At 66.0% G+C, this 111,503-nt stretch carries 114 protein-coding genes and 1 CRISPR repeat array (1 of these 115 running past the window's edge); of the genes, 72 read left to right on the top strand and 42 right to left on the bottom strand.

The genetic code is table 11. From position 1 onward, the window contains the following. The 3 genes from NMQ14_RS00850 to NMQ14_RS00840 all read right to left on the bottom strand — a co-directional run. On the bottom strand, positions 1-671 hold the beginning of the coding sequence (locus NMQ14_RS00850; RefSeq protein ID WP_257092612.1) for an efflux RND transporter permease subunit. The gene continues 2,440 nt to the left of window position 1, outside the view; 671 of the gene's 3,111 nt are visible here — the first part of the coding sequence; it begins with the start codon at positions 669-671; the stop codon falls past the left edge of the window. Next, positions 668-1,678 (bottom strand): efflux RND transporter periplasmic adaptor subunit, encoded by a 1,011-nt coding sequence (locus NMQ14_RS00845; protein ID WP_257092610.1) that lies wholly within the window; start codon positions 1,676-1,678, stop codon positions 668-670. The genes NMQ14_RS00850 and NMQ14_RS00845 overlap by 4 nt, the downstream gene beginning before the upstream one ends. 203 nt (positions 1,679-1,881) lie before the next feature. Continuing rightward, positions 1,882-2,514, bottom strand: a complete 633-nt coding sequence (locus tag NMQ14_RS00840) for a TetR/AcrR family transcriptional regulator (protein ID WP_069038301.1) — start codon at positions 2,512-2,514, stop codon at positions 1,882-1,884. A gap of 81 nt (positions 2,515-2,595) precedes the next feature. On the opposite strand from NMQ14_RS00840, the gene NMQ14_RS00835 reads away from it, so the two are divergent. Continuing rightward, positions 2,596-4,104, top strand: coding sequence for an efflux transporter outer membrane subunit (locus NMQ14_RS00835; protein WP_257092608.1), 1,509 nt, complete (start codon positions 2,596-2,598; stop codon positions 4,102-4,104). Between the two features lie 63 nt (positions 4,105-4,167). After that, positions 4,168-6,237, top strand: coding sequence for a sigma-54-dependent Fis family transcriptional regulator (locus tag NMQ14_RS00830; RefSeq protein ID WP_257092605.1), 2,070 nt, complete (start codon positions 4,168-4,170; stop codon positions 6,235-6,237). A gap of 316 nt (positions 6,238-6,553) precedes the next feature. Here the strand turns inward: NMQ14_RS00830 and NMQ14_RS00825 are convergent, their stop codons facing one another. The 11 genes from NMQ14_RS00825 to rsxA all read right to left on the bottom strand — a co-directional run bounded on the left by NMQ14_RS00825 (position 6,554) and on the right by rsxA (position 17,222). Beyond that, positions 6,554-7,807 carry an Hsp70 family protein gene (locus NMQ14_RS00825; protein WP_257092602.1) on the bottom strand — a complete coding sequence of 418 codons (1,254 nt, stop codon included), beginning with the start codon at positions 7,805-7,807 and terminating at the stop codon, positions 6,554-6,556. 299 nt (positions 7,808-8,106) lie between these two features. Then, on the bottom strand, positions 8,107-9,036 hold the full coding sequence (locus NMQ14_RS00820; protein WP_257092600.1) for a VTT domain-containing protein: 930 nt from the start codon (positions 9,034-9,036) through the stop codon (positions 8,107-8,109). 147 nt (positions 9,037-9,183) lie between these two features. Next, positions 9,184-10,005 carry an ankyrin repeat domain-containing protein gene (locus NMQ14_RS00815; RefSeq protein WP_257092597.1) on the bottom strand — a complete coding sequence of 274 codons (822 nt, stop codon included), beginning with the start codon at positions 10,003-10,005 and terminating at the stop codon, positions 9,184-9,186. Then, the gene (locus NMQ14_RS00810; RefSeq protein ID WP_257092595.1) at positions 10,002-11,696 is read right to left on the bottom strand and encodes a SagB family peptide dehydrogenase; all 1,695 of its coding nucleotides are present in this window, start codon (positions 11,694-11,696) and stop codon (positions 10,002-10,004) included. Before NMQ14_RS00810 ends, NMQ14_RS00815 begins: the two co-directional genes overlap by 4 nt. Further along, the gene (locus NMQ14_RS00805) at positions 11,683-11,967 is read right to left on the bottom strand and encodes an RnfH family protein (protein ID WP_257080270.1); all 285 of its coding nucleotides are present in this window, start codon (positions 11,965-11,967) and stop codon (positions 11,683-11,685) included. Before NMQ14_RS00805 ends, NMQ14_RS00810 begins: the two co-directional genes overlap by 14 nt. 12 nt (positions 11,968-11,979) lie before the next feature. After that, entirely contained in the window at positions 11,980-12,663 is a 684-nt protein-coding gene (locus NMQ14_RS00800; protein ID WP_257092593.1) for an electron transport complex subunit E, read from the bottom strand. Further along, positions 12,660-13,310 carry an electron transport complex subunit RsxG gene (gene rsxG, locus NMQ14_RS00795; protein ID WP_257092591.1) on the bottom strand — a complete coding sequence of 217 codons (651 nt, stop codon included), beginning with the start codon at positions 13,308-13,310 and terminating at the stop codon, positions 12,660-12,662. The genes NMQ14_RS00800 and rsxG overlap by 4 nt, the downstream gene beginning before the upstream one ends. Next, on the bottom strand, positions 13,307-14,380 hold the full coding sequence (locus NMQ14_RS00790) for an RnfABCDGE type electron transport complex subunit D (protein ID WP_257092590.1): 1,074 nt from the start codon (positions 14,378-14,380) through the stop codon (positions 13,307-13,309). The genes rsxG and NMQ14_RS00790 overlap by 4 nt, the downstream gene beginning before the upstream one ends. Next, positions 14,377-15,891: an electron transport complex subunit RsxC gene (gene rsxC, locus NMQ14_RS00785; protein ID WP_257092588.1), complete on the bottom strand. Its 1,515-nt coding sequence runs from the start codon at positions 15,889-15,891 to the stop codon at positions 14,377-14,379. The genes NMQ14_RS00790 and rsxC overlap by 4 nt, the downstream gene beginning before the upstream one ends. A gap of 4 nt (positions 15,892-15,895) precedes the next feature. After that, positions 15,896-16,432: an RnfABCDGE type electron transport complex subunit B gene (locus NMQ14_RS00780; protein ID WP_257092586.1), complete on the bottom strand. Its 537-nt coding sequence runs from the start codon at positions 16,430-16,432 to the stop codon at positions 15,896-15,898. 199 nt (positions 16,433-16,631) lie between these two features. After that, positions 16,632-17,222 carry an electron transport complex subunit RsxA gene (gene rsxA, locus NMQ14_RS00775; protein WP_257092584.1) on the bottom strand — a complete coding sequence of 197 codons (591 nt, stop codon included), beginning with the start codon at positions 17,220-17,222 and terminating at the stop codon, positions 16,632-16,634. A 332-nt stretch (positions 17,223-17,554) separates the two neighbouring features. Here rsxA and NMQ14_RS00770 point away from each other — a divergent pair, with 332 nt between their 5' ends. The 6 genes from NMQ14_RS00770 to fdx are packed head-to-tail and all read left to right on the top strand — an operon-like array spanning position 17,555 to position 22,202. Beyond that, on the top strand, positions 17,555-18,763 hold the full coding sequence (locus NMQ14_RS00770) for an IscS subfamily cysteine desulfurase (protein WP_257080263.1): 1,209 nt from the start codon (positions 17,555-17,557) through the stop codon (positions 18,761-18,763). 57 nt (positions 18,764-18,820) lie between these two features. Beyond that, entirely contained in the window at positions 18,821-19,228 is a 408-nt protein-coding gene (gene iscU, locus NMQ14_RS00765) for a Fe-S cluster assembly scaffold IscU (RefSeq protein ID WP_257080262.1), read from the top strand. A gap of 11 nt (positions 19,229-19,239) precedes the next feature. Continuing rightward, positions 19,240-19,617, top strand: coding sequence for an iron-sulfur cluster insertion protein ErpA (erpA, locus tag NMQ14_RS00760; RefSeq protein ID WP_257092582.1), 378 nt, complete (start codon positions 19,240-19,242; stop codon positions 19,615-19,617). Between the two features lie 13 nt (positions 19,618-19,630). Next, positions 19,631-19,954, top strand: coding sequence for an iron-sulfur cluster assembly protein IscA (gene iscA / locus NMQ14_RS00755; RefSeq protein ID WP_257092580.1), 324 nt, complete (start codon positions 19,631-19,633; stop codon positions 19,952-19,954). Positions 19,955-19,998: 44 nt separating this feature from the next. Next, positions 19,999-21,873, top strand: coding sequence for a Fe-S protein assembly chaperone HscA (hscA, locus tag NMQ14_RS00750; RefSeq protein ID WP_257092578.1), 1,875 nt, complete (start codon positions 19,999-20,001; stop codon positions 21,871-21,873). Continuing rightward, entirely contained in the window at positions 21,870-22,202 is a 333-nt protein-coding gene (gene fdx, locus NMQ14_RS00745; RefSeq protein ID WP_257080258.1) for an ISC system 2Fe-2S type ferredoxin, read from the top strand. The genes hscA and fdx overlap by 4 nt, the downstream gene beginning before the upstream one ends. 106 nt (positions 22,203-22,308) lie before the next feature. Here fdx and NMQ14_RS00740 read toward each other — a convergent pair whose 3' ends face one another. The 3 genes from NMQ14_RS00740 to NMQ14_RS00730 are packed head-to-tail and all read right to left on the bottom strand — an operon-like array spanning position 22,309 to position 24,545. Further along, entirely contained in the window at positions 22,309-22,551 is a 243-nt protein-coding gene (locus NMQ14_RS00740) for a hypothetical protein (RefSeq protein ID WP_257092576.1), read from the bottom strand. Positions 22,552-22,567: 16 nt separating this feature from the next. Then, on the bottom strand, positions 22,568-23,002 hold the full coding sequence (locus tag NMQ14_RS00735; RefSeq protein ID WP_257080256.1) for an Ohr family peroxiredoxin: 435 nt from the start codon (positions 23,000-23,002) through the stop codon (positions 22,568-22,570). Between the two features lie 31 nt (positions 23,003-23,033). Beyond that, positions 23,034-24,545, bottom strand: coding sequence for a YdiU family protein (locus NMQ14_RS00730; RefSeq protein WP_257092575.1), 1,512 nt, complete (start codon positions 24,543-24,545; stop codon positions 23,034-23,036). A gap of 219 nt (positions 24,546-24,764) precedes the next feature. On the opposite strand from NMQ14_RS00730, the gene NMQ14_RS00725 reads away from it, so the two are divergent. The 17 genes from NMQ14_RS00725 (at position 24,765) to NMQ14_RS00645 (ending at position 35,842) form a co-directional block, all read left to right on the top strand. Next, complete coding sequence (locus NMQ14_RS00725; RefSeq protein WP_257092573.1) at positions 24,765-26,342, top strand: FAD-dependent oxidoreductase; 1,578 nt, start codon at positions 24,765-24,767, stop codon at positions 26,340-26,342. Positions 26,343-26,545: 203 nt separating this feature from the next. Then, complete coding sequence (nifB, locus tag NMQ14_RS00720) at positions 26,546-28,120, top strand: nitrogenase cofactor biosynthesis protein NifB (protein WP_257080253.1); 1,575 nt, start codon at positions 26,546-26,548, stop codon at positions 28,118-28,120. A 58-nt stretch (positions 28,121-28,178) separates the two neighbouring features. Further along, positions 28,179-28,379: a YfhL family 4Fe-4S dicluster ferredoxin gene (locus NMQ14_RS00715; protein ID WP_069038324.1), complete on the top strand. Its 201-nt coding sequence runs from the start codon at positions 28,179-28,181 to the stop codon at positions 28,377-28,379. 10 nt (positions 28,380-28,389) lie between these two features. After that, a complete protein-coding gene (locus tag NMQ14_RS00710) occupies positions 28,390-28,812 on the top strand; it encodes an iron-sulfur cluster assembly accessory protein (RefSeq protein ID WP_257080252.1) in 423 nt (140 codons plus the stop codon). 10 nt (positions 28,813-28,822) lie between these two features. After that, positions 28,823-29,383 (top strand): M48 family metallopeptidase, encoded by a 561-nt coding sequence (locus tag NMQ14_RS00705; protein ID WP_257092567.1) that lies wholly within the window; start codon positions 28,823-28,825, stop codon positions 29,381-29,383. After that, on the top strand, positions 29,383-30,180 hold the full coding sequence (locus tag NMQ14_RS00700; RefSeq protein ID WP_257092565.1) for a 4Fe4S-binding leucine-rich repeat protein: 798 nt from the start codon (positions 29,383-29,385) through the stop codon (positions 30,178-30,180). The genes NMQ14_RS00705 and NMQ14_RS00700 overlap by 1 nt, the downstream gene beginning before the upstream one ends. After that, positions 30,173-30,526 carry a nitrogen fixation protein NifZ gene (locus tag NMQ14_RS00695; RefSeq protein ID WP_257080249.1) on the top strand — a complete coding sequence of 118 codons (354 nt, stop codon included), beginning with the start codon at positions 30,173-30,175 and terminating at the stop codon, positions 30,524-30,526. The genes NMQ14_RS00700 and NMQ14_RS00695 overlap by 8 nt, the downstream gene beginning before the upstream one ends. Then, on the top strand, positions 30,519-30,788 hold the full coding sequence (locus tag NMQ14_RS00690) for a nitrogen fixation protein NifZ (protein ID WP_257092563.1): 270 nt from the start codon (positions 30,519-30,521) through the stop codon (positions 30,786-30,788). The genes NMQ14_RS00695 and NMQ14_RS00690 overlap by 8 nt, the downstream gene beginning before the upstream one ends. An 18-nt stretch (positions 30,789-30,806) precedes the next feature. Beyond that, positions 30,807-31,175, top strand: coding sequence for a hypothetical protein (locus NMQ14_RS00685; RefSeq protein ID WP_257092561.1), 369 nt, complete (start codon positions 30,807-30,809; stop codon positions 31,173-31,175). Beyond that, positions 31,172-32,323, top strand: coding sequence for a cysteine desulfurase family protein (locus tag NMQ14_RS00680; protein WP_257092559.1), 1,152 nt, complete (start codon positions 31,172-31,174; stop codon positions 32,321-32,323). Before NMQ14_RS00685 ends, NMQ14_RS00680 begins: the two co-directional genes overlap by 4 nt. 32 nt (positions 32,324-32,355) lie before the next feature. Beyond that, on the top strand, positions 32,356-32,571 hold the full coding sequence (nifT, locus tag NMQ14_RS00675) for a putative nitrogen fixation protein NifT (protein ID WP_069038332.1): 216 nt from the start codon (positions 32,356-32,358) through the stop codon (positions 32,569-32,571). Between the two features lies 1 nt (position 32,572). Further along, entirely contained in the window at positions 32,573-32,836 is a 264-nt protein-coding gene (locus NMQ14_RS00670; protein WP_257092557.1) for a hypothetical protein, read from the top strand. Between the two features lie 14 nt (positions 32,837-32,850). Beyond that, a complete protein-coding gene (locus NMQ14_RS00665; RefSeq protein WP_257092555.1) occupies positions 32,851-33,999 on the top strand; it encodes a DegT/DnrJ/EryC1/StrS aminotransferase family protein in 1,149 nt (382 codons plus the stop codon). Between the two features lie 27 nt (positions 34,000-34,026). Then, a complete protein-coding gene (locus NMQ14_RS00660; protein ID WP_257092553.1) occupies positions 34,027-34,869 on the top strand; it encodes an SIR2 family protein in 843 nt (280 codons plus the stop codon). A 35-nt stretch (positions 34,870-34,904) separates the two neighbouring features. Continuing rightward, positions 34,905-35,201, top strand: a complete 297-nt coding sequence (locus tag NMQ14_RS00655) for a (2Fe-2S)-binding protein (protein ID WP_257092551.1) — start codon at positions 34,905-34,907, stop codon at positions 35,199-35,201. Positions 35,202-35,233: 32 nt separating this feature from the next. After that, the gene (locus NMQ14_RS00650) at positions 35,234-35,467 is read left to right on the top strand and encodes a hypothetical protein (RefSeq protein WP_257080241.1); all 234 of its coding nucleotides are present in this window, start codon (positions 35,234-35,236) and stop codon (positions 35,465-35,467) included. Positions 35,468-35,470: 3 nt separating this feature from the next. Further along, on the top strand, positions 35,471-35,842 hold the full coding sequence (locus tag NMQ14_RS00645; protein ID WP_257092549.1) for a hypothetical protein: 372 nt from the start codon (positions 35,471-35,473) through the stop codon (positions 35,840-35,842). Positions 35,843-35,982: 140 nt separating this feature from the next. Here NMQ14_RS00645 and NMQ14_RS00640 read toward each other — a convergent pair whose 3' ends face one another. Then, positions 35,983-36,258, bottom strand: coding sequence for a DUF6156 family protein (locus tag NMQ14_RS00640; RefSeq protein WP_257092547.1), 276 nt, complete (start codon positions 36,256-36,258; stop codon positions 35,983-35,985). A 43-nt stretch (positions 36,259-36,301) separates the two neighbouring features. Between NMQ14_RS00640 and NMQ14_RS00635 the strand changes: the two genes are divergently transcribed. Then, positions 36,302-36,469, top strand: coding sequence for a hypothetical protein (locus NMQ14_RS00635; protein ID WP_257092545.1), 168 nt, complete (start codon positions 36,302-36,304; stop codon positions 36,467-36,469). Positions 36,470-36,779: 310 nt separating this feature from the next. Here NMQ14_RS00635 and NMQ14_RS00630 read toward each other — a convergent pair whose 3' ends face one another. The 3 genes from NMQ14_RS00630 to NMQ14_RS00620 are packed head-to-tail and all read right to left on the bottom strand — an operon-like array spanning position 36,780 to position 38,294. Beyond that, positions 36,780-37,211, bottom strand: coding sequence for an ArsC/Spx/MgsR family protein (locus NMQ14_RS00630; RefSeq protein ID WP_257092543.1), 432 nt, complete (start codon positions 37,209-37,211; stop codon positions 36,780-36,782). Positions 37,212-37,252: 41 nt separating this feature from the next. Next, on the bottom strand, positions 37,253-37,846 hold the full coding sequence (locus NMQ14_RS00625; RefSeq protein ID WP_069038339.1) for a hypothetical protein: 594 nt from the start codon (positions 37,844-37,846) through the stop codon (positions 37,253-37,255). Next, positions 37,827-38,294: a group II truncated hemoglobin gene (locus tag NMQ14_RS00620; RefSeq protein ID WP_257092540.1), complete on the bottom strand. Its 468-nt coding sequence runs from the start codon at positions 38,292-38,294 to the stop codon at positions 37,827-37,829. The genes NMQ14_RS00625 and NMQ14_RS00620 overlap by 20 nt, the downstream gene beginning before the upstream one ends. 410 nt (positions 38,295-38,704) lie before the next feature. Between NMQ14_RS00620 and nifH the strand changes: the two genes are divergently transcribed. The 3 genes from nifH to nifK all read left to right on the top strand — a co-directional run bounded on the left by nifH (position 38,705) and on the right by nifK (position 42,835). Next, a complete protein-coding gene (gene nifH / locus NMQ14_RS00615; protein ID WP_069038340.1) occupies positions 38,705-39,583 on the top strand; it encodes a nitrogenase iron protein in 879 nt (292 codons plus the stop codon). Between the two features lie 116 nt (positions 39,584-39,699). Further along, a complete protein-coding gene (gene nifD, locus NMQ14_RS00610) occupies positions 39,700-41,154 on the top strand; it encodes a nitrogenase molybdenum-iron protein alpha chain (RefSeq protein WP_257092538.1) in 1,455 nt (484 codons plus the stop codon). Between the two features lie 121 nt (positions 41,155-41,275). Further along, positions 41,276-42,835, top strand: a complete 1,560-nt coding sequence (nifK, locus tag NMQ14_RS00605) for a nitrogenase molybdenum-iron protein subunit beta (RefSeq protein WP_257092537.1) — start codon at positions 41,276-41,278, stop codon at positions 42,833-42,835. A 412-nt stretch (positions 42,836-43,247) separates the two neighbouring features. Here the strand turns inward: nifK and NMQ14_RS00600 are convergent, their stop codons facing one another. After that, positions 43,248-43,775, bottom strand: a complete 528-nt coding sequence (locus NMQ14_RS00600) for a transposase (RefSeq protein ID WP_257092536.1) — start codon at positions 43,773-43,775, stop codon at positions 43,248-43,250. Between the two features lie 381 nt (positions 43,776-44,156). On the opposite strand from NMQ14_RS00600, the gene NMQ14_RS00595 reads away from it, so the two are divergent. Continuing rightward, positions 44,157-44,474 carry a Rieske 2Fe-2S domain-containing protein gene (locus NMQ14_RS00595; protein ID WP_257092535.1) on the top strand — a complete coding sequence of 106 codons (318 nt, stop codon included), beginning with the start codon at positions 44,157-44,159 and terminating at the stop codon, positions 44,472-44,474. Between the two features lie 32 nt (positions 44,475-44,506). After that, positions 44,507-45,175: direct repeats of the CRISPR family, unit length 38 nt; unit sequence GGCGTTGGGCATCGCCGCTGGCTCACCCCAACCTACGG. A 51-nt stretch (positions 45,176-45,226) separates the two neighbouring features. Here the strand turns inward: NMQ14_RS00595 and NMQ14_RS00590 are convergent. From NMQ14_RS00590 to NMQ14_RS00580, 3 genes are read right to left on the bottom strand one after another with little or no spacing between them, the layout of a single operon-like run. Further along, the gene (locus NMQ14_RS00590) at positions 45,227-45,769 is read right to left on the bottom strand and encodes a flavodoxin (protein ID WP_257092534.1); all 543 of its coding nucleotides are present in this window, start codon (positions 45,767-45,769) and stop codon (positions 45,227-45,229) included. Positions 45,770-45,795: 26 nt separating this feature from the next. Then, on the bottom strand, positions 45,796-47,505 hold the full coding sequence (locus NMQ14_RS00585; protein ID WP_257092533.1) for an AAA family ATPase: 1,710 nt from the start codon (positions 47,503-47,505) through the stop codon (positions 45,796-45,798). A gap of 10 nt (positions 47,506-47,515) precedes the next feature. After that, positions 47,516-47,941, bottom strand: a complete 426-nt coding sequence (locus NMQ14_RS00580; RefSeq protein WP_257092532.1) for a response regulator — start codon at positions 47,939-47,941, stop codon at positions 47,516-47,518. A gap of 118 nt (positions 47,942-48,059) precedes the next feature. Between NMQ14_RS00580 and NMQ14_RS00575 the strand changes: the two genes are divergently transcribed. From NMQ14_RS00575 to NMQ14_RS00540, 8 genes are all read left to right on the top strand, one after another. Beyond that, complete coding sequence (locus NMQ14_RS00575; RefSeq protein ID WP_257080228.1) at positions 48,060-48,374, top strand: hypothetical protein; 315 nt, start codon at positions 48,060-48,062, stop codon at positions 48,372-48,374. Between the two features lie 201 nt (positions 48,375-48,575). After that, on the top strand, positions 48,576-49,970 hold the full coding sequence (gene nifE / locus NMQ14_RS00570; protein ID WP_257092531.1) for a nitrogenase iron-molybdenum cofactor biosynthesis protein NifE: 1,395 nt from the start codon (positions 48,576-48,578) through the stop codon (positions 49,968-49,970). Between the two features lie 10 nt (positions 49,971-49,980). Then, a complete protein-coding gene (nifN, locus tag NMQ14_RS00565) occupies positions 49,981-51,426 on the top strand; it encodes a nitrogenase iron-molybdenum cofactor biosynthesis protein NifN (RefSeq protein WP_257092529.1) in 1,446 nt (481 codons plus the stop codon). A gap of 35 nt (positions 51,427-51,461) precedes the next feature. Further along, positions 51,462-51,875, top strand: coding sequence for a nitrogen fixation protein NifX (gene nifX / locus NMQ14_RS00560; protein ID WP_069040494.1), 414 nt, complete (start codon positions 51,462-51,464; stop codon positions 51,873-51,875). Further along, positions 51,868-52,344, top strand: a complete 477-nt coding sequence (locus NMQ14_RS00555) for a NifX-associated nitrogen fixation protein (protein WP_069038348.1) — start codon at positions 51,868-51,870, stop codon at positions 52,342-52,344. The genes nifX and NMQ14_RS00555 overlap by 8 nt, the downstream gene beginning before the upstream one ends. A 10-nt stretch (positions 52,345-52,354) precedes the next feature. Further along, positions 52,355-52,552 (top strand): CCE_0567 family metalloprotein, encoded by a 198-nt coding sequence (locus NMQ14_RS00550; RefSeq protein WP_257080224.1) that lies wholly within the window; start codon positions 52,355-52,357, stop codon positions 52,550-52,552. A gap of 116 nt (positions 52,553-52,668) precedes the next feature. Next, positions 52,669-52,977: a ferredoxin III, nif-specific gene (gene fdxB / locus NMQ14_RS00545; RefSeq protein ID WP_069040495.1), complete on the top strand. Its 309-nt coding sequence runs from the start codon at positions 52,669-52,671 to the stop codon at positions 52,975-52,977. 32 nt (positions 52,978-53,009) lie between these two features. Further along, positions 53,010-53,621 (top strand): nitrogen fixation protein NifQ, encoded by a 612-nt coding sequence (locus NMQ14_RS00540; protein WP_257092524.1) that lies wholly within the window; start codon positions 53,010-53,012, stop codon positions 53,619-53,621. 255 nt (positions 53,622-53,876) lie between these two features. On the opposite strand, the gene NMQ14_RS00535 is transcribed toward NMQ14_RS00540, so the two are convergent. Continuing rightward, positions 53,877-54,116 (bottom strand): zinc ribbon domain-containing protein, encoded by a 240-nt coding sequence (locus NMQ14_RS00535; protein ID WP_257092522.1) that lies wholly within the window; start codon positions 54,114-54,116, stop codon positions 53,877-53,879. Between the two features lie 422 nt (positions 54,117-54,538). Between NMQ14_RS00535 and NMQ14_RS00530 the strand changes: the two genes are divergently transcribed. Next, positions 54,539-55,075: a GNAT family N-acetyltransferase gene (locus NMQ14_RS00530; RefSeq protein WP_257092521.1), complete on the top strand. Its 537-nt coding sequence runs from the start codon at positions 54,539-54,541 to the stop codon at positions 55,073-55,075. Beyond that, on the top strand, positions 55,072-55,689 hold the full coding sequence (locus NMQ14_RS00525) for a class I SAM-dependent methyltransferase (protein WP_257092520.1): 618 nt from the start codon (positions 55,072-55,074) through the stop codon (positions 55,687-55,689). The genes NMQ14_RS00530 and NMQ14_RS00525 overlap by 4 nt, the downstream gene beginning before the upstream one ends. 155 nt (positions 55,690-55,844) lie before the next feature. Here the strand turns inward: NMQ14_RS00525 and NMQ14_RS00520 are convergent, their stop codons facing one another. The 7 genes from NMQ14_RS00520 to nifA form a co-directional block, all read right to left on the bottom strand. Beyond that, complete coding sequence (locus NMQ14_RS00520) at positions 55,845-56,333, bottom strand: hypothetical protein (protein ID WP_257092519.1); 489 nt, start codon at positions 56,331-56,333, stop codon at positions 55,845-55,847. Next, positions 56,330-56,653 carry a ferredoxin gene (locus NMQ14_RS00515; protein ID WP_257092518.1) on the bottom strand — a complete coding sequence of 108 codons (324 nt, stop codon included), beginning with the start codon at positions 56,651-56,653 and terminating at the stop codon, positions 56,330-56,332. The genes NMQ14_RS00520 and NMQ14_RS00515 overlap by 4 nt, the downstream gene beginning before the upstream one ends. A 24-nt stretch (positions 56,654-56,677) precedes the next feature. Then, positions 56,678-57,127 carry a hypothetical protein gene (locus NMQ14_RS00510; protein WP_257092517.1) on the bottom strand — a complete coding sequence of 150 codons (450 nt, stop codon included), beginning with the start codon at positions 57,125-57,127 and terminating at the stop codon, positions 56,678-56,680. A 24-nt stretch (positions 57,128-57,151) separates the two neighbouring features. Next, positions 57,152-57,484: a nitrogenase stabilizing/protective protein NifW gene (gene nifW, locus NMQ14_RS00505; protein WP_257092516.1), complete on the bottom strand. Its 333-nt coding sequence runs from the start codon at positions 57,482-57,484 to the stop codon at positions 57,152-57,154. Continuing rightward, positions 57,477-58,304, bottom strand: a complete 828-nt coding sequence (gene cysE, locus NMQ14_RS00500) for a serine O-acetyltransferase (RefSeq protein ID WP_373457162.1) — start codon at positions 58,302-58,304, stop codon at positions 57,477-57,479. The genes nifW and cysE overlap by 8 nt, the downstream gene beginning before the upstream one ends. After that, positions 58,301-59,440: a homocitrate synthase gene (nifV, locus tag NMQ14_RS00495; RefSeq protein ID WP_257092515.1), complete on the bottom strand. Its 1,140-nt coding sequence runs from the start codon at positions 59,438-59,440 to the stop codon at positions 58,301-58,303. The genes cysE and nifV overlap by 4 nt, the downstream gene beginning before the upstream one ends. 252 nt (positions 59,441-59,692) lie before the next feature. Further along, positions 59,693-61,366, bottom strand: a complete 1,674-nt coding sequence (gene nifA, locus NMQ14_RS00490; protein ID WP_257092514.1) for a nif-specific transcriptional activator NifA — start codon at positions 61,364-61,366, stop codon at positions 59,693-59,695. 557 nt (positions 61,367-61,923) lie between these two features. On the opposite strand from nifA, the gene NMQ14_RS00485 reads away from it, so the two are divergent. The 5 genes from NMQ14_RS00485 to NMQ14_RS00465 all read left to right on the top strand — a co-directional run bounded on the left by NMQ14_RS00485 (position 61,924) and on the right by NMQ14_RS00465 (position 66,831). Continuing rightward, positions 61,924-62,343 (top strand): SoxR reducing system RseC family protein, encoded by a 420-nt coding sequence (locus NMQ14_RS00485; protein ID WP_257092513.1) that lies wholly within the window; start codon positions 61,924-61,926, stop codon positions 62,341-62,343. Between the two features lie 114 nt (positions 62,344-62,457). Continuing rightward, positions 62,458-64,233 carry a glutamine--tRNA ligase/YqeY domain fusion protein gene (locus NMQ14_RS00480; protein ID WP_257092510.1) on the top strand — a complete coding sequence of 592 codons (1,776 nt, stop codon included), beginning with the start codon at positions 62,458-62,460 and terminating at the stop codon, positions 64,231-64,233. A gap of 234 nt (positions 64,234-64,467) precedes the next feature. Further along, positions 64,468-65,040 (top strand): PEP-CTERM sorting domain-containing protein, encoded by a 573-nt coding sequence (locus NMQ14_RS00475; RefSeq protein WP_257092509.1) that lies wholly within the window; start codon positions 64,468-64,470, stop codon positions 65,038-65,040. 52 nt (positions 65,041-65,092) lie between these two features. Further along, positions 65,093-65,659: a flavin reductase family protein gene (locus NMQ14_RS00470; protein WP_257092508.1), complete on the top strand. Its 567-nt coding sequence runs from the start codon at positions 65,093-65,095 to the stop codon at positions 65,657-65,659. Positions 65,660-65,757: 98 nt separating this feature from the next. Then, entirely contained in the window at positions 65,758-66,831 is a 1,074-nt protein-coding gene (locus NMQ14_RS00465) for a serine protease (RefSeq protein WP_257092507.1), read from the top strand. A 147-nt stretch (positions 66,832-66,978) separates the two neighbouring features. Here NMQ14_RS00465 and NMQ14_RS00460 read toward each other — a convergent pair whose 3' ends face one another. From NMQ14_RS00460 to NMQ14_RS00435, 6 genes are all read right to left on the bottom strand, one after another. Next, on the bottom strand, positions 66,979-67,851 hold the full coding sequence (locus tag NMQ14_RS00460; protein ID WP_257092506.1) for a tetratricopeptide repeat protein: 873 nt from the start codon (positions 67,849-67,851) through the stop codon (positions 66,979-66,981). A gap of 71 nt (positions 67,852-67,922) precedes the next feature. Further along, positions 67,923-68,195, bottom strand: coding sequence for an oxidative damage protection protein (locus NMQ14_RS00455; RefSeq protein WP_257080205.1), 273 nt, complete (start codon positions 68,193-68,195; stop codon positions 67,923-67,925). Positions 68,196-68,262: 67 nt separating this feature from the next. After that, positions 68,263-70,326 carry a diguanylate cyclase domain-containing protein gene (locus NMQ14_RS00450; protein ID WP_257092505.1) on the bottom strand — a complete coding sequence of 688 codons (2,064 nt, stop codon included), beginning with the start codon at positions 70,324-70,326 and terminating at the stop codon, positions 68,263-68,265. A 24-nt stretch (positions 70,327-70,350) separates the two neighbouring features. Then, positions 70,351-71,673, bottom strand: coding sequence for an amino-acid N-acetyltransferase (gene argA / locus NMQ14_RS00445; protein ID WP_257092504.1), 1,323 nt, complete (start codon positions 71,671-71,673; stop codon positions 70,351-70,353). Positions 71,674-71,728: 55 nt separating this feature from the next. After that, on the bottom strand, positions 71,729-73,213 hold the full coding sequence (pap, locus tag NMQ14_RS00440) for a polyphosphate:AMP phosphotransferase (RefSeq protein ID WP_257092503.1): 1,485 nt from the start codon (positions 73,211-73,213) through the stop codon (positions 71,729-71,731). After that, on the bottom strand, positions 73,213-73,935 hold the full coding sequence (locus NMQ14_RS00435) for a 16S rRNA (uracil(1498)-N(3))-methyltransferase (RefSeq protein WP_257092502.1): 723 nt from the start codon (positions 73,933-73,935) through the stop codon (positions 73,213-73,215). The genes pap and NMQ14_RS00435 overlap by 1 nt, the downstream gene beginning before the upstream one ends. Positions 73,936-74,009: 74 nt before the next feature. On the opposite strand from NMQ14_RS00435, the gene NMQ14_RS00430 reads away from it, so the two are divergent. Together NMQ14_RS00430 and NMQ14_RS00425 are read left to right on the top strand one after the other, a co-directional pair. Beyond that, positions 74,010-74,567 (top strand): thioredoxin family protein, encoded by a 558-nt coding sequence (locus tag NMQ14_RS00430; RefSeq protein WP_257092500.1) that lies wholly within the window; start codon positions 74,010-74,012, stop codon positions 74,565-74,567. 4 nt (positions 74,568-74,571) lie between these two features. Continuing rightward, positions 74,572-75,372: an inositol monophosphatase gene (locus NMQ14_RS00425; protein WP_257092499.1), complete on the top strand. Its 801-nt coding sequence runs from the start codon at positions 74,572-74,574 to the stop codon at positions 75,370-75,372. 21 nt (positions 75,373-75,393) lie between these two features. Here NMQ14_RS00425 and NMQ14_RS00420 read toward each other — a convergent pair whose 3' ends face one another. Then, the gene (locus tag NMQ14_RS00420) at positions 75,394-76,314 is read right to left on the bottom strand and encodes a LysR family transcriptional regulator (RefSeq protein ID WP_257092497.1); all 921 of its coding nucleotides are present in this window, start codon (positions 76,312-76,314) and stop codon (positions 75,394-75,396) included. Positions 76,315-76,751: 437 nt separating this feature from the next. On the opposite strand from NMQ14_RS00420, the gene NMQ14_RS00415 reads away from it, so the two are divergent. The 8 genes from NMQ14_RS00415 (at position 76,752) to NMQ14_RS00380 (ending at position 86,973) form a co-directional block, all read left to right on the top strand. Further along, positions 76,752-77,846: a class 1 fructose-bisphosphatase gene (locus NMQ14_RS00415; protein WP_069038369.1), complete on the top strand. Its 1,095-nt coding sequence runs from the start codon at positions 76,752-76,754 to the stop codon at positions 77,844-77,846. A 10-nt stretch (positions 77,847-77,856) separates the two neighbouring features. Then, positions 77,857-78,741, top strand: coding sequence for a phosphoribulokinase (locus NMQ14_RS00410; protein WP_257092495.1), 885 nt, complete (start codon positions 77,857-77,859; stop codon positions 78,739-78,741). Between the two features lie 227 nt (positions 78,742-78,968). Continuing rightward, entirely contained in the window at positions 78,969-80,999 is a 2,031-nt protein-coding gene (tkt, locus tag NMQ14_RS00405) for a transketolase (RefSeq protein ID WP_257092493.1), read from the top strand. 124 nt (positions 81,000-81,123) lie between these two features. After that, positions 81,124-82,137 carry a type I glyceraldehyde-3-phosphate dehydrogenase gene (gene gap, locus NMQ14_RS00400; RefSeq protein WP_257092491.1) on the top strand — a complete coding sequence of 338 codons (1,014 nt, stop codon included), beginning with the start codon at positions 81,124-81,126 and terminating at the stop codon, positions 82,135-82,137. A gap of 144 nt (positions 82,138-82,281) precedes the next feature. Further along, positions 82,282-83,448: a phosphoglycerate kinase gene (locus tag NMQ14_RS00395; protein ID WP_257092489.1), complete on the top strand. Its 1,167-nt coding sequence runs from the start codon at positions 82,282-82,284 to the stop codon at positions 83,446-83,448. Between the two features lie 67 nt (positions 83,449-83,515). After that, entirely contained in the window at positions 83,516-84,964 is a 1,449-nt protein-coding gene (gene pyk, locus NMQ14_RS00390; protein WP_257092486.1) for a pyruvate kinase, read from the top strand. A 19-nt stretch (positions 84,965-84,983) separates the two neighbouring features. Further along, positions 84,984-86,048: a class II fructose-bisphosphate aldolase gene (gene fba / locus NMQ14_RS00385; protein WP_257092484.1), complete on the top strand. Its 1,065-nt coding sequence runs from the start codon at positions 84,984-84,986 to the stop codon at positions 86,046-86,048. A gap of 43 nt (positions 86,049-86,091) precedes the next feature. Then, positions 86,092-86,973 (top strand): phosphoribosylaminoimidazolesuccinocarboxamide synthase, encoded by an 882-nt coding sequence (locus tag NMQ14_RS00380; protein WP_257092482.1) that lies wholly within the window; start codon positions 86,092-86,094, stop codon positions 86,971-86,973. Positions 86,974-86,983: 10 nt separating this feature from the next. Here the strand turns inward: NMQ14_RS00380 and NMQ14_RS00375 are convergent, their stop codons facing one another. Further along, entirely contained in the window at positions 86,984-89,632 is a 2,649-nt protein-coding gene (locus NMQ14_RS00375; RefSeq protein WP_373457161.1) for an ATP-binding protein, read from the bottom strand. Positions 89,633-89,801: 169 nt separating this feature from the next. Here NMQ14_RS00375 and NMQ14_RS00370 point away from each other — a divergent pair, with 169 nt between their 5' ends. From NMQ14_RS00370 to NMQ14_RS00290, 17 genes are all read left to right on the top strand, one after another. Further along, complete coding sequence (locus tag NMQ14_RS00370) at positions 89,802-91,709, top strand: type IV pili methyl-accepting chemotaxis transducer N-terminal domain-containing protein (RefSeq protein WP_257092479.1); 1,908 nt, start codon at positions 89,802-89,804, stop codon at positions 91,707-91,709. Continuing rightward, complete coding sequence (locus tag NMQ14_RS00365; RefSeq protein WP_257092478.1) at positions 91,706-92,419, top strand: response regulator; 714 nt, start codon at positions 91,706-91,708, stop codon at positions 92,417-92,419. The genes NMQ14_RS00370 and NMQ14_RS00365 overlap by 4 nt, the downstream gene beginning before the upstream one ends. A gap of 239 nt (positions 92,420-92,658) precedes the next feature. Further along, positions 92,659-93,906 carry a nitrate/nitrite transporter gene (locus NMQ14_RS00360; protein WP_257092477.1) on the top strand — a complete coding sequence of 416 codons (1,248 nt, stop codon included), beginning with the start codon at positions 92,659-92,661 and terminating at the stop codon, positions 93,904-93,906. 148 nt (positions 93,907-94,054) lie between these two features. After that, a complete protein-coding gene (locus tag NMQ14_RS00355) occupies positions 94,055-95,710 on the top strand; it encodes an MFS transporter (protein WP_257092476.1) in 1,656 nt (551 codons plus the stop codon). 43 nt (positions 95,711-95,753) lie between these two features. After that, positions 95,754-99,548, top strand: coding sequence for a nitrate reductase subunit alpha (locus tag NMQ14_RS00350; RefSeq protein WP_257092475.1), 3,795 nt, complete (start codon positions 95,754-95,756; stop codon positions 99,546-99,548). Between the two features lie 11 nt (positions 99,549-99,559). After that, on the top strand, positions 99,560-101,083 hold the full coding sequence (gene narH / locus NMQ14_RS00345; RefSeq protein ID WP_257092474.1) for a nitrate reductase subunit beta: 1,524 nt from the start codon (positions 99,560-99,562) through the stop codon (positions 101,081-101,083). Between the two features lie 2 nt (positions 101,084-101,085). Further along, on the top strand, positions 101,086-101,787 hold the full coding sequence (gene narJ / locus NMQ14_RS00340) for a nitrate reductase molybdenum cofactor assembly chaperone (protein WP_257092473.1): 702 nt from the start codon (positions 101,086-101,088) through the stop codon (positions 101,785-101,787). Next, positions 101,784-102,521 (top strand): respiratory nitrate reductase subunit gamma, encoded by a 738-nt coding sequence (gene narI, locus NMQ14_RS00335; RefSeq protein WP_257092472.1) that lies wholly within the window; start codon positions 101,784-101,786, stop codon positions 102,519-102,521. Before narJ ends, narI begins: the two co-directional genes overlap by 4 nt. A gap of 34 nt (positions 102,522-102,555) precedes the next feature. Further along, positions 102,556-103,335 (top strand): peptidylprolyl isomerase, encoded by a 780-nt coding sequence (locus NMQ14_RS00330; protein WP_257092470.1) that lies wholly within the window; start codon positions 102,556-102,558, stop codon positions 103,333-103,335. 133 nt (positions 103,336-103,468) lie between these two features. Then, complete coding sequence (locus NMQ14_RS00325) at positions 103,469-104,506, top strand: peptidase U32 family protein (RefSeq protein WP_257092466.1); 1,038 nt, start codon at positions 103,469-103,471, stop codon at positions 104,504-104,506. 16 nt (positions 104,507-104,522) lie between these two features. Next, a complete protein-coding gene (locus NMQ14_RS00320; protein ID WP_257092462.1) occupies positions 104,523-105,452 on the top strand; it encodes a U32 family peptidase in 930 nt (309 codons plus the stop codon). Next, a complete protein-coding gene (locus tag NMQ14_RS00315; RefSeq protein WP_257092460.1) occupies positions 105,449-105,910 on the top strand; it encodes an SCP2 domain-containing protein in 462 nt (153 codons plus the stop codon). Before NMQ14_RS00320 ends, NMQ14_RS00315 begins: the two co-directional genes overlap by 4 nt. A 16-nt stretch (positions 105,911-105,926) precedes the next feature. Beyond that, positions 105,927-106,625, top strand: coding sequence for a carbonic anhydrase (locus NMQ14_RS00310; RefSeq protein WP_257092458.1), 699 nt, complete (start codon positions 105,927-105,929; stop codon positions 106,623-106,625). Positions 106,626-106,651: 26 nt separating this feature from the next. Further along, on the top strand, positions 106,652-107,050 hold the full coding sequence (locus NMQ14_RS00305) for a hypothetical protein (RefSeq protein ID WP_257092456.1): 399 nt from the start codon (positions 106,652-106,654) through the stop codon (positions 107,048-107,050). A 537-nt stretch (positions 107,051-107,587) separates the two neighbouring features. Further along, on the top strand, positions 107,588-109,573 hold the full coding sequence (locus NMQ14_RS00300; RefSeq protein ID WP_257092454.1) for a pyrroloquinoline quinone-dependent dehydrogenase: 1,986 nt from the start codon (positions 107,588-107,590) through the stop codon (positions 109,571-109,573). 88 nt (positions 109,574-109,661) lie between these two features. Further along, the gene (locus NMQ14_RS00295) at positions 109,662-110,030 is read left to right on the top strand and encodes a cytochrome c (RefSeq protein WP_257092453.1); all 369 of its coding nucleotides are present in this window, start codon (positions 109,662-109,664) and stop codon (positions 110,028-110,030) included. Between the two features lie 88 nt (positions 110,031-110,118). Beyond that, positions 110,119-110,427 carry a hypothetical protein gene (locus NMQ14_RS00290; protein ID WP_257092451.1) on the top strand — a complete coding sequence of 103 codons (309 nt, stop codon included), beginning with the start codon at positions 110,119-110,121 and terminating at the stop codon, positions 110,425-110,427. Positions 110,428-110,669: 242 nt separating this feature from the next. On the opposite strand, the gene NMQ14_RS00285 is transcribed toward NMQ14_RS00290, so the two are convergent. Continuing rightward, complete coding sequence (locus tag NMQ14_RS00285; protein WP_257092449.1) at positions 110,670-111,476, bottom strand: PEP-CTERM sorting domain-containing protein; 807 nt, start codon at positions 111,474-111,476, stop codon at positions 110,670-110,672. Between the last annotated feature and the right edge of the window lie 27 nt (positions 111,477-111,503).

The raw sequence follows: 111,503 nt of genomic DNA, 5'->3' as shown, positions 1-111,503 counted from the left end.
CCGACCGAGCCGGCCGGCGTCACCGCATTCTGCCGCGCCAGCGCGTCGAAAATGTCGCGCGCATCGATGCCCAGCGTGGTCAGCCGCTCGTACGACAACTCGACGAACACCCGCTCCGGCCGCTCGCCGATGATGTTCACCTTGTTTACACCGGGCACGCGCAGCAGCCGCTCGCGCAGCCGTTCCGCCTCGCGCACCAGATCGCGCTGCGGCAGGTCGCGCGCCTTGAGCGCATACAGCGCGAAATTCACGTCGGAATATTCGTCGTTGACGAACGGCCCGTAGACGCCGGGCGGCAGGCGGCGCGCCTCGTCGCCGAGCTTCTTGCGCGCCTGGTAGAACTGCTCCGGCACGTCAGCCGGGCGGGTCGAATCCTTCAGCGTCAGCGTGGCGAACATCAGGCCGGGCCGGGTGAAGGTTTCCACCCGGTCGTAGCCGGCCAGTTCCTGCATGCGCTTTTCCAGCGGCTCAGCCACCAGATCCTGCATCTGCTGTGCGGTGGCACCGGGCCAGGCGGCGCTGAAGGTCATCACCTTGATGCTGAACACCGGGTCTTCGGCCCGGCCCAGCTTGAAGAAGGCAAACACGCCGGACACCGCCACCGCGATGATCAGGAACAGCGTGACCGCGCGCTCGCGCACGGCGAGCGCCGACAGGTTGAGGCGGCTCATGGCGCGCGCCCCGCGGCGGCGAGCGTCGTGTCGAGGCCGCGCACGGCGCTGCCGTCGCGCAGCAGGTGGGCGCCGAGCGCGACGATGCGTTCACCGACATGCAGGCCGGCGGAAATGGACGCGCTGTCGTGACCCAGACCGGCCAGCGTGACCCGGCGGAAGGCGACGCGGCGGGTGTCGCCCGCCTGTTCGATCACCCACACGCCCGGGCCCTGGCCGGCGTCGTGCAGCGCGGCGATCGGCACCCGCACCCGCTCACCCGCTGCGTCGCCCGACATGCGGTCGAGCGCAAGGGTCACCGTGCTGCCGATCGGTGCCTGCGCCGCGGCGCCGTCGAGCAGGTAGCGCGCTTCGAAGGTGCGGCTGCGCGGGTCGGCTGCATCGGACAACTGGCGCAGGCGGGCCGTGAAGGTGGTGCCCGGCAGGCTGTGCAAGGCGGCGGTGGCGCCCGAGCCGACGGCCGGGCGCACCGATTCGGGCAGGTTGACCAGCGCCTCGCGCGCGCCCGAGCGCGCCAGCCGCACGACCGGCTCGCCGGCGCGCACCACCTGACCCGGTTCGACGAGGGTGTCCAACACCACGCCATCGCTGTCGGCCACCAGCAGCGAGTAGCCGGCCGCATTGCGCGCCACCTGCTGCTGCGCCAGCGCCGCGTCGAGCAGGGCCTGTGCGCTGTCGGCGCCGGCGACCGCCAGGTCGCGCACCTGGGCCGACACGGCGCCCTGCTCCACCATTCCGCGCAGCCGCTGCTCGTCGGCGCGCGCCTGTATCGCGCGCGCGCGCGCCGCCTCGACCGCCGCGGCCTGCGCCGCGAGCGCCAGATCGAGATCGGCGGCATCGAGGCGCATCAGCGGCTGGCCGCGCCGTACGGTCTGACCGGTATCGACCAGACGCTGGACCACCTTGCCGGCGACCCGGAAACCCAGATCACCGACCACGCGCGACGTCACCACGCCGGTGTAGGACTGCGACGCCGCACGATCCGGCTGCACGACGGCAACAGCCACACGCGGCACACCGGTGCGCGGGTCGGGTTGTGCCGGCTGGGTACATGCGGCGAGGGCAAGAACGAGAGGGATTGCGAAGACGACGCCGATAACGGCGGGGCGGCGAAGCGGGCGGGCATCCATGACCGGGCACTTTCGGAAAGAGAGCGCCCAGTTTCGTAACAAGTTACGAATAAGTCAACTAGTAACCTGAAAACTGTCGCTCAAGGCGAAAGGCTGCGCAGCACCAGGCTGGACACCGCCGCCGCATTGGTGGCGATCTCTTCGCGCGGCGTCTGTTCGAGCATCACCGGGTGGCAGAACGGCGACGTGGTGACGAAGATGGCGCGGCACACCTCGTCGAGCGGCGTCTTGCGCTCGAATTCGCCGCGCTCGCGGCCATCGGCGACGATGCGGCACAGCGCCTGCAGGATGGCGTCCTTGTGCTGCGCCACCGAGCCCCAGCCCTCTTCGACCGCCGCCACCACGATGTCGTGCAGCCGGCGCTCGTTGAAGAACAGTTCGAAGCCTTCTTCGAAAAGCGCGCGGTAGAAGCGTCTCAGCCGATCCGCGGCAGGCGCGTCCTCGCTCGCGATGGCCATCAGCCGTTCGTCCAGCGGCTGCAGCGTCATCCTGCAGACCGCCTCGCCGATCGCCTGCTTGGACTCGAAGAAGCGATAGACGTAGGCGCTCGACACGCCGATGGCGCGCGCCAGGTCGGCCACCGTGGTCTTCTGGTAACCGTAGTGACGGAAGTGCTCGTCGGCGGCGGCGATGATCTGCTCGCGCCGTTCGTGTTCGACCGGGCCGCGCTGACCGGTCGCCAAAGGGGTGTCGTGGGCTGCGATGTCATCCATGAAGCAAGGTTACAAGGTCGACCCTGCATTGACAACGAGTAACGAGTATATAAACTTGTAACTCTTTATCAGGAGCGCGCCATGCCGTCATCCCTCCGCCGCCTGCCGACTGCCGCCGCCGTCTGGATGCTGACCGGCCTCACGCTGGGAGGCTGCGCGGTCGGCCCCGACTTCCGCCGCCCCGAACCGCCGGCCGGCACGCATTTCGTGTCGGCTGGCGCCGTCGACGCACGCAGCGCACCGGCCGGTGCCGAAGATCCCGCGCGCTGGTGGACCGGCTTCGACGACCCGCTGCTCGACCGCATCGTTGCGCGCGTGCTGGCCGGCAACCTCGACCTGGCGGTCGCAGCGGCACGGCTCGAACAGGCGCGTGCGGGGCTGGCGGTGCGTACGGCCATCCAGCGCCCGTCCGGCCAGTTGGGCGCCGAGGCGGCCACCGGCCGGCTGTCGGTACAGACGCCGCTGGGTCGCCTGCTCGACGCGCGCCCCGGCTTTGACCGCACGGCCGACGAATATGCGCTCAATGCAGGGGCGAGCTGGGAACTGGACCTGTTCGGCGGCCTGCAGCGCGGCGAGGACGCCGCCCGCGCCGACTATCTGGCGGCCGGTGCCGGCGAGGCCGGCGCGCGACTGGCCGTCGTGGCGCAGGCGGCCGACACCTATATATATGTGCGGGCGCTGCAGTCGCGGCTGCAGGTGCTGCACGAACAGATCGATACGCAGCGCCGTCTGGTCGGGCTGATTGCGCTGCAGGTATCGCGCGGTCTGGCCGCCGAACTGCAGCACGATCAGGCACAGGGCGCGCTGGCGGAAGTCGAGGCCGCGCTGCCCGCACTCGAAGCCGGGCGCGATGCCGCGATGTTCGCGCTCGACGTGCTGACCGGCGATGCCCCCGGCCACTGGCGCGCAGAACTGGAACCGCCCGCTGCGCTGCCGCGTGCGCCGGCGGTCGCCACGGCGGGCGGCCCCGCCAGCCTGATCCGGCGCCGGCCCGACCTGATGGCGGCCGAATACCGGCTGGCAGCCTCGAATGCGCGCATCGGCGAAGCCATCGCCGCGTACTACCCGCGCATGGCGCTGACCGGCCTGCTGGGTTTTGCCACGGCGGGCGGTGGCAGCCTGATCGCATCGGGTGCCGCGCAGGCACGTCTGGCCGCCGGCCTGCGCTGGCGCCTGTTCGACTTCGGACGCATCGATGCCGAAGTGGCCGCCGCCCGCGGCGGCGAAGCCGAGGCGCTGGCGCACTACCGGCAGGCCGTGCTGCGTGCCACCGAAGAGGTCGAGAATGCGTTCATCGCGCTGGTCAAGCGCGAGGCGCAGGCCGCGACGCTGAGCACCGGCGAGGCGGCGCTGACCCGGGCACGCACGCGCGCCTTTGCGGCCTGGCAGGGTGGCGTGGTGAGTCTGGTCGAGGTGCTCGACGCCGACAGCCGGCTGCTGCGCGCGCGCGACGCGCGCATCCAGGCCGAAGCCGACGCCGCGCGGGCCGCAGTGGCATCGTTCCGCGCGCTGGGCGGCGGCTGGCAGCCGGCCGTGACCGATGACACACGGCCACGACCGGTCGCGGGCACGCCGGGCAGCCAAGGGTAAGGTTGGCGCCGTCGCGCCGGTCTGATCGAGGGTCCAGCGACCCCGTGATGACCGATGCCCGCGATGCCCCTGCCGCCCCCACCCGTTCCCTTTCCCCTCCCACTGCCCGGAAACGAAGCCCGCCCGGCCGACGCCAGCGTACTGGTGAAGCCGCCCGCCCGCGGCCTGGTCATCGCCTTCATTGTCGCGACCGTGATCAGCGTGGTACTGGCCAGCGCGGTGTACCTGCAGACGCGGGCGCTCGAACAGGCGTCCGAACGGCTGTTCACGATGCGCCTGCCCGCGCTGGAGGCGATCTCCAGCCTGCGCGGACCAATCGCGGCACAGCAGGCCATCCTGTACCGCTACTACGCCAGCCGCGATGTGAATGAATTCCGGCAGCTGTACCGCAGCAATCACGCGATGCTGGTGACCCAGCTGGACAAGCTGGAAAACACGCTCGACGACCAGGACGCGACGATCTGCCGCATCGGCCTGGGCGAAGTGCAGAGCCTGGCGGAACAGCTCGAAAGCGCGCTGTCCAGCTCGCGCCCGGATGATGGTGCGGCCATGGCGCTGCTGTCGCAGGTGGGCATGCATGCCGACCAGATGGGCGGTGAGCTGGCCAGCATCGTCGACGACATTCGCCGCGAGTTCAGCGCCAGTGTCGAGGAAACCCACGCCGCGACGCGTTTCATCGCGTTCATCGTCTATGGCTATTCGGCCGTGCTGCTGCTGCTTGGCACGCTGGTGGCATTCAACCTGAAGCGATACTTCGAGGCCAGCGGCCACCAGCGCACGATTGCGCTTTTTCCCGAGCGCAATCCGTCGGCCGTGCTCCGGCTGGACAGCAGGGGTGCCATCACCTACGCCAACCCGGGGGCGCGCGACCTGCTGGCGGTGATCGGCCACACCGGTGGCGAGCCGCTGCGGCTGCTGCCCGATGACCTCGCCGAGCGGCTGCATGCGCTGCGCGAGGCCGCGCCGCCATCAGCCGACTGGGAATACGCGGTCGGCAATCGCATCCTGCACTGCAAGGCGCACTACATCGAACAGGACGACGTGTTTCACGCCTACCCGGTGGACGTGACGGCGCAGCGCGAAGCGGAGCGCGCGCTCAATGATGCACTCGGTCAGGTGAGCGAACTGGGCAAGCGGCTGGCCGACGAGAACGTCTATCTGAAGGCGGAAATGCTGACGGCGACACCGTCGTCGGACATCGTCGGCCAGAGCCCGAGGTTGAACGAGGTGCTGGCACGCATCGACCAGGTCGCCGGCACATCGGCCACCGTGCTCATCCTCGGCGAGAGCGGCGTCGGCAAGGAATCGCTGGCACGCGCGCTGCACGACCGCAGCGACCGCAGGGACAGGCCCTTCATCAAGCTGAATTGCGCGGCCATCCCGTCGAATCTGGTCGAAAGCGAACTGTTCGGCCACGAAAAAGGCGCCTTCACCGGCGCCGCGACACGCCGTCTCGGCCGCTTCGAACTGGCCGACGGCGGCACGCTGTTCCTCGACGAAATCGGCGAGCTGCCGCCGGACACCCAGGCCAAGCTGCTGCGCGTGCTGCAGGAACACGAATTCGAGCGCGTCGGCGGGCAGACCACGGTCAAGGTCGACGTGCGCATCGTCGTCGCCACCCACCGCGACCTCAAGGCGATGGTGAAGGACGGCAGCTTCCGCGCCGACCTGTACTACCGCATCAATGTGTTCCCGGTCGAGCTGCCGCCGCTGCGCCAGCGACGCGAAGACATTCCGGCGCTGGTCGCGCACTTCCTGAAGAAATTCTCGACCGACCATGGCAAGGCCATCGACGGCGTGTCGGCACGTGCGCTGGAGCGGCTGCAGGCCTACGACTGGCCGGGCAATATCCGCGAACTGCAGAACGTGATCGAACGCGCCACCATCGTGTGCCGCGGCAGCGTGCTCGACGTGCCCCCGCTGGGCGACAGCACCGGTCCGTCAACCGCGACCCCGACCACCGCCCTCGACCTCGAATCGGTCGAGCGCCGCCACATCATCCAGGTGCTGGGCGACCGCAACTGGGTCATCGAAGGCAAATCCGGCGCCGCCGCCGCGTTGGGCCTGGCCGCCGGCACCCTGCGCTCGCGCATGAAAAAGCTAGGCATCGAACGGCCACGGGGAGGTGGGTGAGCCGGCGGCTGGCGGAGGGCGTGCAGGGTGTTGTGGTGCTGCTGTGGGAGCTTGCTGTGGGAGCGGCGGCCTCGCCGCGATCAGTGCCGTGGCCATCGCGGTGCGAAGTGCATATCGCGGCGAGGGCGGAGCGGGGGGTTCGGCGAGCACTGCTCGCCGCCCGCAGAGCCGGCCGGCCATGCAGGGCCGGCAGTGGATCGCCGCTCCCACAGGTCGTCGCTCAAACAGGGGGCCACTTGCACAGCGGACCGCTCCCACAGTGCCACCATCGCGTCAAGGATAGCTCCCACAGCTTCTGCAGCCCCGCAACGGCCGATCAACCGTAGCGCTGCCTCGCCACGACGGCCAGACCGCAGCCGACGCTGCCGTACAGGTCGCCCTCGACCGGGCGTGCTTTCGGGAAGCGCCGGGACAGCGCGTCACGCAGCACCGGCACGGCACTCGAGCCGCCGGTGAAGAACAGCGTATCGAGCGTATCCGCCCGCACGCCGGCGTGATCCAGGCAGCGCTGCGCGGCGGCGCACACGCGTTCGATCTCGGCGGCGATGGCGGCTTCGAACTGCGGGCGCGTCAGCGTCACCGCCAGGCCGGCTTCGGCCACATCGAGATCGAGTTCGCAGGCGAGCGCCTGCGACAGTTCGATCTTCGCCGCCTCCGAGCGCATGGCGATGCGGTGGCCGCTGCGCTCGCGCACCACGCGCAGCAGGCGGTCGAAGCGCTTCGTGTCGACCACGTCGAGTCGCATGTCCTGCAGGCTGGCCAGCACGGCGCGCGGATAGGCGAGATGGATGGTGTGCCAGGTGGCCAGCTGGAAATAGGTGGTGTTGGGCAGGATGGCGCCGCTGGCCAGCAGACCGCCCATGCCCAGCTCGGGCATGACGCAGGCGAGCGAGAGGCGCTTGTCGAAATCGGTGCCACCGATATGCACGCCGCTGGTGCCCAGCAGGTCGGCGCTGCGGTCGGTCGCATTGCGCCGCTCGGGTGACAGGCGGACCAGGGAAAAGTCGGACGTGCCGCCGCCGATGTCGACCACCAGCACCAGCGATTCCCGCTCGACGGTCTGTTCGAACGCATGCGCCGCGGCGATCGGTTCGAACTGGAAACTGACGTCACGGAAGCCCAGTCCGCGCACGATCTGCGCCAGCGTGTCTTCGGCCAGCTGGTCGGCTTCGGGGTCATCGTCGACGAAATATACGGGCCGGCCGATGACCACCTGGTCGAAGCCGCAGCGCGCCGCGGTTTCGGCGCGCTTGCGGATTTCGGCGAGAAAGCCGCCGATCAGGTCGCGGAACGCGAGGTGACGGCCACCCACGTCGGTGCCCGTGTCCATCAGGCCGCTGCCGAGCAGGCTTTTCATCGAGCGCATCAGCCGCCCCTCGTAACCTTCGAGGTATTCGTTGAGCGCGGCGCGGCCGAACGACATCGTGTCTTCGTCGAGATTGAAGAACACGGCCGACGGCAGCGTCAGCCGACCCGCTTCCAGCGGCAACAGACGGGCGACCGCACCGTCGTGCACCGCGGCGGTGGAGTTGGAGGTGCCGAAATCGATGCCGCAGGCGGTCAGGCTCATGATGCGTTCAACCTGAAAATCTCATTTGATCGACGCCTCGGACAGGGTTGGCGGGGTGTACGGCAAGGCGCGAGGACGCGGCAGGATGGCTCCCCGCAAGGACGAGCAACGCAGCCGGGCGCCCCGCCAGCCTTGCACAGGGCGGCGAAGCGTGCGCACCCGGAGGGCGAAGGCCGGGCGAAAGCAGGAAAGTTGCAAGGGCAATGTCTTCCATTGATGTTTCAAGCGATCAACTGAGGTCTTCAGGTTCAGTGCATGGGCAACACGGGCGCGCAGCCTACGGCGCTGCGCAAGCCGGGTCAAACGCCGGTGGCCGGCGCGATCGCTTCCAGCCGGTAGCCGGCCGCCTTCCAGCCATCGATACCGCCAAGCAGCGGACGCGCGTCGGCAATGCCGGCCGCGCGCAGCTTCAAGGTGGCACGCACCGCCGACACGTCGTTCGGGCACGCGCAATACACGATGACCGGACGGTCGCGCGGCAGCCGGTGCGCCTCGGCATCGATCCGTTCGAGCGCGATCAGCAGCGCGCCGGGAATGCGCACCGGTTCGGCGTCGGTGATCAGCCCAGAGCGAACGTCGATCACCGTCACGTCGGCGCCGCTGTCGAGCATGTCCAGCAGGTCGGCGGGCGCCAGCCGGACCGCGCGCAGCGCCTTCATCGCGCGCTGGCGGTCGAACCAGCGATACCCGATGTACAACGCGAGCAGCGTGCCGACCACCGCGGCCGCCACCGAACCCAGGCCGGCCAGATAGTCGAGCACGGCACCGATCTGTTCGTGGAACACCAGCCCGATGGCCAGCGCGGCACCGGCCCACAGCACGGCACCGGCAGTATTGAACAGCATGAAGGCGCTCGGCCGCATGCCCAGCGCACCGGCCAGCGGCGGCGCAAGCGTGGACAGGCCGGGTACGAACTTGGCGATTACCAGCGTCGCCAGACCGTAGCGCGTGAAGGTGGACTCGCTGGTGCGCACGCAGGTGTCGGGCGACAGCGAAATGCGGCACAGGAGTTTCAATACTCGATGGCCGTGCCGGCGGCCGGCGACATACCAGGCCAGATCACCCAGCGTCGACGCCAGCACCGCCACCAGCAGGGCGATCACGCCGTACATCGGGTCGCCGGCCACGCGCGCGCCGGCCAGCATGACCAGCGGCATGGCCGGAATCGGCACCCCGAGCTGCTCCGCCAGCACCACTGCAAACAACAGCCACAGGCCGTATTCGGCCATCAATCCAGTCACCTTTTTCCCCTGCAGGCTCGCGCATCGGTCGACGATGACACATCGTCGCAACGCCATGCGCTCCGTCAGTTGCAGATGGGGGCAAAAACCTGAATTACGACCCGCATACCAGGCGGCCAACCGGGGTTTCCAGGTTCACTGCACGGTGTGTCGCAGCAGGCGCAGGCATTCCACGGTGGCGGCCAGATCGGCGGCGAGGTAATCGTCGTCGGTGCGGATCATCGGATCCGCACCGCATTCGAGCAGCAGTGCCAGCATGTCGTGCTTGCCGCTGGACGCCGTGTACATCAGTGCGGTGGCGCCGGTGTCGTTGCGGTTGTCGACATGGATGCCTGCCGCGACCAGCGCGCGAACGATGCCGGCCTGACCGGACACGCAGGCCAGCCACAGCGCGTTGTTGCCGTCGCCGTTGCGCCGGTTGACGGCCACCCCGAGCGCCAGCAGCTCATCGACAAGTTCGGCCCGGCCGGACAGTGCCGCGCGCATCAACGGCGTCAGGCCGTGTTCGCGGGAAACATCGAGATCGGCGGCGTCGAAGCCGTGTTCGGCCACGAAGGCCTGCAGCGCGGCCGAACCGCCGCCCGACGAGGGCTGCCCGGCGCCTGCTGCCGCACGCCGGGCCAGCGCCGCGGCGAGCGCATCGTGGCCGCCGTCGACGCTGTAGACCTCGGCGTAGCGGAAGTCGGCGAACATGCCCGCCCAGGTCTTGCTGGCGTTGCCGTGGTAACAGTAGATGAGCACCGGCGTCGCCCGGCCGACCGCCTGCATGGCGTCGCCGAAGCCGGCTTCGGTCAGGTGCAGCGCGCCGTCGATGTGCCCGCGCTCGAAGCTGGCGCGGTCGCGCGTGTCGAACAGCGCCAGCGACGCCAGTCCGCCGCTGCGATGGCGCAGCAGCAGGTCGGCCGCCTGATCGGCGGGAATGCAGCGATGGCGGGACGCGGTTGCGGTGTCGTTCATGGCGTGGGTTCCGGTTCGGCCGGGGTGCGCTGCGCATAGGCCGGCGATGATTCGATGCGCGCATCGTCGATCGCGCGCCCGAGGGTGAAGTGGTACAGCGTCTGGTGCGCCGTGCCTTCGAGGCCGATCAGTTCGTGCACGGCGTCGTCGAAAAAGCAGCCGATGCCGGTGCCGCGCAGGCCCATCGCCTCCGCTTCGGCATAGAGCACCTGACCAATGAGTCCGGCCTGCCGGTGCAAATCGCGATAGTTGGCGGCGGACGCCGCCAGCGCGGCTTCGAACTCGCACAGCATGCCGAGCGCAAGGCAGGCGTTGGCGGCGATGTCCTGATGGCAGTGCAGGCTGCGGGCAAGACGCGCGAGCGCCATCGGTTCCATCGCCGCCAGCCGGTAGAGCGGCACGGCGACACCGTCCACGGGCACCAGGTCGTGCTGGCGGGCCAGCCGCGCCGGCACGCCCTGTTCGACGCGACCGCGCGACAGCAGATAGACCCCGGGTGACAAGCCTTCGACGCGATGCACGAACAGCAGCAGGTCGATGCGCCAGCCGCCGGGCAGCGCGTCCCACGGCATGGCCCCGGACGGCTGCAGCCGTTCCAGCAGACGTTCGAACGCGTCACCCGCCATCACCTCCCGCGCATCGAAACGCTGCGCGCTGCGCCGCCCCAGCAAGACCTCGCCGACCGATCGTCCGCGCTGTGCGAGCACGGCAGCCCCGCGTGTTGCGCGCGCGCCCGTCCGATACTCGTCGGCAACAGTTACTGCGCCCTGCACGGCACCGCGGGTGGCGGCCGCCGCCTCGCCCACCACCGCCCAGCGATACATCGGATGGCGGTCCACCGTGCTCGCCGTGCCGAACCACTGTACGTGTCCGAGTTCGGGCAGTGGCGGACCGTCGCCGCCATCGCAGCCGATGGCGAGCAGCAGTTCGGCCTCCTCGATTTCGGTGTCGATGGCGCGGCGTGCCGGAAAGTCCTGCAGGCGATCGGTGCCGGCGAGCGCCGCCAACGACGCACCGTCGATGTCCGGCTGCGCCTGCAGCGTCCAGCCGAGCACGGCCGCCGCATAACGCAACGCACCGACTGCGTGACCGGTGTCCAGCTGGCAATAGCGGAAGGCGCGTTCGCCGTATTTCCATGCCTCGCGCCACATGACTGACGTCAGCACGACATGCACGCCGGCATCCCCGGCGGAACCGGCACCATGGCGGGCGCGGCATTCCAGCTCGTGCGTCTCCGGCAGGTAGTGGTACAGCCCGTCAGCGAGCGTATCGAGCCCGCGTATCACCAGATACGCCTCCACCGGGTGCAGGTTGCCGCTGGACGGATTGGCGCGCACCGCCCAGCGGTCCGGGCCGCTCGATTTCCACGCCGTCAGCCCGAGCGACAGGTGCAGCAGCGCGCCCAGCGTGTGCAGCGACAGCGGCAATGGCGGCAGCGGCGCATCGAGCGCGGCGAAGTCCTGATCGAGGCGCGGCCGGGCCGGATTGGGGTCGTCGGTCGCCAGCGGCAGCGTGCTGCGCGGCGCACCTTCGAAGTGCCGGAATGGCGAAGGCTGCGCGTCCCAGTCCAGCGTTTCCGGGCCGGCTGCATAGGCGGCGAAACGATGGCGGGTGCGCAGGTGATAGGCGCGCACGACGTCGGCAGCCGACGCGGTGGCGTCCGCCGCCGGCCACATTTCAGTCGTCGTCATCGTCGTCCGAAACACCGTTCTTGCGCGGCACGGTTTCCGGGTCGCAGATGATCGGCCGATAGATTTCGATGCGATCGCCCGGGCGCAGCGGTGCGTCCTTCTTCACCACCTTGCCGAACACGCCGACCTTCTGCCGGCTGAGGTCGATGTCCGGACACAGCTTCAGGATGCCCGACAGTTCAATGCCTTCGGCCACCGTGCAGGTGTCCGGCACGTCGATCTTCAGCCAGTGGTTGGCGATACTTCCAGCGTAGGCAACGGCGATCCGCATGGCGCACCTCCTTCAGTGAGCGGCCTGCGCGCCGTCCAGCGCCGCGGCACGCCGCTCGGCGCGTCGCTGCAGCCAGCGGCGTCCCGCGATCAGCAGGCCGAGCGCCAGGAATCCGCCCGGCGGCAGGATCATGAACAGCGCGCCGGAATCCGCCGGCAGCACCTTCGTTTCGAGAAAGGCGAAATGCGGCCCGAGCAGCAGGTGTGCATTCGCGAACAGCGTGCCTGCACCGGTGATTTCGCGCAGTGCTCCCATCACCGTCAGCGCCAGCGTGAAGCCGAGGCCGGTGGCCAGACCGTCGAATGCCGACAGCGCCGCCGACTGGCGCGACGCGAAGGCCTCGGCGCGGCCGAGCACCGCGCAATTGACGACAATCAGCGCGATGAAGATGCCAAGCACCTTGTACAGATCGTGGAACCAGGCGTTCAGGCCCATATCGACCAGCGTCACCATGCCGGCGATCAGCACGATGAAGATCGGAATGCGCACCTCGTCGCTGACCCAGTGACGCAGCGACGAAATGAGCGCGTTCGACATGACCAGCACGACCATGGTCGCCAGACCCATGCCCAGACCGTTGGTCGCGCTGCTGGTCACCGCCATGGCCGGACACAGCCCGAGCATCTGGCCGAGCACCGCGTTGTTGTCCCACAGGCCGTCGCGTGCGACCGCCCTGGCTGTCGGGCTGTCACTCATGGTTTCTCTCCGTTGACCGGCACCGCCTCGCCGCTCGCCTCGGCCGTCAGTTCAACGCGGTGCGCGGCGAGAAATTCGAGGCCTTTCTTGACTGTCGCGACGACCGCGCGCGGCGTGATGGTGGCGCCGGCGAACTGGTCGAAGTCGCCGCCGTCCTTCTTCACCGCCCAGCGCGCCGGTGCCGGCTGCTGCTGCGACTTGCCGTCGAAAGAACGTATCCAGTCATGCCGCGCGACCTCGATCTTGTCGCCCAGGCCCGGTGTTTCGTTGTGCTTCGTCACCCGCACGCCGACGATGCGACCGTCGACATCGACCGCCATCAGCAGCACGATGCGCCCGCCGTAGCCGTAGCCCGACATTTCGAACAGCAGCGCGCGCAGCGCGCCCTGCTTGCGCGCGCGATGCACGATCAGCGAAGCGCCATCCGGCCCGGCCAGCTGCAGTGTGTCGGTCAGCAGGTTGTTGTCTGCATAGCCGGCCGGCAGGATCTGTTCGAGCTGCTGCCGCGTGTCATCGGATTGCGCCTGCGCAATCCGGTCGCGGGTCGCGAACTGACCGAAGGCGAGGAAAGCGGTGGTCACCAGCATCACCACGCCCAGCGAAGCGCCCGGAAACCACAGTGCGTCGGGTGCGCGCGAACCGCTCATCGCGTGACCTCCTGTGCCCGGCGCGCGTCCAGCGGCTTGCCGCCGACGCGCCGGCCGAAGATGCGCGGCCGGGCCCACAGGTCGAGCAGCGGTGTGGCGGCATTCATCAGCAGGATGGCGAAACCGACACCTTCCGGATAGCCGCCCCAGGTACGGATCAACCAGGTCAGCAGGCCGGCGCCGAGGGCGAATATCCACTGCCCGAACGGCGCACTGGGCGAGGTCACGTAGTCGGTGGCGATGAAGAAGGCGCACAGCAGCGCACCGCCCGACAGCAGATGGGTGTTCGCCGGCAGGAAGGCCTGCGGCGCGGTGGCGTGCGCGATGGCTGCCGGAATGCACAGGCCGGCGAGAAAGCCGATCGGAATGCGCAGGCCGATGACGCGCTTGAACACCAGGAACAGCCCGCCGGCGCCGATCAGCAGCGCCGACGTTTCGCCCAGGCTGCCGGCGCGCAGGCCGAGCATCGACTGTTCCGGCTGAAAGCCGTGCAGCGCATCGACCAGCGTCAGGCCGCGTCCGAGTTCGGTCTTCGCGTGGCCGAGCAGCGACGCACTGGTCAGCGCATCGGGGATGCCGCCGTTCAGGCCGATGGCAATCGCCTGTGCGAGGTCGGTGCCCTGGGCCAGCACCTGCGGGCTCACCCACTGCGTCATGTGAACCGGGAACGACACCAGCAATACCGTGCGTCCGACCATGGCCGGATTGAACACATTGCAGCCCAGCCCGCCGAACACCTGCTTGGCAATGACGATGGATATGAAGCCGCCGAGCACGCCGATCCACCAGGGTGCCCAGGGCGGCAGCGACATGGCGAGCAGCCAGCCGGTCAGCGCCGCCGAGCCGTCGGACAGCACCGGCACGACGCGCCGGCCGGACCACTGCAGGCACAGCGCCTCGGCCAGCACGCAGGACAGCACGGTGATCGCCCACAGGCAGAAGGCCGGCCAGCCGAACTGCCAGAAGCCGGCCAGGGTCGCCGGCACCAGGGCCGTCATGACCAGCGCCATGATGTGGCCGCTGGTGCGCCGCGACAGCGCGTGCGGCGACGCCTGGACTGGCAAGTTCATGCCGATTCCTCCTGCGTCGCGGACGCCTTCGCCGCCGCCTCGGCCGCCTGCGCCGCGGCACGCTCTGCCTTGCGGCGGGCGTGCATCTCGACCTTTTCACGCGCCTCGCGTTCGTGGCGCGCGGTGCGCGCCTCGGTCAGTTCGCGCACCTCGTCGAGCCGCTTGCGTTCGCGCTCTCGGGCCATCAGTTCGCCGCGGGCGTGCGCGAAGTACTGCACCAGCGGTATGCGCGACGGACACACATAGCCGCAGGCGCCGCAGGTGAGGCAGTCGCGCAGGCCGATGTCCTCGGCCTGCCCCAGTTCGCCGGCATTGATGCGGTTGGCCATTTCCAGCGGCATCAGGCCGACCGGACAAGCGACGACACAGCTGCCGCAGCGGATGCAGGCGCTCGGCTCGCGTTCGCCGACTTCGGCTGCAGTCAGCGCGAGCACGCCGCTGGCGCCTTTGCCGACCGGTACATCGAGGTCGGGCACCGCCACGCCCATCATCGGCCCGCCGACCACCAACCGGGCCGGCTCGCGCGTCAGTCCGCCGGCGCGCTCTACCAGCCATGACAGCGGCGTGCCGACACGCACGCGCATGTTGCGCGGCGCCGCAACGGCACCGCCGGCCACCGTGATCACCCGCTCGGTCAGCGCTTCGCCGTGGCGCAGTGCGCGCCACACCGCCGCCGCCGTGCCCACGTTGTGCACCACCACGCCGACGTCAGCCGCGCGCCCGCCGGCCGGCGGCTCGACACCGAGCAGCGTGTGGATGAGCTGGCGCTCGGCACCCATCGGATAGCGACTCGGAATGCGCACGACCGACACTTCCGGGTAGGGATGTGCCGCCAACTTCATGGCGTCGATGGCATCCGGCTTGTTGTCCTCGATGCCCACCAGCAGGTGCTGTGCCCCGGTGGCGCGCAGCAGCAGGCGCGCGCCCTCGATGATGTCGCCGGCGCGCTCCTGCATCAGCCGGTCGTCGCACGACAGGTAGGGCTCGCATTCGCTGCCGTTGAGGATGACGGTGTGGATGCCGCTGCGCTGGCCCAGCGCCAGCTTGACCGCTGCCGGAAACGCGGCGCCACCCATGCCGACGACCCCGGCCGCCGCGACGCGACGGGCAATCTCTTCCGGCGCCAGATTGATCGGATACGGTTCGACATCGCGCTGCACCCAGCGGTCGAGACCATCCGGGCGCAGCGTGATGCCCTGCCCGGGCAACCCCGACGGGTGCGGCATCGGCGCGTCGCCGATCGCCATCACCGTGCCCGACGTCGACGCATGCACGTGCGCCGACACATGACCGACCGCTTCGGCCACCAACTGACCGCGCAGCACGTGGTCGCCAACCTTCACCACCGGCTGCGCCGGTGCGCCCGCCTGCTGCGACAGCGGCAGCACCAGCAGCGGCGGCAGCCCGGCATCGGCGATGTCCAGCCCGGCCGCCGGAAACTTGTGGCTGTCCGGGTGGATGCCCCAGCGCGTGAGCAGGCGCCGGATCGGCGGGATGACGACGTGAGCCATGACGTCAGGCCGCCATCACGGGCTTCGGCATCACCCAGGTGCCCGCCGTGGCCGGCAGTGCCTGCATCGTGATGGCGCCGGTCGGACACTTCTCGGCGCACTGGTTGCAGCCGGTGCACGCTTCGGCGAACACGCCGTGCAACTGCTTCATCGCGCCGACGATGGCGTCGGACGGACACAGGCGATAGCACTTGGTGCAGCCGATGCAGATCGCGTCCTCGATGACCGCGATCTTCGGCGCCTCTTCCATGTCGTCGTCGCCCAGCGTGATGCCGAGATGCCCGGCGATCGCCAGAGCGACCACCTTGCCGCCGGGCGGGCAGCAGGTCGGCGATGCCTCGCCCTCGACGATGGCCTGCGCCGCACCTTCGCATCCGGGGAAACCGCATTGACCGCAATTGGCGGCCGGCAGCATGGCCACGATTTCTTCGACGCGGCTGTCGCCTTCCACGGCGAACTTGCGCGCCGCCACGCCGAGCACGACGCCCAGACCGGAGCCGATGGCGGCCAGGCTCATCACTGCAGTGATCATCTGTTCCATTTCGCAACCTCCCATTTGATGCAACGCGAACGTGAAGCCGCAGAGCGGAGGCGCGCGCCGCACGCCGGGCCGCCCCAAGGGCGAGCGCAGCCCCCGGGGCGGGGGTGAGGCCGGGGTTTCGCAGCGCATGCGCGGCGCCTGCCGAACGGGCCGGCTGTGCAAAGCTGGCCCAGCGCGAACAAGGAGAGCGTGGGGGCCATCAAACTCCTCCTGCGGGGACCAGCCCGGTGAAACCCATGAAAGCCAGCGCCAGCAGGCTGGCCGTGACAAACGCGATCGGCGCGCCCTCGAAACTGTCGGGCACGCGCGCCAGTTGCAGCCGCTCGCGCAGCCCGGCGAACAGCACCATCACCAATGTGAAACCGACACCCGACGCGAAACCGGTCAGCACGCTCATGCCGACGCCGAGCGCCGACTGCGCATTGAGCAGCGGGATGCCGAGCACGGCGCAGTTGGTGGTGATCAGCGGCAGGTAGATGCCGAGCACGCGGTGCAGGTCGGGCGTGGATTTGCGCATCGCCATTTCGACGAACTGCACGACCGCGGCGATGACGACGATGTAGGACAGGATGCGCAGATAACCCAGATCGAACGGCCGCAGCAGCACGTGCTCGAGCACCCAGGCGGCCAGCGCCGACAGTGTCATGACGAAGGTGGTCGCCAGCCCCATGCCGAAGGCACTGTCGATCTTCTTCGACACGCCCATGAAGGGGCACAGGCCGAGGAAGCGGACCAGCACCACGTTATTGACCAGCGCTATGCCGATTACTGCAAGCAAGACATCACGCATTGCGACCTCCTTGTTGCAGGCCTCAATGCATGTGGCGTGCCATGCCCGCCCCGACATGCCGCGCCGCTGCCAGCGCCACTCGGCAAATCCGCCGCAACGACCGTGCCGGCGCGATTTCCGGCCATCGGCCGCGCAATCCTGAAACCGATCCGGTGGCTCGGCGCATGTCGTGCTGCAGCGCGTCGGCAACCCTACAAATTCGACATGACTTGTCTGACGGTCGCGGCACGCACGACGAACAAAAAAGCAAGTCTTTGATCCACCTCAAGTTTTCAAACTGGCCCGCAAGTTGCGTAGTCCCTGCCAAACCCTTCCATGCAGGAGAGTCCGACATGAACCGCCCGATCTATCTGGACTACGCCGCCACCACACCCGTCGATCCGCGGGTGGTCGGAAAGATGATGCCCTGGCTGTTCGACAACTTCGGCAATCCAGCCAGCCGCTCGCATGCCTACGGCTGGGCCGCGGAAGAAGCTGTGGAACTGGCCCGCGAACAGGTGGCCGCGCTGGTCGGCGCCGATCCGCGCTCCATCGTATGGACCTCCGGCGCCACGGAATCGAACAACCTGGCCATCAAGGGCGCGATGCAGTTCCACGCCGGTCGCGGCAAGCATGTCGTGACCGTGAAGACCGAACACAAGTCGGTGCTCGACACGGTGCGCGAACTCGAACGCGCCGGCTGCGACGTGACGGTGCTCGACGTGCAGGACAACGGCCTGCTCGACCTCGACGTGTTCCGCGCTGCGCTGCGGCCGGACACGGTGATCGCTTCGGTCATGTTCGTGAACAACGAGACCGGCGTCATCCAGGACATCGCCGCACTGGGCGCCATCTGCCGCGAGAAGGGCGTGCTGTTCCACGTCGATGGCGCGCAGGCCACCGGCAAGGTGCCGTTCAGTCTGGACGAGCTGCCGGTCGACCTGATGTCGCTGTCGGCCCACAAGACCTACGGCCCGAAAGGCATCGGCGCGCTCTATGTCAGCCGCAAGCCGCGCGTGCGCATCGACGCCATCATCCACGGCGGCGGCCACGAGCGCGGCATGCGTTCCGGCACGCTGGCGACGCACCAGATCGTCGGCATGGGGGAAGCCTACTGGCTGGCGCGCGAAAACATGGGCAGCGAGAACGAACGCATCCGCTCGCTGCGCGATCGCCTGATGAACGGGCTGATGGCGCTCGATCAGGTGTTCGTCAACGGCGACCTCGAACAGCGCGTGCCGCACAACCTCAACCTCAGCTTCAACTTCGTCGAAGGCGAATCGCTGCTGATGGGCATGAAGGACGTCGCCGTATCGTCCGGCTCGGCCTGTACCTCGGCCAGTCTGGAACCGTCCTACGTACTGCGCGCCATGGGCCGCAGCGACGAACTTGCGCACAGCTCGATCCGCTTCTCGATCGGCCGCTTCACGACGCAGCAGGAGGTCGATGCGGTGATCGAGAAGGTCAGCACTGCGGTGAACAAGCTGCGCGAACTGTCGCCACTGTGGGACATGCACAACGAAGGCATCGATCTGGCGACGGTTCAGTGGGCCAGTCACTGAGCGGCGCAGGCAACACCCCTCACTTACCCCATTCACCCCTTTCAGCGGAGAACCACCATGGCATACAGCGACAAGGTGCTTGACCACTACGACAACCCGCGCAACGTGGGCGGCTACTCGAACCAGGACGAAGACGTCGGTACCGGAATGGTCGGCGCGCCGGCCTGCGGCGACGTCATGAAGCTGCAGATCAAGGTCGGTGCGGACGGCATCATCGAAGACGCGAAGTTCAAGACCTACGGCTGCGGCTCGGCCATCGCTTCGTCGTCACTGGTGACCGAATGGGTCAAGGGCAAAACGCTGGACGAGGCCCTGGCGATCAAGAACACCGAGATCGCCGAAGAGCTCGCGCTGCCGCCGGTGAAGATCCACTGCTCCATCCTGGCCGAAGACGCGATCAAGGCCGCCGTCGCCGATTACCGCACCAAGCAGACCGCCGCCAACACGGCCGTCGAAGCCGCCTGAAAGGACCCGTCATGAACACGCTTTCCGATACCCCCGTCGCCCTGGCGAGCGCGCCTGCCCTGTCGCCGATCACCTTCTGCGAAGCGGCTGCCAGCAAGGTGGCCGAAATGATTGCCGAAGAGGGCAATCCGGCACTGAAGCTGCGCGTCTATGTGACCGGCGGCGGCTGTTCCGGCTTCCAGTACGGCTTCGCCTTCGAAGAGACGGTGAACGAGGACGACACACACATCGTGCAGTCCGGCGTCACGCTGCTCGCCGACTCGATGAGCCTGCAGTACCTGATGGGCGCCGAGATCGATTTCGAGGACGGCCTCGAAGGATCGCGCTTCATCATCCGCAACCCGAACGCGACCTCGTCGTGCGGCTGCGGCAGTTCGTTCTCGATGTGACCGGAGGCCGGCCATGACCATCACCATCAGTGAAGCCGCGGCGCGGCATGTGCAGAAAAGTCTGGCCAAACGCGGCCAGGGCGTCGGCCTGCGGCTGGCGGTGAAGACCAGCGGCTGTTCCGGGCTGGCCTACGCGCTGGAATTCGCGGACGCCGCCGAAGCGGAGGACGTGAGCTTCGAAAGCCATGGCGTCACCGTGCTGGTCGATCCGAAGAGCCTGCCCTTTCTCGACGGCACCGAACTCGACTTCGTGCGTGAAGGCCTGAACGAAGGCTTCAAGTTCAACAATCCCAACGTCAAGGCGGCCTGCGGCTGCGGCGAAAGCTTCGGCGTCTGAAGCCCGCAGCGCTGGCGTCATCACCGAAACGGGAGTAGCCCATCATGGCCTTGCTGCAGATTGCCGAACCGGGCCTCAGCGCCGCACCGCACCAGCACAGGCTGGCGGTCGGCATCGATCTGGGCACCACCAACTCGCTGGTCGCCACGGTGGCGAGTGGACTGTCGCGCGTGCTGCCCGATGCCGAAGGGCGCCGTCTGCTCCCGTCGGTGGTGCGCTATGCCGAGAGCGACATCGTCGTCGGCCACGCCGCGCAGGCCGCGCAGGTCGACGACCCGGGCAACACCATCGTGTCGGTGAAACGTTTCATGGGACGCACGCTGTCCGATCTCGACGCGTCGGTGCACACGCCCTACACGCTGGTGGACACACCGGGCATGCTCAGTCTGGCCACCCGCAGCGGCGTGCGCTCGCCGGTCGAAGTGTCGGCCGACATCCTGCGTTCGCTGCGCCAGCGCGCCGAAGAAGGCCTGGGCGGCGACCTGGTCGGCGCCGTCATCACGGTGCCGGCCTATTTCGACGACGCGCAGCGTCAGGCCACCAAGGACGCGGCGCGCCTGGCCGGCCTCAATGTGCTGCGCCTGCTCAACGAACCCACGGCTGCCGCCATCGCCTACGGGCTGGATAACGCGGCGCAGGGCGTATTCGCCATCTACGATCTGGGCGGCGGCACCTTCGACATTTCGATCCTGAAGCTGTCGCAGGGCATGTTCGAAGTGCTGTCCACCGCCGGCGACGCCGCGCTCGGCGGCGACGATTTCGACCATCGCATCGCCGACTGGCTGCGGCAGAACCTGGCACTCGCAGCGACCTCCGCCGGCGAAACGCGCATGATGCTGGCGCGGGCGCGGAGCGCCAAGGAGGCGCTGTCGAGTGCACCGGTAACGACAATTGCCGGCCAGCTGGACGATGGACGCAGCTTCAGTTTCGAACTGACGCGCGACCAGTTCGAAAGCCTGACCTCCGATCTGGTGGCTCGCAGCATGGCGCCGGTACGGCGCGCACTGCGCGACGCGGGCATCGCCGCCGACGAGGTCGACGGCGTGGTGCTGGTCGGCGGCTCCACCCGCATGCCGCAGGTCCGCGACGCGGTCGGCAAGCTGTTCGGCCGCGAGCCGTTGAGCGACCTCGATCCGGACGAGGTGGTGGCGCTGGGCGCTGCCATGCAGGCCAACGTGCTCGCCGGCAACAACCCCGGCGGCGACGGCGACTGGCTGCTGCTCGATGTCTGCCCGCTGTCGCTCGGTCTGGAAACGATGGGCGGTCTGGTCGAGAAGGTCATCCCGCGCAACACCACACTGCCGGCCGCACGCGCGCAGGAATTCACCACCTACAAGGACGGCCAGACCGCGATGGCGATCCACGTCGTGCAGGGCGAACGCGAACTGGTGAGCGACTGCCGTTCGCTGGCGCGCTTCGAACTGCGCGGCATTCCGGCGATGGTGGCCGGGGCGCCACGCATCCGCGTCACCTTCCAGATCGACGCCGACGGCATGCTGTCGGTGTCGGCCCGGGAGCAGACCAGCGGCACCGAGGCGCACATCGAAATCAAGCCGTCCTACGGCCTGAGCGACACGCAGATCGCCGACATGCTGACCGACGCCTGGGGCAAGGCCGACGTCGACATGGCGGCGCGCATGCTGCGCGAGGCGCAGGTCGACGCCCGCCGTCTGGTCGATGCGACCGAAGCTGCGCTGGCGGAGGACGGCCATGCGCTGCTGACGCACGACGAATTCGTGGCCGTGCAGTCGGCGATGTTCGCGCTGGCCGACGAACTGGAAAGCGGCGGTGACCTGCCGCGGCTCAAGCGTGCCAGCGAAGCGCTCAATGCCGCCACCACCCACTTTGCCGGGCTGCGCATGGATGCCGGCATCCGCCGCGCACTGTCAGGCACGCGGATATCGGCGCTGCAGACATGAGCCGGATCACCGTACTGCCTCACCCGCAGCTGTGCCCGACCGGCACCAGCTTCGAAGCAACGGCCGGCACGACCGTGTGCGACGCGCTGCTGGCGCACGACATTGCGATCGAGCATGCCTGCGAAAAGGTGGCGGCCTGCGCCACTTGCCACATCTACGTACGTCAGGGCGCGTCGTCGGTCAATGTCCCGGACGACGACGAAGAGGATCAGCTCGATGATGCCTGGGGCCTGGAAGCCGCATCGCGACTCGCCTGCTGCGTGCGCCTCGGCCAGGCGGACCTGACGATAGAACTGCCGATGCACACGCGCAATCTTGCGCGCGAGTGATGCGCCCGGAAAACCGGGCACGGTAACCCGGGCACGGTGAGACGGGGCATGTTCGTTGCGCGGCGGAAATGCCTTCCGGGCACTTTCGCCGCGCACTTTTTTCGGACTACCACTCCTTCTGCATGCCCCACGGATGCGAACCGGGCACCAGCTCGACCTTGAGCCCCTTGTTCGCGATGTCGTCCAGCGTACGGTAGAAGGTTGCCTCGTGCATCAGCGTGCCCTTGGTGGTGTACAGCGCGACGTACTTCGACGGCAGGTCGACCTCGATGACGAAATCGCCGCCCGGGTCCTGCACGCTGCGCGCCTTGCCGTTCCAGTCGATGAAATAGCCGTTTTCACTGGTCATCGCATTTCTCCCGGGTTCATGCCGTCGCCGGTGCTTCGAGCACCGCGACCGCGCTGACGGTGACATTGTTCTTCGTCGCATCCGTGTACGGACACACCTTCAGCGCGCGCTCGACCAGCGAGTCGGCGGTCGGCTGGTCGATGCCGTGCAGCACCGTGGTGAAGCGGATCGCCATCCGGTAGGCCTCTTCGAAGTTCTTGAACAGCGATATTTCCGCTTCGACCATGCAGCCCTTCACCGGCAGCCGGTCGGCGCGCACGATGTGCCGCACCGAGTTCTCGAAACAGGCGGCCCAGGCGGCCGCGAACAGCTGCTCCGGATTGCTGCCGGGTTTCTTGCCGCCCATTTCGGCGGGCGCGGCGAGGTCGAGCTTCAATGTGCCGTCTTCGCTCTGCACGCGGCCGTTGCGGCCGCCCTGGCTGAAGACGCGGGTTTTGTAGATGAGGTCCATGGCCGTTCCCGGTGAGTGATGAAGAAAGGTGTCAGCTCGAACAGCTGACCGACATGCCGGCCGCCCAGTCCGGCGGTGGTGCGGCGTAGCGGGCACAGTCCGGCTGGTCGTCGAAAGGCCGGCGCAGGCAGCCGAACACGGCGCGCACTTCGCCGAAATCGCCCTCGCGCGCGCGGCGGATCGCCGCCTCGGCCATCCAGTTGCGCAGCACGTAGCGCGGATTGACCGCGCACATCGCCGGCTTGCGCGCTTCATCGCGACTGCCTTCGCGGTCGAGTCGCGCACGCCAGCCGAGCAGCCAGGCGTCGCACGCCTCGCGGTCGGCGAACAGGTCGCGCAGCGGCGCGTCAATGACGGCGCGCGCGTCGCGCAGAGCCGCTCCGGGCAGGCCCGAGAGCGCGCGGAAGAACAGCGTGTAATCGATGCGCTGCAGCTGCAGCATGCCGAGGGTAGTGCCGATGAAGTCGGCATCGCCGGGCTGCACCGTCGCCAGCCCGAGGCGGGCCCGCATCCGTTGCGCGAAGTGCGCGTCGAAGGCGGGTGCGTAGTGATCGTCGACCAGCGCGCGCGTGACGTCGGGATGGCCGATCAGCGGCCCCAGCGCGTCGGCCAGCGCATACAGGTTCCACAGGCCGATGCGCGGCTGCGCACGGAAGGCGTAGCGCCCGTATGTGTCGGAGTGATTGCAGATATGCCCGGCGTCGAAGGCTTCCATGAAGCCGAACGGGCCGTAGTCCAGCGTCAGACCGAGGATGGACATGTTGTCGGTGTTCATCACGCCATGCATGAAGCCGATCGCCTGCCAGTGCGCGATCAGCTCGCCGGTGCGGCGGGCGACGTCGGCCAGCAGCGCTTCGAACGGCTTCGGCGCATCGCGCAGATGCGGCAGGAAATCGTCGATCACGTGATCGGCCAGCGTGCGCAGGCTGGCGACATCGTCCTTGTCGGCGAAGTACTCGAAACTGCCGAAGCGCACGAAGGTCGGCGCGATGCGCGTCACCACCGCAGCCGTTTCCATCGTTTCACGCTGCACCGGCAGCGACGAGCCGATGACGCACAGCGCACGCGTGGTCGGTATGCCGAGCGCGGCCATCGCCTCGGAACAGAGGAATTCGCGGATCGACGAACGCAGCACTGCACGCCCGTCGGCGAAGCGCGAGTACGGCGTCGGCCCGGCGCCCTTGAGCTGCAATTCGAGCGTTCCGGACGGCGTGCGCACGCCACCGAGCAGATGGGCGCGGCCGTCGCCCAGGCGCCCCGACCAGCTGCCGAACTGGTGCCCGCCATAGACCGCCGCCAGCGGATCGCTGCCGCGCAGCAGCGCGTTGCCGGCGAAGGCGTCGACGAAGTCCGGCCGCATCGTCTGCGCGACGTCGAGACCGATCAGCGCCGCCGCGTCCTCGCTGACGACGACCGGATGCGGCGACGGCAGCGGCGACGGTGGCAGCCGCGTATGGAAGGCGGCCGGCAACCGTGCGTAGTGGTTGTCGAAGGCGAGCGCTTCCAGTGCAAGACCGGGCGGATGGGTGAGGGGTGCGTTCATGTCGTGCCTGCTGTCATCGCAGTGACCTAGCAAGAATCGCGCACGCCGGGGAAGCGGACGATTGCATTGCGACTGCGCGGTGGCGATGCGCCAAACGCGACAAAGCCGACGTCGCGTCCGCCGGTCGCCCCCGCAGCGCCGCCATGCGGCGCGACAAGGCGCCGTGGAACGATGCTTGCTGAACCCGATGCATCTGATTGCCACCCGGAGGACCGCACCATGCTGGATACCCTGATCGTCGGCGCCGGACTGTGCGGCCTGAGCATCGCCGGCCGGCTGCAATCGGCCGGCCGCGACTTTCTTCTGATCGATGCGCGGCACCGCGCCGGCGGGCGCATCGAAACCGTGCCGGGTGCGACGGGCACGGCAGCGCTCGATCTCGGACCCGGCTGGTACTGGCCGCAGACGCAGCCGCGCATGGTGAAGCTGCTCGCCGAACTCGGGCTGGACGGCCATGCGCAGCACGACAGCGGCGTCATCCTGCATCTGGCCAGCACCGATTCGAGCCCGGAAGCGCTGGCCCAGGATGGCGTGCACAACGGCGCGCACCGCGTCTCCGGCGGCATGGGCGCCATTGTCTCCGCGCTGGTGCAGGGGCTTGCGCCGGACCGCCTGCGCACCGGCTGCAGGCTGCTGCGACTGGTCGACCGCGGCGACTTCGTCGAAGCGCACTGCCGCAGCCCGCAGGAGGATTTCGTCATTGCTGCGCGACACGTGGTGCTGGCGATGCCGCCGCGGCTGGTGGCCGAGCACATCGCCTTCGAACCCGTGCTCGACGCGCCGCTGATGCAGGCGCTGCAGGACACACCGACCTGGATGTCCGCCCAGGCCAAGGCCGCGATGCGCTACCGCCATGCGTTCTGGCGCGATGCCGGCCTGTCGGGCAATGCCTTCGTGTCGCATCCGCAGGCGGTGCTGGCTGAGATCTTCGACGCCTGTGACGCGCGCAGCGACGCCGCGGCGCTCGGCGGTTTCGTCGCACTGTCGCCGGCGCAGCGCAAGACCTACGCCGCTTCGCTGGAACTGCTGGTGCGCAGTCAGCTGGCGCAGCTGTTCGGCCCGCCGGCCGACGAGGGCGAACTGCACCTGCGCGACTGGGCGAACGAACCGCTTACCTGCAGCGCGCGCGACGCGGCCGCCCCGAGCCAGCACCCGGAGGACGGTTGCGAGGCGCTGGCCGCCGACCTCTGGGAGGGTCGATTGCTGCTCGGTGGCAGCGAAACCGCGGCGCGCGGCGCGGGTTATCTGGAAGGCGCACTCGACGCCGCGACGCGCATCGCCAACCGCCTGCTGGCGCGCGCGGCGACCTCGCACGCGCTGCTGTCACCGGCCAACGAAGGCAGCGTGCGCCACTTCACCGACTGGGTGGCCGGGCAGCGCAGGCTGTGCGCCCCGCTGTACCGGCAAAGCATCGCACGCGCGCTGGCGGCGCAGCAGAGTGCGGACCTGACGCGCAACGTGCTGCTCGACGTGATCGACCAGCTGTATGCCGACGCACTGGCCGAACTCGCCACCTTGTCCTTCGACACGCGTGGCGTGGCCGTCGAACAGGGCCGCTCCGCCCTGACACCCGCCGTGCTGGCGCCCTTCTCCGGCCTCAGCGACGCATTGCTGGGCGAAGCGCTGAAGCACAACGGCACCTCCTGTGCGCTCTCGAACTTCCCGGACGAGGCCCAGCCATCGGCCCGTTACCGGCATGAAATCCGGCGCGATCTCGCACTGGCCTGGCGCGCCTTCGCGCAGTCGGTCAATGCGCTGCTGCTCGACAAGGCAGACACCCCCAGGGCGCTGCATTGACGGGCGTGTCGCACCCGCACCGCGCAAGTGTGGGTTTTGTCGCAAGCGTAAGGTTCCGGCCACGCCGGGTCCGGCAGCCCAAGCAATTGAATGAAAAGGAAAAACGTCGGTGGCACGGAAATGGCTAAACGAACCTTGCCAGCCCCATTCGCCCGGATCGCCCTGATTGCCCATTGGCGCGTCAGCAGAACAAGGAGTTCGTCATGCAAAGTGCAGCAGCGAGTTACGTCAGTCTGGATGCCCTGAAATCCAACCGCAATGCGCTGGCCGAGCCGGTCGAGGCGCCCGCCCACGCCGGCTGCGGTACCTCCGGCGGCGAGGGCAAGGCCAGTTGCGGCACGTCCGACGGTCCGGACGACATGCCGGCCGACGTCTGGAACAAGGTCAAGAATCACCCCTGTTATTCGGAAGAAGCGCATCACCACTACGCCCGCATGCACGTTGCAGTGGCGCCGGCCTGCAACATCCAGTGCAACTACTGCAACCGCAAGTACGACTGTTCGAACGAATCGCGCCCGGGCGTCGTGTCGCAGAAACTGACGCCGGAACAGGCGGTGAAGAAGGTGGTCGCGGTCGCCAGCGAAATCCCGCAGATGACGGTGCTCGGCATCGCCGGCCCGGGCGATTCGCTGGCCAGCCCGAAGAAGACCTTCGAAACCTTCCGCATGCTTCAGGAACAGGCGCCGGACATCAAGCTGTGCCTGTCCACCAACGGCCTTGCGCTGCCCGGTCTGGTCGATGAAATCTGCAAGTACAACATCGACCACGTGACCATCACGATCAACATGGTCGATCCCGAAGTGGGCGCCAAGATCTATCCGTGGATCTTCTGGGACCACCGCCGCGTCACCGGCGTCGAGGCGGCGACCATCCTGCACCAGCAGCAGATGCTCGGGCTGGAAATGCTGACCGCGCGCGGCGTACTGACCAAGATCAATTCGGTGCTGATCCCCGGCATCAACGACGAACACCTGATCGAGGTGAACCGCGAGGTGAAGAAACGCGGCGCCTTCCTGCACAACATCATGCCGCTGATCTCCGAAGCCGAGCACGGCACGGTGTTCGGCCTGACCGGCCAGCGCGGCCCGACGGCGCAGGAACTGAAGGCGGTGCAGGACGCGTGCATGGGCGGCGCCAACCTGATGCGGCACTGCCGGCAGTGTCGCGCCGACGCGGTCGGCCTGCTCGGTGAGGACCGCAGCGAGGAATTCACGCTCGACAAGATCGAAGAGATGGAAGTGGTGTACGACCTGGATCGTCGCCGTTCATACCAGGACCGCGTCGAGGCCGAACGCCAGGCGCAGCACGCCGCCAAGGTCGAGGCGCTCGCCGCGACGCAGGACGCCGGCGCCGCCGACGGCATCAAGGTGCTGGTCGCGGTGGCCACCACCGGTGGCGGCCGGGTGAACCAGCACTTCGGTCACGCCGACGAATTCCAGATCTTCGAAGTGTCGGCCGGCGAGGCGCTGTTCGTCGGTCACCGCCGGGTGGACCTGTTCTGCCAGGGCGGCTACGGCGAAGACGAAAAGCTGCCGTCCATCGTCACCGCGATCAACGACTGCCACGCCGTGCTGGTGTCGAAGATCGGCGCCTGCCCGCGCGACGAACTGAAGACCGCCGGCATCGAGCCGGTCGACAACTACGTCGATGAATTCATCGAAAAGGCCGCGTTGTCGTGGTTTGCCGACTACACCGGGCGGGTCGCACGCGGCGAGACGGTGCATGTGGCGCGCGGCGACGCATCGATCCGCCAGGGCGCCTTCACGGCCGCAGCATGACCCGATGACCCACGCGACCGCGGCAGCGTGCCGCGGTCACTTCCGAAGGGAGATCACCATGTCGCTCAAGATCATCGCCGACCTCTGTACCGGCTGTTCGGCCTGCGAGCCGGAATGTCCGAACGAAGCCATCAGCGAAAAAAAGAACATCTTCATCATCGACCCCGATAAATGCACCGAATGCGAAGGCGACTACGACACACCGCAATGTGTGGCGGTGTGTCCGGTCGACCATTGCATTCTTCCCCTTGCAGCGTAAGGAAAGACCCATGACAAACGTAACCCTGACACCCGCAGCAGCAAAGTTCATGTCGCGCATGGTGCGCTTCTCCGGCGAGCCCGAAGGCGCCGGCTTCCGCCTGCAGGTCAGCGCGGGCGGCTGCTCCGGCTTCAATTCGGAATTCACCGTCGAGGCCCAGCTGCAGGCGGGCGATGCGCTGGTCGAGACCTCCGGCGTGCGCCTCTTTCTGCCGGCCGAATCGCGCCTGCTGCTCGAAGGCGTGACGATAGATTTCTCGGATACGCCGACCAAGAGCGGCCTCACCTTCATCAACCCGAATCAGGCCCCGTGCGCGTGCAGCAGCAGTTCGACCGGTGCGCAGGCGACGCACAGCCACGCCAGCGGTCATGGCGACAGCCACGCGATGCCCGGCGTCGTGTCGGTCGGCATCGACGCGATCCGGCGCGGCTGAGGGCACTGCGATGTGGTCGGAGAGGCAAACGGATGACATCGCCGACTTCGATCTGGCGGTGCTCGGCGGCGGCCTGCCCGCCGAAGCCGAGCGCCTGATCGGTCGTGCCGGCCTCATCCGGGGCCAGGTCGAGGAAGCGCTCGCGCTGCTTGATCAGGCCCACGCACTGGCGCCGCAGCATCCGGCCACGCTGATCGCGCTGTACCGCTTCCACTTCTACGGCAACCGGCTGGACGAGGCACTTGCCGTTTCGCTGCGCGCACTCGCGATGGCGTCGGCCGCGCTCGGGCTGCCGTCCGACTGGCGGCAGGTGGGCGCGGACGCGCGCTTCGGCGCACTCGAGCCGCTGCCGCGCTTCTATCTGTTTTCGCTGAAGGGTTTTGCCTATCTGAGCCTGCGCCTGGGCGACCTCGACACCGGTCGCACCGCACTCGCCCGACTGGCCGAAATGGATCCGGCAAACCGGGTCGGTCACCGCGTGCTCGATGACGTGCTCGCCCGTATGGGACGCGACGACATCGGCTACGAAGATTGCCCGGACGTGACCAAGGCAAGCCGGGTGGAGGCGTGATGATCACCGGACCTACGGACCCGGTCGGCGTCGAGGACGACATTCCGCCGGTCGACTGGCACGGCGTACCGCTCGACTGTACGACCTGCGGCACGCGCAGCGAACTGATCCGCTGCGAGCGCGGCCACGCCTGCGTGCAGGACCGCTACGCCAAGCGCATCGATCGCTTCTTCCGCTGGAATCCGCAGGTCAGCAACGACTACCTGGCACACCCGTATTTCGAAGTGCGCGCTATCGCCTGCCGGCAGGCCGACGTGTTCCGCCTGCAGCCGCTGATCGACGACGAGGACGAAACGGTGCGCCTGTCGGTGGCCGTACGACTGCCGCTGGCACAGGCGGTGCGCCTGCGCAGCGATCCGCACCGCGAAGTGCGCATCCGCGTGGCGATGCGCCTGGAAGGACGTGAATTGCTGGCGATGGCCAGTGACGACGACTACTACGTGCGCAAGCTGGTGGCGCGCCGGTTGCCCGAAGCGCTGGTCCCGCGGATGCTCGATGACCGTGAGTGGGAGGTGCGGCTCGAAGCGGTCAAGCGGGTCGGCATGCCGGCGCTGCTGCGCATGTGCGACGACCGCGAGATCGCAGTGCGGCGCGAGGTGGTGGCGCGGCTGCCGGTGGCGCAGCTGTACCGCATGGCGCACGACCCGGCGTGGGAAGTGCGCTGGGAAGTGGCGCAGCGCGCCGGCCGCGACCTGGCGCGCCTGATGGCGCACGGCGACGAGGAGGTGGAGGTGCGCGAAGAAGCGCTCGCGCGTCTGAAGACACTGGACCAGCAGACGGGAGCACAGCATGAGTGACATCAGCCGCGACAGCGACACGGTCGAACTGACCGCCGATCCGATCTTCCAGTACGGCGAAAAGGTGGTCAGCCGCTTCACCATCCGCAACGATGGAACGTACTGCGGCAAGGACATCGGCGAGGTGCTGGCCAAGAAGGGCGACGTCGGATTCGTCACGTCGATCGGCACCTTCCTGCAGCAGTACTACATCTATGCGGTCGAGTTCCTCGGCACCGGCCATCGCGTCGGCATGCGCGGTCGCGAACTGGTATCGCTCGACAACCTGCCGCCCCACGTGATCGAGATACTCGGCGATCGTGTCACGCAACTGGCGGCCATCAAGGCGGGAGACGAACGTGTTTGAACTGCGCGAACCGAAATTCGAATGGGGCCAGCGCGTCACGGCGCTGACCGATCTGTTCAACGATGGCTCGCACCCGGAGGTGCCGCTCGACGCCCTGCTGGTGGCCGAAGGTTCGACCGGCGAAATCGTGCAGATCGGGCATCACGAAGAAGCCAACCTGCCGGTCTACATGGTCGAATTCGCCGACGGCCCGGTGGGCGCCGACGCCAAGCCGCGACCCTGTGTGGTCGGCGTGCTCGAAGAGGAAATCGCGCCGGTCTGACCGCCGCGCGTCCACCCCATGAACCCGCGCACCCGCCCGCCCGCCCGGCAGCCGCAGCACGCAACGCACGCCGTGGTCGCGGAGAGCGAACTGCTGCGCCGGCGCGTGCTGCGCGCACTGGAGCGGCGCGAGCGCTACCGCTACGTGCGGCCCGACGTGCAGGCTTCGGACGACGGCTGGGTGGTCACCAGTCCGTGCTGTTCGCGCAATGTCGATCCGGACGGCGGCGTCATCGACATCGCGCTGCTGCAACGCACGGGCGGCGGCTGGACGCTGAGCCGGCGCGACCATGCCAGCGCGAGCTGGGTCAGGCACTCGAAGGGCGTCCGGCTGGACACCCTGCTCGACGTGCTGTGCGAGGACCCGCAACGGGTGTTCTGGCCATGATCTATCTCGACCACAACGCCACCACGCCGCCGCTGCCCGAAGTGATCGAAGCGGTGACCGACTGCCTGCGCAGCGGCTGGGGCAACCCTTCGTCGAAGCATGGATTCGGTCAGCAGGCGCGCGGCGCACTGGCGCAGGCACGCGCCGAAGTGGCCGCGCTGGCCGGTGCGCAGCCGGTCGAGGTGGTGTTCACCAGCGGCGCCACCGAAGCCAATCATCACGCGCTCAGCGGGGCACTAGCCCGTGCCGGCGCGGCACCGCGCGTGCTGCTGTCGGCGACCGAGCACAGCGGCTTCATGAAGGCCGCGCAGCGGCTGCGTGAAGTCGGCATCGCAGTCGAACTGCTGCCGGTGGATGGCCAGGGTCGCCTGCAGCCGGACGCGCTGGCGACAGCGCTGGCCGAGCCGGCCGCACTGCTGTCGGTGATGGCCGCAAACAATGAAACCGGCGTGCTGCAGCCGGTGGCCGACATCGCCGCGCAGGCGCGCGCCGCCGGCGTGCCTTTCCATGTCGATGCCACACAGATGGCCGGCAAGCTGCCGCTCGACTTCGCCGGCTGGGGTGCCGACCTGATGTCGATGTCGGCACACAAGTTCGGCGGCCCGAAGGGCTGCGGCGCGCTCATCGTGCGCAAGGGACTGAGCTGGCCGCCGCTGCTGTCCGGCCAGCAGGAACGCGGCCGGCGCGGCGGCACCGAAAACATGCCGGGCATTGCCGGCTTCGCGGTGGCGGCACGGGTAGCCCGCGCAACGATGCAGCCGGACGGGCTGCGCCTGGGCGCGCTGCGCGACACGCTCGAAGCCGCCCTGCGCGAAACGCTGACCGGTCTGACCGTGTTCGGCGCCGCATCCCCTCGGCTGCCGAACACGCTAATGCTGGCCATCGCCGGTCTGTCGGCCGACCGCGTACTCGACTGTCTGGAGCGACAGGGCATCTTCGCCTCTTCCGGCGCGGCCTGTTCGTCCGGAGGCAGCGAAGCTTCACATGTGCTGCGCGCGATGGGCGTACCGGCCGCCGATGCGCTCGGCGCCGTGCGGCTGTCGCTCGGCCGTGGCAACGACGCAGAGCAGATCGCCCGCGTCGTCCAGGCGCTGTCCTCGCTCGCACCGCAACAGCCGTCGGCCGCCGCTGCCGCGACCACCCACTGACCATCGATGAACCATCCTGAACGGAGCCGGCAATGAAAGTGATGATCCGCAAGAGCAGCAAGGGAGAACTGTCGCTCTACGTGCCGAAGAAGGACCTCGAAGAGCCGATCGTGCAGATGGAACGGCCCGACATGTGGGGCGGCCAGATCACGCTGGCCAATGGCTGGACGCTGGATCTGCCGGAGATGGCGGCCGACACGCGGCTGCCGATTACCGTCGAGGCCCGGCTCACCGGGGGGCGCGACTGACATGGGACTCGACGCCGAGCAACTGACGCAGGTGGCGCGCATCACGCTTGCCGCCGCCAGCCTGCGCGAGGCGGTCGACGGCGTGCGCCGGGTAATTCCCGGCATCCGCGCCTCGACCGTGGATGCCTTCGACATGCGTGGCGAAACGCCGGCGCTGCACATCGGCAACCGCGACCTCTTCCTGATGCACACGGACGGCCATTGCTGGTCGGTGACCAGCGACCCGCTGGTCGCCGACGGCATCGTGCTGACGCAGAACCCCTGACGCCGGAGACGCGCATGGACAGCGACTGGATTCCACTTTCGATTGCCGACCTCGGCGCGCGCGAAGCGCAGCTGGTGGCGCAGGTCATGGGCTCGGGCCGGCTGTCGGGCGGTCCGATGGTCGAGGCGTTCGAATCGGTGTTTGCCGACCTGCACGCGCGCAAGTACGCGGTAGCGGTGTCGAGCGGCATGATGGGCGCGTGGCTGGCGCTGCGCGCGCTCGGCATCGGCCCCGGCGACGAGGTGATCGCCAGTGCCTACAGCTGGCACCACGTGGCCAACGCCATCGTGCATGCGGGCGCGACGCCGGTACTGGCCGACATCGACTACTGGTCCGGTGCCGTTGCGCCGCAGGCCGTTGCCGACGCCATCACGCCGCGCACGCGCGCCATCCTGGCCAACAACTGCAATGGTCATCCGGCTGCGTGGGCCGAACTGCGCGCACTGGCCGACCGGCACGCCATCGCGCTGATCGAGGATTCGACCGAGGCCATCGGCTCGCGCTACATGGGCCAGCTGGTCGGCACCTTCGGCGACATGTCCATCTTCGACTTTTCGCAGCCGCTGGCGCTGAACTGCGGCGAAGGCGGCATGGTGCTGACCGACGATGCGAAGCTCGCCAGCGAACTGCGCTACCTGCGCTCGCATGCGCTGGCCGACCGCAACTCGGTGTCGGTCGGCAGCCGCGTGCCGCTGGCCGCCAACATGAGCGACATCGCCGCCGCCATCGGCATCGCGCAGGCCGAACGCATCGATGAAATCCACGCCCGTCGCAAGCAGGTCGAGGTCTGGTACCACCAGCAGATGCAGACCTTCGAAGGCATCAAGCCGCCCTATCTGGCGCAGGACGTCGACGAGGTGCACTGGATGCTCTACGTCGTGCACCTGGGCAAGCGCTTCACGCTGAGCGCGCGCGCGCAGCTGGTCGAGGACCTCGACACCGAAGCGATCGAGGTGGCCGCCTACTGCCGGCCGCTGCACCACCAGTTCCACTACCAGCAGTACGGCTACAAACGCGGCCAGCTCAAGAACACCGACCGCATCGGCGACCGCTCGCTGGCGCTGCCCTTCCACGGCTTCATCGAAGAGGACGAAGTGCGCTTCGTGGTGAAAACGCTGAAGGACGCGGCGACCAATGTCGGCGCCGGCGCCGCCATCTACTGAACCCGACGCATCGCTCAAGGACCCATCATGACCCGCACTCTCACCGATCTGCCCGCCGAACTCGAACAAGGCCTGCGCGCAGGCCGCATCGTGCCCTACCTGGGCCAGCACGTGCTGTCGCTGGTGCCCGACTACGCCGTGCCGGGCTCGCCCGAAGCACTGGTTGCGCTACTCACGGCGAAGGTGTCGGTGCCACACAAGATCCGTGGCCGGCTGACCCAGGCGGCGCAGTTCATCGAAAACTTCAAGCACCGCAAGACGCTGGTCGACCAGATGAATACCGCATTCGCCGCGGCGCCGCACTACTCGGCCATGCACAGCTGGCTGGCTTCGCTCGGCGTACCGCTGATCGTCGACACCTGGTACGACGAAGCGATGGCGGCGGCGCTGCAGGCGGCCGGCGTCAAGTGGGGCGAGGTGCAGGGTCTGTCGCAGTCCGAACACTTCGGCACCTGGACCGGCTGGTACGACAGCGACGGCAATCCGCTGCCCGACCGCACGCCGGACTGGCAGACCGTCCTGTACAAGCCGATCGGCAGCAGCAACCCGGCCGGCAACTATCTGGTGTCGGACTCCGACTATGTCGAGGTGCTGACGGAGATCGACATCCAGACACCGATCCCGGCCGAGATCCAGGCGCTGCGCACCGGCCGCCACTTCCTGTTCATCGGCTGCCGCTTCAACGACCAGCTCACGCGCACCTTCGCACGTCAGATCATGAAGCGTTCGAGCGACACGCACTGGGCGCTGCTGTCCGAGGAGCCGACGCGCATGGAAGCGAAGTTCCTGGCCGAACAGAACATCACCCGCATCGACATGTCGCTGGCTGAATTTGCGGCCCGCATGGCACCGCTCAGCGAAGCGGCCTGATTTCCCACCCCCTCACAGAAAAGGAGAAGCACACCATGGCCACCCTCACCATCATGCCGTCCGGACGCACCAGTGAAGTTGCCGCCGGCACAACGCTGCTGGCCGCCATCCTGGCCGCCGGCGAAAAGCTGGTCAGCAAGTGCGACGGTGAAGCGAAATGCGGCGAATGCCACGTCGCCATCAATGAAGGACGCAAGAGCCTGTCGAAGATCCAGCGTGCCGAAAACGCGAAGCTCGACGAGATCGTCGGCGTCAGTTCCAAGTCGCGCCTGGCCTGTCAGGCCCAGATGGGCGAAGAGAACGTGACGGTGGAAATCCTCAGCTTCGTCTGAACCTCTCGAAAACCGATTACAGGAAGAACACCATGAGCTATGACCTCATCAAGGCCGAACGAGGCCTTTGCCTGGGCAACCGCACCGGCCTGAACGGCAAGTGCAACGGCCAGACCTTTCGCTGCGAGTGCGGCCAGGTCGGCTGCCGCCAGACCTACGACGATGCCTGTACCGGCCAGGCCTTTTCGGCTGCCTGGCGCTGCGTGAAGTGCGGCGCCGTCGGCAAGGTGGAAGCGTTGAACTTCGAGAACCGCATCGGCGCCTGAGCCTTGGCCGATACCTTGTTCGGTGCGGCATCGCTGGCCATCCTCGAAGAGGCCTGCAGCGACGTTCTCATCCTTGGCGAAGGGCTCGCACGCGAGGACTTCGAACGTTCGCGCCTGACCCGCAGTGCGCTGTGCGGGCGTTTGAAAGTCATCGCCGACTGCCTGCACGGGCTGCCCGCCGAGGCGCGCAGCCGGATGCCCGAACTGGGCTGGGATGGCTGGGACGTCACACGTCGGGTGCTGGAAGGCGCGCCCGATCAGGACGGCACGCTGTGGTTCGCCGTCAGTTCGCTCGCCCCGGCCACGCTGATGTGGTTGCGGGTGTACCGCGAAGAGCAGCCTGCACTGTTCGCGTTCACCGCGTGCGCCGATTGACTGCACGTCGGGCGCAGGCCGGGTGTTGGGCATCGCTGCGCTCACCCCAACCTACGATGCACGGTACCCGGCAGGGCCCCCCTGTACCCGTCCCGAACCGTAGGTTGGGGTGAGCGCAGCGATGCCCAACAATCCGAACGTCAAAAATGCATCCACTGCGGTTCATCGTCACCGATGGTGATGCAGGCGCTCACCAGCCTCCCATCGTCGCCATAGGCATACACATGGCTCATTTCGACTTCGCCGTAAACCCGCTTCTCGCAACGCAACATGCGCCCGGCGTCATCGTAGGACGCGACGAAATAGGTGTTGCGGTTGCTCAGCGCGTCGGCTGCCAGTTCTTCGGCGAACTGCAGCGGCAGCTTCACACCGCGATAGGTCAGGAAGTTGCGCTGCCGGCTGATCGTTGCATTCATGTCGCGAGCTCAAGATGGTCGTGAGGAGAAGGAAGTGCCCGCAATGAATGTCGGACAACTGATGGAGAAACTGCGCACGTTGCCGCCGGATGCGGCTGTACTGATCGAGGGCGACGAAGGGTATTCGCCGCTGGGCGGCATCGACGTGCAGCACAACGACAACGGGCTGCCGGACGAGGTGATACTGCAGCCTGACATGACGCCGGACTGAGCGGGCATTACTTCTTTTGAGAGGAAATTGTTGGGCATCGCTGCGCTCACCCCAACCTACGAACGGGTGCATGCCGTGTGTGTTGGGCATCGCTGCGCTCACCCCAACCTACGGAATGCGCCGATCTGCAGTTTGTAGGTTGGGGTGAGCGCAGCGATGCCCAACACACACGGCATGCACCCGTTCGTAGGTTGGGGGGAGCGCAGCGAGGCCCAACCCACACGGCAGGCACCCGTTCGTAGGTTGGGGGGAGCGCAGCGATGCCCAACATCGGTGGTCGAACCGGCTTGCTCCGCTCGCACCGCCCCGATCACGGTGCTGCACAACCGCCTTCGTTCATGCCGGCCGCGCAGCCTTCCGACTGCGCGCGGGAGCGCTGCGCCGCGTGAGTGTCGAGACCGATCCAGGTGTCGATCGCGGCCGGGTCGAAGCCGACCCGGCGTTCGTCGCCGACCTGCAGCAGTGGCCGGCGGATCAGCAGCGGTTCGGCCAGCAGCAGCGCAAGCGCCGCTTCGCGACCAACTTCTTCCGGCACGATTTCGCCCGACTTCACGCGCGGGGCGGCGCGGTTGAACCAGTCGGCGACAGGCAGCGGAGCGAGCCATGCGAGCAGGGCATCGGCCGTCCAAGGCTCGGCCAGCAGGCTGCGCACGTCGAGCGTATGGCCGGCGTCGAGCAACCACTGCTTCTGCTTTGCATTTCCGCCGCAGCCGGGTTTCTCGAAGAAGACGACGTGACTCATGGCTTCGCATGCACCCGGCGCTGCCGCCGGGCGCAACCGCGTCATACCGGACGGTTCTCGTACAGGTTGCGGATCGGGCCCATCAGCTTCAGGCCTTCCTCGAAGGTGATTTCCGGGAACTTGCCGGTGAATTTGAGTGCGGCGTCGGCCACGGCATCCACCTTGCCGGCGGTGTCGAACTTCTTCAGTTCGGTCTTTTCCAGATACAGCAGTTCGAGCAGTTCGTTGTACACCGTGGCTTCGTCGATCGGCAGAATGTAGAAGGTCGCGCCGCCATACTGCACCTGATACTTCTTCGACAGGTCGATGTTGTCGCAGAACAGGAAGTACTTGCCGGTCGGCGACAGCGCCTCGCCGAGCACGTCGGCCAGCAGCTTCAGGTATTCGAACGACAGCAGGAAACCGGTCAGAAAGGGAATCTGCTGCTCGCCCTCGTGAGCGGCGGCAATCACCTGGTCCATGCTGATTTCGGGCGGGCGCGCCTCGTCGGCGAACTGCTGCGCGAACTTCAGCGCGATGTCGCCGCGGAAGCCGACACGATCCGCCTTGTGGGTCGGACCCTTGAAGACGGCGTTGAGCATCCGCTTCTCGTTTTCCAGCGTGGCAAATGCGGAGCTAGCTATGGTGATGCTCATGGTGGTTCCCCTGATCATTGCGGATGAAATCCGCGGTCTTGAAAAAAGCCTGCTCGAGTTGCTGCCGCAACGCGGCATCGTCTACGACTTCCTGCAGCGCCCGTCGCATGCAGTCCATCCACGCATCCCGTTCGGCGGTGCCGATCGGAAATGCCAGGTGTTTGCGGCGCAGCCGCGGATGGCCGCGCTCGGTCGAATAGCGCTGCGGACCGCCGGTCCACTCGACCAGATAGTTCACCAGTATCTGGCGCACCGACCGCAGGTCGGCCGGGTGCATCGCGCGAATGCCGGCCGCCGCCGGCTGCGTACTCATATGGTGATAGAAGCGCTCGACCAGACGTTCGATCGCTGCTTCGCCACCGATGCGCTCGAAGTGGGGATTGCCGCCGGCAGAAGCTGAACTGACGGAGGGGACAACAGGCTTGTCTGCAGGCGGGCGGGTTTCCATGGCATCGGGTACGCGTGTTGATGCAGGCATACAGCAAGCCCCGTACCCGCTCGCTGTCCGGGATGGCCAACGCCCGCCTGCAGGCCGTTTGCGCCATTCGCGACAGACCGTGCGCCGACCCGGCCATTCCGCACAGCGCTGCGATGAATGTCGCGTTTGTCACATCCGTCCGTCGGCCCGTCAGATGCCGCGTTTGCGTTGAAAACTGGCGTCCGGGATGGCTTCTGGCGATGTTGAACGCGAGTGGCACGGCAGTTGCTGAAGTGACCTTGCACCGACCATGACTCGCCGCAGTGGCAACCACGAAGACCAATAAAGGCACGAGGGGCTGCATCCGGTGGCACGGTAAGCGCCAAGGACCACACGGTCGGCGGCATCCAACTGTTCATCGACTCAGGAGTGACATCGAAATGGCAAAACTTCGGCAAATCGCCTTTTATGGCAAGGGTGGGATCGGCAAATCGACGACCTCGCAAAACACACTGGCCGCGCTGTCGGATCTGGGCCAGAAGATCCTCATCGTCGGCTGCGACCCCAAGGCTGACTCGACCCGCCTGATCCTGCACGCCAAGGCACAGGACACCATCCTGTCGCTGGCCGCTGAAGCCGGCTCGGTGGAAGACCTCGAGCTCGAGGACGTCATGAAGATCGGCTACAAGGACATCCGCTGCGTCGAGTCCGGCGGCCCGGAACCCGGCGTCGGCTGCGCCGGCCGTGGTGTCATCACCTCGATCAACTTCCTCGAGGAAAACGGTGCCTATGACGGCGTCGACTACGTCAGCTACGACGTGCTGGGCGACGTGGTGTGCGGCGGCTTCGCCATGCCCATCCGCGAAAACAAGGCGCAGGAAATCTACATCGTGATGTCGGGCGAAATGATGGCCATGTACGCGGCCAACAACATTTCCAAGGGCATTCTGAAGTACGCCAATTCGGGCGGCGTGCGCCTCGGCGGCCTGGTGTGCAACGAGCGCCAGACCGACAAGGAACTGGAACTGGCCGAATCACTGGCCAAGATGCTCGGATCGCGCCTGATCCACTTCGTACCGCGCGACAACATCGTGCAGCACGCCGAACTGCGTCGCATGACGGTGCTCGAGTACGCACCGGATTCGAAGCAGGCGGGCGAGTACCGCACGCTGGCCGAGAAGATCCACGCCAACGCCGGCAACGGCACGATCCCGACGCCGATCACGATGGACCAGCTCGAAGACCTGCTGATGGAGCACGGCATCATGAAGCAGATCGACGAGTCGCAGGTCGGCAAGAAGGCAACCGAAGTCGCCTGAGAAACCGAGAGTCGAGGGTCGGGAGCCGCGGGTCGCAAAGCCCGCAGGCTCCCGGCCTCCGCCGGCGACCCCACGGTTCTCCTCCCTCCGCTCTCGATACGTACAGGAGTACTCAAATGAGCATGACGATTGACGAAAAGAAGGCCCAGAACGCAGCTCTCATCGAAGAGGTGCTGAAGGCCTACCCGGAAAAGACCGCCAAGAAGCGGGCCAAGCACCTCAATGTTCACGAGGAAGGCAAGCCCGACTGCGGCGTCAAGTCGAACATCAAGTCGCTGCCCGGCGTGATGACGATCCGCGGCTGCGCCTACGCGGGTTCCAAGGGCGTGGTGTGGGGTCCGATCAAGGACATGATCCACATTTCGCACGGCCCGGTCGGCTGTGGCCAGTATTCGTGGGCGGCGCGACGCAATTACTACATCGGCGTGACCGGTGTGGACACCTTCGTGACGATGCAATTCACCTCCGATTTCCAGGAGAAGGACATCGTCTTCGGCGGCGACAAGAAGCTGGAAGTCATCATGGATGAAATCCAGGACCTGTTCCCGCTGAACAAGGGCATCACCGTGCAGTCGGAATGCCCGATCGGTCTGATCGGCGACGACATCGAAGCGGTATCCAAGAAGAAATCGAAGCAGTACGACGGCCACACGATCGTGCCGGTGCGCTGCGAGGGCTTCCGCGGCGTGAGCCAGTCGCTCGGTCACCACATCGCCAATGACGCGATCCGTGACTGGGTGTTCGACAAGACCGAAGACAAGCGCCCCGACTTCGTGTCGACGCCGTACGACGTGGCCATCATCGGCGACTACAACATCGGCGGCGACGCCTGGTCGAGCCGCATCCTGCTCGAAGAGATGGGTCTGCGCGTGATCGCCCAGTGGTCGGGCGACGGCACCATCGCCGAGCTGGAGAACACCCCGAAGGCCAAGCTCAACGTGCTGCACTGCTACCGCTCGATGAACTACATCAGCCGGCACATGGAAGAGAAGTACGGAGTGCCCTGGGTCGAGTACAACTTCTTCGGCCCGACCAAGATCGAGGAGTCGCTGCGCGAGATCGCCTCTCACTTCGACGACACGATCAAAGCCAATGCGGAGAAGGTGATCGCCAAGTACAAGCCGCTGATGCAGGCCGTCATCGACAAGTACCGTCCGCGTCTCGAGGGCAAGAAGGTGATGCTGTTTGTCGGCGGCCTGCGCCCGCGTCACGTCATCGGCGCTTACGAAGACCTCGGCATGGAAGTTGTCGGCACCGGCTACGAGTTCGGCCACAACGACGACTACCAGCGCACCACGCATTACGTGAAGGACGGCACGCTGATCTACGACGACGTCACCGGTCACGAATTCGAGAAGTTCGTCGAGAAGGTCAAGCCTGACCTGGTCGGCTCGGGCATCAAGGAAAAGTACGTGTTCCAGAAGATGGGCGTGCCGTTCCGCCAGATGCACAGCTGGGACTACTCGGGTCCGTATCACGGCTATGACGGCTTTGCCATCTTCGCCCGCGACATGGACATGGCGATCAGCTCGCCCATCTGGGGCCTGTCGAAGACGCCCTGGAAGAAGTAAGCATCTGCAGTGAAACGTAGGGTGGGTTGAGGGCACCGAAACCCACCACGAACGACCCGCGTGTCGACGGGCCGGGTGGCTTGATGCTGCCGGCCCACCCTACATCAAGGAGCAATCAACCATGCCTCAATCAGCCGACAAGATTCTCGATCACGAGTTGCTGTTCCGTGAGCCCGAGTACCAGAAGATGCTCGCCGACAAGAAGTCGGAGTTCGAATTCAACCACGCCGACAGCAAGATCCAGGAAATCGTCGAATGGACGAAGACCGAGGATTACAAGCAGAAGAACTTCGCCCGCGAAGCGCTCACCGTCAATCCGGCCAAGGCCTGCCAGCCCCTGGGCGCGGTCTATGTCGCCAACGGCTTCGCCAAGACGCTGTCTTTCGTGCATGGCTCGCAGGGCTGTGTTGCCTACTACCGTTCGCACTTCTCGCGCCACTTCAAGGAACCGACTTCGTGCGTGTCATCGTCGATGACTGAAGACGCGGCCGTGTTCGGCGGCCTGAACAACATGATCGACGGCCTCGCCAACACGCTGAACCTGTACAAGCCGGAAATGATCGCGGTGTCGACCACCTGCATGGCGGAAGTCATCGGTGACGACCTGAACGCCTTCATCAAGACGTCGAAGGAAAAGGGCAGCGTGCCGGCCGACTTCGACGTGCCGTTCGCCCACACCCCAGCCTTCGTCGGCAGCCACATCACCGGCTACGACAACGCGCTGCTGGGCATCCTGCGTCACTTTTGGGACGGCAAGGCCGACACCGCGCCGAAACTTGAGCGCGTACCCGACGAGTCGATCAACTTCATCGGCGGCTTCGACGGTTTCGTCGTCGGCAACATGAAGGAAATCAAGCGCATCCTCGGTCTGTTCGGCATCGACTACAACATCATCTGCGACCCGTCCGAAGTGTGGAACACCCCCACCGACGGCGAGTTCCGCATGTACGAGGGCGGTACCACGAAGGACACCGTGTGCCGCGCGCTGAACGCCAAAGCAACGATCATCTTCCAGGAATTCTGCTGCGAGAAGACCGCCAAGTTCATCGCCGACCACGGCCAGGAAGTGCTGCTGCTGAACAGCCCGATCGGCGTTGCCGGCACCGACAAGTTCCTGATGGAACTGTCGCGCATCACCGGCAAGCCGATCCCGGCCGAACTCGAGCTGGAGCGCGGCCAGCTGGTCGACGCGATGGCCGACAGCCAGGCTCACCTTCACGGCAAGCGTTACGCCATGTACGGCGACCCGGACATGATGCTCGGCCTGACCGAATTCCTGCTGGAACTCGGTGCTGAACCGGCACACATCCTGGCCACCAACGGCGAGAAGGAGTGGGCCGCCAAGGTTCAGGGCGTACTCGACGCCTCGCCCTACGGCGCCGGCTGCAAGGTGTACCCGAAGCGCGACCTGTGGCACATGCGATCGCTGCTCTACACGGAGCCGGTCGATTTCCTGATCGGCAACACCTACGGCAAGTATCTGGAACGCGACACCGGCACGCCGCTGATCCGCATGGTGTTCCCGATCTTCGATCGCCACCACTACCACCGCTACCCGATCTGGGGTTACGAGGGCGGCCTGCGCGTACTGGTCATGCTGCTGGACGAGTTCTTCGAATCCATCGATGTGAACACCATCGTTCCGGGCAAGACCGACTACTCGTACGACATCATCCGCTGAGCACCGGCACCGGGGGCAACCCCGGTCCGAACAGAGCAGTCGCGACGGGCTGCCCGGTTTTCCGGGCAGCCCGTTTTGCATCACGACGAAGCTGCGACTGCCGTTGGGCATCGCTGCGCTCACCCCAACCTGCGGCGGTCGGGGCCGGGAACACCGGGCGAAGATGTAGCGTTGGGCATCGCCTTCGGCTCACCTCAACCTACGGCATGGGATGGAGAACACTGGGTAAACGTGTGGCGTTGGGCATCGCCTGCGGCTCACCCCAACCTACGGGCGCGGGATGGGGAACACTGGGTGACGGTGTGGCGTCGGGCATCGCCTTCGGTTCGACCCAACCCATGTGATGTTCCGTAGGTTGGGGTGAGCGCAGCGATGCCCAACATCGAAGCTTGATCCCGCGGGACTCCTCGCCTCATTCTCCGAACCGTCCTTCGATCTGCGGACCGCCACCGCCCCAGTCGGCGGGCAGGATGCCGCGTTCGACGTAGCGGTGGAAGGACGAGTGTGGCCAGTCGGCGACGCGTTCGACCAGTCCGTGTTTCACCGGGTTGAAGTGGATGTAGTCGACATGGCGCGCGAAATCGTCGTCATCACGAACGAGGTGCTCCCAGTATCGCCGCTGCCACACGCCACGCTCACCCTTCCCGAGGCGGCTGGCGTTCATCATTTCGTCGCGCGGCAGTGCGCGCGAGAAGGCCGCCTTGACCAGCATCCAGCGCGTCGCGTAGTCGGCATCGCCGGCCGGGAGCGTCCACACCATGTGCAGATGGTCCGGCAGGACGACCGCCGCATCGATGTGGAACGGGTGATGCAGCGCCGTGACGCGAACAGCCTCGCGCAGCGACCCGATATGACGATGCAGCAGACCGGATGACCGGTCTGCCAATACGAGCGTAAAGAAGAAGGTCGCGCCAGGGGCGGACGAGCGGCGGTAGCGCATCCGGTAATGATAAATGCATTACACGTGCCTGGACTGGGGATGTTGGGCATCGCTGCGCTCACCCCAACCTGCGGGGCTGCTTCGGGCGGGCATCACGGAATGACGGTTCGCGTTGGGCATCGCTGCGCTCACCCCAACCTGCGGGGCTGCTTCGGGCGGGCATCACGGAATGACGGTTCGCGTTGGGCATCGCTGCGCGCACCCCCACCTACGAGACACCACGTAGGTTGGGGTGAGCGCAGCGATGCCCAACGCCCGGCCGTCGCCGGGCGCCATGCCCGACCATTGCACCGGGCGGCACCCGAGCCGGTATCGATTTTGCTCGTGCATGTCATCCGGCCCGCCGGGTCGGAAAGCCGACAGTGTTCCCGGGAGAACGACATGGCATTCCAGCCGTTATGCAAAAGCAGCCTGCTCTATGAGGGCGAACTCGTGCCGTGCATCGTGGATGACACGGAAGTCGTGGTGATGTGGCCCGAGGGTGGAAGGCCGCGCGCTTTCGACGCCGCCTGTCCGCATGACGACGTGTCGCTCGCGCGCGGCGTGTTCAGCGGCCACACGCTGACCTGCATCGCCCACGGCTGGGTGTTCGACGGGCACACCGGCGAAGGCGTGGCACCCGAAGGCTGCGCGATGCAGGAGTACCCGATTCGCCTGGTCGATGGCGTGGTCGAGATTGATCTCGACGACGAGGAGTGAGGTGGTGAGGCGTGTTGCGTGGGTTGAGGGCGGATGTTGGGCATCGCCGCTGGCTCACCCCAACCTACGGGGGGCGGTCGGGTGGGAACGTGGGGTGACGGTCGGCGTTGGGCATCGCCGCTGGCTCACCCCAACCTACGGAGACGGGGTGGGGAACACTGGGCGCCGATGTGGCGTGGGGCATCGCCTCTGGCTCACCCCAACCTACGGGGGGCGGTAGGGGGGGAACGTGGGGTGACGGTCGGCGTTGGGCATCGCCGCTGGCTCACCCCAACCTACGGGGGGCGGTCGGGTGGGAACGTGGGGTGACGGTCGGCGTTGGGCATCGCCGCTGGCTCACCCCAACCTACGGAGACGGGGTGGGGAACACTGGGCGCCGATGTGGCGTTGGGCATCGCCTCTGGCTCACCCCAACCTACGGGGGTCGGTCGGGTGGGAACGTGGGGTGACGGTCGGCGTTGGGCATCGCCGCTGGCTCACCCCAACCTACGGAGACGGGGTGGGGAACACTGGGCGCCGATGGGGCGTTGGGCATCGCCGCGGGCTCACCCCAACCTACGGGGGGCGGTAGGGGGGGAACGTGGGGTGACGGCCGGCGTGGGGCATCGCCGCGGGCTCACCCCAACCTACGGAGCCGGGGTGGGGAACCCTGGGCGCCGATGTGGCGTTGGGCAACGCCCTTGGCTCGCCCCCACCTAAGGGGGTTCCAGTAGGGTGGGGTGAGCGCAGCGATGCCCAACGCTCGGCCGCGATCAGAGCGGCAGGCCGAAGTCCGGGGCGATCAGCTTGAGCCAGGCGTCGAGGCGCTCGGCGGTGAGGTCGGGCTGGATGTCCTGGTCGATGGCCAGACCGACGAACTTGCCATCGATGATCGACTGCGACACGTCGAATTTGTAGCCGTCGGTCGGCCACGCACCGACGATCTTCGCGCCGGCACCCTTGAAGAAGTCGTACAGCAGGATCAGGCCGTCGACGAATTCGTGCGCGTATGTGTCCTGGTCGCCAAGGCCGTACAGCGCTACCGTCTTGCCGGCGAAGCTGGTGCCCTTGAGCTTGTCGAGCGCCTCGGCCCAGCTCTCGTCGTCGCACTCGGCTTCCAGCCCGGGCAGCAGGCCGTCGCCCAGCGTCGGCGTGCCGAGGATCAGGAACTCGTAGGCGGCGAGGTCGGCCGGCGTCGCCTTGTTGATGTTGACCGGCTCGGCCATCGTGTCGTCGTCGAAGCGTTTCTTGATCTGCTTGGCGATCTTGCGCGTGCTGCCGCTGTTGGTGCCGAAGAAAAGTCCGATGCGTGCCATGGTGGTTTCCATTCAGATGAGGTGGGTCAGGGAGCGGTTTCTATTTCGTGCGCCTGGTCCATGCCGCGGAAGATCGCGCAGCGCTTGAACACATCGAGCGTCGGCAGGCAGGCCTTGTGCTGGCAGTACTTGGCAGCGAGCTTCGACAGGCCCTTGATGTCGCGTCCGGTGGCGGCGGGGAACAGCACGGTCAGTTGCGCGATCAACGCGTCGTCGATGTCGAGCGCGAACTGCGCCGCCATCACCTGCCAGATGCGCGCACGCGCCGCATGGTCGGGCGGCACGTACTTGATCAGCGCGATGCAGCGCGACACGATGGCTTCGTCGATATCGTCGACGCGGTTGGTGGTCAGGAACAGCAGGCCGTTGAAGTATTCAAGCACGCGCAGGAAGACGCCGACCACGGCGTTCATCGTGATGTTGTCGTCGCGCCGCTTGATGTAGACGTCGGCCTCGTCGATCAGCATCACCGCGCCCCAGCGCTGGGCGCGGGTGAGCACGTCCTTCAGCGCGGTCTCCATCTGCGCCACGTTCAGGCCGAGCTGGCCCGAATGCACGCGATACAGCGGGCGGCGGATGATCTCCGAATACACCTCGGCGGTCAGCGTCTTGCCGACGCCGGCCGGGCCGGCGCACAGCACGGTGGTGCCGCCCGACTTGCCGGCGATGATGTCGTCCATCAGCACGTCCATCTCGGCGGTCAGGATGTCGATCAGGTCGGTCTGTTCCGGCGGCAGCACCAGCTTCTGCTTCAGCGCCGGTTGGTAGGCATAGGGCGTGATGTCGTCGACGTGCACCCACAGGTAGTGGTGCAGGTCGAGGTGGAACATCAGGATGTAGGGGTGCACCGGCAACTGCGAAAACAGGCCTTCGGGCATCGCGTCGCGCGAGGCGCCGACCTCTTCTTCGGCGTCGTAGCGGTTGCTCTTGGCCGCCTTGCGCAGATACGGACCAAGGATGTCGCCCGGCGCGTCGAGCAGCAGCGTGCGCGCCGGCAGGATGCCTTCGTCGTTGACCAGGCGCGCCGCGCCGCCGCTGGCCGACAGCACGACCACGTCCTTGCGCGTCCAGTCGGTGTCGCGGTGGCTGGCAGCCGGATCTTCGGCATGGAAGCCGGTGCCGGTGCCGGAGAACTGTTCGCCGTAGCGGCCGCGCCAGTCGAAGTAGCGGCCGATGGTGTCGTCGTAGGCGTCGATCAGTTCCGGCGTCTCTTTCAGGAAGCCCTTGGCGGCCAGTATCTCGCCCACGGTGCGGTCGACCACGTCGGCGCCGTAGATGCGGATGACGGCAGTCGCAAGCGTGGCTTTCACATTGGCCTTCAGCTCGATGAACACCTTGCCGGTTTCATCGTTGCCGGCTGGCGTGTAGTCGAGCCGGCTGACCACCCAGGGCAGCGGCCGCGTCATCTGGTTGGCGGTGAACAGCCAGCCGCGGATGGCATCTGTCGCCAGGTGGCGCGCCAGCGCCGGCACCAGCGATTCGAGGTCGCCGGCGGCAAAGCGCCGGCCGTCACCTTCCAGCGCACGCTGCAGCGTAGCCAGGTGCGCGGCGCGCGCCTGCATGGCCGGCCCCGCCTCGCTGTAGAGCTTGCCGAGAAAGCGCAAAGCATCAATCGACAGCCGCGACACCGGCACTTCGACCCGGTTGCCGAAGCGAAGCTGCTCGCGCAGCGTCGCCAGGTCGGGGAAGGCGTCGATCATGCTCTCGACGTGCGGGGCGTCGATCAGGACTTTCATCGCCGGGCGCTCAGCGCAGCACCACCGGGATTTCGAGCGGCGTGCGCCGCCCCAGCTGGGTATCGACCTTGCGCCGCACGTTCTCTACCTTGAGCGGCCGCAGCAAGGTGCTCTCCGCACCCAGTGCCAGCGCCGCCCTGACGTCGTCGTCGTCGGCGTCGCTGCACACCACGAGCATCTTCACGCCGCCCAGCCCTTCCTTCAGGCGCGTCACCACGTCAACGCCTTCGCTCGCCAGCACGCCGGCACCGAGCAGCAGCAGGTCGGGCGGCGCGCTGCGGCCCTTGACCAGCGCTTCGGCGCTGTCGGCCAGCACATGGGTTTCCATTTCGTCGGCCAGCATGAACTGCAGCGCCATGCTGACGACGTCGTCGTTGTCGACCACGAATACGCGCTTGTTTTCCACCGCGCGCTGGCTGTCTACGCCGATCTGCATGCTGTGTGCCTCCGAGTCGATGGGTGTCTGCCGACACATGAGCAAGCTTCGTTCCCGTCGCGGCACGTCTCCTGCTTCGACACCCCTGTGTGCAATCCATCCTGACGGGAGAAGCGAAATGACGATCCATGTAAAGACGACGGAAGACGGCCGCAAGGTCGAAGTGATCGACGATGCCGTATGCCTTGACGGGAGGCCGGAAGCCACGAAGCTGGTGCCGCTGATCGAGCACCCGAACCGCCAGGCCATCCTGCGCGCGGTGCCGCAGGCCACGCACATGGCCGGGCGCATCGCGCTCACCCTGCCCGAATCGGCCATCGCGCAGGACGCGCTCAACGCGGCCAGCCGCGACTTCGACGCCAGTCCTGGCGGCATTGCACGGCGCCTGCAGGCGGCCATCTATCAGAAGGCAAAAATGGACGGCATCGAGTAATGCCGCCGGCGCGACACCTGCCAAACCCGACAAAGCCGTGTCGCAAACCGCTCACGGTTTGTCGGACTGAAGGGCGCCGTGCCGCTACTGCGCTGATTCGATGGCCGCTTTGTGCGCTGCAGCGGCTTGGCATCATTCCTGCTGAAGTGGCTGCAGGGCCGTCGCCAGCGACGGATGCCATGACCGAATGGGAGGTGTGCAATGGATGCCCGTGTATCCGCCAAGATCCAGGACGTGTTCGAAGAACCCGCCTGCGAGCACAACCAGAACAAGTCGGCCAAGGAAAAGAAGAAGGGCTGCACCAAGCAGCTGTCGCCCGGCGCAGCCGCGGGCGGCTGTGCCTTCGACGGCGCCAAGGTCGCGCTGCAGCCCATCGTCGATGTCGCTCATCTGGTGCACGGCCCGATCGCCTGTGAGGGCAACTCGTGGGACAACCGCAATTCCTCGTCCAGCACCTCGCAGCTCTACCGCACCGGCTTCACTACCGACATCAATGAACTGGACGTGATCTACGGCGGCGAGAAGCGGCTGTTCAGGTCGGTGAAGGAAATCATCGAGAAGTACGACCCGCCGGCCGTGTTCGTCTATCAGACCTGCGTCACCGCGCTGATCGGCGACGACATCGAAGCGGTGTGCAAGCGGGCGACCGAAAAGTTCGGCAAGCCGGTGATTCCGGTGAACGCCCCCGGCTTCGTCGGCCCGAAGAACCTCGGCAACAAGCTCGGCGCCGAGGCGCTGCTCGACTACGTGATCGGCACCGAAGAGCCGGACTTCGTCACGCCCTACGACATCAACATCATCGGCGAATACAACCTGGCCGGCGAACTGTGGCAGATCAAGCCGCTGCTCGACGCACTCGGCGTGCGCATCCTGTCCTGTATCTCGGGCGACGGCCGCTATCGCGAAGTCGCGTACAGCCACCGCGCCAAGGCGGCGATGATGGTGTGCTCGAAGTCGATGATCAACATCGCGCGCAAGATGGAAGAGCGCTACGACATCCCGTTCTTCGAAGGCTCGTTCTACGGCATCGGCGACATGTCGGAAACACTGCGCGAAATCGCCCGCCTGCTGGTCGGGAAGGGCGCACCGGAAGAGCTGAAGGCGCGCACCGAAGCGCTGATCGCGGTCGAGGAAAAGCGTGCCTTCGATCGCATCGCCGCCTACCGCCCGCGGCTCGAAGGCAAGAAGGTGCTGCTGATCACCGGCGGCGTGAAGAGCTGGTCGGTGGTGGCCGCACTGCAGGAAGCCGGTCTGGAGATCGTCGGCACCAGCGTCAAGAAATCGACCAAGGAAGACAAGGAAAAGATCAAGGAACTGATGGGGCAGGACGCTCACATGATCGACGACATGACGCCGCGCGAAATGTACGCGATGCTCAAGGACGCCAAGGCCGACATCATGCTGTCCGGCGGGCGCAGCCAGTTCATCGCGCTGAAGGCCAAGATGCCCTGGCTGGACATCAACCAGGAACGGCACCACGCCTATGCCGGCTACGAAGGCATGGTCGATCTGGTGCGCGAGATCGACAAGGCACTGTACAACCCGATCTGGGAACAGGTGCGCCGCCCGGCGCCCTGGGACGTGGCGGTCGCCTGAGGATCACGCCATGGCCACCGTCATCGATTCGAAGAAGGCCTGTACGGTCAATCCGCTGAAGATGAGCCAGCCGCTGGGGGCGTGCTACGCCTTCATGGGCCTGGACAACTGCATGCCGATGATGCACGGCTCGCAGGGCTGTACCTCGTTCGGGCTGGTACTGCTGGTGCGCCACTTCAAGGAGGCGATCCCGATGCAGACCACGGCAATGAACGAGGTAAGCACCATCCTCGGCGGTCTGGAAAACATCGAACAGGCCATCCTCAACATCAAGAAGCGCGCCAATCCGTCGCTGATCGCCATCGCCTCGACCGGCCTCACCGAAACCAAGGGTGACGACGTCGACGGCTACCTGAACCTGATCCGCGCCAAGCACGGTGAAACGCTGGCCGGCACCGACATCGTCTATGTATCGACCCCCGATTACGTCGGTGCCTTCGAGGACGGCTGGGGCAAGGCCGTGCTGGCCGTGGTCGATGCCTTCGCCCAGCCGTGCGAGGTGCGTGACGATCACTTGGTGAACCTGCTGCCGGGCGCCCACCTGACGCCAGCCGACATCGACGAACTGCGCGAAATGATCGAGGCCTTCGGCCTGCAGGCGCGCGTGATGCCCGACATTTCGGGATCGATGGACGGCCACATTCCGGAAAACTTCACGCCGACCACGCTCGGCGGCACCACGCCCGACGCACTGCGCCAGCTGGGCGCGGCCAAGGCCACGCTGGCAGTCGGCGCGCGCATGGACGCCGCTGCAGCGGCGATCGAAGAACGCTGCGGCGTGCCGTTCCGCGTGTTCGACCGGCTGACCGGGCTGAGCGCAGTCGACGACTTCCTGCAGCACCTGTCGGCGCTGTCGGGCCGGCCGGTGCCGCACAAGTACCGGCGCCAGCGCAGCCAGCTGCAGGACGTGATGCTCGACGCCCACTTCTGGGTCGGCAGCAAGAACATGGCCTTCGCCGCCGAACCCGACCTGCTGTACGCGCTGACCACCACCGCCGCTGAAATGGGTGCGCATGTGGTGGCCGCGGTCACCACAACGCACTCGCGCGTGCTTGAAGACGTGCCCTGCGCCGAAGTGCTGGTGGGCGACCTCGAAGACCTCGAAATCCGCGCCAAGGCGGGCGGCGCGCAACTGCTGATCACCCACTCGCACGGCCGCCAGGCGGCGGAGCGGCTCGGCGTGCCGCTGGCGCGCGTCGGCATCCCGATGTTCGACCGCCTGGGCGCCGCCCACATGCTGATGGTGGGCTACCGCGGCACGCGCGAACTGATCAACGGCTGGGCCAACACCTTCCTCGCCGACGAACACCAGAACACGCCGCAGGACTGGCCGCTGCCGGAAGAAAGCCGGCGCGCGGCCAGTGGCGAAGACGCCGCGTCGTGCGACAGCGGCGGCTGCGGCTGCGCCGGTTCCGCCGCGCCCGTCGATGTCGCACCCGATGCGGTCGGCGTCTGACGCCGACCACCGATCCATCACATGAGGAGCAGATGATGAAAATCGCCTTCGCCACCCAGGACAAGCAGTGCGTCGACGCGCACTTCGGCTGGGCCAAACACCTCGCGGTGTACGAAATCGACCGCGACGGCTACCACTTTCTCGAAAGTTTCGACTTCGGCGGCAAGCTCGACGAAGACGGCGACGAGGACAAGCTCGCGCCCAAGCTCGAAGCGATCAAGGATGTCGCCATCGTCTATGTCGCCGCCATCGGTGGTTCGGCGGCGGCACGCGTGGTGGCCAGCAAGATCCACCCGATCAAGGTGAATCAGCCGGAACCCATCATGGACATTCTCGACAAGCTGCAGGAAGTGCTGCGCGGTACGCCGCCGCCGTGGCTGCGCAAGGCACTGGACAAGGACGCGCGGCGCGATTTCGATTTTGAAGACGAGGTTGAACAAAATGGCTGAAACCCTGGACATCACCGCCGAAGACAGTGCGGCACTGGCAACCCCCTTCCTGAGCGAGCTGATCAAGCAGTTCCGTGCGCAGGACATGCACGGTGCGTGGGAAGGCAAGAGCGATGCACAGTTGCTCGAGCCCTACATCCTGAGTGCCGAGGCGCGCCGCGCACTGCCGCTGATGGGCGATCCGGACCCGGAAACGCTGTGGCGCATCGAATTGTTCTTCAACGCCGTCGGACTGACCATCGAACGCGAAACCAAGGTCATGGTGACGCCGATGATGAAGATGTCGCACGAGGGCTTCGGCCGCATGGTGCTGATCGCCGGTCGCCTGATCGCGGTGAACAAGCAGTTGCGCGACGCGCATCGATTCGGCTTCCCCAGCTATGCCAAGCTGGCCGAGGCGGGACAGAAGTACGTCGAAGAGGGCGTCGGCATGGTGACCAAGTACAACGAAGTTGCCAACTGGGGTTGAGGAGCACGCCATGCCTGACATCGAAACGCTGAAGGCCGAAGTGAAGAAGCTCAACGCGCGGGCGACCCAGGCGAAGATGGATCTGCACGATCTGTCGGAAGACCTGCCGACCAACTGGGAAAAGATCCTCGACGTGGCGCAGACGGCGTACGACGCGCACCAGTCGCTGATGGCTGCGCGCAAGGATCTGGCCGCCGCGACGGCCTGAGCACGAGCTGTCCCGTCCGTCGCGACGGCCCCGGCCATCGCGACACCACCCGGGCCTGTCCGGATGCGTGACCGACATCGCGCTCCCGAACGGACCTCCTGATCGAAGGAAGCATCATGGCCACCTTTTCCGTCACGCTGCCCAGCGGCGAAATCTGGACCCCGAAATTCGTCAGCAAGCTGAACCAGGATAACTGCATCGGCTGTGCCCGCTGCGTCAAGGTGTGCGCCAACAACGTGCTGGCGCTGGCCGGCATGACCGAAGACGGGGATCTGGTCGTGGTCGATCCCGAGAATGACGATGACGACGACGAGTACGAAAGAAAGGTCATGACGATCGGACACCAGGCCAACTGCATCGGCTGTCAGGCCTGTTCGAAGGTGTGTCCGAAGAAGTGCTACACGCACGAGCCGGCTGAAGTCTAGATCCGGCGACCCGACGCATACCGGAGACCGACATGGACACCCGCACCGAATCGCTCGAAGACCGTGCCTTTTCCGGAAAGCGACCCGGCGCAGTCAGCTTCCGCAGTCTGCTGATGCGCCTCGCACGAGATCCGGAAAACCGGCTGACGCATGCACTGGCCGGCGTGATCGGCCAGCGCTGGCGACAGCATGGCCTGCACCGTCTGCCGCTGTATGGCCTCGACACCGCGACCACACGACGACTGCTGGCGCAGCACTTCCCTGGAGCGGAGTGGCTGCCGGACCGGTGGCTCGACACGCCGGAAGACTTCGTCGAAGCGATCGAGATCGACGACGTGGTGACGCTGCTGGCGGATCACCGCACGCTGGCCGACGAAGACAATCTGTGGCTCGCCCACGCGGTCGCCACCGCCTGTGTCGGCGCCGATCACCTGTGGCAGGACATGGACCTGCCGGACCGCGGAATGCTCTCCACACTCATGCGCGAGCACTTCACCTCGCTCGCGGTGCGCAACACGCAGGACATGAAATGGAAGAAGTTCCTCTACCTGCAGTTGTGCGAGCGCGCCGACATTCGCGTATGCAAGTCGCCCAGCTGCGGCGCCTGCGCTGACTACGTCGCCTGCTTCGGGCCGGAAGAGTAGGCTCGGTGCGGTACTCGTCGGGTTTCGCCGAAGACCCGCCACACGATGCAGGTTCGCCACGGGCGCTCGTTGGGCATCGCTGCGCTCACCCCAACCTACGAGTTCGCCGAGCGACCGGACGTCGCATCGCCCGGCCCAACGTACGGGGGACGTGACCGGTCGCCCTGTTGGGCATCGCTGCGCTCACCCCAACCTACGGTCTCGTCATGCCTTTGTAGGTTGGGGTGAGCGCAGCGATGCCCAACAAGCAGCCCATCACCTGCGTCGCGTCCTGGCCTGGTCGCTCGCCGAATAGTTGCTGAAGTGCCCTTCCCGCGCCGCGGCAGCGCGACCGGCTGCGATGATGTCCTTGCTGCGCCCGGGGGCTTGCGGTGCCGACAGCAGCTTGTCCACCTGGTCGCTGCCGCACCCCGGACAGGTGATCGGCGTGTCGCCACGAACCAGGCGATCAAAGTTCATTTCGCACTTGCGACAGTGAAAGTCATGCAGCGGCATCGCAGTGATTCTCCGTGTGTACCTGCGAGGTACAAAGCAAGAAGAGGTCCTGGGCTGGCCTGAACTGGCGAAGGATTCACATTTCCTTTGCTGCATGTCGAGCGTCGTTCCCGGCTTTCAGGCACACACATCGTGCAGGCGAGCCACGGGGAGACCGGCATGCGGCACGCCGAAGATCAGACCTGACTGCAGCCTGCAGGCAGGGCTGCGAGGCCCGGTCGACGACAGCAATATTGAGCGGGTGTAGCCTGCGCGCTGATGAGCCGCTGGCCCGGAACATGCACTGTGGGGTGCAGCACCCCGAGACCCGCACCAACGCAACAAACATGACACCACATCCGGACATTCCCGACAGGGCGGCCACGCGCGTCCGCTCATGAACGCGATGCTGCCGGGAGAACGCAGGCCGGAGCATCTTGCGCATGGCTGAGTGGGCACAGACGCTGCGCACCGCGCGCTGTCTGCTGCGCAAACCGTTACCGTATGACGCTCGGACACTGTTCGAACGGGTCAGCGGCGACGCGCGGGTGACGCGCTATCTGGGCTGGACCGCACACACCGAAACGGCACAGACACAGCGACAGATTTCGCACGACCTCGCACGCTGGCAGCGCGGCGCCGCGCGCACCTGGGTGCTGGTGACCGATGACGGCGAACCCGGCGGCCTGCTGCAACTGCTTGGCCAGGGACATTCGATGCGCCTCGGCTTCGCGCTGGCACACGATCTGTGGGGTCGCGGTCTCGCCTCGGAAGCGCTCGCGGCCATCCTCGACGAAGCCTTCAGCCACGCCACGCTTTACCGGGTTGAGGCCGTGAGCGACATTGGCAATCCGCGCTCGGCGCGCACGCTCGAACGCGTCGGCATGCAGACCGAGGGCCTGCTGCGTCGCTACATCCTGCATCCAAATGTCTCGCCGGAGCCGCGCGACGTGTTCCTTCATGCCAAAGTACGGACATGAACAGTCCTTCACCCGACAAACCGTACGCGCCTTCCTGCGATAGAAACCGCGACGTCATCCTCGAGCGTCTGCGCATCCACTTCGCCGATCGGCGGACGGTGCTGGAAATCGGCAGCGGCACCGGCCAGCACGCTGTGCACTTTGCGGCCGCGCTGCCGCATCTGCGCTGGCAGTGCAGCGACCGGGAAGACATGCTGCCGGGCATCCGCTTGTGGCTCGCAGACGCCGCGCTGCCCAACACGCCGCCACCGCTGCCGCTCGACGTCACACGTTTCTGGCCCGACGCGTCGCATGACGCAATGTTCAGCGCCAATACGCTGCACATCATGGCGTGGAACGAAGTGGTCGCGCTGTTCGCCGCGCTGCCGGCCGTACTGTCGCCTGGCGGGGTGCTGGTGATTTACGGACCGTTCAACTACGACGGGCACTTCACCAGCGTCAGCAATGCCGAATTCGACCGCTCGCTCAAGGCCGGCGCGCCGCACCGGGGCATCCGTGATTTCGAAGCGGTCGATGTGCTGGCACGCAAGGCGGGGTTGCAGTTGATCGAGGATCACGAAATGCCGGCCAACAACCGGTGTGTCGTGTGGCGACAGGCAGAGGGCGCGCCGTGACGTGCGTCCGGGGTGCGGCGGCGTTGGCGGGCGTTGGGCATCGCTGCGCTCACCCCAACCTACAAGTGCGCGACGAGTCCGTAGGTGGGGGTGCGCGCAGCGATGCCCAACAAGCTCCGCGGTGCGCTCCGGAAAGACGATGAACGCGTCCGGAATCAGTCGCCGGCGGCGCTGCCGTCGAGCAGGGACGTGAGGACTTCACCGCCCAGTCCGTGGGTGGGGTCGAGGCGGGTGATGTGTCCGACCAGTGCACGCGCTTCGTCGCTGCGGCCCGAACGCAGGCAAATGAAGGCCAGCGCCTTCAGGCTGAACAGCCAGAAGCGCGCCGGGCCGGTCGACGAAAAGTCGCCGTCGCTGCCTTGCACCTTCGTCCAGTCAACATTCAACTTCGCCTGCCTGCCGGCCACGTCGATGCCCTTTCGGGCGGCCTTCTCGGCCAGTTCGAACTGGCGCCGTCCGGCGTGGAACTTGTACAGCAGGTAATACACCGGCAGACAGTCCGGCGCACTGGCCTGCGCGGTCCATAACAGCGCCTCGACCCGTGACGGCGGCGCACCGACCGCCTCGTCGAGCAGGCGCCGCACGGCGGGCGGCACGCTGCCACCGAAGAACTCGTCCGCGCTTTCGCCGGTGAACAGATTCACCAGACCGCCTCGCCGGCACGCAGGCGTTCCACCGGCGTATCGCCAAGCAGATGCTTCTCGAAGATTTCAGCGACGTCGCCCTTGGTCACGTTCGAATACATGACGCCTTCCGGATAGACGACGACGTTGGTGCCCTGATCACACGGGCCGAGGCAGCCTGAGTAGGTCACTGCGATCTTGTCGAAACAGTTGCGCGCCTGCAGTTCGGCCCAGAAGGTCTGCAGCACTTCGGCGCCGCCCTTCTGGGCACAGGATCCGCGCGGATGGCCGTTGGGTCGTTGCTGACTGCATACGAAAACGTGCTTGAGCGGTTTGGGCATGATGCGTCTCTCAGGTGGGAAGGGTCAGGCGGTCATGCGGGAGATCCAGTTCTCGATCTCCGTGAGGTGCGCCGCGTCGTCGTGGGCAAAGGCGCGCGCCATCTTGCGCAGCCCCGGTTCGGGGGCGAGCACGGCCATCGTGGCGTAGTAGCTGTGGCTGCGCCGCTTCAGGTCGAGCGCGCGCTCGAGCGAGCGATACAGGTCGAGCGCTTCGTCGCTGATCACCTTGACGGCGCTGCGCGGCTTTTCCATCTCGATCGGCCGGATGCGCGGCAGCAGTGCGGTGACCGGCAGCGAGCCGCCGAGCGCTTCGCCCGCTTCCATGCGGGCCAGCGAAGCGAGGTTCTGGAAAAAGATTTCGAGTTCGAGATCGCCGGCATTCAGCGCGTGCTGCGCAGCCACTTCGTAGTGGCCGGCCGCTTCGCTCTCAAGCGCGCCGACGCGGGCGAGAAAAGTATCGCTGGTATCCATCATGACGATCGCACTCCTTGCGCACGTTCAGGCGACCGACGGCAGCGTCGAACGCAGGCTTTCGAGCGAGACGCGCTGCTGGCCGTCCGCCTCCTGGAATACCTTGAACACTTTCTCCTGCGCCGGCGTGGACTTGACGAAGTCTTCGTAGGCGCGCTGCAGCAGGCCGCGATAACGCGCATACACAGCGGCGGGTTCGCCCTCGGCTACACCCTGCTCGCCGCGCAGATACTGGTAGAAGCGCTTGAGGATGTGCAGCCGGTTCACATTGACGATCGACTGATCGAAGGGCAGAGCAAAGAATTCCAGGAAATCTTCGGCCGACGAAAGTGTGGCCAGACGCTGGGTCAGTTCATCCATGACGTTTCACTCCTTGAGGGATGTCGGCGGCGTGCAGGCTGCCGTCGAAGGCGGGTTGAGAACAGGTGTCGTCGCAATCGCGACAGGCGCCCTGCATGGCGGGCAGGTCGCCTTTGAGGCGGCCGATCTCGCGTTCGAGATCGGCAATGCGTTCGAGCAGGCAGGCAAGTGCCTTGCCGACCGGATCGGGCATCTGGTGGTGGTCGAGGTCGATGCCGCCATCGGCGATGCGGCGCTGGCTCTTCGGCAGCACCATGCGGCCGGGAATGCCGACCACGGTCATGCCGGGTGACACGTCTTCGATCACCACAGAATTGGCAGCCACGCGTGCGCGGTCGCCGACCGTGATGGCACCGAGTATCTTGGCGCCGGCCCCGACGATGACGCCGGAACCCAGTGTCGGGTGACGCTTGCCGGCGCTCCAGGTCGTGCCGCCGAGCGTGACGCCGTGATACAGCGTCACGTCGTCGCCGATTTCCGCCGTCTCGCCGATCACCACGCAGGCACCGTGATCGATGAAGAAGCGACGGCCGATGCATGCGGCCGGATGGATGTCCACATTGGTCAGCAAGCGCGTGAAGAAGGAAAGCAGGCGGGGCAGATAGCGCAGGCCGCGCAACCACATCGCGTGCGCCAGTCGATGCATCACCAGCGCCTGGATGCCGGGGTAGATGGTCAGCAGTTCAAGCGTGCTGCGTGCGGCCGGATCGCGCTTGAACACGCAGGCCACATCTTCGCGCAGCATGGCGAACAGCCCCAGCTTTGCGGGCGGCGGCGCGGGATCGATGCAGGAATCCAAGGTGGCGTGGTCCGTGTTCATGAAGTCTCCCGCTGCGTGCGCATGACCTCGAGGTAGAAATCCGCGAGCTGGGTGGCGTCCGGTTCGCACTTGTTGCGCGTCGCGTAGGCGCGGATGCGCTCGATGATCTGCGCGACTTCCGGCACCGACGGGTACATGCCGAGCTGTGCGTACGCGGCGAGTACCGCGTGCGAGCCCGAATGCTTGCCCAGCACCATGCGGTGCGAACGGCCCAGTTCGGCCGGGTCGAAGCTCTGGTAGTTGCGCGGGTTCTTGATCAGGCCATCGACATGTATGCCCGACTCGTGCGTAAAGACATCCGAGCCGACGATGCTCTTGTTGGCGGCGATTCGCCGACCGGAAGCGTGCTCGACCAGGTGCGATATCTGCACCAGCGACTGCGTCGTGATGCCGGCATCGGCCCCGTGGATGTGGCGCATCGCCATCACCACCTCTTCCAGAGGCGCATTGCCGGCACGCTCACCCAGACCGTTCACCGTCGTGTTGGCATGCGTCGCCCCGGCGCGAAAGGCGGCCAGCGTGTTGGCGGTGGCCAGCCCGAGATCGTTGTGGGCGTGCATCTCGATTTCGATGTCGACCGCGCGACGCAGGCGCGACACCATCGTCCAGGTGCCGAAGGGATCGAGCATGCCCAGCGTGTCGGCGAAGCGCACGCGGCGTGCGCCGGCCCGCTGCGCTTCTTCGGCTACGCGGCAAAGAAAGTCGATGTCGGCACGCGATGCGTCCTCCATGCCGACGCTGACATCGACACCGGCGTCGAGCGCACGCCCGACGTGCGGCGCGATCTGCGCCAGCACCCAGTCGCGGCTGCGTCGAAGTTTGGACTCGAGTTGCAGGTCGGACACCGGCAGCGACAGGTGAACGATGTCCACCGGACAGCGCAGCGCGGCATCCAGATCGGCACCGACCATACGCGCCCACACCATCAGCTGCGACGACAGATGCTGCGAGGCGATGTCCTGGATGACTTCGATCTCGGCTTCACCCATCGTCGGAATGCCGATCTCCATCTCAGGCACGCCGGCCCGTGCCAGCGCGCGGGCGATCGTGCACTTTTCATCTGCAGTGAATGCAACGCCGGCGGTCTGTTCGCCGTCGCGCAGCGTGGTGTCATTGATGATGAAGTCGGCTGCCATGTCGCGATTCCTCCCGACATTCATTCAGCAAGCGCTATGCCACCACCCGGCCTGATCTCAACCTGTTGATATGAAGTGATTTTCTGGTGTCGCACCGATGGGCCGATCGGCAGTGAAGGAAAGCGGCGCGGCGCGCCTGTCGGCTTTGTGCCGTTTGCAACAGGAAAGGAACAGGGGGATGCCGCGACGTGACAAGTGGCCCGCCTCACAACCGGTCGTGACGCGTGCGCCATGACCGGTGGTCGTCACAGTCTAGAAGCGCCTGACTTCGATGTCGTACTTCTTCAGGGCGTAGCCCATCTGACGCGGCGTGATGTTCAACAGCCGAGCCGCCTTGGCCTGCACCCAGCCGCATTGTTCCATCGCCCATACCAGCCGTTCACGCTCGCCTTGCGGCTTGTCGTCATCCGTCGGCCGCACTGCCGATGCGCCGGCTTCCAGGCGTGTCGGCGGCGCTGCAGCCTCCACCGCATCGTCCGCAGCCGAGTCGTCAGGATGATGCAGTGCCGCGCTCACCAGTACCGGCGACACGGCGTCGTCCTTCTTGACAAAATGCAGCACCTGGGTAAGACACCGGTTTGATGAACAGGGAAAGTCCGACGCCTCGATCGAATCGTGGTGCGCCATCGTCGCGGTGCGCTCTATGCAGTTTTCCAGTTCGCGCACATTGCCTGGCCAGTAGCACTGCATCATCACCGTCTGTCCGCTCGGTGCGAGCTTCATCGTGCGATCGTTCTCGCGATTGAAGCGTTCGAGAAAATGGCGGGTCAGTGCCGGAATGTCCTCGCGCCGTTCGCGCAGCGACGGCAGGAAGATGCTTACCACATTGATCCGGAAATACAGGTCGGCGCGGAAGGTACCGGCGGCCACCATCTTTTCCAGATTTCGGTTGGTGGCGCAGACCAGCCGCACATCGACCTTGATCGGACGCGAGCCGCCGACCCGCTCGAATTCGCGCTCCTGCAGCACGCGCAGCAGCTTGGTCTGGAACGCCGGCGATATGTCGCCGATCTCGTCCAGAAATAGCGTGCCGCCGTCGGCCAGTTCGAAGCGCCCCTTGCGCTCGCCACTGGCGCCGGTGAACGAGCCTTTTTCGTGGCCAAACAATTCCGACTCGAGCAGCGATTCGGACAGCGCCGCGCAGTTCAGCTTGATGAACGGCCCGCCCTTGCGGGTCGACAATTCATGGATTGCCCGCGCAATGACCTCCTTGCCGGTACCGCTCTCGCCACGCAACAGCACGGTGGCGCGCGACGGTGCCACCTGGTGCGCTTCGGCAAATACTTCCTGCATGCGGGGCGAGGAACCGACCACATTGTCCAGTTTGAAGCGGCCGCGTGTCTCCCGCCGCGCCAGTTTGGCCTGATTCAGCAGACGTTCATGTTCGTCATGGACGACGCGGCGCAACGCCACCGACTGTCCGACCAGATTGGCCGCCATGGTCAGCACGCGAACATCGCTGCTGAAATTGCCACGCGGCGTCACGGCACGATCCACGCACAACACGCCAAGGGCTTCGCTGCTGCCGCGTATCGGCACGCCGATGAAGGCAATCGTGTGGCCGTCGGCTTCATCCAGGGCGCCGGTGCGGTTGAGGAACAGCGGTTCGACCGAAATGTCGGGCACCACCATGGGCGAACCCGATCTGTAGATGCGTCCGAGTATCCCCTCGCCGGCCCGATAGCGTCCGCTCGCCCACTCCTTGGCGCTCAGCCCGACCGCCGCCGCGAGGCTCAGCGATTCGCCATCCTCGTCGGCCAGCGCAATCATCGCGCGCCGGAAATCAAGGTGATGCGCGAGCACATTGAGCGCCTCGCGCAGCGTCTTGGTGACGTCCAGCGACGAGCTCAGGATCTTGCTGATCTCGTAGACCGTCACCAGTTCTACATTCGCACGAGCATTCAGCTCGACTCCATTCGCACCCATGATGCAGCCCCCGGCGGTTTGTCCGGAAACCCGATACGACGTCCGTGTGGTCGTGTTGGGTTCCCACTGTGCAGTGGCCCCTGGAGGTCTTGTTATGTTGGGGAAAAGCGGGCGAGCGACTTTTATCGCCTACGCTGGCGACCGTCCGGCGGCCTGCTCCAGATGGTGGATTAACCCGCATTTGTCTCCGCCCGGATACATCCAAGCAAAGCCCGTACCCGGAGCATGGGTATCACGCACAACCGCCGCCGAATGCACGAACGCCGGCACGACGCCGTTTGCGTGTGGTCAGAGAGCGCGAGCTCACTCGCTTGGCGTTCAGCCGGTGGTCCATGCAGTCCGGGTTGGTGCAGCGCAATACCAAAACAGTGCGTGCGCGGGCTGTCGCTGATGCTGCAAAGCCGACAAACCCTGTCACACGCTACATACCCACCGGACGACATCCGGCCAGCCCGCGATCGCCGCGTCCGGCTGGCGCGGCGCCGAAGTTCCGCAGCGGGTCGTGAAATGGCACGACGTTTGCAAGGTCGATCTCAATGCACAGGCCGGAGCGGGACATGAAAGCGCAACCAACACGGATCGTCGCCATCGAAGGCAACCGTCTCACCGTCGCTGTCGATGCACCGGCTGCCTGCGGTGGCTGCCGGTCGAAGTCGGCTTGCGGCACCGGCGACGGCAGCACGCACCGGATTGAGGTCGCGGCCGATCTGGCGCGCCGGCTGCGCACGGGTGATCAGGTGTCGATCATGGTCGATGACGGAACGATGATGCGTGCCGTGGCCGCTGCCTATCTGCTGCCGTTGGGCGGCCTGCTCGCGGGCATTGCGGCAGGCAGCGCACTCGTACTGCCCGACATTGCCGTCGTGCTGTGTGGCAGCAGCGGCCTGTTTTCCGGTCACCTCGGCTCGCGCCTGCTGGCTCGCCATTGGCGGACCCAGCTGCAGCCACAGGTTTGCCAGGGTGGCGGTACGGCCTGAGCGGGCGTGACTGTCCGGCGCTGACTTGTCGCGACTGAAATCGCCTGCCTGCCGTCGGGCGCGGCAGCGACCGGATAGAATTCGTGTCGACCGCCACTTTCAGACCCGAACACCATGTCAGATCGCAGTTCCGCTGCTCCCGCCTCGAATTTTCTGCGCGCCGTCATCGAAAAGGATCTCGGTGCGCATACCTACGCCAGTCGCCGCTGGGCGCGCGGCCCGGGCGATGCCGCCCACCACGCCGCAGGCGAGCCCGATCCGGCGAAGATCCGCACCCGCTTTCCGCCCGAGCCGAACGGCTATCTGCACATCGGCCATGCCAAGTCGATCTGCCTGAATTTCGGCCTGGCGCGCGATTACGATGGCGTGTGTCACATGCGTTTCGACGACACCAATCCGGAAAAGGAAAGCGTCGAATATGTCGAATCGATCAAGGATTCGGTGCAGTGGCTGGGCTTCGGCTGGGAGGCCTTCGGCGCCTCACACCTGTATTTCGCCAGCGACTACTTCGACTTCATGTATCGCGCGGCGGAACATCTGATTACCGCTGGCCACGCCTACATCGACCAGCAGACGCCGGACGAGATGCGCGCCAGCCGCGGCACATTGACCGAAGCGGGCAAGGATTCGCCGTGGCGCAACCGCCCGGCCGACGAATCGCTGGCGCTGTTCCGTGAAATGCGCGACGGCCTGCACGCCGACGGCGCCATGGTGCTGCGGGCGAAGATCGACATGGCCAGCCCGAATATCAATCTGCGTGACCCGGCGATCTACCGCATCAAGCGTGCGCATCACCACAACACCGGCGATACCTGGTGCATCTACCCGATGTACACCTACGCCCACCCGCTGGAAGACGCGCTCGAAGGCATCACCCATTCGATCTGCACGCTCGAATTCGAAGATCAGCGGCCGTTCTATGACTGGGTGCTTGAACGCCTCGCGGAAGGGGGTCTGCTCGCGCACCCGCTGCCGAAGCAATATGAATTCGCCCGCCTGAATCTGACCTATGTGGTGACCAGCAAACGCAAGCTGATGCAGCTGGTGACCGAAGGCCACGTCAGCGGCTGGGACGACCCGCGCATGCCCACCATCGTCGGCCTGCGCCGGCGCGGCTACACGGCGGAGGCGATACAACTGTTCGCCGAGCGCATCGGCGTGTCGAAGGCCGATTCGTGGATCGACTATGCGACGCTGGAAGGCGCGCTGCGCGACGACCTCGACGGTCGCGCCGCGCGGGCGATGGTGGTGCTCGATCCATTGAAGCTCAAGCTCAGCAACTGGGACGCGCTGTTCACCGGTCGCGAAACCGAAACCTGCTCGGCACCGGTAAATCCGCACCACCCCGAACTCGGCCAGCGCAGCTTCATGCTGTCGCGCGAAGTCTGGATCGAGCGTGAAGACTTCATGGAAGAAGCCCCCAAGGGCTATCACCGACTGTTTCCGGGCAACCGCACGCGGCTGAAGTATGGCTACGTGATCGAATGCACCGGCTGCGAAAAGGACGCCGACGGCCGCATCACCGCCGTGCTGGCGACCATCGTGCCGAACACGAAAAGCGGTACCCCGGGTGCCGACAACGTGAAGGTGAAGGGCGTCATCACCTGGGTCGGCGCACTGGATGGCGTGACGACTGAGGTACGGCTGTACGACCGGCTGTTCACGGAAGCCCATCCGGACGCTGGCGGACGCGACTTCCTGACCGTGATGAACCCCGATTCGGTGACATCGGTGCAGGCCATCGTCGAACCCGGGCTCGCCAATGCCGCGCCCGATGACCGCTTCCAGTTCGAACGCCACGGCTACTTCGTTGCCGACCGCAAGGATTCCTTGCCGGGCCGCCCGTTGTTCAACCGGACGGTGACGCTGAAGGACAGCTGGGGAAAATAGAGGATCGGGACGCTGTTGTCAGTGAATGGCGTGCCGCGAATCTTTGACAACAGACCCCTGCTCCCGTCGTGAGCGACGAAATGTCGGATTTTTTTACATCGTGCTTGCAGCGCTGCAGCAGGGCGATGCGTGCAATGCGCCCTGGCGGGCCCGGAACTTCCTGGGCCCGATTTTTGCTTGATTCCATATTGATTTCGTCACGCACCTGTCATCCGATTTCCCGGGAGTCCGCACATGATTTCAAACATCCGAACCATGGTCGCAGTGACCGCTTTTGCAGCTTCGATGAGCGCAGCGCAGGCCGAAACGGTCTCGATCGGCTGGATCGGTACCGTGCTGAACGGTCCGGACAGTTTGCTGGGGACCACCTGGGCCGGCACCCTCAGCTTTGACGACAACTTCCTCGGTCTTGAAGATGAGGTCGAAATTGGTACTGCGGACGGTCTCCTTCTGACGTTCGAATTCCGTGGACAGACCTTCACGAATTCGGACGACACCGATTTCGACAGCTACCCGAGAATCACGCTCACCAACGGCGTGATCACGGACCTGAATTTCCTGCTCGTCGATGGTGACGAGCAGGGACAGGAACTGTTCGACGGCGAATTCGCCGGAGATGATCTGAACGTATTCAATCTCGACACCTTCAACCCCATCCAGTCGAATGGTGACGGTACCTACTCGGTCGGCCTGAACGTCAATGTCCCGGCAATACCCGAACCAGCGACCTGGTTGTCGATGCTTGCCGGCCTGGGTCTGCTCGGCCTGTGCGCGGGATCCGGTTCACGCCGGCGCGCGCCGGCGTGAACTACGCCATTCCACCGGGTACCGCACGGGCTTGCGACAGCGCAGCGCATCGATGATCGAATCTGTCCCGCTCGACAAAGCCTACCGCCTGCTGAACCACGGCCCGACCGTGCTGGTCGGCAGCGCGCACGGCGCGCGACGCAATGTGATGGCGGCAGCCTGGTGCATGCCGCTCGATTTCGACCCACCCAAGCTGCTGGTGGTGATCGACAAGTCGACCTTCACGCGCGAGCTGATCGAAGCGTCGGGCGAGTTCGTCATCAATGTACCGACGCAGGCGCAGCGTGCGCTCACCGTGGCGGTCGGTAGCGATTCCGGCCGCGAGCGGGACAAGTTCGCCGCACCGGATATTACGACCTTCGCCGGCGACAGGGTCGCAGCCCCGTTGATCGACGGCTGCGTGGCCTGGCTGGAATGTCGCGTCGTCCCCGAAACACACAACCAGAGCCGTTACGACCTGTTCATCGGCGAGGTGGTCGCGGCGCATGCCGACAGCCGGGTGTTCAGCGCCGGGCGCTGGCATTTCGGCCCGGAACACGACGCGCTGCGCACGATCCACCACGTGGCCGGCGGCGCCTTTTTCGTGACCGGACCGATGACGGACGGCGGCACCGACTGAGTGCGCGCGGGTTGTGCGAACTTTTCTGCAGTCGCGACGTTCCGATAGCGGCTGTTCGAAATTCCGCCGTTACAACGCCATCCATTGCGAGGCCGCCGATGATCCGCCTGTCCGCCCTGCTCGCCTGTTTTTTCGGTCTGTCTTCCGCCGCCGCGGCAAACGATGCGGCGGAGGAATTCGGCTCGGCCTTCTACACCGGCCTGTCGATCAGCGTGGTGCAGGTGCGCGTGCTCAACGGCGCCGGCAAGGGCTATTTCGGGTCGGGCGTTGTGGTGGCGGAGAACGAGGTCGTCACCAACTGCCATGTCACCCGGCAGGCGGTGCGCATCGAGGTGGCCAAGGGGGCGCTGGTGTATCCGGTATTCGGCCAGAAAGCCGACATGTCCAACGACCTGTGCCTGCTGCGCACCGGACCGATGCCGCTGCGCGTCGCCGAGCTGCGCGATGCGGCATCGGTGAAGGCAGGCGAGAAGTCCTTCTACTATGGCTACTCGGGTGGAATCGAAGCCTTCTTCGCCCCCGGGCGCGTGGCCACCACGCATCCGCATGACGGCATGGCGGTGATCGAAACCTCGAGCGGCTTCGCTCTGGGCGGCAGCGGCGGCGGGCTGTTCGACGCCCGCGGCAGGCTGATGGGCATCACCACGTTTCTGGCGTCCGGCCATGCCGGCGGCTACTTCGCCATGCCGGCGGAGATGATCCGGCGCGTCCGCACACTGCCCGAAAGCGATGTGGCGCCGATCGACGGCCTGGCCATCTGGGAAAAACCGGATACGGCGCAGCCGTGGTTCCTGCGTGTCGCACGCATGGGCACCCAGGCGCGCTGGCAGGCCGCCGCCGAACTGGCAGGCGAATGGACACAGGCACAGCCTGACAATGCCGACGCCTGGCATCAGTCAGGCGTGGCACTGTCGCGCCTTGATCGCCACGCGGACGCGCTGGCTGCCCTGCAAAAAGCGATCACCCTGGCGCCGGGTCACCCGCAGATACTGTTCCACACGGCACTGGCGCTTGCGCGCACCGGGCGCAGCGACGAGGCCGAAAAGATCCGCAACGAACTTGCGCAGGCCGACACGGACCTCGCCAGCCGACTCGAGAAGGCATTCGGAAACGGCGGAATACCGCCGGTACCTGCGGACAGCCCGGGCTGTCTGCGACTCGATACGTGCTGACCGCTGCGCAGATGGCCTTGCGTCGCCATCGCAGCGATTGAGTCTTGCGCGCACGGCAAGGTGCGCGCGCCATATGGGTTACGGATGCCCGCTCACGACCTGCGGGCATCGGGTATGCACAAGTGCTCCAACGCGTCTGAATTCCGTCTAGGGCGTGGCCGTCACGCCGATGGCTCGACCGTTCTCCGGGGGAACCGCCGCTGTCACTTCCAGCCCTGAGCTGGCGGATGCTTTTTCCGCAGGACCGGCGGCAGTGGGTGCGGAGAGCAGATCACGCGACAGCTTCTGCGCCGCTTCCACCTGTTCCGGCTTGAGCGATGCAGCAATTTCATCCCGCGCGCCGCGTGCAGCACCATGTCCCAGGGCCGCCGCGCGATTGAACCAGGCGTAAGCCCGGATCAGGTCGAGATCCACCCCCTCGCCGATGCGGTGCAGGCGTCCCATGTGATATTGCGCCGCGACATGGCCCTTGCGCGCCGCCTCCATGAACCACCTGGCAGAGGCGTTATAGTCCTGCAGCGTGCCTCGGCCCAACTTGTAGACCTGCGCCAGTTCGTACTGTGCCTGGGCGTGCCCCTGCTCCGCAGCCTTTTCAAACCACTTGATCGACTCGACCAGATCCTCGCGTTCGCCGGTTCCGCCCTGCGACAGCAGCATCGCGTATTCGAACTGTGCCAGCGAACTGCCCGCTTCCGCCCGGATACGCGCGACATCACGCGGGTCGAGCTCGACCAGTTTTCTTTCGTGCTCGCTTGGAATGCGCGATCCGGCGCTCTGCACGGTGATGACCACAAGGGCCGAAATGCTCAGAAACACCAGGCCCGCAAATGCAGCCAGAGGCACGCGCCGGAAGCGCACGAAGCGCTTGTGGCAGTTGCGGCAGCGCACCGGACGCAACCAGAAGCGGCCGGCCTTCTCGGCCGCGGTCCTCCAGCTCGAGTCTTTGGTGTTCCGACTCATGCAGTAGGGGCAGCCGCGTGTGCCCTGCAGGATGCCGGAGGTGCGGGTGGAAACATTCATCGGCGCAAAATTAGCACGACGGGGCAAAGGCTTGCCGTGAATTACTGTGGCGCTGGCATGAGCACATCACTTCAGGCAGCAGGCGGCACGAATCCCGACACGCCGTCTGCGCCCTCGCCGAAGAAGTGTTTCTCCATCTGCTCGGCAAGATATTTGCGCGCGCGCACGTCCATCAGACTGAGGCGGTTTTCGTTGATCAGCATGGTCTGATACTTCACCCATTGCTGCCAGGCCTCCTTGGACACCGACTCGAAAATCCGCGCGCCGAGTGGGCCAGGCACCGGCGGAAAGTCCAGACCTTCCGCTTCGCGTCCCAGTTTGATGCAATTGACCATGCGTGCCATCGTGTAACTCCTTCAAAAAATGAGATTCGGAAAGGGCGTGTCAGCCGCTCAGGGCCTGCGGCGATCGTCATGTACCATGGCGGCGCTGGTACATCCGGAAAGCATTCTTGCCATCGTTCTTGGCTGCGTACATCGCAGCGTCCGCCGCACCCAGCAAGGCTTCGCCGGTCGAGGCGTGAACCGGATAGATGCCGATGCCCGTGCTCACGGTCACATAGGCGCGCTCGCCGTCAAACTCGAAGTTCATGCCCGACACACGCTCGCCGATGCGTCGCGCCAGACCGGTGATGGCCTGTTCGTCGGTGTCCGGAGCGAGCACACCGAACTCGTCACCGCCGAGCCGGAAGAAGATTTCGTTCCGCCGCACGACCGCGCCAACTTCGCGCGCCAGCTTCATCAACACCTGATCGCCAGCCTGATGACCATGCCGGTCATTGACCGGCTTGAAGCCATCCAGATCGAACAACAGCAAGCCAAGTTGCGTGTGTCGCCGGCTGGCGTCTGCAATCATGCGTTCGAGTTCTTCATGGAAGCGGCGACGATTGTAAAGATTGGTCAGCGGGTCGCGTTCTGCCATCTGTACCAGCGCCTCGGCTGCACGCCGCTCGGCCGTAACGTCTTCGTAGATCCAAACGCGACCGAGGAAGCGGCCGGGCGTGGCCGACGGCACCAGCGCCGACTGTTCGCGGATGATGCGACCGTCACGCAGCAGGATGTCCAGCGGCTCGGTCGGAAGTCGCGTGGCAAGAATCTGCGCCATTCGCTCCCGGTAGCCGTCTTCGTCCGCACGCAGCACCGCCGTGCGTTCGATCAGCACACTGTCGCGCATGCCGGAAAGGTTTTCGTCCGGCGCCATGCCCCAGATCAGCTTCAGCATCCGGTTTGCGTGCTGTGCGCGCCCGTCGCGATCGACGAACAGCACACCCAGCTTGATCAGGTCGAGCAGCGCCTCCAGCCGCGAACGTTCTTCCTCGCTGCGCGTGAGGTAGTAATCGCGCAAGCCCTGTTCGCGACGCAGCGCGGTCACTGTATCGAGAAGCTTCAGCTCGGCTTCCTTGCGGCTCTGGATGTCGTCGGCCGACACCCGCACGCCCAGGCAAACGCCTGCCTCGTCGTAGATCGGCTGCCAGTTCAGGGATACCCACACCACACCGCCATCGCGACGCAGCAGACGCACTTCGAAATTTTCGCCGCTGGCGCCAGCCAGCGCCTCTTGCGCGCGGGTGGCGAATATCTTGCGGTCCTTCTCATGGACGAGCATGCCTGCGAGATTTTCGCTCAGCAAGCAATCCAGCGGGCTGTGGCCGGTCACCCGTTCGATCGAACGATTGACCCAGATCAGGCGACCTTGCGGCCCGAACCAAGCCTCGACGCCAAAGGTGAAATCGGCGATCGCATGAAAGCGCGATTCACTCTTGCGCAACGCCATGACCCGCTCATCAAGCGCCTGAACCATCTGGTTGAAGGCTCGGGTCAGACGCGCCAGTGCATCGTCGCCGACCACCGGGAGCGGATTGACGACCTCCGCCCGGCGCAGCGCGATGGCGCGCGTTTCGATCGCGGTCACACCATCGAGCACGCCGCCGAGCACCCAGCGAGTCAGCAGCACATGCAGCGAAAGAATCAGGATGCCCAGTAGCAGCATCGACGTCCGCAAGGTGGCAAGCGCCGACTCGAGACGAACCAGCCTCGCACTGGCGCGCGCGATGCCGACCGGCGCGCTGGCGTCGGCCGACCTCAGCTCGATGCGGAAATCGTGGCGGCTGCGCCCAGCCGCCAGTGCGGCACGCAGGTCAGGGTGCGGCGGTCCGAGCACGGCCGGACCTCCGTCCGCCACCAGTACGCGCCCTGCGGCATCACGCACTTCGATGTAACCCAGGACACCGAGCCGGCGCAATGCACCCGCTTCGGCGGCCAACCGCGCCTGATCGTGCGTCACGATTTCACCCAGGCGGGTCTGCATGTCGACGGCCAGCGCGGCGATGCGCGCGTCTTCCTGCGAAATCAGATGACCGGCCAGAAGGTGGTGGGTGAGCCCGAGCCCCAGGATCAGCAGCAGGCCCAGCACTACCCCCGACCCGATGAGGCGTGCCTTCAGTGTGCCGATGCGCGCGAGCAGGGCCGGTTTCATGTCAGTGGAGCGGCGGCCGCGTCATCAGAGCACCTTCACCAGAACCTTGCTGCGACGCTGCGGGTTGTAGCTCTCGCGCTTCAAGCGCGGCAGTACATCGATGCCGGCTTCTACGAAACCACGCTCGACGAACCAGTGTGCCGTCACGGTAGTGAGCACGAACAGGCGTTTCATGCGTTCGGCCCGAGCCCGCGCCTCGACAAAGCTGAGTATCTGTTCACCATAGCCGTGGCGACGGTACTCGGGCATGACCGCGAGACAGGCGAGTTCGGCCATTTCTTCTTCCGCATACGGGTAGAAGGCGGCACAGCCCATGATGACTTCGTCGTGTTCGAGCACGCTGAAGCGATCGATCTCGCGTTCGAGCCGTTCGCGGCCGCGACTGACCAGCGTGCCATCCGCTTCCATCGGCGCGATCAGGCCGGCCACTGCCGGCACATCGTCCATGCGCGCATTGCGCATAAGCGCAAGCCGTTCGCGCGAAATGACGCTGCCGACGCCTTGCGTGGTGAAGAATTCGAGCAGCAGCGCGCCATCGAGGTCGCGATCTATCATGTGCGCCCGCGCCACTCCCATCTTCACCGCACGGATCGCCCGCGGCAGGTAGAGGCCCAGGTCTTCGGTGATGCCGCGACCTGCCTTCAGCCATTGCGATGCTTCGTCAGCGGTGAGTTCCGGCACCAGCTCTCCGGCTTCATCGACGATGCCCGGCGCGTCGCACAGATAGATCAGCTTCGTCGCCTGCAGGCCGATGGCAACCGATTCGGCCACTTCTTCCATGCACAGGTTGAACACCTCGCCGGTCAGCGAATAGCCGTAGGGCTGCATCAGCACGATATCGCTGTCGACCAGCGCGTCATTCAGCGCCTCGACGTCGACCTTGCGCACGGCCCCGGTGTAGCCGTGGTCGATGCCATCCACCACGCCCACCGGACGCGCTGTCAGGAAGTTGCCCGACGCCACCTCGATCGTGCTGCCGGCCATCGGCGTATTGGGCAGCCCCTGCGAAAACAGCGCCTCGACATCGATGCGGATGGCGCCGTTGGCGCGTTTCACGCAGTCCATGGCCGGCGCGTCGGTCACCCGCAAACCATTGTGATAACGGGGCTCCAGGCCGCGTGCCGCCAGTTCTTCCTCAATCTGCGGGCGCGCCCCGACCACCAGCACCAGCTTGATGCCGAGCGCGGCAAGCAGGTTGCAGTCCTGCACCAGCGAATTGGCGAACGGGCTCTTCAGCACCTCGCCGCCGACCGCGACCACGAAGGTTCGGCCGCCGAAGGCATGGATATAGGGTGCTGCGCTGCGCACCCAGGCGACGAAGCGCGGTGAATCGGGATCAGCGTGCATTCAGGTTCCGTCCGGTAAGTTCCCGATTCTATCCGAGCGCGGCCCGCCGGAACGCTCAGCCGATCGCCGATTCGAGACGGTCGCAGACGGTCTGCAGGATGTCGAGGCGGGCGCGGTACTTGTCGTCCGAGCCGATCAACGCCCACGGCGCCGCCTCGGTGTGCGTGCGCGCCAGCATGTCGCGCACCGCCGGCAGATAGGCCGGCCACTTTTCGCGGTTTCGCCAGTCATCCGGCGTGATCTTGAAGCGCTTGAATCGGGTACGACTGCGCTCTTTGAAGCGCTTCAGCTGTTCGTCGGGGCTGACGTCGAGCCAGAACTTGCAGACGATGGCGCCATGCGCCACCCATTCCTGCTCGAAGGCGTTGATTTCGTCGTAGGCGCGCGCCCAGTCATCCGGCTCGGCAAAGCCTTCGACCCGCTCGACCAGCACCCGGCCGTACCACGAGCGGTCGAACAGTGCCGCCCGGCCGTTGCGCGGCACATCGCGCCAGAAGCGCCACAACCAGGGGTACTTGCGCTCATGTTCGGACGGCGCCGCCACCGGATGCACGCGGTAATACCGCGCGTCGAGTGCATGGGTGATGCGACGAATCGCACCGCCCTTGCCCGCTGCATCCATGCCTTCGAACACCAGCACGAGCGCGCGATCTTCAAAAGCCGGCTGGCGCAGCAACAGGTTCAACCGCCCCTGCAGGGCTTCCAGCGCAGGCTGGTAGTGCGCCTTGGTCATCGGCTTCGACGGGGCCGCTGCTTCGCCGACCGGTGCCGCCGGCGCCTCGGCCACCGCCATCGAAGGCGGCGGCAACGGCGCCGGTCGCGGCGGACGCCCTGCCAGCGTGGCACGCAACGCGCGCAGCACGACGCGACCGACCGCCAATTCGCACAGACGGGTGTCCCGTGCGTCGATCAGGTGCCACGGCGCATGCGGGTCGTCCGTCTCGCGGATCGCCTCTTCCGCCACCTTGCACAGCCTGCGGTGACGACGGTGTTCGTGCCAGTCCTCCGACGTGACGCGCCAGCGCGTTGCCGCGTCCTTTTCGAGCGTCTTGAAGCGGGCACGCTGGGTGTCGGCGTCCAGATGCAGCCAGAACTTGAGCACCACCGCGTCTTCCATCGCCAGCATGTGCTCGAAACGGCGTATCGACTGCAGGGTGCGGCCGAACGCCGGCCGCTTGATGCGGCGGTCGACGCGGTCACGGATGGTTTCGCTGTACCACGCATCGAACATGATGGCGGTGCGCCCGCGCGACGGCAATGCCTGCCAGAAACGCCACATGTGGGGTCGCAGGCGTGCGGCTTCGTCGCGCGCCCCGAACGCACTGGTGCGGATATGACGCGGGTCCATCCACTCGTTCAACGTGTTGACCACCACGCCGCGGCCGGCGCCCGCCACGCCGGCGATCAGCAGGATGACCGGCGTGCGTGCCTGCTCCAGGATCGAGTACTGCGCATCGAGCAGGTCGGCGCGCAGCCGCGCGACCGCCCTATCGAACCGGTCTTCATCCATCGCTTCGAACGGGGGCAGCGAATCGAACATCAGAAATCTCCGATCAGGGCGTTGAGCGCGGCCACCACGGCCACACCTGCAGTTTCAGTGCGCAAAACGCGCGGACCGAGGGTGAGCGCGGCGAACCCGCTGCCGCGCGCGGCCTGCAGTTCGTCGTGGTCGAAACCACCTTCCGGACCGATCAGCACGCTGATCAGCTGATCGGCTTTCAGGCTAGCCTCGCGCAACGGCACCCCACCTTCCGGATGCAGCAGCAGGCGCTGCCCGTCGGCACGCGCGACCGCCTGCTCGAAGGAAAGCAGCGGCAGCACCTCGGGCACGACGTTGCGACCGCACTGTTCACAGGCAGCCACCGCAATCTGGTGCCAGTGTTCGATCCGGCGCTGGGCACGATCGCCGGCCAGGCGCACGACCGCGCGCCGGCAGCTCACCGGCTGCACGCGCGCAACACCGAGTTCGACCGCTTTCTGCACGATCCAGTCCATCTTGTCCGACGCCGCCAGGCACTGCATCAGCGTGATCCGCAGCGTCGGCTCCCGCACTGGCGCACGACGCTCGCCGAGTACCGCGCGCAGGTCGCGCCCCTTGCCTTCCAGTCGGGCTTCGACTTCGAAACCGCGACCGTCGAACAGGGTCAGCGGGTCGCCGGCCGACAGGCGCAGCACACGTTCAACATGGTGGGCGACTGCAGCCGGCAGCGCGAGCACGCCGACGGGTTCGTCAGGCAGAGGGCAGAAAAAGCGAGGATTCATCGTATTATCATTGGTGCACTGCGAGAGGATCACGACCCGCGCTCCGCCAGGGCGGGCAAACCCATGGAAGCATGATGGTCAGCACTTCGACACCTGTCTGTGACTTCGGTCTGGCAGCGCCGGACTTCCGGTTGCGCGACGCCGACGGCCGCCAGCATTCGCCGGACACGTTGTGCGGACCGGCCGGTCTGCTGGTGATGTTCATCTGCAACCACTGCCCGTATGTTCAGGCAATACTGCCACGGCTGGTGGTGACGGTGCGCGAGTTGCAGGCGCTCGGCGTCGGCGCAGTGGCCGTCATGTCGAACGACATCGACCAGTATCCGCAGGATGGCCCTGACGCCATGAGCGCGCTGGCGCGCGACAGGGCGTTCTCCTTTCGGTATCTGCTGGACGCCGACCAATCGGTGGCACGCGCCTATGGCGCCGTGTGCACGCCGGATTTCTTCGGCTACAACAGCGCATTGCAGCTGCAATACCGCGGTCGCTTCGACGCCTCCCGCAAGGAGGCTGCGCCACCGGATACGCGGCGCGACCTGTTCGAGGCCATGCGCCTCGTGGCACTGACCGGCGAAGGTCCGCGCGAGCAGACGCCGGGCATCGGCTGTTCCATCAAATGGCGTCAGGACTGAATCCATGAGCTCACCGACCCTCATCCAGATCGTCGACACCGCGCGCAATGTGGCGCGCGAAGTCATCATGCCGCACTTCCTGACGGCGCAACGCAACACCAAGGACGACGGCAGCCTGTTCACGGTGGTCGATCTGGCGGCGCAGGAAGCGCTGATCGAACGCTTGCCGCGCATCATCGATCGCCCGGTACTGGGCGAAGAAATGCCGGAATCGCTGCAGTTGCGTCTGTGGCACGAAGGCCAGGACGGCATCTGGTGCATCGATCCGATCGACGGCACGACGAACTTTGTCAACGGCATCCCGTTCTTCGGCGTGGCGATCGCCTACATCGCCGAAGGCCGGACGCGCTATGGAGTGGTGTACAACCCGATGACCGACGAGGCCTTCTACGCTGAAGAAGGAGGCGGCGCCTTCCTGAACGGCACGGCGCTGCCGCTGCGCACGCCGGCCCGCCACCTGCTGGACGCGGTCGCCGGCGTCGATTTCAAGCGCATTCCCAAGCCGCTGGCCGATGCGCTCGCCACGCAGTCGCCGTTCTATTCGCAGCGCAACTTCGGTTCCAGCGCACTCGAGTGGTGCTTTGTCGCAGCGGCACGACTGGATGTCTATCTGCACGGCGGCCAGATGATGTGGGATTTCGCCGCCGGCACCCTGATTGCCGCCGAAGCCGGCGCGCAGTGCTCGATGCTCGACGGCGAACCGCTGGACATGTCACCCGGCCGCAAGACGCCGGTCGTCGTCGGCGCCAACGCGGCGCTGTATCGGGAATGGATGGACTGGCTCAACGCGCACGGCGCGCGCTGAGCCGCACAGGCAAATCCGGCCTCACGCCGGCTGCGCGGACGTCACCTGTGCATTGACCAGACCACCGCCCTTTGCCAGCAGGAAGTCGCGCAGCGCCTGCGCGGCCGGCAGCAGATTCTTGCGGTCGCGATAGACCACATGCCAGTTGCGGATCACCGGCGTACCCGGTGCAGCGATCCGGCGTAGCACGCCGGTCCGCAGTTCGAGCTGGCAGGTGTGCTCCGACAGGAACGCCAGCCCCATTCCCGCAATTGCGGCCTGTTTGATGATCTCGTTGCTGGGCAGCTCGATGATTTCGGTCGGGCGGATGCCATGTTCGATCAAAAAGCTTTCCTGGGTCACCCGTGTGCCTGATCCGCGCTCGCGGATCAGGAAGGCTTCACGCCCCAGATCTTCCGCGCTGGCCATGCCGCTGCCGGTCAGCGGGTGACCTTCGCAAGCGAGGATGGACAGCGGATGCTCTGCGAACACATGCGCCTCGCACCCCAGCGCAGCCGGCGGGCGCCCCATGATGGCGAGGTCGATCAGGTTGTCTTCCAGCTGGCGGAAGATGTCGTCGCGGTTGTGCAGCGAAATGCGGACCTGCACGTCCGGAAAGCGCTCGCGGAAAGCCATCAGCAGCTTCGGCGCGATGTACTTCGCAGTGCTGACCACGCCAACCGACACCAGTCCGGCGTGACCGCTCGCCATCTGCGCGAGCGCGGCTTCCGCCTCGGCCAACTGGTGTTCGATGGCACGTGCGTGACGGGCGATTTCCATGCCGACATCGGTCACCCGCAGCTTCTTGCCCAGGGTTTCGATCAGCGGCAGCCCGATCAGGCCGTCGAGCGCCTTCACCTGCATCGAGACTGCGGGTTGTGTCAGATGCAGCTCTTCGGCAGCGCGCGAAATCGATCCGAGGCGGGCGACCGCTTCGAAAATCCGCAGCTGGCGAAGCGACACCCCTCGTGTCCACTGAGTTGTCATATCAATCGGTATCAGGAAATTTAATAGATCGTATCAAAACAACTTATTTTGAACCACAGCAGATTCCAGATATATTGCACTGCAACAGCGGTCGAAAACAAAGCGCGACAAAGGTACGGCGTGTTTTCGGAAGCTCTCGATTTTAGCGTCAAAGCCTGTCTACTCAACAAGAATCGACAGGTGACCCAGGCTCCTCCTCCACAACCTTGTTTGTGGATTCATACCCCGGCTCGCAAGAGTCCGGGGTATTTTTTTGCGTTCGCACACTGTGTTGCTTGCCGTGGAACATACCGTTCCATGGTTGCAGCACATCATTTGCCGTCACGGCGCCCTGCCGGAGCGCGACAAGCCGATGTGACAGCACGGCGGACGACAGCTAGGATAAATCGACACCGGTTGCGAAGGAGGTTGCCATGATCGAAGGGCGCAAAACCCTCACGCGTTACACCATCGAGGCCCAGCAGAGACACCCGCAAGCCAGCGGGATCTTTTCGAGTCTGTTGAACGCGGTTGCGACGGCGGTGAAAATCATCGCCAACAATGTTAACAAGGGCGCACTGGTCGGCTCGCTCGGCAGCTTCGAGGCGATTGGCAGCGGCGCAGCCATCAATCTGGCAGGCGACGTCACGCAGAAGCTCGACACCATCGCAAACGAGGCGATGCAGCGCGAATGCGAATGGGGCGGTCATCTTGCGGCGCTTGCACCGGACGGTCTGGACGGCTTCATCCCGACGCCGGAACAGTCGCCGCGAGGCAAATACCTGTTGCTGTTCGATGCGTTGGACTGCAGCAACAACATCGACGTGAATCTGACGGTCGGCACGCTTTTTTCGGTTCTGCACGCGCCCAACCCGGGCGCCGAGCCGCAGTTGTCGGACTTTCTGCAGCCCGGAACAGAACAGGTGTGCGCCGGCTATGCGCTGTACGGCCCTTCGACCATGCTGGTGCTGACCACCGGCGAAGGCGTTGACGGATTCACACTTGACCGCGACATCGGCGCCTTCATCCTGACCCATCCGAAGATGCGCATTCCTGCGCAAACCAACGAATTTGCGATCAATGCATCGAAATCGCGCTTCTGGGAACCGCCGGTCAAACGCTATGTCGAGGAGTGTCTGGCTGGCCAGACAGGCCCGCGCAACACCGACTTCAACATGCGCTGGATCGCCTCGCTGGTGGCTGAAACCCATCGCGTACTGACGCGCGGGGGCGTCATCATGTATCCGGCCGACACCATGCCGTCGCAGCCGCCGGGCCGTATTTCGCTGATGTACGAAGCCAATCCGATCGCCTTCCTGATCGAACAGGCGGGTGGCGAAGCAACAAACGGCCGCACACGGATCCTTGAACTGCCGCCGCGCAGCCTGCAGATGCGCACGCCACTGATCTTCGGGTCAAGCGAAGAAGTGCGTCGCATTGCCCAGTATCACCACGAAAATGACCAGGGACTGGACCGTGAATACACTTCGCCACTTTTCAATATCCGTGGCCTGTTTTCCACGCTCTGAGGACTGACGGATGTCGGTACGCCATCCTGTCATCGCCATCACCGGGTCATCGGGCGCCGGCACCAGCACTGTCACGCGAACCTTCCAGCACATCTTCCGGCGCGAAGGGGTCAATCCGGTCATTGTCGAAGGCGACGCCTTTCATCGTTACGACCGGGAGGAGATGAAGGTCGTCATGGCGCGCGAAGCGGCTGCCGGAAATGAACATTTCAGTCATTTCGGCCCGGATGCCAACCTGTTCGAAGAGCTTGAGGCCCTGTTCCGGCAGTATGGCGCCGAAGGAACCGGGCGCACTCGCGCCTATCTGCACAACGACAAGGAAGCCGCACCCTTTGGTCAGCCGCCAGGAACATTCACGCCCTGGGAGGATATTCCGCCCGGCACCGACATCCTGTTTTACGAAGGCCTGCATGGGGCAGTGAAAACCGACCGCATCGATGTCGGACAGCATGCCGACCTGCGCATCGGCGTCGTACCCATCATCAACCTGGAGTGGATACAGAAGCTGCACCGCGATCGCGAGCAGCGCGGTTACACGACCGAAGCCGTGACCGACACCATCCTGCGCCGCATGCCGGAATACGTGCACTTCATCTGTTCGCAGTTCGAGAACACGCACATCAATTTCCAGCGGGTACCGATGGTCGACACCTCGAACCCCTTCATCGCACGCGCCATCCCGACACCGGAAGAGTCAATGGTGGTGATCCGCTTCGCCAATCCGCGCGGCATCGACTTCCAGTACCTTTTGAGCATGCTGCAAGGTTCCTTCATGTCGCGCGCCAACACCATCGTGATCCCGGGCGGCAAGATCGAACTGGCCATGCAGCTCATCTTCACGCCGCTGATCCTGCGGCTGGTGGAAAACGGGCGCAAGGCGCGGGCGCGTTACTGAACCTGCCGTCACGGCGCCCGCTGAAGAACCGGATCAACGCCGATTCCTTGTGCACGAGGACCGGCAACGGCAGCCCCCCTGGTGCGATCCGCACCGCTGCAGCCCGCCTCTGGTGAATCCCGCAAGGCCGGATACAGAAAGTCGGCCGGATTGCGGAACGAAGCGTGCTATCCAGAGGCCTTGTTTTCGCGGATAATTATGGGTTTTTCCGGCCGGAACCTTGCCCTATGACCGCCTCGACCGCCGTCCCGACCATCACACCCCGCGGAGGCTTCAATCCGATCACGGGTGCCATCCGCGCGCTGGCGATGGATGCCGTCCAGAGAGCCAACTCAGGCCACCCGGGAGCTCCGATGGGCATGGCGGAAATCGCCGAAGTGCTGTGGCGCCATCACCTGAAGCACAACCCGGCCAATCCGGAGTGGGCCGACCGTGACCGCTTCGTGCTGTCGAACGGCCACGGTTCGATGCTGTTGTATGCCCTGCTGCACCTGACCGGCTACGACCTGTCGATCGAGGATCTGAAATCGTTCCGCCAGTTGCATTCCAAGACACCGGGCCACCCGGAACGGGGCTACGCACCGGGCGTCGAAACGACCACCGGCCCGCTCGGCCAGGGTCTGGCCAACGCGGTCGGCATGGCGCTTGCGGAACGCGGCATGGCGGCGCAATTCAATCGACCCGGCCATGCCGTCGTCGATCATTTCACCTACGCCTTCGCCGGTGACGGTTGCCTGATGGAAGGTATATCGCACGAAGCATGCTCACTGGCCGGCACGCAAGGTCTGGGCAAGCTGATCGTGTTCTACGACGACAACGGTATTTCAATTGACGGCCACGTCGAGGGCTGGTTTTCCGACGATACGCCAAAGCGCTTCGAAGCCTACGGCTGGCAGGTCATCCCGGCGGTCGACGGTCACGACAGCGCCGCCATCAACGCCGCAGTGATCGCGGCAAAAGCCGACCTGTCGCGGCCGACGCTGATCTGCTGCCGCACGGTGATCGGCCTCGGCTCGCCGAACAAGGCCGGTGGCCATGATGTGCACGGCGCACCGCTCGGGGCAGCCGAGATCGACGCGGCACGGGCCTTCATCGGCTGGTCCCACGCCCCGTTCGACATTCCGGCGGACGTCTATGAAGCGTGGGATGCGCGTCCAGCAGGCAAATTGGCCGAAGCAGACTGGAATGCGCGATTTGCAGCCTACGAGACCGCCCACCCCGACCTTGCGACAGAGTTCAAACGTCGCATGCACGGTACGCTGCCGAGCGGTTTCGATCAGGTCGTTGCAGACACGATCGCAAAGTTCGACGGCAAGGCGGACAACATCGCCAGCCGCAAGGCCAGCCAGAACTGCATCGAAGCCTTTGCGCCGGTGCTGCCGGAGTTGCTCGGTGGATCCGCCGACCTCGCCGGGTCCAACCTTACGCTGTGGTCGGGTTCGAAGGGGATATCGGCCGACAACCCTGGCGGCAACTACCTCTACTATGGCGTGCGTGAATTCGGCATGTCGGCCATCGCCAACGGCATCGCGCTGCACGGCGGCTTCATTCCCTATACCGCCACCTTCCTGATGTTCTCCGAGTACGCGCGCAACGCGCTGCGCATGGCAGCGCTGATGAAGCTGCGCCAGGTGTTCGTGTTCACGCACGACTCAATCGGTCTCGGCGAAGACGGCCCGACGCACCAGCCGGTCGAACAGACGGCCACGCTGCGCCTGATGCCGAACATGGACGTGTGGCGACCGGCCGATACGGTCGAATCCGCCGTTGCCTGGGCCAGTGCCCTCAAGCGCGATGACGGCCCGACCTCGATGATGTTTTCGCGCCAGAACCTGCCGCACACCGCGCGCGATGCCGCGACGATCGCAGCAATCGCCCGCGGCGGCTACGTGCTGTCAGGTGCAGAGGGCGCGCAGGTCGTGCTGATTGGAACCGGCTCGGAGGTGTCGCTGGCGCTCGCTGCGCAGAAGACGCTCGCAGCCGAAGGCATCGCGGCGCGTGTGGTGTCCATGCCATCGACCACGGTGTTCGACCGGCAGGACGCTGCCTGGCGCGAAATGGTTCTGCCGCGCGCGCTGCCGCGCGTGGCAGTCGAAGCCGGCGTGACCGATCTGTGGCGCAAATACGTCGGTCTCGACGGCGCCGTCATCGGCCTGGATCACTTCGGCGAATCAGCACCGGCTGGCGAGCTGTACAAGGCTTTCGGCATCACTGCCGACGCGGTCGCCACCGCCGCCCGCAAGGTGATCGGCAAGTAAGGCCTCACACATCCGGGCACCGCGCTGCGGACGGTGCCAACTACGGCGCAGCGCCACCACGAGTTGCGCTGCACAATCCGCAGGTTTCATTGAATCCATACCCACTGGAAAGGAAGTTGCAGACATGACGATCAAGGTTGCCATCAACGGATACGGGCGCATCGGCCGCAACGTGCTTCGCGCACACTACGAGGGCGGCAAGCGCCACGACATCCAGATCGTCGCGATCAACGACCTCGGCGACCCGAAGACCAATGCCCACCTGACCCGTTACGACACCGCCCACGGCAAGTTTCCGGGTGAAGTGAGCGTCGACGGCGACTACATGGTCGTGAACGGTGACCGCATCCGCGTGCTGGCCAACCGCAATCCGGCCGAACTGCCGTGGGGTGAGCTGGGCGTCGATGTCGTGCTGGAATGCACCGGCTTCTTCACGACCAAGGAAAAGGCGTCGGCCCACATCAAGGGCGGTGCGAAGAAGGTCATCATTTCAGCGCCCGGCGGCAAGGACGTCGATGCAACCATCGTCTATGGCGTGAACCACGGCGTGCTGAAGGCGACCGACACGGTCATTTCGAACGCCAGCTGCACCACCAACTGCCTGGCACCGCTGGTCAAGCCGCTGCACGACAAGATCGGCGTTGTGCACGGCCTGATGACCACCATCCACGCCTACACGAACGACCAGGTGCTGACCGACGTCTATCATGAAGACCTGCGCCGCGCGCGCAGCGCCACGATGTCGATGATTCCGACCAAGACAGGCGCCGCTGCTGCGGTCGGTCTGGTGCTGCCGGACCTGAACGGCAAGCTGGACGGCTTCGCGATGCGCGTACCGACGATCAATGTATCCATCGTCGACCTTACTTTCACGGCCGCACGCGCCACCACGACCGACGAAGTGAACGGCATCCTGAAGACCGCTTCGGAAGGCGAGCTCAAGGGCGTGCTGGGTTACAACGTCGAGCCGCTGGTGTCGGTCGATTTCAACCATGACGCCCGCTCGTCGATCTTCGACTCGACGCAGACGCGCGTCATGGGTGGCACGCTGGTGAAGGTGCTGTCCTGGTACGACAACGAATGGGGTTTCTCGAACCGCATGCTGGACACGACGGTTGCGCTGATGGCGGCCAGGTAAAGGCATCCCGATCCGGGGCGGGGTTCGGAGCGGCAGCGTCCCTGCCCGACTTCGTCCGTCCCGCATCGTTTTTGCCTGCTTGACCGTCCTACCCTGTATTCGCACCGTCAGAACCCCTTCACGCGCCATCGCAGAGGACACACGATGCAGTTCACACGACTTTCCGATCTTGACCTCAAGGGCAAGCGGGTGTTCATCCGCTCCGACCTGAACGTACCGCAGGACGACGCCGGCAACATCACCGAAGACACCCGCATCCGCGCCTCGCTGCCAGCCATCCTCAGCGCGCGCGACGCCGGCGCTGCGGTCATGGTGACGTCGCACCTCGGGCGTCCGACCGAAGGCGAACTGAAGCCGGAAGATTCGCTGGCACCGATCGCCCGCCGCATGTCGGAACTGCTCGGCTTCGAGGTGAAGCTGGTCGCAAATTGGGTCGATGGCGTTACGGTCGCCCCGGGCGAGGTCGTACTGCTGGAAAACTGCCGCGCCAATAAGGGCGAGAAGAAGTGCGACGAGGCGCTGTCGAGAAAGCTCGCAGCGTTGTGCGACGTATGGGTGAATGACGCCTTCGGCACCGCCCACCGCGCTGAAGCGACGACCTACGGCATGGGCCAGTACGCGCCTGTCGCCTGCGCCGGCCCGCTGATGGCAAGCGAACTGGACGCGCTGTCGAAGGCACTCGGCCAGCCGGCACGGCCGCTGGCGGCCATCGTCGCCGGTTCCAAGGTATCGACCAAACTGACACTGCTGGAAAACCTGGCCGACAAGGTCGATCAGCTCATCGTCGGGGGCGGCATTGCCAACACCTTCCTGCTGGCCGCCGGCAAGCAGATCGGCAAGTCGCTCGCCGAAGCCGATCTGGTGGACGCCGCCAGGCGCGTGATGGCCAAGACGAAAGTGCCGCTGCCGGAAGACGTGGTGTGCACCAAGACATTTGCGGCCGATGCACCGGCAACGGTCAAGTCGGTCGATGACGTCGCCGCCGACGACATGATTCTCGACATCGGCCCGAAGGCTGCTGCCCAACTGGCGGAAATGCTGAAGGCGGCCGGCACCATCGTATGGAACGGCCCGGTCGGCGTATTCGAATTCGACGCCTTCGGTCACGGCACCGAAACCGTGGCGCGCGCCATTGCAGCGTCGAACGCCTATTCGATCGCCGGTGGTGGCGACACCCTGGCCGCCATCGCAAAATATGGCATCGCCGATCAGGTGAGCTACATCTCGACCGGCGGCGGCGCCTTCCTGGAGTTCCTCGAAGGGAAAACGCTACCGGCTGTCGATATCCTGCTGCGGCGCGCCCGCGGCTGATACGGCGCAGCACGCGCAAGGCACCGCCCACTAAAACAACAAAGACATCACGAGGAGTTCGTCCGCCATGCACCGTTTCACCAAGATCGTCGCCACGCTCGGCCCCGCATCGAGCGACCTCGCCACCCTGACCCGCCTTGTCGAGGCCGGCGTCGATGTGGTGCGACTCAATTTTTCGCACGGCAAGGCGGACGACCACCGCGCGCGCGTGGAAACCCTCGCGGTCGCCGCAGCCAGAGCGGGCCGCACGGTGGGCGTGATGGCCGACCTGCAGGGTCCGAAGATCCGCGTCGGCAAGTTTGCCGAAAACAAGGTGATGCTCAAGGGCGGGCAGGCCTTCGTGTTCGACATCGAATGCACGCTGGGCGACGAGGGCCGTGTCGGCCTCGACTATCCCGAACTGGTGAATGACGTCGAACAGGGTGCCGTGCTGCTGCTCGACGATGGCCGCATCGTGATGGACGTGAAGTCGGTCAACGCCACGCAGATCCACTGCACGGTGCGCCACGGCGGCGAACTGTCGAACAACAAGGGCATCAACCGTCAGGGCGGCGGTCTGTCGGCGCCGGCGCTGACGCCCAAGGACATGGAAGACATCAAGATCGCGGCGTCGCTGAATGTCGACTACGTGGCGGTCAGCTTCCCGAAGAGCGGCGCCGACATGCGCCAGGCGCGCGAACTGCTGCGCGCGGCGGGGTCGAACGCCCTGCTGATCGCCAAGATCGAGCGCGTGGAAGCCATTCCGGCGCTGGAGGAAATTCTCGATGCGTCCGACGGCGCCATGGTGGCGCGCGGCGACCTCGCGGTCGAAGTGGGCGACGCGGCCGTGCCGGCGATGCAGAAACGCATCATTCGCGTATCGCGCGAAATGAACAAGCTGGTCATCACCGCCACGCAGATGATGGAGTCGATGATCCACAGCCCGGTGCCCACGCGCGCCGAAGTGTCCGACGTCGCCAACGCGGTGCTCGACGGCACCGACGCGGTGATGCTGTCTGCGGAAACCGCGTCCGGCGAATACCCGATCGAAACGGTCGAGGCGATGGCGCGCATCTGCATCGAAGCCGAGAAATCGGCCGAAGTGAAGCTGGACCAGGAATTCCTGCAGCGTGTGTTCACCCGCATCGACCAGTCGATCGCGATGGCGGCGCTGTTTTCCGCCTTCCACCTGAAGGTGAAGGCGATCGCCACGCTGACCCAGTCCGGCTCGACTTCGCTGTGGATGTCGCGCCTGAACAGCGGCGTGCCGATCTACGCGCTGACACCGGAAGTGCGCACCCGCTACAAGCTGTCGATGTACCGCGGCGTCACGCCGCTGATGATCAAGCTCGATCCGGATGCCGACCGCGACCGCATGCTGGTCGACGCCGAAGCGGAACTGCTGCGCAGCGGTGCCGTGCAGGTCGGTGACCTCATCGTGCTGTCGTTCGGCGAACCGATCGGCGTTCCGGGCGGCACCAATACACTGAAAATCGTCAAGGTCGGGGAGTATCGTCAACTCTCTACCGTTATCTGATCCAGCCAGGAGAATTGCCATGCCCATGGTTTCCATGCGCCAGTTGCTCGACCACGCCGCCGAAAATGGCTACGGCATCCCCGCCTTCAACGTGAACAATCTCGAACAGGTGCAGGCGGTGATGGCCGCCGCCGATGAGGTCGGTGCGCCGGTCATCCTCCAGGCCAGCGCCGGCGCCCGCAAGTACGCCGGCGAGCACTTCATCAAGCATCTGATCCAGGCCGCCGTCGAAGCGTATCCGCACAGTCCCCTGGTGATGCACCAGGACCACGGGCAGACCCCGGCGATCTGCCAGGGCGCCATCGATCTGGGCTTCGGCTCGGTGATGATGGACGGCTCGCTGCGCGAAGACGGCAAGACGCCGGCCTCGTTCGACTACAACGTCGAGGTCACCCGCAAGGTGGTCGACATGGCGCACAAGGTCGGCGTCACGGTCGAAGGCGAGCTGGGCTGCCTGGGGTCGCTGGAAACCGGCATGGCCGGCGAGGAAGATGGTCACGGCGCCGAAGGCAAACTTGACCACTCGTCGCTGCTGACCGACCCGGAGGAAGCTGCACGGTTCGTCAAGGCCACGCAGCTGGACGCACTGGCCATCGCGATCGGCACCAGTCACGGCGCCTACAAGTTCACCCGCAAGCCCACCGGCGACATCCTCGCGATTTCGCGCGTGAAGGAAATCAACAGGCGCATCCCCAACACCCACCTGGTGATGCACGGCTCGTCGTCGGTGCCGCAGGACCTGCTGGCCATCATCAACCAGTACGGCGGCCGGATGAAGGAAACCTACGGCGTGCCGGTCGAGGAAATCCAGGAAGCGATCAAGTACGGCGTGCGCAAGATCAACATCGACACCGACATCCGTCTCGCGATGACCGGCGCGGTGCGCAAGTTCCTGGCCGAGAACCCGGACAAGTTCGACGCCCGCGAATGGCTGAAGCCGGCCCGCGAAGCAGCCAAGCTGATCTGCAAGGAACGCTACCTGCAGTTCGGTTGCGAAGGCCAGGCAGGCAAGATCAAGGCGATTGCGCTGGACGAGATTGCCCGCCAGTACGCCAGCGGCAAACTGGCGCAGACCGTCACCTGATACGCCCACGCATCCCGCAACGAAGACCGTACCCAGGACCGACATGGCCGACGCACTGTTCGAATCCAGCATCAACAGCCTGCCGCTGATCGCCCGCGGCAAGGTGCGCGACATCTACGCCATCGATGACGCGACGATGCTCATCGTGACCACCGATCGCCTGTCGGCGTTCGACGTCATCCTGCCCGACCCGATACCGGGCAAGGGCAAGGTGCTGACCGCCGTGTCGAACTTCTGGTTCGGCAAACTGGCGGGCGTATCGCCCAACCACCTGACCGGCATCGCGCCGGAATCGGTGGTGACCGCCGATGAGCATGACCAGGTGGAAGGGCGCGCCATCGTCGTGCGGCGGCTCAAGCCGCTGCCGATCGAAGCGGTCGTTCGCGGTTACCTGATCGGCTCCGGCTGGGGCGACTATTCGCGTACCGGTGCGGTATGCGGCGTGGCGCTGCCGCACGGCCTGCGCATGGCGTCGAAGCTGCCGGCTCCGATCTTCACGCCGGCCACCAAGGCCGCCGTGGGCGATCACGACGAAAACATCAGCTTCGAACAGACCGAGGCACTGATCGGCCCGGCGCTGGCGGCGCAGGTGCGCGACACCGCGATCGCGCTGTACAGCGCGGCGGCGGACTACGCGAAGAGCCGCGGCATCATCATCGCCGACACCAAGTTCGAGTTCGGCCTCGATCCGGATGGCAAGCTCATCCTGATCGACGAGGCGCTGACCCCGGATTCATCGCGCTTCTGGCCGGCCGACCAGTACCGGGAAGGTGTCAATCCGCCGTCGTTCGACAAGCAGTTCGTGCGCGATTATCTGGAAACGCTGGACTGGAACAAGAGCGCGCCGGGCCCATCGCTGCCGGCAGACATCATCCGGCGCACCGGCGACAAGTACCGCGAAGCGCTGACCCGCCTGATCGGCTGATCAGGTTCCATCAGGTCCCGGTCCGCGTCTCGCCGACCGGGCCGCCCAGCGGTTCGGTCGGCACGAAACCCTGCAGGGTGAAGCGGAAGATCGCGCCCTTGCCGGGCGTCGCCTGCACGCTGACGCGGCCACCGTGGCGCTCGACGATGCGTTTGACGATGGCCAGCCCGACACCGGTGCCGGGAAATTCCTCGGCGCCATGCATGCGCTGGAACACTCCGAACAGACGATCGGCGTACAGCGGATCGAAACCGACCCCGTTGTCGCGCACGCAGATCGCCGGCTCGCCATCCTGCAAGGCGACGAACAGCTCGATCAGCGGCTGTTCGGCAGGCACCGAAAACTTCAGCGCGTTACCGATCAGGTTCGCGAACACCTGCCGCAACATCGCGTGATCGCCGCTGACCAGCCCGAGCGGCGCGACGGTGATGCGCGCAACCGGGTACTGTTCGAGCAGCTCTGCAGCCACCGAACGCGCCAGCTTGTCCAGCGCGACCTCGGCGTGTGCCATGTCGATGCGCGCCATGCGCGAAAAACGCAGGATGTCGTCGATCAACTGGCCCATCCGGTTCGACCCGCGCTGAATGCGCTGCAGCATGTCCCGGCCTTCGTCATCGAGCGTTGCGGCGGCATGCTCGCTCAGCAGATGGGCGAAACCGTTGATCGCGCGCAGCGGGCTGCGCAGGTCGTGCGACACCGAATACGAGAAGGCCTCCAGTTCATTGTTGGCCTGCTCCAGCAAGGCCGTGCGTTCCGCGACACGCCGTTCCAGCGACTCGTTCAACTCCCTGACCTGGCGTTCGCCGCGCGCCCGCTCGAGCGCCAGCTGCGCAATGTCAACCAGCCGCTGAACCACGTTCTCGTCCGAACGTCCCGGCCGCCAGGGCCGGCGGTGACAGATCACCAGTGCGCCCAGCGCAATGCCGCCCGGCCCGGCCAGCGGCAACGCCCACAGGGCGCTCAGGCCTTCCTCGGCCAGTGCGGCGCGATGCGCGTCTGCGCCCGGCGCACCCTCCGGATCGGCGATCACCAGCGGCGTCGCGCTGGCGCCGGACGGAAGCGGCAGCCGGGCCAGCGCGGTGCGGAAACCGGCGGACAGGCCGGGCGCGACCACATCGGCGCTGTCGTCTGCCGACGCACCGCAGGTCAGCACGGCCACGCGTGAATCTTCGTTCAGCAGCCCCTCGACCAGCACGGCCAGGCGCGCGTTCACGTCCGCCAGGGGCACTCCGGCCGCGATCCTGGCCAGCAGCTCACGTTCGGCCAGATCGACCTGTTCCAGGCGCTTGCGCAGCGAAATGTCGCCGATGGTGCCGACCACCCGCGTGCTGCGGCCCGCCGCATCGCGCTGTGCCACGCCGCGCACCATGAACCAGTGATAGCTGGCGTCGGCATGGCGCATGCGCACCTCGAGCTGGAATACGTCGTGCCCGCCGGCCAGCAGGTCGTCCATCATGGCGTCCCAGCCCGGTTTGTCCGCCGGATGGATGCCCGCAACGAAATCCTTGACCGGCATGCGACGACCGCCGCCGTCATAGCCCATGATGTGAGACAGCCGCGGCGAGACGTAAAGCTCCTCGCTGCCGTTGATCCATTCCGCCAGCCCCTCGTTCATGCCGCGCAGCGCCAGGGCGTAGCGCTGTTCGCTGGCACGCAGCGCGCGTTCGGCGCGGATGCGCGCCGTCAGGTCGGAGTAGGACGCGACCACGGCATACGGCCGGCTGGCACCGGCGTGAAAAAGCGGCTGCGTCGTGACCGACAGCCAGCGCACAGGGCTGCCCGCGCGGCCGGTACCGATCACCACATCGCGCTGCGGCTGGCCGTCGGTCAGCGCACGCATCACCGGATGGCGATCGTTCGACAGCGCCCGCCCCTGCTCATCGAACAGCTGCGCTTCGGCATGCCCGCCGGGCAGACCGGCGTGCGCATCGTCCAGCCAGGTACAGGCCTCGGCGGCACGATTGCGGGTCAGCACCTTCGCCTGCGCGTCGTACAGCACCACCGATTCCGACAGCGCACCGAGCAGCACGCGGAAGCGCTCTTCGCTGGCGATCAGCGAGCGCTGCGCCTGCTTGTGTACGGTGACGTCGTGACAGACGACGAACAGCGCCGCCCTCCCCGCGAATTCGTCCGGGCGACCGCATACGGAAAGCCAGCGTACATTGCCGTCTGCACGACGCACCGGTAGCTCGACGTCGTCAAAGCCGTGACCGGTCGCCAGGGCAAGTCCGAGGCGCTCCCGGTCATGCGACTGGGCGCAGAACTCGCCCAGCGCACGGCCGAGCAGGCTGTCGCGCGGCTCGCCCGCCAGATCCACCATGGCATCGTTGGCAAAAAGGATTTCGCCGCCCGGCAAGGCACAGACGCAGATCGACAGCGGAATCGCCTGCACGATGTCGTGGTCGGCCGAATCGGCCCCGGCGGGCGCAGGAATTTCTGTCTGCGTCGCCACGGGCATGCGGCGATGCACCCGCAGCAGCAGCGCGGCGCAGGCCGCACACCAGATCGCCCAGGCAGCCTGAAGCAGCAGCACATCGGGCCCGATCCACCACGCAGCCGGCAGCCACAGCGCGCACACGCAAGCGATCACGGCGCCGGACGGGCCGCTCAGGGTGGTCGCCGCCTGCAGTCTTGATTGAGGGCTGTCCTTCAAAGGCATCCGCTCCATTGCGGCCGGCACATCGGGCAAACCTGCAGACTACCGACTGTCGCGATGCCGAAAGACTGGAACAGAGCAGGCAAGCGTGCGCAATTGCCCGAATGACCGCACACCGCCGGCTTGCGTTGCGACAATGTCGGTTGCGAGCCGCTTGACTACACTGAACTTGATGAATGTTCGCAAACTTCGGGGCCTTGGCGCCAAACTCGCCCTGTCGGCTGCGCCGTTCGCGCTGCTCGCACTGCTGTCGGTCACCCTGACGCTGTGGGTATCGTGGCAGCTCGATGGTGGCGCAGCCGCCGTCAATGAAGCGGGCCGCATGCGCATGCAAGCTTACCGGCTGTCGCTCCTGGTGAGTCGCCACGAACAGGACGCGCTGCCGGGTGCCATCGAGGCGTTCGAGCGCAGTGTCGCGCTGCTGCGCAACGGCGACCCTGAACGCCCCCTTTTCGTGCCGTGGGACGACGCGGTCCGGGACCGCTTTGCGCGCGTGGAATCCGGCTGGCAGCAGTACCGCACAACCTGGCTGGATGCGCCACCGCTGCAGTTGCAATCCCTGGGCGCCGACACGGCGGCCTTCAGCGCAGACATCGACGCCCTGGTCTCCGGCATCGAATCGCACATGTCGCGCTGGACGGCGCTGCTGCATCTGTTGCAGCTTGCAACCATCGCCATTGCGGTACTCGGCGCCAGCGTGTTGCTTTATGTCGGCTACCTGTTCGTGCTGGAACCCGTAGGGCACCTCAAGCAAGCCATCGAACGGATCCAGTCGGGTGATCTGGGTGCCCGCGTCGAGCGTTCGACGGATGACGAGTTCGGTACGCTGGCCGATGGCTTCAACGGCATGGCAGACCAGATCCAGGCCATGTATCGAAACCTGGAAGGCAAGGTAAGCGCCAAGACCGCGGAGCTGCAGGAGAAGCAGGAGCGCCTCGAAGCGCTGTACGAGGTCACTTCGCTGATCGCCACCGCCCGCTCGCTGGACGAACTGGCGCAAGGCTTCGTCGGCTATGTCGCGCGGGCGCTTCATGCGGATGGTGTGGGCCTGCGATGGTCCGACGAATCGAACCGCCGCTTCCTGATGCTGGCTTCGCAGGGCCTCCCTGCCTACATGACCGAGGGCGAACGCTGCCTGAAGGCACACGAATGCCACTGCGGTGTGCCGGACGCTTCGCCGCACGCGCGCATCATTCCGATCCGGTCGATGACGCCGGGAGGCCTGCAGTACTGCGCCGAGGCCGGCTTTGAAACACTGGTATCGATACCGGTGCGTCTGAAGGACAGGGTGATGGGCGAGGTCGATCTGTTCTTCCATGCCGAAATCGATCTGTCGCCCTCGGCACGGTCTCTGCTCGAGGCGCTGACCACCCATCTGGCGAGCGGCATGGAAAACCTGCGCCTGACCGCACTTCGCAACGAAGCTGCGGTATCGCAGGAGCGCAACTTCCTGGCCAGCGAACTGCACGATTCGATCGCCCAGTCGCTTGCCTTCATGAAGATGCAGCTGGAAATGATGCGCGGCGCACTGGCCGAACGGGATACCCTGCAGACGGAGCGCATCCTGGGCGAACTGGACGCCGGCCTGCGTGAAAGCACGGGCGATGTGCGCGAACTGCTGCTGCACTTCCGCACCCGCACCAACGCCGAAGACATCGAAGGCGCGCTGCTCGGTACGCTGCGCAAGTTCGAACATCAGAGCGGCGTCCACGCAACGCTCAACATGCACGATCACGGCATACCGCTGCCGCCGGACATCCAGATCCAGGTGTTGCACATCGTGCAGGAAGCGCTTTCCAACGTGCGCAAGCACGCCCGCGCCAGCCAGGTCTGGCTCGACGTGAGGCAGCAGCCGCTGTGGGTTTTCGAGGTGCGCGACGATGGCAGCGGATTCGACGTCAGCCGTGGTGCTGCCGACGAAACACACGTCGGGCTGCGCATCATGACGGAACGCGCCGAACGCATCGGCGCACGGGTGGAGGTATTCTCGACGCAGCAACGCGGCACCTCCGTGGTGCTCACCCTTCCGCCCTCGACCGAGCTGTTCGAGAGGGCAACTGCTGCGGAAACCACCGAATGATGAATGACCGCACATTGCGTGATGCCGACCCGCCGATCCGCATCCTGCTGGTAGACGACCACACCCTGTTCCGGCGAGGCCTCACGGCGCTGCTGTCGCGCGACCCCGGGCTGCAGGTGGTCGGCGATGCAGCCGACGCGGGTGAAGCGCAGCGACGTGCCGCAAGCCTGCAGCCGGACATCATCCTGCTCGACAATCATCTGCCCGGTGTCAGCGGCGTCGATACGCTGCCGGCACTGCGCGAAGCTGCGCCGGGCGCTCGCGTGCTGATGCTGACGATCAGCGAAGACGAGAACGATCTGGCCGCCGCGCTGCGCGCGGGCGCATGCGGCTACCTCCTCAAGACCATGGAAGGCGAGGCACTGGCCAACGCGATCCACCGTGCGATGCGCGGCGAAAGCGTCGTCGCCAACGAAATGACCGGCAAGCTGGTGGCGGTCTATCGCCAAGCCGCCGCCGCGCCCCCGCTCCCCGGCGACGCCCCCGCAGCGGGGTGTGCGCCCGATACCGCAGGCAATGGCGCATTGTCGCCGCGCGAAACAGACATCCTGCGCGGTATCGCCCGCGGCGACAGCAACAAGCAGATCGCACGCGATCTGGGCATCGCCGAAACCACGGTGAAGATTCACGTACAGCACATCCTGCGCAAGCTGGGTGTCTCCTCGCGGGTGCAGGTCGCCGTCATCGCAGTCGAACGCGGTCTGACCTGAACCGGACACTCCGCGAAGGGCGTCGCCTGACGTCCCTTCGGCCGGATCCGACCTGCTCGCCGGCTGCGCCGGCTTGATCCTGCGCAACTTCCTGCGCGTTATTCACCTGATAGTTCTTTCGAACGATGGCGTGCCCGCTCGCCATCGTTCTTCTGCCGCATGCCCGACACCCGACGGAAGGATGTTGTCATCCGGGCCGTCTGCCTACCATCGTCGCAACGACAAGGGAGGGTTCGGTCATGACCAGGAAAGGGCAGGCGCTATCGGTGCTCATCGTCAGCACTCTGGCGTTCACCGTGTGTTTCATGGTGTGGATGATGTTCGGCGTGATCGGCATACCGATCAAGAAGGCGCTCGATCTCAATGCCACGCAGTTCGGTCTGCTGACCGCCACACCTGTGCTCACCGGCTCGCTGGTGCGGGTGCCGCTGGGCATCTGGACCGACAAGTACGGCGGCCGCATCGTGATGACCCTGCTGATGGCGGCTACCGTGCCGGCCATCTGGATGATGAGCTATGCCACGGAGTACTGGCACTTCCTGGTCATCGGCCTGTTCGTCGGTCTTGCAGGCGGTTCGTTCTCGGTCGGCACGCCCTACGTCGCGCGCTGGTTCCCCAAGGGCCAGCAGGGCTTCGCGATGGGCATCTACGGTGCCGGCAATTCAGGCGCTGCGGTGAACAAGTTCGTCGCTCCGGCCCTGCTGGTCGCCTTCGGCTGGACCATGGTGCCGCAAGCCTACGCGGCCATCATGCTTGGCACGGTCGTCATCTTCTGGCTGTTCAGCCACAGCGACCCGGCTCACCTCGTGCCGAGCAACGTGCGTTTCATGGATCAGCTCAAGGCGCTGAAGGATCCGCGCGTGATGAAGTACTGCCAGTACTACAGCATCGTGTTCGGCGGCTATGTCGCATTGAGCCTGTGGATGGTGCAGTACTACGTCGGCGAGTACGGCATGGAAATCCGGTCCGCAGCATTGCTGGCCGCCTGTTTCTCTCTGCCCGGCGGCGTGCTGCGCGCGGCCGGCGGCTGGCTCAGCGACAAGTACGGCGCGCACAGCGTCACCTGGTGGGTGCTCTGGGTCAGCTGGATCTGCCTGTTCCTGCTGAGCTATCCGCAGACGCATTTCACCATCGTCACGGTCGACGGCCCGAAGACCTTCGACATCGGCCTGAACGTGTATGCCTTCACCGCGCTGATGTTCATCCTCGGCATCGCCTGGGCCTTCGGCAAGGCCAGCGTGTTCAAGTACATCAGCGACGACTACCCGGCCAACATCGGCACCATCAGCGGCATCGTCGGCCTGGCCGGCGGTCTCGGCGGCTTCGTGCTGCCCATCATGTTCGGCGCCCTGGTCGATCTGACCGGCATACGTTCCAGCGCCTTCATGCTGATGTACGCCGTGGTGTGGGTGTCGCTGATCTGGATGTATTTCACCGAGGTTCGCCGCACACGGCTGATGGGGGGAACGAGCGGTGCGCAGACCTGATTCGTTGGGCATCGCTGCGCTCACCCCAACCTACGCAAACCGAAGCATGCACAGGATTGATGCGCCGGGCATAGCTGCGCGCACCCCCAACCTGCGGGAACCGGCCCTTTTGCAGGGCTGACACCTCACTTCCGACGAGAGGACCAATATGACCACCAACACCCGCGCCGGCGTACCGCCGACCGCGCCGGACAGCGGCGCAGACGTCGCCGACTGGCGTCCCGAAGACGAAAAGTTCTGGGAATCGACAGGCCGCAAGATCGCCTACCGCAACCTGTGGATTTCCGTGCCGGCCCTGCTGTGCGGCTTCGCCGTGTGGGGCATGTGGGGCATCATCACCGTGCAGATGCTCAACCTGGGCTTCCCGTTCGCCAAGGAAGAGCTGTTCACGCTGACCGCCATCGCCGGCATCGCCGGCGCCACGATGCGCATCCCGGCTTCGTTCCTGATCCGTCTGGCCGGCGGCCGCAACACCATCTTCCTGACCACGGCGATGCTGCTCGCACCGGCCATCGGCACCGGCATCGCGCTGCAGCACCCCGAGTGGCCGCTGTGGGTATTCCAGCTGATGGCGCTGTGGTCGGGCGTGGGCGGCGGCAACTTCGCCAGTTCGATGTCCAACATCAGCACCTTCTTCCCGAAGAAGCTGCAGGGCACGGCGCTCGGCCTGAACGCAGGCCTCGGCAACTTCGGCGTGACGACGATGCAGATCGTCATTCCGCTGGTCATGACGGTCGGCCTGCTGGGCGGCTTCGGCGGCGAGCCGATGACGCTGGTGAAGGACAGCGGCTGGATCTTCGGCAAGATCGCCGCCGGCACGCCGACCTGGATCCAGAACGCCGGCTTCGCCTGGGTGTTGTCGCTGGTGCCGCTGGCCATCCTGTGCTGGTTCGGCATGAACAACCTGAAAACGGTGTCGCCGAATACCGGCAACCCCATCGTCGCGTTCTCCAAGATCACCTATCTGTACACGCTGGCCTTCGTGCCCGCCATCTTCATGCTGTGGCTGTACCTGCCCGCCCCGACCGGCCTCGGCGTGCTGAGCATGTGGGTCGCGATTCCGCTGGACATCGCGCTCGCCCTGCTGGTGATGAAGGTGGCCGCCTTCGGCGAAATGAAGGAAGGCGTGACCAGACAGTTCGCGATCTTCAGGAACAAGCACACCTGGTCGATGACGGCGCTGTACATCGTCACCTTCGGGTCCTTCATCGGCTTCTCGATGGCGCTGCCGCTGGCCATCACCGTCATCTTCGGCACCAGCCACGTGCCCGATGCCGCCGGTGTCATGCAGCACACGCTGAAGAACCCGAATGCGCCGTCTGCACTGACCTACGCCTGGATCGGTCCCTTCGTCGGCGCCGCCGTGCGGCCGCTGGGCGGCTGGATATCGGACAAGGTCGGCGGCTCCATCGTCACCCAGGTCATTTCGGCCGTCATGGTGGTCGCCTCTGGCGCAGTCGGGTACGTGATGATGCAAGCCTACGGCTCGGCCACACCGGAGCAGTACTTTCCGGCCTTCATCGGCCTGTTCATCGTGCTGTTCACCGCGACCGGCATCGGCAACGGCTCGACCTTCCGTACCATCGGCGTCATCTTCGACCGCACCCAGGCCGGTCCCGTCCTCGGCTGGACCTCGGCCGTCGCCGCCTACGGCGCCTTCATCGCACCGGTCGTCATCGGCGAACAGATCAAGGCCGGAACACCCGAAGTCGCGATGTATGGCTTCGCCGCCTTCTACGCCATCTGCCTGCTCCTCAACTGGTGGTTCTACCTGCGCGCCAACGCGTACGTGAAGAACCCCTGACCCGCTTACGCCGCCATCCGGAACGCCACACGGAGAAATACTCATGAGCCATTTTCTCGACCGTCTGAACCACTTCTCGAACCCGAAGGAAGGTTTTTCGGGTGACCACGGCGTCGCCACCGGCGAGGACCGCAGCTGGGAAGACGCCTACCGCGACCGCTGGGCGCACGACAAGATCGTGCGTTCGACGCACGGCGTGAATTGCACGGGCTCCTGTTCGTGGAAGATCTACGTCAAGGGCGGCATCGTCACCTGGGAAACCCAGCAGACCGACTACCCGCGCACCCGCTGGGACATGCCGAACCACGAGCCGCGCGGCTGTGCACGCGGTGCCAGCTACAGTTGGTATCTGTACAGCGCGAACCGGGTGAAGTACCCGATGGTGCGCGGCCGCCTGCTGAAGAGCTGGCGCGAAGCGCGCCTGGCGCACGGTCCGGTCGAAGCCTGGGCCTCCATCGTCGAGAACGATGCGAAACGGCGTGACTACCAGCAGGTGCGCGGCCTCGGCGGCTTCGTCCGCTCGAGCTGGGACGAAGTGAATGAAATCGTCGCCGCCGCCAATGTGTACACCATCAAGCAGCACGGCCCCGACCGCATCATCGGTTTCTCGCCGATCCCGGCCATGTCGATGGTGAGCTACGCCGCTGGCAGCCGCTATCTCAGCCTGATCGGCGGCGTCTGCATGAGCTTCTACGACTGGTACTGCGACCTGCCGCCGTCCAGCCCGCAGGTGTGGGGCGAACAGACGGACGTGCCGGAATCGGCCGACTGGTACAACTCGACCTACATCATCGCCTGGGGCTCGAACGTGCCGCAGACGCGCACCCCGGACGCGCACTTCTTCACCGAAGTCCGCTACAAGGGCGCGAAGACGGTTGCGGTCACCCCCGACTATTCCGAAGTCGCCAAACTGGCCGACATCTGGATGAACCCGAAGCAGGGCACCGATGCCGCGGTGGCGATGGCGATGGGCCACGTCATCCTGAAGGAGTTCTACTTTCCGGAAAACGGTGAGCGCAGCCCCTACTTCGACGACTACGTGCGCCGCTACACCGACATGCCGATGCTGGTGATGCTGAAGGAGCACACGCTGCCGAGCGGCGAGGTCATCATGGTGCCCGACCGCTATGTGCGCGCATCCGACTTCAACGGCAAGCTCGGTCAGGCCAACAACCCCGAATGGAAGACGGTCGCCTTCGACGACGAGGGCAAGGTCGTGCTGCCGCACGGCGCCATCGGTTTCCGCTGGGGTCCGGACGGACGTGCCGACGAGGGTCAGTGGACCCTCGAAGCGAAGGAAGCGCGCCACGGCAGCGACGTCACGCTGAAGCTGTCGCTGCTCGAAGGCGACACGCCGAGCGGCGAAACCGCGAAGGTGGGCTTCCCCTACTTCGGCGGCATCGTCAGCGAACATTTCCCGCACAACACGCAGACCGACGTGCTGGTCCGCACCGTACCGGTGCAGCGCATCGCACTGGGCAAGGCGGGCGAAAAGCGCGAAGCACTGGTCGCCACGGTGTTCGATCTGCAGGTCGCCAACTACGGCGTGGCACGCGGCCTGCCGGGCGAGCTGGCAGCGAAGGATTTCGACGACGACACGCCCTACACGCCGGCCTGGCAGGAGCGCATCACCGGCACGCCACGTGCGCAGCTCATCACCGTGGCGCGCCAGTTCGCGGAGAACGCGCACAAGACCCACGGCAAGTCCATGGTCATCATCGGCGCCGCGATGAACCACTGGTATCACAGCGACATGAACTACCGCGGCGTCATCAACATGCTGATGATGTGCGGCTGCATCGGCCAGAGCGGTGGCGGCTGGGCGCATTACGTCGGCCAGGAAAAACTGCGCCCGCAGACCGGCTGGACGGCACTGGCGTTTGCACTCGACTGGATACGCCCGCCGCGGCAGATGAACAGCACCAGCTTCTTCTACGCGCACACCGACCAGTGGCGCTACGAAAAGCTGGGCATGGAAGAAGTCATTTCGCCGCTGGCAGACGCAAAGATGTACGGCGGCAGCATGATCGACTACAACGTGCGCGCCGAACGCATGGGCTGGCTGCCGTCGGCACCGCAACTGCAGACCAATCCGCTGCAGGTGGTGAAGGACGCCACCGCGGCCGGCCTGGACCCGAAGGCATACGCGGTCAGGGGGCTCCAGGACGGCACGCTGAAAATGAGCTGCACCGACCCCGATCACCCGGACAACTGGCCGCGCAACATGTTCGTGTGGCGCTCCAACATTCTGGGCTCGTCGGGCAAGGGCCATGAGTACTTCCTGAAACATCTGCTGGGCACCAGCAACGGCGTGCAGGGCAAGGACATGGGCGTCGAGGAAGCCAAGCCCACCGAAGTCGTCTGGCACGACAAGGCACCCGAAGGCAAGCTGGACCTGCTGGTGACGCTCGACTTCCGCATGAGCACCACCTGCCTGTATTCCGACATCGTGCTGCCCACCGCCACCTGGTACGAGAAGAACGACCTCAATACCAGCGACATGCATCCCTTCATCCACCCGCTGTCGACGGCGGTCGATCCGGCCTGGCAGTCGCGCAGCGACTGGGACATCTACAAGGGCTTCGCGAAGAAGTTCAGCGAAGTGTGCGTCGGGCACCTTGGCGTCGAACGCGAACTGGTGCTGATGCCGCTGATGCACGACAGCCCGTCCGAGCTGGCACAACCCTTCGACGTGAAGGACTGGAAGCGCGGCGAATGCGAATTGATTCCCGGCAAGACCGCACCGAATCTGGTCGTCGTCGAGCGCGACTACCCGAATGTGTTCAAGCGCTTCACCGCGCTCGGCCCGCTGATGGCGAAGGTTGGCAACGGCGGCAAGGGCATTGCGTGGAACACGCAGACCGAAGTGAAGCAGCTGGGCGAACTGAGCGGCCTGGTCACCGCCGAAGGCGTGACCTGCGGCATGCCGAAGATCGAAACCGACATCGACGCAGCCGAAGTGGTGCTGATGCTGGCACCGGAAACCAACGGCCACGTCGCCGTCAAGGCGTGGGAAGCGCTGGGAAAACAGACCGGGCTCGACCACACCCATCTGGCGATACACCGCGAAGACGAGAAGATCCGCTTCCGCGACATCCAGGCACAGCCGCGCAAGATCATTTCCAGCCCGACCTGGAGCGGCATCGAATCGGAAACCGTGTCGTACAACGCCGGCTACACCAACGTGCACGAAATGATCCCGTGGCGCACGCTGACCGGGCGCCAGCAGTTCTACATGGACCATCCGTGGATGATCGCCTTCGGCGAAGGCTTCAGCAGCTACCGCCCGCCGGTGGACCTGAAGACCACGGCCGGCATCCAGGGCATCAAGCCGAACGGCAACCCGGAGATCGCGCTCAACTTCATCACGCCGCACCAGAAGTGGGGCATCCACTCGACCTACACCGACAACCTGCTGATGCTCACGCTGAGCCGCGGCGGCCCCTGCGTGTGGATGAGCGAAGACGACGCGAAACGCGCCGGCATCGTCGACAACGACTGGATCGAGCTGTTCAACCTCAACGGCGCCATCGCGGCGCGCGCCGTGGTGAGCCAGCGGGTCAACCCGGGCATGGTGCTGATGTATCACGCGCAGGAAAAGATCGTGAACACGCCGGGGTCGGAAATCACCGGCGCGCGCGGCGGCATCCACAACTCGGTCACCCGCATCGTGCTCAAGCCCACGCACATGATCGGCGGCTACGCGCAGTTCAGCTACGGCTTCAACTACTACGGAACCATCGGTACCAACCGCGACGAGTTTGTCGTGGTGCGCAAGATGAAGCGCATCGACTGGCTCGACAACGAAGCCGCGACGGCCGACACGACTCACGCCTGAGGATACTGATCATGAAAATACGCGCACAGATCGGCATGGTGCTGAATCTCGACAAGTGCATCGGTTGCCACACCTGTTCGGTCACCTGCAAGAACGTGTGGACCAGCCGCCCCGGCATGGAGTACGCCTGGTTCAACAACGTCGAAACCAAGCCCGGCATCGGCTACCCGAAGGAATGGGAAAACCAGGACAAATGGCAGGGCGGCTGGGTGCGCCGCGCCGATGGCAGCATCGCGCCGCGCCAGGGCGGCAAGTGGCAGTTGCTGATGAAAATCTTCGCCAACCCGCACCTGCCGGAAATCGACGACTACTACGAGCCCTTCACCTTCGACTACGAACACCTGCAGTCGGCGCCCGAAATGAAGGCCGCGCCGACGGCACGGCCGCGCAGTCTGATCACCGGCAAGCGCATGGAAAAGATCGAGTGGGGCCCGAACTGGGAAGAAATTCTCGGCGGTGAATTCAGCAAGCGTTCGAAGGACAAGAACTTCGACGAGGTGCAGAAGGACATCTACGGCCAGTTCGAAAACACCTTCATGATGTATCTGCCGCGGCTGTGCGAACACTGCCTGAACCCGGCCTGCGTCGCGTCGTGCCCGTCGGGCTCGATCTACAAGCGCGAAGAAGACGGCATCGTGCTGATCGACCAGGACAAGTGCCGCGGCTGGCGCATGTGCGTGTCCGGCTGTCCGTACAAGAAGATCTATTACAACTGGCAGTCGGGCAAGGCCGAAAAGTGCATCTTCTGCTACCCGCGCATCGAAGCGGGCCAGCCCACCGTGTGCTCGGAAACCTGTGTCGGTCGCATCCGCTACCTCGGCGTGCTGCTGTACGACGCCGACCGCATCCAGGAAGCGGCGTCGGTCGAACACGACCGCGACCTGTACCAGGCGCAGCTCGACATCTTCCTCGACCCGAACGACCCGAAAGTGATCGAACAGGCGCGTGCCGACGGCATCCCCGACGCGTGGATGGAAGCGGCCCGCCGCAGCCCCGTCTACAAGATGGCGGTCGAATGGAAGGTGGCGCTGCCGCTGCACCCGGAATACCGCACGCTGCCCATGGTGTGGTACGTGCCGCCGCTGTCGCCGATCAGCGCCGCCGCCAACGCCGGTCAGGTCGGCATCAACGGCGAAATTCCGGACGTGAACCAGCTGCGCATCCCGGTGAAATACCTCGCCAACCTGCTGACCGCAGGCGACACGCAGCCGGTGGTGCGCGCGCTCGAACGCATGCTGGCGATGCGCGCCTACCAGCGCGAAAAACATGTCGACGGCCGCATCAATCTTGCCGCGCTCAACCAGGTCGGCATGAGCCAGCAAGCGGTCGAGGACATGTACCACGTGATGGCCATCGCCAACTACGAAGACCGCTTCGTCATTCCGACGGCGCACCGCGAATACGCGGAAAACGCCTTCGACGTGCGCGGCGGCTGCGGCTTCTCGTTCGGCAATGGCTGCTCGGAAGGCAGCTCCGACAGCAGCCTGTTCGGCGGATCGAAACGCCGCACGATTCCGATCAAGGCGGTGGTCTGATCATGGGACTGTTCACTGCATCCAACCCGACGCGCATCGCCCACACGCTGCGCGTGGCCGCGCACCTGCTGTCCTACCCCGACGCCGTGCTGCGCGCCCACTTGCCGGAACTGGGCGGGGCGCTGCGCGCCGAAGGCGCGCTGTCTGTCGTGCGGCTGGGCGAACTCGACGCGCTGATCCGCTCGCTGGCCGACGCCGACCCGCTCGACGCCGAAGCGATCTACGTCGAACTGTTCGACCGCGGCCGGCGCACCTCGCTGCACCTGTTCGAGCACGTGCACGGCGACTCGCGCGACCGCGGCCCGGCGATGATCGACCTGGCGCAGACCTACGAGAAGGCGGGCCTCTACCTTGCCGAAGGCGAACTGCCCGACTTCCTGCCGGCGGTGCTGGAGTTCGCCTCAACGCAGCCGGCGGCCGAAGCCCGCGCGCTGCTCGGCGAGATGGCGCACATCTTCACAGTCATCTTTTCGGCGCTGCTGCAGCGGCAGAGCCCCTATGCCAGCGTGCTCGGCGCACTGATCGAACTGGCCGGCGAGAAGGCGCAGGCGGTGACGATCGCGCCCGACGAACCGATCGACGAAAGCTGGGTCGAGCCGCTGGCCTTCGACGGCTGTTCGTCTCAAGGCCAGGCCAAACCCGGCGCCGTGCAACCCATACATATCGTCCGCAAGTCCTCCGCCACCCAAGGAGCGCAACCATGACTACCTGGCTCGACAACCTGCTGTTCGGCTACTACCCCTACATCTGCCTCGCGGTGTTTTTCATCGGCAGCCTGCTGCGCTTCGACCGCGACCAGTACACCTGGAAGAGCGACTCGTCGCAGTTGCTGCGCCGCGGCCAGTTGCGCCTGGGCAGCAACCTGTTCCACATCGGTGTGCTGTTCCTGTTCTTCGGCCACTTCTTCGGCATGCTCACGCCGCACTTCCTCTACGAACGTTTCATCGGCGCGGGCGACAAGCAGATCGTCGCCATGGTGTCCGGCGGCATCGCCGGTGTGCTGGCTTTCGTCGGCCTGACGCTGCTTCTGCACCGCCGCCTGACCGAGCCGCGCATCCGCGCCACCTCGAAAACCAGCGACATCGTCATTGTCGTGCTGCTGTGGCTGCAGTTGCTGCTCGGCCTGGCCACCATCCCGCTGTCGGCGCAGCATCTGGACGGCAGCATGATGATGAAACTGGCCGAATGGGCGCAGCGCATCGTCACCTTCCGCGCCGGCGCACCGGAACTGCTGGCGGACGCGGGCTGGGTATTCAAGATGCACATGTTCCTCGGCATGAGCATCTTCCTGATCTTCCCCTTCACCCGCCTGGTCCATGTCTGGAGCGGCTTCGCCTCCGTGCTCTACCTGTTCCGTCCGTATCAGGTGGTGCGCGCACGCCGGCTGAACGTGCCGGCCGGCCACAACCAGCCGCGCCAGCCCGGCGCCGGCGTCTGAGGAAACCGACATGGAAACCGCAATGGACACATCGATGCAAGCCCCCCCCGCCGCCGTCGCCCGGGTCAACGGCGTGGCGGTCAGCACGGCCGGCGAGTCGCTGCCGCACGAAGCCCTGCAGCAGCGCACCTACACCGAACTGCTGCGCCAGACGGCGCAGCGCGCCGGCCTGCTGTCGGCCGACGACTTGCCGACGCCCGACGGCGTCATCAGCGAAGCGGCTTCGGCCGCCATCGACCTGCTGATCGAACGTTCGGTGCAGGTGCCCGAGCCGTCCGAAGAAGCGTGCGCCCGCCACTACGCGGCGCACGAGGCGGCGTGGCGCACCGGCGAGCGGGTGCGCGTACGGCACATCCTGTTCGCCGTCACCCAGGGCGTCGACGTGGTGGCGCTGCGCAAGCGCGCCGAAGGCGTGCTGCTCGACGTGCGTTGCCACGACGGCAAGGCTGAAGACGTGTTCGCGCACGCCGCCGAACAGTTTTCGAACTGCCCCAGCGGGGCGCACGGCGGCGAGCTGGACTGGCTCACGCCCACCGACTGCGCGCCGGAATTCGCGCGCGAGCTGTTCGGCCACGTCGAGGTCGGCGTGCTGCCGCGCCTGGTGCACAGCCGCTTCGGCCTGCACGTGGTCGAGGTGCTCGAACGCGATCCCGGCCGGACGCAGGCCTACGAGTCGGTGCGCGGTGCGGTCGCCGGCGCGCTGCGCCAGCAGAGCTTCGTCACCGCGCTGCGCCAGTACCTGAGCGTGCTGGCCGGCGAGGCCGAAGTCGAAGGCATAGACCTGAACCGCGCCGACTCGCCGCTGGTGCAGTGAAGTTCGGCGTGGCCGTGCGGCAACGCAACGATCACTGACCCTCGTCAACATGCCGTCCCGGCCCGCTGCCTAAGCTGGGCGACGCTGCAGGCCTCCCCGCCCGCAGCGTCCCGTGCATACGATCCGCCTCCACATGTCCGCCTCCACACACGCCGCCTCTCCTTCCCCGCGCAAACCCCGGCTCGTCTGCCCGGCCGGTTCGCTGCGCGCCCTCACGCTGGCCATCGACGCCGGCGCCGACGCCGTCTACATGGGCCTGAAAGACGCCACCAACGCGCGCAACTTCGCCGGCCTGAACTTCGACCTCGCGCAGGCGCGCGAAGGCATTGCCTACGCCCGCAGCCGCGGCCGCGAAGTGCTGATGGCGCTCAACACCTTCGCCGACGCCCGCGCGCCCGAGCGCTGGTTCGCCGCGGTCGATGCCGCCGCCGATCTCGGCATCGACGCGCTCATCTGCGCCGACACCGCCGTGCTCGCCCATGCGCTCGACCATCACCCGCAGTTGCGCCTGCACCTGTCGGTGCAGGCCTCCGCCACCACGCAGGAGGCGATCGAGTTCTACCGCGAACGCTACGGCATCCGCCGCGCCGTGCTGCCGCGTGTACTCACGCTGTCGCAGGTCGAACAGGTGTGCCGGCACAGCACGGTCGAGATCGAGGTGTTCGGCTTCGGCAGCCTGTGCGTGATGGTCGAAGGCCGCTGTGCGCTGTCGTCCTACGCCACCGGCCAGTCGCCGAACACGGCCGGCGTGTGCTCGCCGCCGTCGGCGGTGCGCTGGGAGGACGGCGCCGACGGAGTCGCGGCGCGGCTCAACGGCGTGCTGATCGACCGCTACGCACCGGACGAGCCGCGCGGCTACCCCACGCTGTGCAAGGGCCGCTTCGACGTCGACGGCACGCGCGACTACGCGCTGGAAGAGCCGACCAGCCTGAACACGCTGTCGCTGCTGCCGCAGCTGATGGACATGGGCATCGCCGCGATCAAGATCGAAGGGCGCCAGCGCAGCCCGGCCTATGTCGAACAGGTCACCCGCGTCTGGCGCGCCGCCATCGACGACTGCGCCGCGCAGCCGTCGCGCTTCGCCGTGCAACCGGAATGGACCGCCGCGCTCGGCCGCTGGGCCGAAGGCCAGCAGCACACGCTGGGCGCCTACGACCGGCCGTGGCGCTGAAATCATGGAAGATCCGATGAATACCCGCATCGCCCTCACCGTCGGCCCGGTGCTGTACTACTGGCCGCGCCGCACCCTGCTCGACTTCTACGCCGAAGTGGCCGAGTCACCCGCCGACACCGTGGTGCTCGGCGAGGTGGTGTGCAGCCGCCGCCACGAAATGAAAGCCGACGACTGGCTCTCACTCGCCCGCGAGCTCGCCGCCTGCGGCAAGGAGGTGGTGCTGGCCAGTCAGGCGCTGCTCGAATCCGTCGCCGACCTGCGCGCGATGCACCGCTGGGCCGACCAGCATGAATTCCTGGTCGAAGCCGGCGATGCCTCGGCGCTGCGCGCACTGGCCGGCCGGCCCTTCGTGCTCGGTCCGCACATCAATGTCTACAGCGAGCCGGCGCTGCGCGAACACGCCGCGCTCGGCGCGATACGCTGGGTGGCGCCGGTCGAGCTCGGGCTGGATGCGCTGGCGCTGATCAACCCGCCGGCGGCGCCGGTCGCCGGCGGGCCTGGCGCCGACACGCCGATCGCCACCGAAGTGTTCGCCTTCGGCCGGCTGCCGCTCGCCTTCTCCGCACGCTGCTTCACCGCGCGCCACTTCCACCTGAACAAGGACGACTGCGGCTTCCGCTGCATCGAACACCCGGACGGCCTGCTGCTCGACACCACCGAAGGCCAGCCCTTCCTCGCGCTGAACGGCATACAGACGCAGTCCGCCGCTCAGCACTGCCTGATCGCCGATGCACCCGCGCTGCGCGCCGCCGGCGTGCGCCGGGCACGGCTGTCGCCGACCGCGCAGCACTTCGGCACGGTGACCGCGCTGTTTGACGCGGTCTACAACAGTGGCGCCGACGCCCTCGCCACCGCCGCTGAACTGGACGCACTGAGCCTGCCCGGCGGTCTGGTCAATGGTTACGCACACCGCCGCCCCGGACTGGAAAGGATGCCCGCATGACGACCGCTCGCCCCGCTTCGCTGTCCGCCTCCCTGCCCGCATTGCCGCCGCCGCCCGCGGCGCTGCGCAGGCTGATCGCGCGCCTGCAGGTACAGCCGCCGTCGCTGCTGCTGGCGGCCGCGCTGAACCGCACGCTGCGCCCGCGCCTGCCTGACGACGCGGCCGCGGCGCTCGCCGGTCACACGGTCGAAATCGAGGTGCGTGACTTCGGCGTGCGGCTCCGGCTTGCACTGCGCGACGGCCGCTTCCGCAGCGCCCCGGACCGCGGCCCGGTCACGCTGCGCATCGCCGCCGACGCCGCCAGCTACCTGCGCCTGCTGCGCGGCGACGAGGATGCCGACCGGCTGTTCTTCGAACGCGCACTGGTGATGGAGGGCGACACCGAATACGGCCTGCTGCTGAAGAACACGCTGGACGCCATCGGCCCGCTGCTGCGCTGGCCGTCGCCCCCGCGCTGAACCGGAGGTCCGCCCCATGCCCGACGAACTGCTGGCCCGCCTGCGCCGCTTTCACGACCACACCTTTCCCGGCGTGCAGGACCGGTTCCAGGATCTGGTGCGCGACGGACAGCACCCGACCATCCTGTTCATCGGCTGTTCGGATTCGCGCCTCGTGCCCTATCTGCTGACCGGCACCGGGCCGGGTGAGCTGTTCATCGTGCGCAACGTCGGCGCCTTCGTGCCGCCCTACGACATCGGTGCCAGCCGCGGACAGCTGGCCGGCTTTCACGGCACCACCGCCGCCATCGAATACGCCATCCTGAACCTGAAGGTGGCGCACATCATCGTGTGCGGTCACAGCCACTGCGGCGGCGTGCGCGCGCTGTACGAAGGCGTCGACCCGGACACGGCACCCAACCTCGCCGCCTGGCTCGACCTCGGCCGCGAGGCGGTGCTGCCGGTGCAGCTCACCGACGAAGCGTTGCGCCGCACCGAACAACGCGCGGTCGTGCTGCAGCTGGAGCGGCTGATGGACTACCCGATGGTGCGCCGTCAGGTGGACGCCGGGCAGCTTGCACTGCACGGCTGGCATTACGTCATCGAGGACGGCGAAGTGCATGTGTTCGACGTGCACCAGGGCGCCTTCGTGCCTGCGTCCAGTTCCGAACACAGCGGCACCGGCCCCTTCCTGCCCTTCGCGGGCGACGACATCAGCCCGGTGGATGCATGGTGAGCCCGGCGCTCGGTCATACTCGCGCCATGTCGAACCACGACCTGCCCCACGACTTCGCGCCGAGCAACCGGCGCGACTTTCCCGGCCGCCGCTGGCTGCTGGTCGCGCTGCGTTCGGTGCATCTGATCGGTGTCGTACTGGTCGGCGCCGCGCTGCTCGGTGATCACGATGCATACCGGCCCGCAGCCGCCGCTCTGATGCTGGTGACCGGTATCGGCATGTACGGCATCGAAGTGTGGAGCAAGCCGCACCACGCCGTCGAACTTGCAGGTCTGTTCATTCCGCTCAAACTGGCAGGCGTGGCCGCCATGATCGTGCTGCCCCAGCTCGCCGCTGCCATCTTCTGGCTGCTGCTCGTCGCCTCCTCCATCGTGTCGCACGCACCTGCCGGCTTTCGCCACCTGCGCCCCGGCAAACGCAACTGAACCGGGCCGCCGCGCAATGTCGGTTTCTTTCCGGCGACGGCGGCCCTGTTGGGCATCGCTGCGCTCACCCCAACCTACGGCGGCTGTCTCCTGTCACCCAGAACGGGCGAATTTTCGGGTGTGGTCCATCCCATTGCCGGCGATGCACATCGGGTGTCCGTACTCGCCGCCCTTCGCCCGCTGTAGCACGTAGGTTGGGGTGAGCGCAGCGATGCCCAACTCCGGAATTCATCACCGCAACACGGGTTGCGGTGCGACGCGATCGCCGCTCCGGTGCGGGAGCGCACTGCCGCGCTCGCGCCGCGTACCGGCGCATCGCATTGAGACAACGCCCCGGCCGGCGATACAGCCGTCTCTGCGCGTGCCCCGAAATCCGAGACACCCGTATCTCGCCGGACCTTTTCCCGACCCATGCCGGGAGCATTTCCCTGATTTCCTGCGGCATCGATCTTGCGTCGTCGTGACACGCACCGGCAGGTCGCCGATGCGATCCACACACGAACACAACGAACTCGATTGGAGAGAGGAAACATGGCGATGCTGAAATCTGCGGGCGCTTTTCCCCGCGCAGCAAGGAAGACATTGTGGCTGGCTATCATGCTCGGCGCCGGGCCGCTGGCGATGGCCGCTGCGGGCGACGGCAACTGGACCGAGTACAACGGCGACAAGGCCGGCTCGCGCTATCTGGCCGGCGGCAAGGTGAACGCGCAGGGCGTGAAATCGATGAAGGTGGCCTGGCGCTGGGCCATGCCGGACAACAGGATCTGGCAGGACAACGCCGAGCTGCGCACCTGGGTGAACCAGTCGACGCCGCTGGCGATCGACGGCGTGCTGTATTCGAGCTCGCCGATGTCCATGGTGTCGGCGATCGACGGCAAGACCGGCAAGACCTTGTGGACCTACGATCCCAAGGCCTATGTCGAAGGCACACCGCCCAACCTCGGCTTCATCAGCCGCGGACTGTCCTACTGGGCGAGCGGTGAGGACAAGCGCATTCTGGTCGGCACCGGCGACGGCTACCTGATCGCGCTGAACGCGAAGACCGGCAAGCCGATCGAGTCCTGGGGCGACAAGGGCCGCATCGACATGACCAAGGGCCTGCGCCGCTTCGTCGACCGCTCGCTGGTTGCCCTGACCTCGCCGCCCATCGTGTGCGGCAACACCATCGTGCCCAGCCTGGCCGTGCTCGATTCCTTCGCCGTCGGCCGCGCACCGATGAAGAACCATCCGCCGGGCGACATCCAGGCCTTCGACATCCGCAGCGGCAGGCGCGTGTGGCATTTCGAACAGCCGCCACAGGAAGGCCAGCCAGGCAACGAGACCTGGGAAGACGGGTCATGGAAAACCACCGGCTCGGCAAACATGTGGGCGCGCCCGAGCTGCGACGAGGAACTGGGTCTGGTCTATCTGCCCTTCTCGACGCCGACCAACGACTTCTACGGTGGTCACCGCAAGGGCGATGGCCTGTTCGGTGAATCCGTCGTCGCGCTCAATGCGAAGACCGGCAGGATCGCCTGGTACCAGCAGATCGTGCACCACGGCCTGTGGGACTATGACCTGCCGACCGCGCCCAACCTGATGGACCTCACGGTCAATGGCAAGAAGGTGAAGGCGCTGGCGCAGGTGACCAAGCAGGGCTTCGTGTTCACCTTCGACCGCAGCACCGGGCAGCCGGTGTGGCCGATCACCGAAAAGCCGGTGCCGCAGTCCACCGTGCCGGGCGAGCGCTCGTCGCTGACCCAGCCCTTCCCCAGTCTGCCTGCGCCCTTCGTGCAGCAGGGCGTGAGCGAGGACGACCTGATCGACCTGACGCCGCAGCTGAAGGAAGAGGCGAAGAAGATCCTGTCGCGCTACAACTACGGCCCGCTGTACTACCCGCCGACCACCGACAAGGCCGGCACGCTGCAGGTACCGGGCGTACTGGGCGGCGCGAGCTGGGCCGGTGCGGCGCACAACCCGAAAACCAATGTGCTGTACGTGCCGTCCTTCACCATCCCCTTCGGCATCAAGCTGAAGAAGGAGAACGAGGGCGTGTACGACTACACCGGCACCTGGGCCGGCGTCGGCGGTCCGCAAGGTCTGCCGCTGTTCAAGCCTCCGTTCTCCACCGTCACCGCGATCGACATGAACACCGGCAAGCACCTGTGGCGCGTGCCGGCGGGCAAGGGCCCGGTCGATCACCCGGCGCTCAAGGACCTGAAGCTGGACCGCGTCGGCGTGCCGCGCGAAAGCTTCATCGCGCTGACCGACGACGTGCTCTTCCTGGCGCCGGAAGGCACGAACTCGGTGCTCGGCCTTTCGTCGCGCGGCAATGCGCTGATCACGCAGGCGACCGCGGACGAGAAGGAGCCCTTCCTGTACGCGCACGACGCGCGCACCGGTGACGTGCTCGGCGAGGTGAAGCTCCCGGGTGCGGCATTCGGCGCGCTGATGAGCTATCGCGCCGGCGGCAAGCAGTACGTCGTGGTGCCGATCGGTGGCGCCGGCCTGCCGGCGGAGCTGGTCGCCGTCCAGGTCGACTGAGGCAGGACGCGGCACCCGCCGACGTCCGGACCGTGTCGCGCCGATGCGCGGCACGGTCATCGAAACACGCACTCCCCGGAACGGATTCATGGATATACGGAAACTTACCTTCGCAGCCCTCATGAGCTGCATGGCCTCGGCGACGGCCTTCAACGCCGTGCTGCCGGACAAGGCCACGGACAACACAACGCCCGCCGGCCCCGCCCCCTTCGACCTCGCCGATCCGGCCCGCATCAAGCTCGGTCAGGACCGCTTCCATTCGACCTGCGCCGACTACTGCCACGGCCACAAGCCGGCGCTGTTCATCGAGCGCGAGGGGCTGGAAGCGGAATACGTGTTCAACACCATCCGCGACGGCGGCAAGGGCGCCACGCCGATGCCGCCCTGGGGCGAGGTGTTCACGCAGGAGGAAATCTGGGAACTGGTGGCCTACATCAAGTCCATCGGCAGGTGGTAGGCGGCCGCGCCGCCTGCCTGCATCAGACGCGGCGGGCAACCAGCGCGACTTTCCCGGCCGCCGCTGGCTGCTGGTCGCGCTGCGTTCGGTGCATCTGATCGGTGTCGTACTGGTCGGCGCCTCGCTGCTCGGCGATCACGACGCATACCGGCCGGCAGCGGCCGCACTGATGCGGGTGACCGGCATCGGCCTGTACGGCATCGAAGTGTGGAGCAAGCCGCACCACGCCGTCGAACTTGCAGGTCTGTTCATCCCGCTCAAACTGGCACGCGTGGCCGCGATGATCGTGCTGCCCCAGCTCGCCGACGGCATCTTCTGGCTGCTGCGGGTCGCCTCCTCCATCGTGTCGCACGCACCGGCAGCCTTTCGCCACCTGCGCCCCGGCAAACGCAACTGAACCGGGCCGCCGGGGAGCGCGGCGGCGACGGCTCTGTTGGGCATCGCTGCGCTCACCCCAACCTACATGCTGCACCGGGCGCAGGCACGGCACGGTCTCGTGGCGAGCGGCACCCGTAGGTTGGGGTGAGCGCAGCGATGCCCAACGCGAACGTCAGCACCGCAATCAGGCTCGCCGTGCAACACCGTCGCAGGGCGAGACAACCATCGACAGCAGGTAGGCGGCCGCGCCGCCTACCTGCTTCAGGCGCGGCGCGCGCGACGGCGGGCAGCTGCGCCGATCACGCCGAGGCCGGCCAGCATCAGCGCGACGGCCGACGGTTCGGGCACCGCCGGCAGCGGCGGCAGTTCACCGACCTGATCGACATCGAGCTCGATGTCGTATAGCCGGATCGATGCCACGCGCCCGTCGGCGAATTCGCCCTGACCACCGCCCGTCAGATTGTCGGCGAAGAAGTGGATCAGCCGTGACGGGTTGTCCGCCGCGTAGGCGCTGAAGTTCATCGAGGTAGAGCTCAGCGTGAACTGGAAGATGCCGTCCATGTAGCCGGACACCGTATCGTCGCCGTTGTTGGTCAGCGTGACGCGGTGGTACTCGCCGTAGGTGAAGGGCGTCGGGCCGTCGCCGCTGGGCCACACCTCCAGGCGCTGGCCCGGATCGATGTAGAGCGCATTGTCGCTCTGCCGGTTGGACACGCTGAAAATGTTTTCCCAGCTTGCGGTGTCGGCTTCGAACTGGAACACGATGTCGACCGAGTAGGCGTCGTCGGCATCGAGCAGGCCGCCGGTGTCAACGAACAGGCCCGCCTGCTCGCTGGGCGTGGCGTTGCCGTCAAAGCGGTACACCCAGCGCGATTCACCGAACACCGTGTCCATCATGAAACCGCTGGCCGACAGCGGATCAAGGGCCGAAAGCGCCGGCTTGCCGGCTTCATCTGCGGCCAGCGTGTTGTTGAAATTCCAGGTCGCGACGGCAGTCGGTGCGGCGGCGTGCGCCAGCGACGCCGCAGTCATCATCGCGGAAGCCACTGTCAGGGCAAACAGTTTCATTGCATCAGCCTTTCGGAAATCGGTCAC

The organism is Methyloversatilis sp. XJ19-13, assembly GCF_024580155.1.
Taxonomy (GTDB): Bacteria; Pseudomonadota; Gammaproteobacteria; order Burkholderiales; family Rhodocyclaceae; genus Methyloversatilis.
This window is presented reverse-complemented; position numbering and strand designations above follow the sequence as displayed.

Excerpts from the sequence above, each read along its gene's own strand:
- NMQ14_RS00805 (WP_257080270.1), bottom strand. The coding sequence starts at position 11,967 with ATGCGGATCGCCGTTGCCTACGCTGGAAGTATCGCCAACCACTGGCTG.
- NMQ14_RS00425 (WP_257092499.1), top strand. The coding sequence starts at position 74,572 with ATGAGCTCACCGACCCTCATCCAGATCGTCGACACCGCGCGCAATGTG.
- NMQ14_RS00660 (WP_257092553.1), top strand. The coding sequence starts at position 34,027 with ATGACCCGCACTCTCACCGATCTGCCCGCCGAACTCGAACAAGGCCTG.
- NMQ14_RS00655 (WP_257092551.1), top strand. The coding sequence starts at position 34,905 with ATGGCCACCCTCACCATCATGCCGTCCGGACGCACCAGTGAAGTTGCC.
- NMQ14_RS00455 (WP_257080205.1), bottom strand. The coding sequence starts at position 68,195 with ATGGCACGCATGGTCAATTGCATCAAACTGGGACGCGAAGCGGAAGGT.
- fdx (WP_257080258.1), top strand. The coding sequence starts at position 21,870 with ATGAGCCGGATCACCGTACTGCCTCACCCGCAGCTGTGCCCGACCGGC.
- NMQ14_RS00480 (WP_257092510.1), top strand. The coding sequence starts at position 62,458 with ATGTCAGATCGCAGTTCCGCTGCTCCCGCCTCGAATTTTCTGCGCGCC.
- NMQ14_RS00450 (WP_257092505.1), bottom strand. The coding sequence starts at position 70,326 with ATGAAACCGGCCCTGCTCGCGCGCATCGGCACACTGAAGGCACGCCTC.
- NMQ14_RS00415 (WP_069038369.1), top strand. The coding sequence starts at position 76,752 with ATGATCGAAGGGCGCAAAACCCTCACGCGTTACACCATCGAGGCCCAG.
- nifA (WP_257092514.1), bottom strand. The coding sequence starts at position 61,366 with ATGGGTGCGAATGGAGTCGAGCTGAATGCTCGTGCGAATGTAGAACTG.
- NMQ14_RS00355 (WP_257092476.1), top strand. The coding sequence starts at position 94,055 with ATGACCACCAACACCCGCGCCGGCGTACCGCCGACCGCGCCGGACAGC.
- NMQ14_RS00475 (WP_257092509.1), top strand. The coding sequence starts at position 64,468 with ATGATTTCAAACATCCGAACCATGGTCGCAGTGACCGCTTTTGCAGCT.
- nifB (WP_257080253.1), top strand. The coding sequence starts at position 26,546 with ATGCAAAGTGCAGCAGCGAGTTACGTCAGTCTGGATGCCCTGAAATCC.
- NMQ14_RS00320 (WP_257092462.1), top strand. The coding sequence starts at position 104,523 with ATGAATACCCGCATCGCCCTCACCGTCGGCCCGGTGCTGTACTACTGG.
- NMQ14_RS00840 (WP_069038301.1), bottom strand. The coding sequence starts at position 2,514 with ATGGATGACATCGCAGCCCACGACACCCCTTTGGCGACCGGTCAGCGC.
- iscA (WP_257092580.1), top strand. The coding sequence starts at position 19,631 with ATGACCATCACCATCAGTGAAGCCGCGGCGCGGCATGTGCAGAAAAGT.
- NMQ14_RS00370 (WP_257092479.1), top strand. The coding sequence starts at position 89,802 with ATGAATGTTCGCAAACTTCGGGGCCTTGGCGCCAAACTCGCCCTGTCG.
- NMQ14_RS00360 (WP_257092477.1), top strand. The coding sequence starts at position 92,659 with ATGACCAGGAAAGGGCAGGCGCTATCGGTGCTCATCGTCAGCACTCTG.
- NMQ14_RS00705 (WP_257092567.1), top strand. The coding sequence starts at position 28,823 with ATGTGGTCGGAGAGGCAAACGGATGACATCGCCGACTTCGATCTGGCG.
- NMQ14_RS00435 (WP_257092502.1), bottom strand. The coding sequence starts at position 73,935 with ATGAATCCTCGCTTTTTCTGCCCTCTGCCTGACGAACCCGTCGGCGTG.
- NMQ14_RS00820 (WP_257092600.1), bottom strand. The coding sequence starts at position 9,036 with ATGGCCGAATACGGCCTGTGGCTGTTGTTTGCAGTGGTGCTGGCGGAG.
- NMQ14_RS00815 (WP_257092597.1), bottom strand. The coding sequence starts at position 10,005 with ATGAACGACACCGCAACCGCGTCCCGCCATCGCTGCATTCCCGCCGAT.
- NMQ14_RS00770 (WP_257080263.1), top strand. The coding sequence starts at position 17,555 with ATGAACCGCCCGATCTATCTGGACTACGCCGCCACCACACCCGTCGAT.
- NMQ14_RS00740 (WP_257092576.1), bottom strand. The coding sequence starts at position 22,551 with ATGACCAGTGAAAACGGCTATTTCATCGACTGGAACGGCAAGGCGCGC.
- NMQ14_RS00540 (WP_257092524.1), top strand. The coding sequence starts at position 53,010 with ATGGACACCCGCACCGAATCGCTCGAAGACCGTGCCTTTTCCGGAAAG.
- hscA (WP_257092578.1), top strand. The coding sequence starts at position 19,999 with ATGGCCTTGCTGCAGATTGCCGAACCGGGCCTCAGCGCCGCACCGCAC.
- NMQ14_RS00550 (WP_257080224.1), top strand. The coding sequence starts at position 52,355 with ATGCCTGACATCGAAACGCTGAAGGCCGAAGTGAAGAAGCTCAACGCG.
- NMQ14_RS00830 (WP_257092605.1), top strand. The coding sequence starts at position 4,168 with ATGCCCCTGCCGCCCCCACCCGTTCCCTTTCCCCTCCCACTGCCCGGA.
- NMQ14_RS00630 (WP_257092543.1), bottom strand. The coding sequence starts at position 37,211 with ATGAGTCACGTCGTCTTCTTCGAGAAACCCGGCTGCGGCGGAAATGCA.
- fdxB (WP_069040495.1), top strand. The coding sequence starts at position 52,669 with ATGGCCACCTTTTCCGTCACGCTGCCCAGCGGCGAAATCTGGACCCCG.
- NMQ14_RS00525 (WP_257092520.1), top strand. The coding sequence starts at position 55,072 with ATGAACAGTCCTTCACCCGACAAACCGTACGCGCCTTCCTGCGATAGA.
- nifE (WP_257092531.1), top strand. The coding sequence starts at position 48,576 with ATGGATGCCCGTGTATCCGCCAAGATCCAGGACGTGTTCGAAGAACCC.
- NMQ14_RS00715 (WP_069038324.1), top strand. The coding sequence starts at position 28,179 with ATGTCGCTCAAGATCATCGCCGACCTCTGTACCGGCTGTTCGGCCTGC.
- NMQ14_RS00620 (WP_257092540.1), bottom strand. The coding sequence starts at position 38,294 with ATGGAAACCCGCCCGCCTGCAGACAAGCCTGTTGTCCCCTCCGTCAGT.
- NMQ14_RS00600 (WP_257092536.1), bottom strand. The coding sequence starts at position 43,775 with ATGCGCTACCGCCGCTCGTCCGCCCCTGGCGCGACCTTCTTCTTTACG.
- NMQ14_RS00625 (WP_069038339.1), bottom strand. The coding sequence starts at position 37,846 with ATGAGCATCACCATAGCTAGCTCCGCATTTGCCACGCTGGAAAACGAG.
- NMQ14_RS00635 (WP_257092545.1), top strand. The coding sequence starts at position 36,302 with ATGAATGTCGGACAACTGATGGAGAAACTGCGCACGTTGCCGCCGGAT.
- NMQ14_RS00730 (WP_257092575.1), bottom strand. The coding sequence starts at position 24,545 with ATGAACGCACCCCTCACCCATCCGCCCGGTCTTGCACTGGAAGCGCTC.
- NMQ14_RS00530 (WP_257092521.1), top strand. The coding sequence starts at position 54,539 with ATGGCTGAGTGGGCACAGACGCTGCGCACCGCGCGCTGTCTGCTGCGC.
- NMQ14_RS00485 (WP_257092513.1), top strand. The coding sequence starts at position 61,924 with ATGAAAGCGCAACCAACACGGATCGTCGCCATCGAAGGCAACCGTCTC.
- NMQ14_RS00695 (WP_257080249.1), top strand. The coding sequence starts at position 30,173 with ATGAGTGACATCAGCCGCGACAGCGACACGGTCGAACTGACCGCCGAT.
- pyk (WP_257092486.1), top strand. The coding sequence starts at position 83,516 with ATGCACCGTTTCACCAAGATCGTCGCCACGCTCGGCCCCGCATCGAGC.
- NMQ14_RS00790 (WP_257092590.1), bottom strand. The coding sequence starts at position 14,380 with ATGAACTTGCCAGTCCAGGCGTCGCCGCACGCGCTGTCGCGGCGCACC.
- nifK (WP_257092537.1), top strand. The coding sequence starts at position 41,276 with ATGCCTCAATCAGCCGACAAGATTCTCGATCACGAGTTGCTGTTCCGT.
- NMQ14_RS00305 (WP_257092456.1), top strand. The coding sequence starts at position 106,652 with ATGTCGAACCACGACCTGCCCCACGACTTCGCGCCGAGCAACCGGCGC.
- NMQ14_RS00650 (WP_257080241.1), top strand. The coding sequence starts at position 35,234 with ATGAGCTATGACCTCATCAAGGCCGAACGAGGCCTTTGCCTGGGCAAC.
- NMQ14_RS00315 (WP_257092460.1), top strand. The coding sequence starts at position 105,449 with ATGACGACCGCTCGCCCCGCTTCGCTGTCCGCCTCCCTGCCCGCATTG.
- pap (WP_257092503.1), bottom strand. The coding sequence starts at position 73,213 with ATGTTCGATTCGCTGCCCCCGTTCGAAGCGATGGATGAAGACCGGTTC.
- NMQ14_RS00590 (WP_257092534.1), bottom strand. The coding sequence starts at position 45,769 with ATGGCACGCATCGGACTTTTCTTCGGCACCAACAGCGGCAGCACGCGC.
- NMQ14_RS00835 (WP_257092608.1), top strand. The coding sequence starts at position 2,596 with ATGCCGTCATCCCTCCGCCGCCTGCCGACTGCCGCCGCCGTCTGGATG.
- NMQ14_RS00395 (WP_257092489.1), top strand. The coding sequence starts at position 82,282 with ATGCAGTTCACACGACTTTCCGATCTTGACCTCAAGGGCAAGCGGGTG.
- NMQ14_RS00350 (WP_257092475.1), top strand. The coding sequence starts at position 95,754 with ATGAGCCATTTTCTCGACCGTCTGAACCACTTCTCGAACCCGAAGGAA.
- NMQ14_RS00510 (WP_257092517.1), bottom strand. The coding sequence starts at position 57,127 with ATGATGGATACCAGCGATACTTTTCTCGCCCGCGTCGGCGCGCTTGAG.
- nifT (WP_069038332.1), top strand. The coding sequence starts at position 32,356 with ATGAAAGTGATGATCCGCAAGAGCAGCAAGGGAGAACTGTCGCTCTAC.
- NMQ14_RS00710 (WP_257080252.1), top strand. The coding sequence starts at position 28,390 with ATGACAAACGTAACCCTGACACCCGCAGCAGCAAAGTTCATGTCGCGC.
- NMQ14_RS00725 (WP_257092573.1), top strand. The coding sequence starts at position 24,765 with ATGCTGGATACCCTGATCGTCGGCGCCGGACTGTGCGGCCTGAGCATC.
- NMQ14_RS00575 (WP_257080228.1), top strand. The coding sequence starts at position 48,060 with ATGACGATCCATGTAAAGACGACGGAAGACGGCCGCAAGGTCGAAGTG.
- NMQ14_RS00640 (WP_257092547.1), bottom strand. The coding sequence starts at position 36,258 with ATGAATGCAACGATCAGCCGGCAGCGCAACTTCCTGACCTATCGCGGT.
- NMQ14_RS00285 (WP_257092449.1), bottom strand. The coding sequence starts at position 111,476 with ATGAAACTGTTTGCCCTGACAGTGGCTTCCGCGATGATGACTGCGGCG.
- rsxA (WP_257092584.1), bottom strand. The coding sequence starts at position 17,222 with ATGCGTGATGTCTTGCTTGCAGTAATCGGCATAGCGCTGGTCAATAAC.
- erpA (WP_257092582.1), top strand. The coding sequence starts at position 19,240 with ATGAACACGCTTTCCGATACCCCCGTCGCCCTGGCGAGCGCGCCTGCC.
- NMQ14_RS00595 (WP_257092535.1), top strand. The coding sequence starts at position 44,157 with ATGGCATTCCAGCCGTTATGCAAAAGCAGCCTGCTCTATGAGGGCGAA.
- NMQ14_RS00580 (WP_257092532.1), bottom strand. The coding sequence starts at position 47,941 with ATGCAGATCGGCGTAGACAGCCAGCGCGCGGTGGAAAACAAGCGCGTA.
- nifV (WP_257092515.1), bottom strand. The coding sequence starts at position 59,440 with ATGGCAGCCGACTTCATCATCAATGACACCACGCTGCGCGACGGCGAA.
- rsxC (WP_257092588.1), bottom strand. The coding sequence starts at position 15,891 with ATGGCTCACGTCGTCATCCCGCCGATCCGGCGCCTGCTCACGCGCTGG.
- fba (WP_257092484.1), top strand. The coding sequence starts at position 84,984 with ATGCCCATGGTTTCCATGCGCCAGTTGCTCGACCACGCCGCCGAAAAT.
- iscU (WP_257080262.1), top strand. The coding sequence starts at position 18,821 with ATGGCATACAGCGACAAGGTGCTTGACCACTACGACAACCCGCGCAAC.
- cysE (WP_373457162.1), bottom strand. The coding sequence starts at position 58,304 with ATGAACACGGACCACGCCACCTTGGATTCCTGCATCGATCCCGCGCCG.
- NMQ14_RS00410 (WP_257092495.1), top strand. The coding sequence starts at position 77,857 with ATGTCGGTACGCCATCCTGTCATCGCCATCACCGGGTCATCGGGCGCC.
- NMQ14_RS00825 (WP_257092602.1), bottom strand. The coding sequence starts at position 7,807 with ATGAGCCTGACCGCCTGCGGCATCGATTTCGGCACCTCCAACTCCACC.
- NMQ14_RS00800 (WP_257092593.1), bottom strand. The coding sequence starts at position 12,663 with ATGAGTGACAGCCCGACAGCCAGGGCGGTCGCACGCGACGGCCTGTGG.
- tkt (WP_257092493.1), top strand. The coding sequence starts at position 78,969 with ATGACCGCCTCGACCGCCGTCCCGACCATCACACCCCGCGGAGGCTTC.
- NMQ14_RS00555 (WP_069038348.1), top strand. The coding sequence starts at position 51,868 with ATGGCTGAAACCCTGGACATCACCGCCGAAGACAGTGCGGCACTGGCA.
- NMQ14_RS00680 (WP_257092559.1), top strand. The coding sequence starts at position 31,172 with ATGATCTATCTCGACCACAACGCCACCACGCCGCCGCTGCCCGAAGTG.
- nifX (WP_069040494.1), top strand. The coding sequence starts at position 51,462 with ATGAAAATCGCCTTCGCCACCCAGGACAAGCAGTGCGTCGACGCGCAC.
- NMQ14_RS00465 (WP_257092507.1), top strand. The coding sequence starts at position 65,758 with ATGATCCGCCTGTCCGCCCTGCTCGCCTGTTTTTTCGGTCTGTCTTCC.
- nifD (WP_257092538.1), top strand. The coding sequence starts at position 39,700 with ATGAGCATGACGATTGACGAAAAGAAGGCCCAGAACGCAGCTCTCATC.
- NMQ14_RS00295 (WP_257092453.1), top strand. The coding sequence starts at position 109,662 with ATGGATATACGGAAACTTACCTTCGCAGCCCTCATGAGCTGCATGGCC.
- NMQ14_RS00330 (WP_257092470.1), top strand. The coding sequence starts at position 102,556 with ATGCAAGCCCCCCCCGCCGCCGTCGCCCGGGTCAACGGCGTGGCGGTC.
- NMQ14_RS00460 (WP_257092506.1), bottom strand. The coding sequence starts at position 67,851 with ATGAATGTTTCCACCCGCACCTCCGGCATCCTGCAGGGCACACGCGGC.
- narI (WP_257092472.1), top strand. The coding sequence starts at position 101,784 with ATGACTACCTGGCTCGACAACCTGCTGTTCGGCTACTACCCCTACATC.
- NMQ14_RS00670 (WP_257092557.1), top strand. The coding sequence starts at position 32,573 with ATGGGACTCGACGCCGAGCAACTGACGCAGGTGGCGCGCATCACGCTT.
- NMQ14_RS00665 (WP_257092555.1), top strand. The coding sequence starts at position 32,851 with ATGGACAGCGACTGGATTCCACTTTCGATTGCCGACCTCGGCGCGCGC.
- NMQ14_RS00430 (WP_257092500.1), top strand. The coding sequence starts at position 74,010 with ATGGTCAGCACTTCGACACCTGTCTGTGACTTCGGTCTGGCAGCGCCG.
- NMQ14_RS00375 (WP_373457161.1), bottom strand. The coding sequence starts at position 89,632 with ATGCCTTTGAAGGACAGCCCTCAATCAAGACTGCAGGCGGCGACCACC.
- NMQ14_RS00735 (WP_257080256.1), bottom strand. The coding sequence starts at position 23,002 with ATGGACCTCATCTACAAAACCCGCGTCTTCAGCCAGGGCGGCCGCAAC.
- nifW (WP_257092516.1), bottom strand. The coding sequence starts at position 57,484 with ATGGATGAACTGACCCAGCGTCTGGCCACACTTTCGTCGGCCGAAGAT.
- NMQ14_RS00585 (WP_257092533.1), bottom strand. The coding sequence starts at position 47,505 with ATGAAAGTCCTGATCGACGCCCCGCACGTCGAGAGCATGATCGACGCC.
- NMQ14_RS00310 (WP_257092458.1), top strand. The coding sequence starts at position 105,927 with ATGCCCGACGAACTGCTGGCCCGCCTGCGCCGCTTTCACGACCACACC.
- NMQ14_RS00810 (WP_257092595.1), bottom strand. The coding sequence starts at position 11,696 with ATGACGACGACTGAAATGTGGCCGGCGGCGGACGCCACCGCGTCGGCT.
- NMQ14_RS00535 (WP_257092522.1), bottom strand. The coding sequence starts at position 54,116 with ATGCCGCTGCATGACTTTCACTGTCGCAAGTGCGAAATGAACTTTGAT.
- NMQ14_RS00515 (WP_257092518.1), bottom strand. The coding sequence starts at position 56,653 with ATGCCCAAACCGCTCAAGCACGTTTTCGTATGCAGTCAGCAACGACCC.
- argA (WP_257092504.1), bottom strand. The coding sequence starts at position 71,673 with ATGCACGCTGATCCCGATTCACCGCGCTTCGTCGCCTGGGTGCGCAGC.
- narJ (WP_257092473.1), top strand. The coding sequence starts at position 101,086 with ATGGGACTGTTCACTGCATCCAACCCGACGCGCATCGCCCACACGCTG.
- nifN (WP_257092529.1), top strand. The coding sequence starts at position 49,981 with ATGGCCACCGTCATCGATTCGAAGAAGGCCTGTACGGTCAATCCGCTG.
- NMQ14_RS00780 (WP_257092586.1), bottom strand. The coding sequence starts at position 16,432 with ATGGAACAGATGATCACTGCAGTGATGAGCCTGGCCGCCATCGGCTCC.
- NMQ14_RS00700 (WP_257092565.1), top strand. The coding sequence starts at position 29,383 with ATGATCACCGGACCTACGGACCCGGTCGGCGTCGAGGACGACATTCCG.
- NMQ14_RS00300 (WP_257092454.1), top strand. The coding sequence starts at position 107,588 with ATGCTGAAATCTGCGGGCGCTTTTCCCCGCGCAGCAAGGAAGACATTG.
- gap (WP_257092491.1), top strand. The coding sequence starts at position 81,124 with ATGACGATCAAGGTTGCCATCAACGGATACGGGCGCATCGGCCGCAAC.
- NMQ14_RS00365 (WP_257092478.1), top strand. The coding sequence starts at position 91,706 with ATGATGAATGACCGCACATTGCGTGATGCCGACCCGCCGATCCGCATC.
- NMQ14_RS00380 (WP_257092482.1), top strand. The coding sequence starts at position 86,092 with ATGGCCGACGCACTGTTCGAATCCAGCATCAACAGCCTGCCGCTGATC.
- nifH (WP_069038340.1), top strand. The coding sequence starts at position 38,705 with ATGGCAAAACTTCGGCAAATCGCCTTTTATGGCAAGGGTGGGATCGGC.
- NMQ14_RS00470 (WP_257092508.1), top strand. The coding sequence starts at position 65,093 with ATGATCGAATCTGTCCCGCTCGACAAAGCCTACCGCCTGCTGAACCAC.
- NMQ14_RS00685 (WP_257092561.1), top strand. The coding sequence starts at position 30,807 with ATGAACCCGCGCACCCGCCCGCCCGCCCGGCAGCCGCAGCACGCAACG.
- rsxG (WP_257092591.1), bottom strand. The coding sequence starts at position 13,310 with ATGAGCGGTTCGCGCGCACCCGACGCACTGTGGTTTCCGGGCGCTTCG.
- NMQ14_RS00325 (WP_257092466.1), top strand. The coding sequence starts at position 103,469 with ATGTCCGCCTCCACACACGCCGCCTCTCCTTCCCCGCGCAAACCCCGG.
- narH (WP_257092474.1), top strand. The coding sequence starts at position 99,560 with ATGAAAATACGCGCACAGATCGGCATGGTGCTGAATCTCGACAAGTGC.